The 115,343-nt window shown below is 47.1% G+C and carries 102 protein-coding genes, 5 tRNA genes and 2 pseudogenes (1 of these 109 running past the window's edge); 79 read left to right on the forward strand and 30 right to left on the reverse strand.

The features are described 5' to 3' along the window. From PUN32_RS06540 to tkt, 9 genes are all read left to right on the forward strand, one after another. On the forward strand, positions 1-1,443 hold a 1,443-nt coding region (locus tag PUN32_RS06540; protein ID WP_274722334.1), incomplete at its 5' end, for a transketolase family protein. A gap of 523 nt (positions 1,444-1,966) precedes the next feature. Further along, the gene (locus PUN32_RS06545; protein ID WP_274722335.1) at positions 1,967-3,526 is read left to right on the forward strand and encodes a BglG family transcription antiterminator; all 1,560 of its coding nucleotides are present in this window, start codon (positions 1,967-1,969) and stop codon (positions 3,524-3,526) included. A 23-nt stretch (positions 3,527-3,549) separates the two neighbouring features. Then, positions 3,550-4,017 (forward strand): PTS sugar transporter subunit IIA, encoded by a 468-nt coding sequence (locus PUN32_RS06550; protein ID WP_274722336.1) that lies wholly within the window; start codon positions 3,550-3,552, stop codon positions 4,015-4,017. A gap of 526 nt (positions 4,018-4,543) precedes the next feature. Then, on the forward strand, positions 4,544-5,011 hold the full coding sequence (locus PUN32_RS06555; protein WP_274722337.1) for a PTS sugar transporter subunit IIA: 468 nt from the start codon (positions 4,544-4,546) through the stop codon (positions 5,009-5,011). A 64-nt stretch (positions 5,012-5,075) separates the two neighbouring features. Then, the gene (locus PUN32_RS06560) at positions 5,076-5,399 is read left to right on the forward strand and encodes a PTS fructose transporter subunit IIB (RefSeq protein WP_274722338.1); all 324 of its coding nucleotides are present in this window, start codon (positions 5,076-5,078) and stop codon (positions 5,397-5,399) included. Between the two features lie 57 nt (positions 5,400-5,456). Continuing rightward, positions 5,457-6,563: a PTS fructose transporter subunit IIC gene (locus PUN32_RS06565; protein ID WP_274722339.1), complete on the forward strand. Its 1,107-nt coding sequence runs from the start codon at positions 5,457-5,459 to the stop codon at positions 6,561-6,563. Positions 6,564-6,720: 157 nt separating this feature from the next. Then, positions 6,721-7,437, forward strand: a complete 717-nt coding sequence (gene alsE / locus PUN32_RS06570) for a D-allulose 6-phosphate 3-epimerase (protein WP_274722340.1) — start codon at positions 6,721-6,723, stop codon at positions 7,435-7,437. Between the two features lie 311 nt (positions 7,438-7,748). Further along, positions 7,749-8,699 carry a transaldolase gene (gene tal / locus PUN32_RS06575; RefSeq protein ID WP_274722341.1) on the forward strand — a complete coding sequence of 317 codons (951 nt, stop codon included), beginning with the start codon at positions 7,749-7,751 and terminating at the stop codon, positions 8,697-8,699. A 91-nt stretch (positions 8,700-8,790) separates the two neighbouring features. Then, the gene (gene tkt, locus PUN32_RS06580) at positions 8,791-10,785 is read left to right on the forward strand and encodes a transketolase (RefSeq protein ID WP_274722342.1); all 1,995 of its coding nucleotides are present in this window, start codon (positions 8,791-8,793) and stop codon (positions 10,783-10,785) included. A gap of 86 nt (positions 10,786-10,871) precedes the next feature. Here the strand turns inward: tkt and PUN32_RS06585 are convergent, their stop codons facing one another. After that, a complete protein-coding gene (locus PUN32_RS06585) occupies positions 10,872-11,768 on the reverse strand; it encodes a LysR family transcriptional regulator (protein ID WP_274722343.1) in 897 nt (298 codons plus the stop codon). A gap of 159 nt (positions 11,769-11,927) precedes the next feature. On the opposite strand from PUN32_RS06585, the gene PUN32_RS06590 reads away from it, so the two are divergent. The 7 genes from PUN32_RS06590 (at position 11,928) to PUN32_RS06620 (ending at position 20,744) form a co-directional block, all read left to right on the forward strand. Next, positions 11,928-13,961 (forward strand): TonB-dependent receptor domain-containing protein, encoded by a 2,034-nt coding sequence (locus tag PUN32_RS06590; protein ID WP_274722344.1) that lies wholly within the window; start codon positions 11,928-11,930, stop codon positions 13,959-13,961. A gap of 50 nt (positions 13,962-14,011) precedes the next feature. Then, positions 14,012-14,959 (forward strand): siderophore ABC transporter substrate-binding protein, encoded by a 948-nt coding sequence (locus PUN32_RS06595; RefSeq protein ID WP_274722345.1) that lies wholly within the window; start codon positions 14,012-14,014, stop codon positions 14,957-14,959. A 112-nt stretch (positions 14,960-15,071) separates the two neighbouring features. Then, complete coding sequence (gene epd / locus PUN32_RS06600; RefSeq protein ID WP_274722347.1) at positions 15,072-16,097, forward strand: erythrose-4-phosphate dehydrogenase; 1,026 nt, start codon at positions 15,072-15,074, stop codon at positions 16,095-16,097. Positions 16,098-16,244: 147 nt separating this feature from the next. Next, positions 16,245-17,408 (forward strand): phosphoglycerate kinase, encoded by a 1,164-nt coding sequence (locus tag PUN32_RS06605; RefSeq protein ID WP_274722349.1) that lies wholly within the window; start codon positions 16,245-16,247, stop codon positions 17,406-17,408. 155 nt (positions 17,409-17,563) lie between these two features. After that, positions 17,564-18,640, forward strand: coding sequence for a class II fructose-bisphosphate aldolase (gene fbaA / locus PUN32_RS06610; RefSeq protein ID WP_274722350.1), 1,077 nt, complete (start codon positions 17,564-17,566; stop codon positions 18,638-18,640). 291 nt (positions 18,641-18,931) lie between these two features. After that, positions 18,932-19,795 (forward strand): small-conductance mechanosensitive channel MscS, encoded by an 864-nt coding sequence (gene mscS, locus PUN32_RS06615; RefSeq protein WP_274722351.1) that lies wholly within the window; start codon positions 18,932-18,934, stop codon positions 19,793-19,795. 253 nt (positions 19,796-20,048) lie between these two features. After that, positions 20,049-20,744, forward strand: coding sequence for an oxidative stress defense protein (locus tag PUN32_RS06620; protein WP_274722352.1), 696 nt, complete (start codon positions 20,049-20,051; stop codon positions 20,742-20,744). 112 nt (positions 20,745-20,856) lie between these two features. Here the strand turns inward: PUN32_RS06620 and pykF are convergent, their stop codons facing one another. Continuing rightward, a complete protein-coding gene (pykF, locus tag PUN32_RS06625) occupies positions 20,857-22,269 on the reverse strand; it encodes a pyruvate kinase PykF (protein ID WP_166013691.1) in 1,413 nt (470 codons plus the stop codon). Between the two features lie 428 nt (positions 22,270-22,697). Between pykF and PUN32_RS06630 the strand changes: the two genes are divergently transcribed. After that, positions 22,698-23,468 carry a DeoR/GlpR family DNA-binding transcription regulator gene (locus tag PUN32_RS06630; RefSeq protein WP_274722353.1) on the forward strand — a complete coding sequence of 257 codons (771 nt, stop codon included), beginning with the start codon at positions 22,698-22,700 and terminating at the stop codon, positions 23,466-23,468. A gap of 62 nt (positions 23,469-23,530) precedes the next feature. Continuing rightward, on the forward strand, positions 23,531-25,363 hold the full coding sequence (gene glmS, locus PUN32_RS06635; RefSeq protein ID WP_274722354.1) for a glutamine--fructose-6-phosphate transaminase (isomerizing): 1,833 nt from the start codon (positions 23,531-23,533) through the stop codon (positions 25,361-25,363). Between the two features lie 84 nt (positions 25,364-25,447). Here glmS and PUN32_RS06640 read toward each other — a convergent pair whose 3' ends face one another. The 6 genes from PUN32_RS06640 to rpsU all read right to left on the reverse strand — a co-directional run bounded on the left by PUN32_RS06640 (position 25,448) and on the right by rpsU (position 32,353). Next, positions 25,448-27,208: a lysophospholipid acyltransferase family protein gene (locus PUN32_RS06640; RefSeq protein WP_274722355.1), complete on the reverse strand. Its 1,761-nt coding sequence runs from the start codon at positions 27,206-27,208 to the stop codon at positions 25,448-25,450. 404 nt (positions 27,209-27,612) lie between these two features. Then, positions 27,613-27,688 (reverse strand) — tRNA-Ile (locus PUN32_RS06645). A gap of 145 nt (positions 27,689-27,833) precedes the next feature. Then, positions 27,834-29,711 carry an RNA polymerase sigma factor RpoD gene (gene rpoD, locus PUN32_RS06650; RefSeq protein WP_274722356.1) on the reverse strand — a complete coding sequence of 626 codons (1,878 nt, stop codon included), beginning with the start codon at positions 29,709-29,711 and terminating at the stop codon, positions 27,834-27,836. A gap of 98 nt (positions 29,712-29,809) precedes the next feature. Further along, positions 29,810-31,573: a DNA primase gene (gene dnaG, locus PUN32_RS06655; RefSeq protein WP_274722357.1), complete on the reverse strand. Its 1,764-nt coding sequence runs from the start codon at positions 31,571-31,573 to the stop codon at positions 29,810-29,812. A gap of 91 nt (positions 31,574-31,664) precedes the next feature. Further along, positions 31,665-32,108 (reverse strand): GatB/YqeY domain-containing protein, encoded by a 444-nt coding sequence (locus tag PUN32_RS06660; RefSeq protein WP_274722358.1) that lies wholly within the window; start codon positions 32,106-32,108, stop codon positions 31,665-31,667. A gap of 29 nt (positions 32,109-32,137) precedes the next feature. Continuing rightward, positions 32,138-32,353 carry a 30S ribosomal protein S21 gene (rpsU, locus tag PUN32_RS06665; RefSeq protein ID WP_166013671.1) on the reverse strand — a complete coding sequence of 72 codons (216 nt, stop codon included), beginning with the start codon at positions 32,351-32,353 and terminating at the stop codon, positions 32,138-32,140. 239 nt (positions 32,354-32,592) lie between these two features. Here rpsU and tsaD point away from each other — a divergent pair, with 239 nt between their 5' ends. Continuing rightward, entirely contained in the window at positions 32,593-33,612 is a 1,020-nt protein-coding gene (gene tsaD, locus PUN32_RS06675; protein WP_274722359.1) for a tRNA (adenosine(37)-N6)-threonylcarbamoyltransferase complex transferase subunit TsaD, read from the forward strand. A gap of 25 nt (positions 33,613-33,637) precedes the next feature. On the opposite strand, the gene plsY is transcribed toward tsaD, so the two are convergent. Beyond that, the gene (plsY, locus tag PUN32_RS06680) at positions 33,638-34,240 is read right to left on the reverse strand and encodes a glycerol-3-phosphate 1-O-acyltransferase PlsY (protein WP_274722360.1); all 603 of its coding nucleotides are present in this window, start codon (positions 34,238-34,240) and stop codon (positions 33,638-33,640) included. A 186-nt stretch (positions 34,241-34,426) separates the two neighbouring features. Here plsY and folB point away from each other — a divergent pair, with 186 nt between their 5' ends. The 12 genes and pseudogenes from folB to rpoS all read left to right on the forward strand — a co-directional run bounded on the left by folB (position 34,427) and on the right by rpoS (position 42,171). Beyond that, positions 34,427-34,780, forward strand: coding sequence for a bifunctional dihydroneopterin aldolase/7,8-dihydroneopterin epimerase (gene folB / locus PUN32_RS06685; RefSeq protein WP_166013666.1), 354 nt, complete (start codon positions 34,427-34,429; stop codon positions 34,778-34,780). Then, positions 34,777-35,283, forward strand: a complete 507-nt coding sequence (gene folK / locus PUN32_RS06690; RefSeq protein ID WP_274722361.1) for a 2-amino-4-hydroxy-6-hydroxymethyldihydropteridine diphosphokinase — start codon at positions 34,777-34,779, stop codon at positions 35,281-35,283. Before folB ends, folK (PUN32_RS06690) begins: the two co-directional genes overlap by 4 nt. Continuing rightward, positions 35,280-36,083, forward strand: coding sequence for an undecaprenyl-diphosphate phosphatase (locus PUN32_RS06695; RefSeq protein WP_274722362.1), 804 nt, complete (start codon positions 35,280-35,282; stop codon positions 36,081-36,083). Before folK (PUN32_RS06690) ends, PUN32_RS06695 begins: the two co-directional genes overlap by 4 nt. A gap of 102 nt (positions 36,084-36,185) precedes the next feature. Continuing rightward, on the forward strand, positions 36,186-36,470 hold the full coding sequence (gene ftsB, locus PUN32_RS06700; RefSeq protein WP_274722363.1) for a cell division protein FtsB: 285 nt from the start codon (positions 36,186-36,188) through the stop codon (positions 36,468-36,470). Beyond that, positions 36,467-37,165: a 2-C-methyl-D-erythritol 4-phosphate cytidylyltransferase gene (ispD, locus tag PUN32_RS06705; protein ID WP_274722364.1), complete on the forward strand. Its 699-nt coding sequence runs from the start codon at positions 36,467-36,469 to the stop codon at positions 37,163-37,165. The genes ftsB and ispD overlap by 4 nt, the downstream gene beginning before the upstream one ends. Further along, entirely contained in the window at positions 37,162-37,638 is a 477-nt protein-coding gene (gene ispF / locus PUN32_RS06710) for a 2-C-methyl-D-erythritol 2,4-cyclodiphosphate synthase (RefSeq protein WP_274722365.1), read from the forward strand. Before ispD ends, ispF begins: the two co-directional genes overlap by 4 nt. 59 nt (positions 37,639-37,697) lie before the next feature. Then, entirely contained in the window at positions 37,698-38,783 is a 1,086-nt protein-coding gene (gene truD / locus PUN32_RS06715) for a tRNA pseudouridine(13) synthase TruD (protein WP_274722366.1), read from the forward strand. Between the two features lies 1 nt (position 38,784). Beyond that, entirely contained in the window at positions 38,785-39,537 is a 753-nt protein-coding gene (surE, locus tag PUN32_RS06720; protein WP_274722367.1) for a 5'/3'-nucleotidase SurE, read from the forward strand. Continuing rightward, positions 39,530-40,156 (forward strand): protein-L-isoaspartate(D-aspartate) O-methyltransferase, encoded by a 627-nt coding sequence (locus PUN32_RS06725; RefSeq protein WP_274722369.1) that lies wholly within the window; start codon positions 39,530-39,532, stop codon positions 40,154-40,156. The genes surE and PUN32_RS06725 overlap by 8 nt, the downstream gene beginning before the upstream one ends. After that, positions 40,156-40,495 (forward strand): annotated as a pseudogene (locus PUN32_RS14105) (LysM peptidoglycan-binding domain-containing protein); the annotation flags it as partial. The gene PUN32_RS06725 and the pseudogene PUN32_RS14105, both read left to right, overlap by 1 nt. A gap of 98 nt (positions 40,496-40,593) precedes the next feature. Beyond that, positions 40,594-41,091: pseudogene (locus tag PUN32_RS14110) on the forward strand (peptidoglycan DD-metalloendopeptidase family protein); the annotation flags it as partial. A 72-nt stretch (positions 41,092-41,163) separates the two neighbouring features. Next, on the forward strand, positions 41,164-42,171 hold the full coding sequence (rpoS, locus tag PUN32_RS06735) for an RNA polymerase sigma factor RpoS (protein ID WP_274722371.1): 1,008 nt from the start codon (positions 41,164-41,166) through the stop codon (positions 42,169-42,171). Positions 42,172-42,415: 244 nt separating this feature from the next. On the opposite strand, the gene mutS is transcribed toward rpoS, so the two are convergent. After that, the gene (gene mutS, locus PUN32_RS06740) at positions 42,416-45,001 is read right to left on the reverse strand and encodes a DNA mismatch repair protein MutS (RefSeq protein ID WP_274722372.1); all 2,586 of its coding nucleotides are present in this window, start codon (positions 44,999-45,001) and stop codon (positions 42,416-42,418) included. Between the two features lie 151 nt (positions 45,002-45,152). Continuing rightward, a complete protein-coding gene (cysM, locus tag PUN32_RS06745) occupies positions 45,153-46,043 on the reverse strand; it encodes a cysteine synthase CysM (RefSeq protein WP_274722373.1) in 891 nt (296 codons plus the stop codon). Positions 46,044-46,248: 205 nt separating this feature from the next. Between cysM and cysP the strand changes: the two genes are divergently transcribed. The 22 genes from cysP (at position 46,249) to luxS (ending at position 67,959) form a co-directional block, all read left to right on the forward strand. Further along, positions 46,249-47,250: a thiosulfate ABC transporter substrate-binding protein CysP gene (gene cysP, locus PUN32_RS06750; protein WP_274722374.1), complete on the forward strand. Its 1,002-nt coding sequence runs from the start codon at positions 46,249-46,251 to the stop codon at positions 47,248-47,250. Between the two features lie 70 nt (positions 47,251-47,320). Continuing rightward, a complete protein-coding gene (cysT, locus tag PUN32_RS06755) occupies positions 47,321-48,169 on the forward strand; it encodes a sulfate/thiosulfate ABC transporter permease CysT (RefSeq protein WP_274722375.1) in 849 nt (282 codons plus the stop codon). A gap of 11 nt (positions 48,170-48,180) precedes the next feature. After that, positions 48,181-49,044, forward strand: coding sequence for a sulfate ABC transporter permease subunit CysW (gene cysW / locus PUN32_RS06760; protein WP_274722376.1), 864 nt, complete (start codon positions 48,181-48,183; stop codon positions 49,042-49,044). Beyond that, positions 49,041-50,171, forward strand: a complete 1,131-nt coding sequence (locus PUN32_RS06765; RefSeq protein ID WP_274722377.1) for a sulfate/molybdate ABC transporter ATP-binding protein — start codon at positions 49,041-49,043, stop codon at positions 50,169-50,171. The genes cysW and PUN32_RS06765 overlap by 4 nt, the downstream gene beginning before the upstream one ends. Before the next feature lie 114 nt (positions 50,172-50,285). After that, entirely contained in the window at positions 50,286-50,792 is a 507-nt protein-coding gene (locus PUN32_RS06770; protein WP_274722378.1) for a CinA family protein, read from the forward strand. A gap of 130 nt (positions 50,793-50,922) precedes the next feature. Further along, positions 50,923-51,984: a recombinase RecA gene (gene recA, locus PUN32_RS06775; protein ID WP_274722379.1), complete on the forward strand. Its 1,062-nt coding sequence runs from the start codon at positions 50,923-50,925 to the stop codon at positions 51,982-51,984. A gap of 120 nt (positions 51,985-52,104) precedes the next feature. Further along, positions 52,105-52,563 carry a recombination regulator RecX gene (gene recX, locus PUN32_RS06780; RefSeq protein ID WP_274722380.1) on the forward strand — a complete coding sequence of 153 codons (459 nt, stop codon included), beginning with the start codon at positions 52,105-52,107 and terminating at the stop codon, positions 52,561-52,563. A 212-nt stretch (positions 52,564-52,775) separates the two neighbouring features. Further along, positions 52,776-55,358 carry an alanine--tRNA ligase gene (gene alaS / locus PUN32_RS06785; RefSeq protein ID WP_274722381.1) on the forward strand — a complete coding sequence of 861 codons (2,583 nt, stop codon included), beginning with the start codon at positions 52,776-52,778 and terminating at the stop codon, positions 55,356-55,358. Positions 55,359-55,562: 204 nt separating this feature from the next. Continuing rightward, positions 55,563-56,750 (forward strand): aspartate kinase, encoded by a 1,188-nt coding sequence (locus PUN32_RS06790; RefSeq protein ID WP_274722382.1) that lies wholly within the window; start codon positions 55,563-55,565, stop codon positions 56,748-56,750. Positions 56,751-56,841: 91 nt separating this feature from the next. Continuing rightward, positions 56,842-57,039 carry a carbon storage regulator CsrA gene (gene csrA / locus PUN32_RS06795; protein ID WP_000906485.1) on the forward strand — a complete coding sequence of 66 codons (198 nt, stop codon included), beginning with the start codon at positions 56,842-56,844 and terminating at the stop codon, positions 57,037-57,039. A gap of 181 nt (positions 57,040-57,220) precedes the next feature. Next, positions 57,221-57,313 (forward strand) — tRNA-Ser (locus tag PUN32_RS06800). A gap of 32 nt (positions 57,314-57,345) precedes the next feature. Further along, positions 57,346-57,422, forward strand: a tRNA-Arg gene (locus tag PUN32_RS06805). A 22-nt stretch (positions 57,423-57,444) separates the two neighbouring features. After that, a tRNA-Ser gene (locus tag PUN32_RS06810) sits at positions 57,445-57,537 on the forward strand. 65 nt (positions 57,538-57,602) lie between these two features. Next, positions 57,603-57,679: transfer RNA gene (locus tag PUN32_RS06815), tRNA-Arg, on the forward strand. A 428-nt stretch (positions 57,680-58,107) separates the two neighbouring features. After that, positions 58,108-58,362, forward strand: a complete 255-nt coding sequence (locus PUN32_RS06820) for an oxaloacetate decarboxylase subunit gamma (protein ID WP_274722383.1) — start codon at positions 58,108-58,110, stop codon at positions 58,360-58,362. Between the two features lie 26 nt (positions 58,363-58,388). Further along, a complete protein-coding gene (oadA, locus tag PUN32_RS06825; RefSeq protein ID WP_274722384.1) occupies positions 58,389-60,170 on the forward strand; it encodes a sodium-extruding oxaloacetate decarboxylase subunit alpha in 1,782 nt (593 codons plus the stop codon). Between the two features lie 9 nt (positions 60,171-60,179). Beyond that, positions 60,180-61,310 (forward strand): sodium ion-translocating decarboxylase subunit beta, encoded by a 1,131-nt coding sequence (locus PUN32_RS06830; protein WP_274722385.1) that lies wholly within the window; start codon positions 60,180-60,182, stop codon positions 61,308-61,310. Between the two features lie 120 nt (positions 61,311-61,430). Further along, on the forward strand, positions 61,431-62,381 hold the full coding sequence (locus PUN32_RS06835) for an NADP-dependent oxidoreductase (RefSeq protein ID WP_274722386.1): 951 nt from the start codon (positions 61,431-61,433) through the stop codon (positions 62,379-62,381). Then, on the forward strand, positions 62,375-62,836 hold the full coding sequence (locus PUN32_RS06840) for a YqaA family protein (protein WP_274722387.1): 462 nt from the start codon (positions 62,375-62,377) through the stop codon (positions 62,834-62,836). The genes PUN32_RS06835 and PUN32_RS06840 overlap by 7 nt, the downstream gene beginning before the upstream one ends. A gap of 9 nt (positions 62,837-62,845) precedes the next feature. Beyond that, positions 62,846-65,701 (forward strand): M16 family metallopeptidase, encoded by a 2,856-nt coding sequence (locus PUN32_RS06845; RefSeq protein WP_274722522.1) that lies wholly within the window; start codon positions 62,846-62,848, stop codon positions 65,699-65,701. A gap of 110 nt (positions 65,702-65,811) precedes the next feature. Continuing rightward, complete coding sequence (gene gshA / locus PUN32_RS06850) at positions 65,812-67,386, forward strand: glutamate--cysteine ligase (protein ID WP_274722388.1); 1,575 nt, start codon at positions 65,812-65,814, stop codon at positions 67,384-67,386. 54 nt (positions 67,387-67,440) lie between these two features. Further along, a complete protein-coding gene (gene luxS, locus PUN32_RS06855; protein ID WP_274722389.1) occupies positions 67,441-67,959 on the forward strand; it encodes an S-ribosylhomocysteine lyase in 519 nt (172 codons plus the stop codon). Positions 67,960-68,046: 87 nt separating this feature from the next. Here luxS and PUN32_RS06860 read toward each other — a convergent pair whose 3' ends face one another. Continuing rightward, positions 68,047-69,324: an HlyC/CorC family transporter gene (locus PUN32_RS06860; RefSeq protein ID WP_274722390.1), complete on the reverse strand. Its 1,278-nt coding sequence runs from the start codon at positions 69,322-69,324 to the stop codon at positions 68,047-68,049. Between the two features lie 82 nt (positions 69,325-69,406). Then, complete coding sequence (locus tag PUN32_RS06865; protein WP_166013636.1) at positions 69,407-70,201, reverse strand: cytochrome C assembly family protein; 795 nt, start codon at positions 70,199-70,201, stop codon at positions 69,407-69,409. 335 nt (positions 70,202-70,536) lie between these two features. Between PUN32_RS06865 and ffh the strand changes: the two genes are divergently transcribed. The 5 genes from ffh to rplS all read left to right on the forward strand — a co-directional run bounded on the left by ffh (position 70,537) and on the right by rplS (position 74,151). After that, positions 70,537-71,919: a signal recognition particle protein gene (gene ffh, locus PUN32_RS06870; RefSeq protein ID WP_274722391.1), complete on the forward strand. Its 1,383-nt coding sequence runs from the start codon at positions 70,537-70,539 to the stop codon at positions 71,917-71,919. A 236-nt stretch (positions 71,920-72,155) separates the two neighbouring features. Further along, complete coding sequence (rpsP, locus tag PUN32_RS06875) at positions 72,156-72,404, forward strand: 30S ribosomal protein S16 (RefSeq protein ID WP_166013634.1); 249 nt, start codon at positions 72,156-72,158, stop codon at positions 72,402-72,404. A gap of 27 nt (positions 72,405-72,431) precedes the next feature. After that, complete coding sequence (gene rimM, locus PUN32_RS06880; RefSeq protein WP_274722392.1) at positions 72,432-72,986, forward strand: ribosome maturation factor RimM; 555 nt, start codon at positions 72,432-72,434, stop codon at positions 72,984-72,986. A 26-nt stretch (positions 72,987-73,012) separates the two neighbouring features. Further along, complete coding sequence (trmD, locus tag PUN32_RS06885; protein ID WP_274722393.1) at positions 73,013-73,756, forward strand: tRNA (guanosine(37)-N1)-methyltransferase TrmD; 744 nt, start codon at positions 73,013-73,015, stop codon at positions 73,754-73,756. Between the two features lie 41 nt (positions 73,757-73,797). Next, on the forward strand, positions 73,798-74,151 hold the full coding sequence (gene rplS / locus PUN32_RS06890; RefSeq protein ID WP_274722394.1) for a 50S ribosomal protein L19: 354 nt from the start codon (positions 73,798-73,800) through the stop codon (positions 74,149-74,151). Between the two features lie 116 nt (positions 74,152-74,267). On the opposite strand, the gene degS is transcribed toward rplS, so the two are convergent. From degS to zapG, 3 genes are all read right to left on the reverse strand, one after another. After that, positions 74,268-75,329, reverse strand: a complete 1,062-nt coding sequence (degS, locus tag PUN32_RS06895) for an outer membrane-stress sensor serine endopeptidase DegS (protein WP_274722395.1) — start codon at positions 75,327-75,329, stop codon at positions 74,268-74,270. Between the two features lie 178 nt (positions 75,330-75,507). After that, complete coding sequence (locus PUN32_RS06900; RefSeq protein WP_274722396.1) at positions 75,508-76,875, reverse strand: Do family serine endopeptidase; 1,368 nt, start codon at positions 76,873-76,875, stop codon at positions 75,508-75,510. 132 nt (positions 76,876-77,007) lie between these two features. Further along, the gene (zapG, locus tag PUN32_RS06905) at positions 77,008-77,451 is read right to left on the reverse strand and encodes a Z-ring associated protein ZapG (RefSeq protein ID WP_274722397.1); all 444 of its coding nucleotides are present in this window, start codon (positions 77,449-77,451) and stop codon (positions 77,008-77,010) included. Positions 77,452-77,865: 414 nt separating this feature from the next. Between zapG and rplM the strand changes: the two genes are divergently transcribed. From rplM to sspB, 7 genes are all read left to right on the forward strand, one after another. After that, a complete protein-coding gene (gene rplM, locus PUN32_RS06910) occupies positions 77,866-78,294 on the forward strand; it encodes a 50S ribosomal protein L13 (protein WP_000847599.1) in 429 nt (142 codons plus the stop codon). A 15-nt stretch (positions 78,295-78,309) separates the two neighbouring features. Further along, complete coding sequence (rpsI, locus tag PUN32_RS06915) at positions 78,310-78,702, forward strand: 30S ribosomal protein S9 (protein WP_000829823.1); 393 nt, start codon at positions 78,310-78,312, stop codon at positions 78,700-78,702. Positions 78,703-79,073: 371 nt separating this feature from the next. Further along, positions 79,074-79,667 (forward strand): ubiquinol-cytochrome c reductase iron-sulfur subunit, encoded by a 594-nt coding sequence (gene petA / locus PUN32_RS06920; protein ID WP_274722398.1) that lies wholly within the window; start codon positions 79,074-79,076, stop codon positions 79,665-79,667. Then, positions 79,667-80,929: a cytochrome b gene (locus PUN32_RS06925; protein WP_274722399.1), complete on the forward strand. Its 1,263-nt coding sequence runs from the start codon at positions 79,667-79,669 to the stop codon at positions 80,927-80,929. Before petA ends, PUN32_RS06925 begins: the two co-directional genes overlap by 1 nt. Then, positions 80,929-81,666 (forward strand): cytochrome c1, encoded by a 738-nt coding sequence (locus tag PUN32_RS06930; protein WP_274722400.1) that lies wholly within the window; start codon positions 80,929-80,931, stop codon positions 81,664-81,666. The genes PUN32_RS06925 and PUN32_RS06930 overlap by 1 nt, the downstream gene beginning before the upstream one ends. Before the next feature lie 98 nt (positions 81,667-81,764). After that, on the forward strand, positions 81,765-82,400 hold the full coding sequence (gene sspA, locus PUN32_RS06935; protein WP_166013623.1) for a stringent starvation protein SspA: 636 nt from the start codon (positions 81,765-81,767) through the stop codon (positions 82,398-82,400). Positions 82,401-82,411: 11 nt separating this feature from the next. Then, positions 82,412-82,897, forward strand: a complete 486-nt coding sequence (sspB, locus tag PUN32_RS06940; RefSeq protein ID WP_274722401.1) for a ClpXP protease specificity-enhancing factor — start codon at positions 82,412-82,414, stop codon at positions 82,895-82,897. A gap of 132 nt (positions 82,898-83,029) precedes the next feature. Here sspB and PUN32_RS06945 read toward each other — a convergent pair whose 3' ends face one another. From PUN32_RS06945 to PUN32_RS06960, 4 genes are read right to left on the reverse strand one after another with little or no spacing between them, the layout of a single operon-like run. Then, positions 83,030-83,599, reverse strand: a complete 570-nt coding sequence (locus tag PUN32_RS06945) for a BON domain-containing protein (protein ID WP_274722402.1) — start codon at positions 83,597-83,599, stop codon at positions 83,030-83,032. A gap of 2 nt (positions 83,600-83,601) precedes the next feature. Next, a complete protein-coding gene (locus PUN32_RS06950) occupies positions 83,602-84,192 on the reverse strand; it encodes a phosphoheptose isomerase (protein WP_274722403.1) in 591 nt (196 codons plus the stop codon). Between the two features lie 3 nt (positions 84,193-84,195). Next, entirely contained in the window at positions 84,196-84,564 is a 369-nt protein-coding gene (locus PUN32_RS06955; protein ID WP_166013619.1) for a YraN family protein, read from the reverse strand. Next, entirely contained in the window at positions 84,551-86,356 is a 1,806-nt protein-coding gene (locus PUN32_RS06960) for a penicillin-binding protein activator (protein WP_274722404.1), read from the reverse strand. The genes PUN32_RS06955 and PUN32_RS06960 overlap by 14 nt, the downstream gene beginning before the upstream one ends. 65 nt (positions 86,357-86,421) lie before the next feature. On the opposite strand from PUN32_RS06960, the gene rsmI reads away from it, so the two are divergent. After that, positions 86,422-87,288, forward strand: a complete 867-nt coding sequence (gene rsmI / locus PUN32_RS06965) for a 16S rRNA (cytidine(1402)-2'-O)-methyltransferase (protein WP_274722405.1) — start codon at positions 86,422-86,424, stop codon at positions 87,286-87,288. Positions 87,289-87,382: 94 nt separating this feature from the next. On the opposite strand, the gene PUN32_RS06970 is transcribed toward rsmI, so the two are convergent. Next, on the reverse strand, positions 87,383-88,000 hold the full coding sequence (locus PUN32_RS06970) for a LuxR/HapR/OpaR family quorum-sensing transcriptional regulator (RefSeq protein ID WP_274722406.1): 618 nt from the start codon (positions 87,998-88,000) through the stop codon (positions 87,383-87,385). Positions 88,001-88,312: 312 nt separating this feature from the next. Here PUN32_RS06970 and hpt point away from each other — a divergent pair, with 312 nt between their 5' ends. After that, positions 88,313-88,846, forward strand: a complete 534-nt coding sequence (gene hpt / locus PUN32_RS06975; protein ID WP_274722407.1) for a hypoxanthine phosphoribosyltransferase — start codon at positions 88,313-88,315, stop codon at positions 88,844-88,846. A 70-nt stretch (positions 88,847-88,916) separates the two neighbouring features. Here the strand turns inward: hpt and can are convergent, their stop codons facing one another. Then, complete coding sequence (gene can, locus PUN32_RS06980) at positions 88,917-89,585, reverse strand: carbonate dehydratase (protein ID WP_274722408.1); 669 nt, start codon at positions 89,583-89,585, stop codon at positions 88,917-88,919. A gap of 253 nt (positions 89,586-89,838) precedes the next feature. Between can and PUN32_RS06985 the strand changes: the two genes are divergently transcribed. Both PUN32_RS06985 and PUN32_RS06990 read left to right on the forward strand, forming a co-directional pair. After that, on the forward strand, positions 89,839-90,756 hold the full coding sequence (locus PUN32_RS06985) for an ABC transporter ATP-binding protein (protein ID WP_166013614.1): 918 nt from the start codon (positions 89,839-89,841) through the stop codon (positions 90,754-90,756). 5 nt (positions 90,757-90,761) lie between these two features. Further along, complete coding sequence (locus tag PUN32_RS06990) at positions 90,762-91,532, forward strand: ABC transporter permease (protein WP_274722409.1); 771 nt, start codon at positions 90,762-90,764, stop codon at positions 91,530-91,532. Positions 91,533-91,612: 80 nt separating this feature from the next. Here PUN32_RS06990 and panC read toward each other — a convergent pair whose 3' ends face one another. The 7 genes from panC to sfsA all read right to left on the reverse strand — a co-directional run bounded on the left by panC (position 91,613) and on the right by sfsA (position 97,544). After that, positions 91,613-92,494 carry a pantoate--beta-alanine ligase gene (gene panC, locus PUN32_RS06995; protein WP_166013612.1) on the reverse strand — a complete coding sequence of 294 codons (882 nt, stop codon included), beginning with the start codon at positions 92,492-92,494 and terminating at the stop codon, positions 91,613-91,615. 10 nt (positions 92,495-92,504) lie between these two features. Then, positions 92,505-93,299, reverse strand: coding sequence for a 3-methyl-2-oxobutanoate hydroxymethyltransferase (panB, locus tag PUN32_RS07000; RefSeq protein WP_274722410.1), 795 nt, complete (start codon positions 93,297-93,299; stop codon positions 92,505-92,507). A gap of 2 nt (positions 93,300-93,301) precedes the next feature. Then, positions 93,302-93,805 carry a 2-amino-4-hydroxy-6-hydroxymethyldihydropteridine diphosphokinase gene (gene folK, locus PUN32_RS07005; RefSeq protein WP_274722411.1) on the reverse strand — a complete coding sequence of 168 codons (504 nt, stop codon included), beginning with the start codon at positions 93,803-93,805 and terminating at the stop codon, positions 93,302-93,304. Next, on the reverse strand, positions 93,802-95,172 hold the full coding sequence (gene pcnB, locus PUN32_RS07010; RefSeq protein WP_274722412.1) for a polynucleotide adenylyltransferase PcnB: 1,371 nt from the start codon (positions 95,170-95,172) through the stop codon (positions 93,802-93,804). The genes folK (PUN32_RS07005) and pcnB overlap by 4 nt, the downstream gene beginning before the upstream one ends. An 89-nt stretch (positions 95,173-95,261) precedes the next feature. Beyond that, a complete protein-coding gene (gene gluQRS / locus PUN32_RS07015) occupies positions 95,262-96,152 on the reverse strand; it encodes a tRNA glutamyl-Q(34) synthetase GluQRS (RefSeq protein WP_274722413.1) in 891 nt (296 codons plus the stop codon). 86 nt (positions 96,153-96,238) lie between these two features. Further along, complete coding sequence (gene dksA / locus PUN32_RS07020) at positions 96,239-96,685, reverse strand: RNA polymerase-binding protein DksA (RefSeq protein WP_166013607.1); 447 nt, start codon at positions 96,683-96,685, stop codon at positions 96,239-96,241. Between the two features lie 124 nt (positions 96,686-96,809). Beyond that, positions 96,810-97,544, reverse strand: coding sequence for a DNA/RNA nuclease SfsA (gene sfsA, locus PUN32_RS07025; RefSeq protein WP_274722414.1), 735 nt, complete (start codon positions 97,542-97,544; stop codon positions 96,810-96,812). Positions 97,545-97,607: 63 nt separating this feature from the next. Here sfsA and hrpB point away from each other — a divergent pair, with 63 nt between their 5' ends. The 10 genes from hrpB to PUN32_RS07075 all read left to right on the forward strand — a co-directional run bounded on the left by hrpB (position 97,608) and on the right by PUN32_RS07075 (position 113,967). Then, entirely contained in the window at positions 97,608-100,070 is a 2,463-nt protein-coding gene (gene hrpB / locus PUN32_RS07030; RefSeq protein WP_274722415.1) for an ATP-dependent helicase HrpB, read from the forward strand. Between the two features lie 10 nt (positions 100,071-100,080). Next, positions 100,081-102,414 carry a penicillin-binding protein 1B gene (mrcB, locus tag PUN32_RS07035; RefSeq protein WP_274722416.1) on the forward strand — a complete coding sequence of 778 codons (2,334 nt, stop codon included), beginning with the start codon at positions 100,081-100,083 and terminating at the stop codon, positions 102,412-102,414. 111 nt (positions 102,415-102,525) lie between these two features. Beyond that, the gene (locus tag PUN32_RS07040) at positions 102,526-104,832 is read left to right on the forward strand and encodes a patatin-like phospholipase family protein (protein ID WP_274722523.1); all 2,307 of its coding nucleotides are present in this window, start codon (positions 102,526-102,528) and stop codon (positions 104,830-104,832) included. A gap of 289 nt (positions 104,833-105,121) precedes the next feature. Continuing rightward, positions 105,122-107,719, forward strand: coding sequence for a bifunctional aconitate hydratase 2/2-methylisocitrate dehydratase (acnB, locus tag PUN32_RS07045; RefSeq protein ID WP_274722417.1), 2,598 nt, complete (start codon positions 105,122-105,124; stop codon positions 107,717-107,719). Between the two features lie 157 nt (positions 107,720-107,876). Next, a complete protein-coding gene (locus tag PUN32_RS07050) occupies positions 107,877-108,248 on the forward strand; it encodes a YacL family protein (protein WP_274722418.1) in 372 nt (123 codons plus the stop codon). 244 nt (positions 108,249-108,492) lie between these two features. After that, positions 108,493-108,831, forward strand: a complete 339-nt coding sequence (glnK, locus tag PUN32_RS07055) for a P-II family nitrogen regulator (RefSeq protein ID WP_166013602.1) — start codon at positions 108,493-108,495, stop codon at positions 108,829-108,831. A 23-nt stretch (positions 108,832-108,854) separates the two neighbouring features. Continuing rightward, entirely contained in the window at positions 108,855-110,084 is a 1,230-nt protein-coding gene (locus tag PUN32_RS07060) for an ammonium transporter (RefSeq protein WP_274722419.1), read from the forward strand. Positions 110,085-110,212: 128 nt separating this feature from the next. Continuing rightward, positions 110,213-111,226 carry a Fe(3+) ABC transporter substrate-binding protein gene (locus PUN32_RS07065; RefSeq protein WP_274722420.1) on the forward strand — a complete coding sequence of 338 codons (1,014 nt, stop codon included), beginning with the start codon at positions 110,213-110,215 and terminating at the stop codon, positions 111,224-111,226. 84 nt (positions 111,227-111,310) lie between these two features. Next, positions 111,311-112,936, forward strand: coding sequence for an ABC transporter permease (locus tag PUN32_RS07070; RefSeq protein ID WP_274722421.1), 1,626 nt, complete (start codon positions 111,311-111,313; stop codon positions 112,934-112,936). Beyond that, a complete protein-coding gene (locus tag PUN32_RS07075) occupies positions 112,936-113,967 on the forward strand; it encodes an ABC transporter ATP-binding protein (protein WP_274722422.1) in 1,032 nt (343 codons plus the stop codon). The genes PUN32_RS07070 and PUN32_RS07075 overlap by 1 nt, the downstream gene beginning before the upstream one ends. A 239-nt stretch (positions 113,968-114,206) precedes the next feature. On the opposite strand, the gene PUN32_RS07080 is transcribed toward PUN32_RS07075, so the two are convergent. Continuing rightward, positions 114,207-115,343 carry the 3' portion of a phosphoglucomutase/phosphomannomutase family protein gene (locus PUN32_RS07080; RefSeq protein ID WP_274722423.1) on the reverse strand. Its footprint extends 276 nt past the window's final position, so the window shows 1,137 of its 1,413 coding nt (coding positions 277-1,413); its start codon lies beyond the right edge, outside the window — the gene reads right to left on this strand; its stop codon occupies positions 114,207-114,209.

The raw sequence follows: 115,343 nt of genomic DNA on the forward strand, positions 1-115,343 counted from the left end.
GGTATTTCTATCGACGGCCACGTGGAAGGCTGGTTCTCAGACGACACACCAAAACGTTTTGAAGCCTACGGCTGGCATGTGATCCCTGCGGTTGATGGCCACGATGCAGATGCGATTAACGCTGCGATTGAAGCGGCGAAAGCAGAAACCTCTCGCCCAACGCTGATTTGTACCAAAACCATCATCGGTTTCGGCTCACCAAACAAAGCTGGCTCACACGACTGTCACGGCGCGCCTCTGGGCAACGATGAAATCAAAGCTGCCCGTGAATTCTTGGGTTGGGAACATGCTCCATTTGAAATCCCGGCTGACATCTACGCCGAGTGGGATGCCAAACAAGCAGGCGCAAGCAAAGAAGCGGCTTGGGATGCAAAATTCGCTGCTTACGCCAAAGCTTACCCAAGCGAAGCGGCAGAATACCAACGCCGTATGGCCGGTGAGCTGCCAGCCAATTGGGAGGCTGCGACCAGCGAAATTATCGCTAACCTGCAAGCCAACCCTGCCAACATTGCCTCGCGTAAAGCTTCACAAAATGCACTGGAAGCGTTCGGCAAACTGCTGCCAGAATTTATGGGTGGCTCTGCTGACCTCGCACCATCTAACCTCACCATGTGGTCTGGCTCTAAGTCACTAACCCGCGAAGATTTATCAGGCAACTACATCCACTATGGGGTGCGTGAGTTTGGTATGACCGCGATTATCAACGGTATCGCGCTGCACGGTGGCTTTGTGCCTTACGGAGCGACCTTCCTGATGTTTATGGAATACGCGCGTAACGCGATGCGTATGGCGGCACTGATGAAAGTGCAAAACATCCAAGTCTACACCCATGACTCGATTGGTCTCGGCGAAGATGGCCCAACCCATCAGCCAGTAGAGCAAATCGCTTCTCTGCGTCTGACGCCAAACATGAGCACATGGCGTCCATGTGACCAAGTGGAATCCGCGATGGCGTGGAAACTGGCGATTGAGCGTAAAGATGCACCATCGGCGCTGATTTTCTCGCGTCAAAACCTGGCGCAGCAACCACGCAGTGCTGAGCAAGTGGCGAACATCGCCAAAGGTGGTTACATCCTGAAAGATTGCGCAGGTCAACCTGAGCTGATTTTGATTGCGACCGGCTCTGAAGTGGAACTCGCAGTGGCGGCTTACGAGCAACTGAGCGCCGAAGGTAAAGCGGTGCGCGTGGTATCCATGCCATCAACCGATGCGTTTGATAAACAAGATTCGGCTTACCGTGAAGCGGTACTGCCTGCGGCAGTCACCAAGCGTATCGCGATTGAAGCCGGGATTGCTGATTTCTGGTACAAATATGTTGGCTTAAATGGCCGCATCATCGGCATGACCAGCTTTGGTGAATCTGCTCCTGCCGATCAACTGTTCAAACTGTTTGGCTTCACCACTGAAAATGTGGTGCAGCAAGCGAAAGAGCTGTTGGCGTAATGGTGCGATAGCCAAGCATGTTTGATCAAAAAATCCCGCTTAGGCGGGATTTTTTGTTTTGATGGTGCTTATTGCTCTTTTCAAAAACAAAATCTGTTGATAATCAACATTCTAAATTGTGACGATAAGCATTATATCTATACATGAAACCGGTTACAGTTGCGTCATTGATAGTAAGTAAAGATGTGTGGAAATGAATAATGTCAAGCTAATAGAAACCTATATAGACCACGCATTTTTAGCGGGAAAAGTAGTGCTAGCATCAGATTTTGGTAGCAGTATCCATCTTCAACATGTTCCAATTTTGATAAAATATCTATATAAATCGATTTATTGTTTTGATTGTTCGAATCTCGGTGTTCATCAATTGTCCTGATATATGGACACTATTTAGTATTGTGACCTTATATGGTTATCCTTATGCTTTATAAGCATAGATTACGCACCAAAACAGCCTGCTAAATAAAAATATTGAGCGACTAATTATACCTATCTGATCTGTAACTAAAGGTAAAAATTGTAAATGATTACCTCACGACAACATAAAATATTACGCTTCCTGTTACAGCAACGGGAGTATGTCACCTTATTCAATCTGGCAGAACAATTTGGTGTGTCGAAGAAAACTATCCAGCGTGATCTGAATATTATTAATGATTACTTAGCTGATTCTAATGTTCAGGTGGATAAAAAGGTAGGTGCTGGTATTTTACTGGTGGCTGGAAATACTGCTGACTTCATGCAACTAGAGCTGCAGCTCAATGGTGAAAGTGAAGATGCAGATAGTATTATGGGTCATGCCCGCCGGATAAAAATTGTCTCTTGGTTATTGAGCGAGACGCCAAAAGAAACTTCAATTAATAAGCTGTCAGAACGTTTTTATATAAGTAATGCTTCTGTTGTTAATGACTTAAGGATTATTGAAGATTGGATAACACCTCTAGGATTACAGTTAATTCGTAGCCAAAGTGGGACTAGAATTAAAGGTAATGAAAATAATGTGCGCCAAGCGATGGCCGCATTAATTAACGGGTTAATTAACCATCAAGAGCCGGGGTTGGTGAACCATTCTCGGCTGGACCCGGGTAGCTATAAAGCGTTGGTTCAGTATTTTGGCGAGGACGAAGTTTCTTTTGTGCAGGTTCTGTTGCAGGAAATGGAACAGGAACTAGCCTATCCTTTAGGCGAAGCGTACTACATCAATATTTTTACCCATATTTTGATTATGATGCGCCGCCGCACCAAGGGGAATTTACTTGATAATCTAGACCATGTTTCCAATCAGCGTCTAGACGACCCGGTATTTTTCGTGGCCGGTAAGATGGTGGAAAAAATTGAGCAATACATTGGCTTACCCTTACCGGAAGATGAAGTGTGGTTCATTTATCAATACATTATTTCATCTGGTGTATTGGTCGTTGAAAATCAGGTTAGCACCCAGATACATACCGAACTGTTTAGTCATGAGGCGCATGATGTTACTTCTGATTTAGTGAAGAGCTTTTCACAGTTAATCAATATTGATCTTAGCTTAGATAACCAATTGTATGATGGACTCATGGTCCATATCCGGCCCTTAATTAATCGACTTCATTATCAGATTAATATTCGTAATCCTTTACTGGATGATATTAAAAATGAACTGGTGGATGTATATAACTTAACTCGTATTGCGGTAGAAAACGTTTTTGCTCGTTGTACTCAACAAAGAGTTTCTGATGATGAAGTTGGGTACCTGGCTGTCCATTTTCAGGCAGCTATTGAACGTCAAATTACGCATAAGCGTGTTTTGCTGGTGTGTTCTACTGGAATAGGTACCTCACACTTATTGAAAAGCCGTATCCTACGTGCATTTCCGGATTGGGAAATCGTTGCTTCGGTTCCTGCCAGTAATTTACAAACTGTTAACCAGAAAACCGCGCCTGATCTTATTATCTCTACTATTCATGTACCAGAGATTGATACGCCAGTGGTGTACGTCACCGCATTTCTTAATGATGCGGATATCCAACGTATTACTGAAAAAGTAATCACAGAGAAGCTGCATCAGGCAAGCGATACGCATACTGTTACTCAATCTTGATTCAATGTTAACGAAGCTGGTTTATGGATATTTCGAAAGTACTCAATGTGAATCATATAAAATTAAATATGGTCGCTAAAACTAAAAAAGAAGCGCTAGAAGAATTAACAGATATATTAGTGCAGGATGGAATTGTTATCAACAAGGATAAGTTTCTTCGAGATATTTGGCTGCGAGAGGAGCTAGGACCAACTGGATTTGAAAACCATATCGCGATCCCACATGGACAATCCTCAGCGGTAAGACATTCCACATTGGCTATTGGACGTACCCCACATAAAATCCCCTGGGAAACAATCGATGGTATCGATATTCGTTGTATCATATTATATGCTATTCGTTCGGAGGAGAAAAATACGACTCATATTCGTTTATTAACACAAGTTTCATATGCATTAGCCAATGAGGACATAATTGCTAAATTACTGGAAGAGAATGATCCAAAAAATATTATAGAGATGTTTGATGCACAGGATGATGTAGATTTCTAACCATAACCATAACCATAACCATAACCATAACCATAACCATTTTCCTTATTTAGAGCAATATTTTCGATTATCACTACTCCTTTGAACCTTTCGCAACACTATGCCGTATTCATGAGCACTGATGTGGCAGAATTGAAAATTTTATCCAAGATAAATTAAAAATTCAATTTATTATAACGTGACATACCTAGCATAATTTTTTCACTATGCCTAAGTTTAGTTAATGATCAGTGAGTTTTATATGTAGATAAACATATGAGGCTTATTCCTAAGTTCTTATTCAAAAACAGTTGCCATGCTTCAGTGTTTGTCAAATGTCCTGATAGATGGACATCTTTTAGTATTGTGGTCATATGATATTCTTCTTATATTTGTCATAGTGGATTATGTACTAAATCAGAGATTAGATAGAAACTTTATACAAAATATCAGATGGCTTTAGTTCATTATCGAAAAACGAATAAAATAGAAGTTGCATCAGATAATCGATGTACATGCTGTTACTCAATATTAATGAAGGTAGTTTATGGATATTTCGACAGTACTCAATACTAAACATATAAAGTTAAATATGGTTGCTAAAACTAAAGAAGAAGCAATTGAAGAATTAACAGATTTATTAGTACAGGGTGGATCTGTTATCAACAAGGAAGAATTTCTTCGAGATGTCTGGCTACGTGAGGATCAAGGATCAACTGGATTTGAAAACCATGTTGCGATCCCGCATGGAAAATCTTTGGCGGTAAGTCATACAGCATTGGCTATTGGACGTACTCAACATGAAATTCCATGGGAAACGATGGATGGAACCGATATTCGCTGTGTAATTTTATTTGCTGTCCGTTTGGAAGACCAAGATACGACTCATATCCGTTTATTAACAAAAGTTTCATGTGCATTAGCCGATGAGGAAATAATCGCTAAATTACTTGAAGAAAATGATCCAAAAAATATTATAGAGATTTTGAACGCACCAGAAGAAGTTACTGCTTAACCATTATTACTTTCACCGTCCATCATGGATGTGCAAATAATAAAATAAATTGTCGAGGATTATTATGAATATTGTTGGAATTTCAGCCTGCACTGTAGGCATTGCACATACTTATATTGCACAAAAGAAAATTGAAATCGCAGCGAAAAAAGCTGGTCATAACGTAAAAATTGAAACTCAGGGTACAATTGGTATAGAGAATGCATTAACCGCGGATGAGATTGCGCAAGCAGATATCGTCGTATTGGCTGCTGATGTTCAGGTTTCTGGAGAGGAAAGGTTTGCCGGAAAGAAAGTAGTTAAAGTAAAAACAGCAGTAGCAGTTAAATCACCAAATAAGCTTATTGAAAAACTACAAGAATTAGTTTTAGAAGGCTGTAAAAAATAATAAAAATAATAAACTTTTCAGCAATTACTATCCAATATGAAATAGAGGGTGTTACTTATGAGTATGAACGAAATCTGGAAAGCAGCAAACCCTAAAGGTCATCTGTTAACCGCTATCTCCTTTTTGATTCCAATTGTTTGCGGTGCTGGTTTTATTATTTCCATCGGTTTGTCACTTGGAGGTTCGGTCGACGATACTTTGGTCGCTGGGCAATTCGATGTGTGGGGAGTGCTCGCTACAATGGGTGCGAAGGCTCTTGGACTATTACCTGTTGTTATTGCTTGCGGAATTGCAGGTTCTATTGCCGGTAAACCGGGTGTAGCACCTGGCTTTGTTGTCGGTCTTGCTGCTAATGCGATTTCCGCCGGTTTTATTGGTGGTATTCTTGGAGGTTATATTGCTGGTTATCTTGCTCTTGCCATCATTAAATATGTTAAGGTGCCAAATTGGGCTAAGGGCTTAATGCCGACATTGATTGTTCCCTTCTTTGCATCGATCATTAGTGGTCTGATTATGGTCTATATCATCGGTACTCCTGTTGGTATGTTTACCGATGCACTAACCTCTTTCTTAAGAGATATGGGCACTTCATCTAACTTAATTTTAGGTGCTGTTATTGGCGCTCTTTGTATTATTGACTTCGGTGGCCCGATCAATAAAACATGTTTTGCATTTGTATTAACACTTCAGGCACAGGGTATCAATGAACCAATTACTGCGCTCCAGTTAGTAAATACAGCAACACCTGTGGGTTTTGGTTTGGCTTATTTTATTGCCAAACTTATGCGTAAAAATATTTATAACTACGCGGAAATCGAAACTCTAAAATCTGCTGTTCCGATGGGGGTAGTGAATATTGTTGAAGGTGCAATACCGGTAGTTATGAATGATATCGTTCGTGGTATCACTGCGGCAGCGATTGGTGGTGCTTGTGGTGGTGCGATTACCATGGTGTATGGTGCTGATGCGACTGTACCTTTTGGCGGCATTTTTATGCTTCCAACCATGTCGAACCCAATGGCTGGTGTAATGGCATTGCTCGTCAATATTCTGGTGACGGGGACAGTATATGCACTGATTAAGAAAGATGTTCCTATTGATGTCATCATAGAGAATGAAGAAGAAGAAGAAGATATCGATTTAGATGATATCAAAATAAGCTAAAAAAATAGCCAGAAAACCAATGCGTCTAGCAAGTAAAAATATAAAACGGTCCTAGTAAGCAGATTGATTAAATACATTTAACTTTATTGTTAGGTAATGGGCCATTTTATTTAAAAATTAACCAATTTACTTTAACTAAAGAGCGGATATTGAAAATATGAGTGAACATATACATATTTCCCCATCGTTGATGACAATGGATCTTGACCAGTTTAAAGAACAGATTACTTTTTTAAATGATAATGTAGATTCATTTCATATCGACATAATGGATGGCCATTTTGTACCTAATCTCAGCTTATCCCCATGGTTTATTGAACAAACTCGTAAGCTAACTAATAAAGAAATGTCAGCACATTTGATGGTAACTGATCCTACATTCTGGGTGCAGCAGCTTATTGATATAAAATGTGAAGTCATTTGTATGCCTGCGGAACAAATAAATGGCACAGCCTTCCGTCTGATTGATCAAATACATGCAGCAGGCCTAAAAGCTGGAGTGGTACTTAATCCGGAGACGCCTGTTAGAGAAATCCTGCCATATATCGATATTCTTGATAAGGTAACAATTATGACGGTTGATCCTGGTTTTGCTGGCCAGCGATTTATTGTAAAGATGCTAGACAAAATTACTGAATTAAGAGAGCTTCGTGAAGCGAATGGCTACCAGTATGTTATTGAAATGGATGGCTCAACCAATAAAGAACACTGGAAAGTGATTCATAATGCAAAACCGGATATTTATGTCATTGGGCGCAGTGGGCTTTTCAATTTGACGGGTAATATTGAGAGTTCATGGCAACAAATGATTGCTGAGTTTGAAGAAGCGACTGGAGAAAAATTTATCCAGCTTCAAACTGACAAGGCGGCGTAATATAAATCAGCCCATAAATTAGCTAGTACAGTTGGATGTAAGATTCGTGTTTGTTAATATTTCTTTCAAATATTGTACTGGCTCTTCTCTACTAAGCATTGCCCCATCAGGCATTGGATTGTTATCTCCATTAAAATTTAACCAGTTAAGCGTAACAGAGTAGAGAATGTCTCGTTATTCGTAGGAAAAAATAATAATAAGAAAGTTATTCTATCCAAACTCTCTTTAGTGCCAATTGAGCTAGCTATTACCAATAAAGTGAAACGTTTGGTTGTGTACTAAATAAATGTCAAAAGAATAGGACGATCGAAATGAGCAATAAATTAGCGCAACTTCGTAAACTGACTACCGTCGTGGCAGATACTGGTGAAATTGATGCGATCAAAAAATACCAACCCCAAGATGCCACCACCAACCCATCTCTGATCCTAAAAGCGGCGCAAATTGCTGAATACGCACCGCTGATCGATCAAGCGATCGCCTACGCTAAAACGCAAAGCAGCGATAAAGCGCAGCAAGTACAAGACACCTGTGACATGCTGGCGGTCAACATTGGTAAAGAAATTCTAAAAACCATTCCGGGACGTATTTCGACTGAAGTGGACGCGCGTCTGTCTTACGACACCGAGCGCAGCGTAGCTAAAGCTCGTCAACTGGTGAAAATGTATAACGATGCGGGGATCAGCAACGATCGCATCTTGATCAAGCTAGCTTCAACTTGGCAAGGGATCCGCGCGGCGGAAATTCTTGAGCAAGAAGGCATCAACTGTAACCTGACGCTACTGTTCTCTTTCGCGCAAGCGCGCGCCTGTGCCGAAGCGGGCGTGTACCTGATCTCGCCTTTCGTTGGCCGCATCATGGACTGGCACAAAGCCAAACAAGGTCGTGATTTCACCGCCAGCGAAGATCCGGGCGTACTGTCAGTGACTAAGATCTACCACTACTACAAACAGCACGGCTACAAAACTGTGGTGATGGGCGCAAGCTTCCGTAACATCGGTGAGATCTTAGAGCTGGCTGGTTGTGACCGTCTGACCATCGCGCCGTCACTACTGGCTGAACTTGAAGCGGCCGAAGGTGAAGTGGTTGCAAAGCTGGTTGACTCACAAGGCACCACCGCTCGCCCTACCGCCATGACCCACAGCGAATTTCTGTGGGAGCACAACCTAGATGCGATGGCGGTTGAAAAGTTGGCGGAAGGCATTCGTAACTTCGCAGTTGACCAAGGCAAACTAGAAGCAATGATCGCAGCTAAGCTGTGATGCTGATTTTGAAGCGAGCTGAGGCTCGCTTTTTTATGCTGTTTTTTATTGAGCATTGCTGCTCTCCAATTTCTTGAAAATGAGTAACCCTATGAATCGCAAACAACTTGCCAATGCTATCCGCGCCCTGAGCATGGATGGCGTTCAAAAAGCTAATTCTGGCCACCCAGGTGCCCCAATGGGCATGGCGGACATCGCCGAAGTGCTGTGGCGTTCACACTTAAACCACAACCCAAGCAATCCAAATTGGGCTGACCGTGACCGCTTTATTCTGTCTAACGGCCACGGCTCAATGCTGATTTACTCACTGCTGCATCTTACTGGCTATGAGCTGTCGATTGATGATTTGCAAAACTTCCGTCAATTGCATTCAAAAACGCCGGGCCACCCAGAGTACGGTTACGCACCGGGCATCGAAACCACCACTGGTCCACTAGGCCAAGGTATCACCAATGCAGTCGGTATGGCGCTGGCTGAAAAAGCGTTAGCCGCGCAGTTCAACAAACCGGGCCACGACATCGTTGACCACTTCACTTATGTATTCATGGGTGATGGCTGTTTGATGGAAGGCATTTCGCACGAAGCGTGTTCACTGGCCGGTACGCTGGGTCTGGGTAAACTGATTGCGTTCTGGGATGACAACGGTATTTCTATCGACGGCCACGTGGAAGGCTGGTTCTCAGATGACACACCAAAACGTTTTGAAGCTTATGGCTGGCAGGTCATCCCTGCGGTTGATGGCCACGATGCAGATGCGATTAACGCTGCGATTGAAGCGGCGAAAGCAGAAACCTCTCGCCCAACGCTGATTTGTACCAAAACCATCATCGGTTTCGGCTCACCAAACAAAGCTGGCTCACACGACTGTCACGGCGCGCCTCTGGGCAACGATGAAATCAAAGCTGCCCGTGAATTCTTGGGTTGGGAACATGCTCCATTTGAAATCCCGGCTGACATCTACGCAGCGTGGGATGCTAAACAAGCAGGCGCAAGCAAAGAAGCGGCTTGGGATGCGAAATTCGCGGCTTACGCCAAAGCTTACCCAAGCGAAGCGGCAGAATACCAACGCCGTATGGCCGGTGAGCTGCCAGCCAATTGGCAAGCAGCGACTAGCGAGATTATCGCTAACCTGCAAGCTAACCCTGCCAACATCGCTTCACGCAAAGCTTCACAAAATGCACTAGAAGCGTTCGGCAAACTGCTGCCAGAATTTATGGGTGGCTCGGCTGACCTCGCACCATCTAACCTCACCATGTGGTCTGGCTCTAAGTCACTGACGGCAGAAGACTTTTCAGGCAACTACATCCACTATGGGGTGCGTGAGTTTGGTATGACCGCGATTATCAACGGTATCGCGCTGCACGGTGGCTTTGTGCCTTACGGAGCGACCTTCCTGATGTTTATGGAATACGCGCGTAACGCGATGCGTATGGCGGCACTGATGAAAGTGCAAAACATCCAAGTCTACACCCATGACTCGATTGGTCTCGGCGAAGATGGCCCAACCCATCAGCCGGTAGAGCAAATCGCTTCTTTGCGTCTGACACCAAACATGAGCACCTGGCGTCCGTGTGACCAAGTCGAATCGGCCGTAGCGTGGAAACTGGCGATTGAGCGTAAAGATGCGCCATCGGCGCTGATTTTCTCGCGTCAAAATCTGGCGCAGCAACCACGTAGCCCTGAGCAAGTGGCGAACATCGCCAAAGGCGGTTACATCCTCAAAGATTGCGCTGGCCAACCTGAGCTGATTTTGATTGCGACCGGCTCGGAAGTGGAACTCGCAGTGGCAGCTTACGAGCAACTGAGCGCCGAAGGTAAAGCGGTTCGCGTGGTCTCAATGCCATCAACCGATGCGTTTGATAAACAAGAGGCAGCCTACCGTGAAGCGGTTCTGCCTGCGGCAGTCACCGCGCGTATCGCGATTGAAGCCGGGATTGCTGATTTCTGGTACAAATATGTTGGCTTAAATGGCCGCATCATCGGCATGACCAGCTTTGGTGAATCGGCCCCTGCCGATCAACTGTTCAAACTGTTTGGCTTCACCACTGAAAACGTGGTGCAGCAAGCGAAAGAGCTGTTGGCGTAATTTTGCGATACAAATAGTGTTTGATGAAAAAATCCCGCTGCGGCGGGATTTTTGTTGGGCGCGCTAAAAATCTTGTGGGTTGCTAATTAGTGCCATTCATCAGGTATTGCTTGGCGTAGCGCATCGATAAATAGGCGCAATCGAAGCGGATGACGGCCGAGTGGATAAAAGCAATTGATTTCGGTCGTGGGAGATTGCCAACCATCAACACAGTTGATCAGGCTACCCGGATGGGCCTTTTCAAAACCACGGGCAAACCAAGTAGGCAGTAAACCGATGCCACGCCCTTTGGCAATTGCATCTGCTTGCATGGCAAGGTTGTCACTTTGCAAGCGAGTTTCGAGTGCTGGTAATGCATAGCTCCCCAATTGCGGGTGGTGCAGTTCAAGCTCAGTTTGACGATAAGCAATAAAATCAATCCACGGATGCTGGATCAGATCGCGGGGGTGATGTGGTTTATCTCGTTGGGCTAAATATTGTGGAGAGGTATACGCGGCATAGCGCCAGTAGCCAAGCCGCTCTTTGCGATAGTTGCTTGGCACTGCATGATCGATCCAAATGATTAAATCCGGTTCGAATGCTTGATCGCGATATTGAAATTGGCTGAGTAGACGGATCTTTAGCGTGGCATGCTGGCGCATAAATTCATCTAACACTTGGCTGAGCCAGCCGCGGATCAAATTCGGATGCACCACCAAAGTTAACTCGCCACTAACTTGATTGTTCAACTCTTGTAGCGCTTCTTGGCTTTTATGGGCGAGTTCGAGCAGTTGCTCGGAATAAATAGCAAACACTTCACCCGCTTTGGTGAGAGTTAAGCGATTGCCTTGACGCATTAATAAACTTTGCCCTAAATCCTCTTCTAGCTGGCTTAGGCGGCGGCTAAGCGTTGATTTAGGCAGATCAAGAGATTTTGCCGTAGCCGTCAGACTTTTATGTTGACACAGTGCGTAAAACGCCCGGACGGCATTGAGATCTTGCATAAACCACTCCTAAACAGCGCATGCGACAACGGAACGATAAGATTGTTCCATTTATGGCCCCAAGTATTCCACATTTTTACCTATCCTGAAAACTCTTTGTGTGAATAATTCTCATCCAGATATTGAGAATTATTATTATTTGATTTTAAGGAAAATAACATGTCCAGATGGATCCCATCTAAAGTTGCCGTGGCGGTTACGATTGGCTTATTAACTCCGTTTTCAGTCAGTGCACAAGATCAGTCAGAAAAAAGCACCGAAACCATGGTAGTTACCGCTTCGGGGTTTGAGCAGAGTATGAAAGAGGCTCCGGCAAGTATCAGTGTGATCAGCCGAGAAGATCTCGAAAAAGGTTCTTATACCAGTATTGTAGATGCAGTATCGAATATCCCCGGCGTTTATGTAACCGGTGGTGGGAACAGTCAAGATATCAGCATTCGAGGTATGGCGGCTTCTTATACTCTGTATATGATCGATGGGCGTCCGATTTCCGCAGGTCGTTCGGTGAATACCAATGGCCAAGATGGCGGTAAGCAAATTTCTCTACCACCACTTTCTATGATCGAACGAATCGAAGTGATCCGTGGCCCGATGTCGTCATTGTATGGTTCAGAAGCCATGGGTGGGGTGATTAATATCATTACCCGCAAAGGTTCGGCACAATGGGGCGGCTCAATCACCACCGAATATACCAAGAGCCTCAATGACATTAATAATGACAACCAAACGGTCAATTTATTTGTTGCCGGACCGCTGATCCCTGATTTATTGAGCATGAAAGTGAATGGTTCATGGTACGGCGCTGATGAAAGTGATTATGTCGGTGGCACTGATTTTGCCGAAAGTACGCCAGAGGTCAAACGCCGTCAGGGTGGGGTAGCCTTGGTATTAACTCCTGACGATCATAATGAATTTACTGTGAGTTATGATAATTCACGGCAGGATACCACTCATACTGAAGGTAAAAGTACCGCCAGCAGCACCAGTGAATATATCTATCAAAAAGATACCTACCTCATTTCATATAATGGTAAATATGACGATCTGTTTGTTGATGCCTACGTACAACACGACATTTCTGAAAATGTTCAAGATCAGACCAAACAAGAAAAAATGACCATATTGAATGCACAAGGTTCTTATTTCTTGGGTGATCATGTGGTGACTCTCGGTGGGCAATATAAACAAGAACAGTTTATTGATGAAACAAATGGTCTGTTAACCTCAAATATTCCGGGTGCGGTGCGAGAAACCGATCGTTGGATCGCGGCCTTATATGCCGAGGCTGATTGGCGAGTGCTGGATGACTTATCAATCACGACTGGCCTGCGCTATGATGATGATGAATTATTTGGTGGGCATCTCTCTCCTCGAATCTATGGCGTCTATACCTTAACTCCGGAATGGACAGTCAAAGGTGGAGTCTCTACAGGCTATAAACAGCCCTCGTTAACCAGTGCCACGGAAGGGTTTGGTCGTGGCACGGGTGGTAGTGGTTCACCAGCCGCTTATCCAAGAGCATTAATTATTGGTAACTCAGACTTAAAACCTGAGAAAAGTATTAACTACGAATTAGGCTTGAATTTTGATCAAATTGCATGGGGATTGAATAGTAATATCAATCTCTTCTATACCGAATTTAAAGATAAAATTTCAGAAGAACGTTTATGCGAAAGTCCTAATGGAGATAGAAATAATCCTGATACTTGGGTTTGTGGATTTGGAGGAAATAATTATTTCTTCCTAAGTACCTACAAAAATATCGATGAAGCGGTGATGAAAGGTGTTGAATTTTCGGTTGATTATCGTTTGACGCAAGATGTTAAATTAACCGCTAGCTATACCTATACCGACTCAGAACAAAAAACCGGCGATTTTAAAGGTGAGCCACTCAATAAAGTGCCAGAGCACATGCTGAATCTAGCCGCTGATTGGCAAGCTTCAGAGAATTTAAGTTTGTGGTTGAAAAATAATATCCGCAGTGAAACGTCGGATTATTTAAGTCGCACCTCAATGTATGAAGGAACACCAGGCTATGGCACGGTTGATATTGGTCTGATGTATCAATTATCCAATCGTTTAAGAGCTAAAGCGGCTATCTACAACCTTGGCAACAAAGAAATTACTGATGAGACCTATGGCGTTGTGCTGGATGGGCGTAATTTGAACCTTGGCTTAACGGTGGATTTCTAATTCAGCATTTGGCGTCCTATTGGGCGTCAAATTTTTTAATAGGATATAAAATGAAAAAATGTCTTACTTTATTTTGGATGGCTATGTTGGCCAGCATCTCATCAGCACACGCTTACCCAGTGACGATCGCTCACCAACAGGGCACATTAGAACTGAACAGCCAACCAAGCAAAGTCGTGGTGTTTGATTTAGCCACGCTGGATTCACTTGATGCGCTAGGGGTTGAGGTTACGGCTGTGGCCAAAGGGGTATGGCCGGAGTATTTACAAAAGTACGATGGCGAACAGTACCCTAAAGTGGGTACTTTGTTTGAGCCAGACTACGAAGCAGTGCAAGCATTACAACCGGATCTGATTATTATTGCCGGCCGCTCGCGTGGGGCATACCAAAAACTGAGCCATATCGCACCAACGATTGATCTCAGCATTGATCCTGCTCAGTTCGTCGAGGACGTAAAGCATAACTTGGATCTGTTAGGGCAAATTTTTAATCGCAGTGATAAGGCCAAGCAGCTGATCACTACGCTCGATAGTGAAGTGGCTGCCCTGCAGGCAAAAGGTCAACAGCAAGGTAGCGGTTTAGTACTGTTTACTGTGCGTGGTAACGTGATGTTACATGCACCTGGCGATCGTTTTGGCATGTTGTATGAATTAACTGGATTGCGCTCTGTTGTTGAGCCGATGGCGGCAACCACGACAGAAGAAGCGCGACCACAGCCGGGATCACCGGAAGCAAAAGCCGCGGCACAAGCACGTGAGCAGCGCTTACGTGAGGCGATGGCTAAACAGCCAGATTGGCTGATCGTACTGGATCGTGGCGCAGCAACCGGTGGAGAAGCTGAAGCGCAGAAAACATTGGCGGAGAATCGTCAAATTGCTCAGTCAAGCGCCTGGCAGCAAGGCCAAGTCTATTACCTCAACCCGACGGAGTGGTATATCGTGACTGGCGGCTATCGCAGCCTGATGAAAACAATTAATCAGTTGCAGCAGCGATTCTAATTGACCTTGATATCAGATTGGGCTGGCTTTCCAGCCCTTTTTATTGCGTGAAGGGATGAATCCCAACCATTTTGCCGTTACCATCGCTTGCTCAAGAAAAGGAACCAGCACAATGTTAAAAGTGGCGATTAACGGGTTTGGACGTATTGGACGTAACGTTCTGCGCGCAATTTATGAAAGTGGTAAACACCAACAAATTCAGGTTGTGGCGGTGAATGAACTGGCCAAACCTGAAGCGATGGCACATCTTCTGCAATACGACACCACCCATGGTCGTTTCGCGAAAAAAATCACTTATGATCAGCAGCATATTTATGTGCATCACCAGCGTGGTGAATATGATGCGATCCGCATTCTGCATCAGGCCGAAATCCCACTGTTACCGTGGCACGATTTAGAGGTCGATTTGGTGTTTGATTGTACGGGTGTTTATGGCTGTCAGCACGATGGTCAGCAGCATCTTGATGCTGGCGCGAAGTTAGTGCTGTTTTCTCACCCCGGAGCCAGCGATCTGGATAATACGATTATCTATGGCGTCAACCATCATACTTTGACCGCGCAGCATAAAATTGTCTCTAGTGGCTCTTGTACCACTAACTGTATTGTGCCGATCATCAAAGTATTGGATGACGCATTTGGGATTGATTCGGGCACGATTACCACCATTCATTCTTCAATGAATGATCAGCCGGTCATCGATGCCTACCATAACGATTTGCGCCGAACTCGTGCTGCCAGCCAGTCAATTATTCCGGTCGATACCAAGCTGCATAAGGGTATTGAAAGAATATTTCCGAAATTTTCTAACAAGTTTGAAGCGATTTCGGTACGAGTGCCGACGGTAAATGTGACCGCGATGGATTTAAGTGTCACAATTAAATCAAATGTGAAAGTTAATGACGTAAATCAAACCATGATTAACGCATCTCAGTGTACATTACGGGGCATTGTTGACTATACTGAAGCGCCTTTGGTCTCCATTGATTTTAACCATGATCCACACAGTGCGATTGTGGATGGAACGCAAACAAGGGTCAGTAACGGGCATTTAGTCAAAATGCTCGTTTGGTGTGATAACGAATGGGGCTTTGCCAACCGGATGTTAGATACCGCTTTGGCAATGCAGGCCACGCAGTAACGGCCAGCAGATACTTCAAATCAGGTTTGGATATTGAAACCAGAGGAACGCATCCCCATATCGGTAAACAGCTAAGAATTTACCGGCTCGGCAGGGTCGCCGAGTTGCAGAATTTTCATTTCTTTAAATAGTTTGAGAGGACAAATCATGTCTGTAATCAAGATGATTGACCTGGATTTAGCAGGTAAACGCGTATTTATCCGTGCTGATCTGAACGTACCAGTAAAAGACGGTAAAGTGACTTCTGATGCACGTATTCTTGCGTCGCTACCAACCATTAAGCACTGCCTAGCGGCAGGCGCGAAAGTAATGGTAACTTCTCACTTAGGTCGTCCAACGGAAGGTGAATACGCTGAGGAGTTCTCTCTACTACCAGTAGTTAACTACCTAAATGAAGCGCTCGATTGCGAAGTTCGCCTAGTAAAAGATTACCTAGACGGCGTTGAGCTGAACGCAGGTGAACTGGTTGTGCTAGAAAACGTTCGCTTCAACAAAGGCGAAAAGAAAAACGAAGAAGCACTGTCTAAGAAATACGCTGCACTGTGTGACGTATTTGTGATGGATGCCTTTGGTACTGCACACCGCGCGCAAGCGTCTACTCACGGTGTCGGTATGTTCGCTTCTATCGCTTGTGCTGGTCCTCTGTTGGCGGGTGAGCTGGAAGCGCTGGGCAAAGCAATGGACAAACCTGCTCGTCCAATGGTGGCGATTGTTGGTGGTTCAAAAGTATCAACTAAATTGACTGTACTTGAGTCACTATCAAAAATTGCTGACCAATTAGTGGTTGGTGGTGGTATCGCGAATACTTTCATCGCAGCTGCGGGCAACAACGTAGGTAAGTCTCTGTACGAAGCAGACCTTGTTGAAACAGCGAAAAAACTGATGAAAGATTGTGCGATTCCAGTTGCGACTGACGTAGCGTGTGCTAAAGCTTTTGATGAAAACGCAGAAGCAGAAATCAAACACGTGTCTGAAGTTCAAGACGACGACATGATTTTTGACTTAGGTCCAAACTCAACCGCTGAACTGGCTGAAATCCTGAAAAACGCCAAGACTATCCTGTGGAATGGTCCAGTTGGTGTATTTGAATTCAAAAACTTTGAAGCGGGTACGCGCGGTATTGCTGAAGCAATCGCGAAATCAGAAGGCTTCTCTGTTGCTGGTGGTGGTGACACTCTGGCTGCGATCGACAAGTTCGGTATTAAAGCGGACGTTTCTTACATCTCAACTGGCGGCGGCGCATTCCTTGAGTTCGTAGAAGGTAAAAAACTGCCTGCAGTAGAAATGCTGGAAGCACGCGCTAAAGCGTAATGATTAAACGAAAGCGGGAGCAATACTCCCGCTTTCTTGTTTGCTGCACTGTGAGCATTTGTTTGCTAGAATGCCGCGTTTGGTGAGCAAACGTTTGCAAGAATTGAAACTTACCGTTTTTATTTTTTAAAACGACAGAAAATAGGATTCCATCCATGTCTAAGATCTTTGATTTTGTAAAACCTGGTGTTATCTCTGGTGATGACGTACAGAAAGTATTTGAAGTAGCGAAACAAAATGGCTTCGCACTTCCAGCAGTAAACGTAGTAAACACTGACTCAATCAACGGTGTTCTGGAAGCGGCTGCGAAAGTTAAAGCGCCAGTAGTGGTACAGTTCTCTAACGGCGGTGCATCTTTCTTCGCTGGTAAAGGCGTGAAACTTGAAGGTCAAGGTGCTGCAATCTTGGGTGCTATCGCTGGTGCGAAATACGTACACGCAGTAGCTGAAGCTTACGGTGTTCCAGTGATCCTACACACTGACCACGCAGCGAAGAAACTGCTGCCATGGATCGACGGTCTACTGGATGCGGGTGAAAAATACTTCGCTGAAACTGGTAAGCCTCTGTTCTCTTCACACATGATTGACCTGTCTGAAGAGTCTCTAGAAGAGAACATCGAAATCTGTGCTAAATACCTAGCGCGTATGGAAAAAATGGGTATGACTCTAGAGTTTGAACTAGGTTGTACTGGTGGTGAAGAAGACGGCGTAGACAACTCTCACATGGATCAGTCTGAGCTATACACTTCTCCAGAAGACGTTGCTTACGCTTACGAGAAACTGATCGCAATCAGCCATCGTTTCACTATCGCGGCCTCTTTCGGTAACGTGCACGGTGTTTACCAAGCTGGTAACGTTGTTCTAACTCCAACTATCCTACGTGATTCTCAAGTTTACTGCTCTGAGAAATTTGGTATCGCTCCAAACGCACTGAACTTCGTATTCCACGGTGGTTCTGGTTCTTCTGAAGCAGAAATCAAAGAGTCTATCAGCTACGGTGTGATCAAAATGAACATCGATACTGATACTCAGTGGGCAACTTGGGATGGTATTCGTAAATACGAAGCGAAGAACCACGATTACCTACAAGGTCAAATCGGTAACCCAACTGGCGAATCTGCACCGAACAAAAAGTTCTACGATCCACGCGTATGGCTGCGTGCCGGTCAAGCGGAAATGGTTGCACGCTTAGAAAAAGCGTTTGCTGACCTCAACGCGATTGACGTGCTGTAATTATTATTCAGCTCGTTAAGTAACATGAAGAAGCCCGCCTTGTGCGGGTTTCTTTTTTTATGCTCTGATGGCGATCAGTGGCAGAGTGATAAAATATTGTTTAACCTGTAACGGAAGCCCAGCAAGCTCGACATAAGTGCTGGTTTGGTCATTTTTAGCCAATTTTGACTTTATCAACATCCGAGTTTGCTTTATCGTGCCGGCGATCTGACATTGAGTGGTGATATACGAACTCACGTTGAGCTCTGAGCATGGCTACTAAATTTTCATTCATTATGAGAGGAAAACACTATGGCGGTTGAATCGATTGGTGTCGAAGCACCTATCGTTGAGAGTTTTAATCAGGTAAATACTTGGTTAATCAATAATTCAGATCTTTTAATTCAGTACGGCGTGAACATTATTTCTGCGATTTTAATCCTGTTTATCGGTAACCTAGTGGTTAAAGCGGTGGCAGGTAGTGTAGCTGGCGTATTGAAAAAGAAAGAAATGGACAAGGCGGTGGTCGATTTCATCCACGGCTTGGTGCGTTACACGCTGTTTGTGATTGTGTTAATTGCTGCTTTAAGTCGTATCGGCGTACAAACCGCATCTGTGGTCGCTGTGATTGGTGCGGCAGGCTTAGCGATTGGTCTTGCCTTGCAAGGTTCGCTATCTAACTTTGCCGCTGGGGTGTTGATTGTGGCATTCCGTCCATTTAAATCGGGTGATTATGTGGAAATCGCTGGTGTGGCTGGCTCGGTCGAATCGATTTTAATTTTCCAAACTGTATTAAAAACCCCTGATAATAAAGTAGTTATTGTGCCTAATGCTTCTGTGATTGGTGGTGCGATCACTAACTATTCACGCAATCCAACTCGTCGGGTGGATATGGTGATTGGCGTTTCTTACAAGTCTGATCTGCAAAAAACCAAGCGGGTTTTGCGTGAAACCTTGGAAAAAGATGCGCGGATCCTTAAAGATCCCGACATCACTATTGGCGTGCTGACTTTAGCCGATTCATCGATCAATTTTGTGGTGCGTCCATGGTGTAAAACCGAAGATTATTGGAAGGTTTACTACGATTCGATGCAAGCGATCAAAGAAGCGCTGGATGCCAATGGTATCGAAATTCCATTCCCACAAATGGATGTGCATCTTAACAAGATCAACTAATAGTTAGTTGAGTATCAAAGCGAGCGCTGCTATTGGATTGTGGCGTGATCAGCAAAAGCGGAGTGAATACTCCGCTTTTTTATCGCTGATAGTTTGAGTTACTCAGCCCAATCGGTGAAATAACCGTGATGCTAAGGGCCTATTGCCGCAATCATTGAACGAGTCAAGTTTGTGTGATTTTCACTCACTATAACAGACGTTGTCTGCTGCTTGGCTTATGATGTTGCTAGGTAATCACATAAGGATCGAGACAATGAAATTATTCGCACCAGTGGTTTTACTGCTTTCGCTACTCTCACCTCCACTGTTGGCTCAAGAATGGGATTTTCCGCATATCTCAACCACTGGATACGGTGAAGTGAGTGTAAGCCCGGATATGGCTGAATTTTCAGTCAAGGTGGTGGAATCAACCATGAATGCTGAGCAAGCTAAAGCGGCAGTTGATAAAGCGGTGAGTGAGTTTACGGCTAAATTGCTTAAATCTGGTGTTACGCAGCAGAATATTTCGAGTTCTAATTTGTATATTAATCCGCAATACCACTATCCAACCAATGGCAAACCAGAGTTGGTTGGCTATCAGGCTTCTCGCTCAATGACGGTAAGAGTAGAGGATTTGAGCAAGCTGAATCAATATCTCGATATCGCCTTAGAGTCAGGCATCAACCAAGTCAATCGGATTCAATTGAAAGTGCGTGATCAAGATAAGTATCAACAACAAGCACGTATGGCTGCGATTGAAGATGCAAAACAAAAAGCCCAATCTCTGGCTAAAGGTTTTGAACGGCGTTTAGAAGGCGTTTGGCGAGTTGAATATAATACGCCGAGCGTTGAACCGATCATGATGCGAGCGGCGAATGTGAGTGAAAAAATTGATGTGTCTGATACTTATCAGGATTCGAGTTTATTGATCCGTGATCGAGTGGACGTGGTATATAAATTGACCCATTAATGTTGGGCAAATATCAGCAATAAAAAACATCAGTAATAAAAAAGGAGCCGAGAGGCTCCTTTTCAACGATATCATTCACCACTTCCGCGCCGAGTTGGCGTGGGGGAATGAATTACAGTACGTGTACTGAAGTGGTGTTAGTGGTGCCAGAGGCAACCAGTGCACCAGAAACCATTACCACGATGTCGCCTTTCTTACCTAGGCCAGATTGCAGCGCAATATCTTTACCCAAGTGGTAGAACGCGTCAGTGTTATCAATTGCATCCACAACCACTGGAGTAACACCTTTACACAGTACTAGCTGCGCTGCAGTTTTCTTGTTGGTGGTTACCGCGATGATGTTCGCAGTTGGGAAGTATTTACGGATAGAACGCGCAGATTTACCTGCATCTGTCGCCACGATGATCAGTGGTGCAGCCAGTTTCTCAGCTGTGTCTACTGCACTTTTACATACTGCTTCAGTGATACGCAGACGTGGGCTATCCAGACGTGAACCCAGCTCAGCTTTCAGTACTGAATCAGTACGGTTAGCGATTTGCGCCATAATTTTCACTGCTTCTACTGGGTACTTACCTTTAGCGGTTTCACCAGACAGCATCACTGCATCAGTACCGTCCATGATCGCGTTAGCTACGTCACCCGCTTCAGCACGAGTTGGACGTGGGTTCTTGATCATTGAATCCAGCATTTGAGTTGCGGTGATAACCATTTTACGTGCACGGTTACATTTTTCGATCATCATCTTCTGGGCGAAGATAACTTCTTCCGCTGGGATTTCAACACCTAGGTCACCACGAGCAACCATGATGCCGTCAGACAGCTCAAGGATCTCATCGAAGTTGTCCAAGCCTTCTTGGTTTTCGATTTTAGAGATGATTTGGATGTTTTGGCCGCCGTGTGCTGCCAGAACTTCACGGATTTCTTTAACGTCTGAACCTTTACGGATGAAAGAAGCAGCAACGAAATCAACGCCTTGCTCACAACCGAATTTCAGGTCATTTTTGTCTTTTTCAGACAGTGCTGGCAGATTTACAGAAACACCTGGCAGGTTAACGCCTTTGTTCTCACCCAACGCACCGTTGTTCAGAACTTTACATTTAACTTCAGTCTCTGTGGTCGCCAGAACTTCCATTTCGATTAGACCGTCGTCAACCAGGATATGGTTACCTACGTTCAGATCTTTAGCAAAGCCAGTGTAAGTCACAGCTACGCGATCTTTGTTACCAATAACGGCAGTGTCAGTGGTGAACGTGAACTCTTGGCCAGCAACTAAATCAACATCGTCACCGTTTTCCAGTTTGATAGTACGGATCTCTGGGCCTTTAGTATCCAGTAGGATCGCCAGTTGTTTACCGGTTACTTCCATTACTTTACGGAAGTTAGCGATACGAGCACCGTGCTCAACGTAGTCGCCGTGAGAGAAGTTCAGGCGCATTACGTTCATACCTGAGTTAACCAGTTCGGTTAGTTTCTCTACTGACTCAGTTTTTGGGCCAATCGTACATACGATTTTGGTCTTTTTCATGGAAGAGTTTCTCCGATAAACAAAATGATTTTGAAGTTGGTTGTGGATTCTGAAGTGTTCGCGGCGCGGGCAACTTTGCTTCATTCATTGCCAAGTCTAGCTCACCAGTTTACGGCACTCCAAAACTGAAAGTCTTTCAACAGATTTAGTCATTTTATGACTGACTGTTTGATCAAAAATGGCAGAAAAATCGCCACTTAACCCGAATATAGCGCGGATTGATGACGTATTTTTTACTCAATTCTGTAATTTTGTTTCTTTTCGAGCGCGAATTCTACCATTGAATGGCGTCAATATCACTGTTTAAGAATTGTCTTAGGACAAGGTTTTAGCGTGAAATATTAATTTTTTGGATCGAAATAAATAGACTTGTTTGTTTCGTTGTAATTATACTTTGTTTCGATTCGTAACTTTATTTGTGTTTTATAATGTCAAAACGAAATACACAGCTGAGAAGGCACACGATAGTCAAACTGGTTAACGAGCAAGGAGAGGTGAGTGTTGAGGCGCTCTCTGCTCAGTTTGAAACCTCAGAGGTGACGATTCGTAAAGACCTAGCGTCACTAGAGAAAAATGGTCAACTATTGCGCCGCTATGGCGGGGCGATCTCATTACCGAAAGACGTGATGCACGATGCACTGAATGAAAAAGTTTCAACTCGAAAGTTATCGTTGGCTAAAGCAGCAGCCAAATTGATCCGTGACCACAATCGAATTGTGATTGATAGCGGTAGTACTACAGCGGCATTAATTCAGCAATTGAATGAAAAACGCGGCTTAGTAGTGATGACCAATTCGTTGTATGTTGCTAATGCACTCAATGAATTAGAAAGCGAGCCAACTTTGCTGATGACGGGAGGAACTTGGGATACCCATTCTGAGTCTTTCCAAGGCAAAGTGGCGGAATCGGTACTGCGCTCTTACGATTTTGATCAGTTGTTTATTGGCGCAGATGGCATCGATCTCGACCGTGGCACGACCACCTTCAATGAGTTGGTCGGGTTAAGCAATGTGATGGCAGAAGTTTCCCGTGAAGTGATTGTGATGATTGAATCGGACAAGGTTGGGCGCAAAATTCCCAACTTAGAACTCAGTTGGGACAATATTGACGTGTTAGTGACCGATCATGAATTGAGTGATGAATTTGCCAAACAGATTGAATCTCACCAAGTGCGAGTGATTCGTGCCAGTGTGAAATAAGGTATCCCTGAGCGCGATCCCTTGGGTAACCGCGCGATGACATAACAATATGGAGTAAAAACATGTGTGGAATTGTTGGTGCGGTTGCACAACGCGATGTTGCTGAAATTTTAGTACAAGGATTACGTCGTCTGGAATACCGTGGTTATGACTCAGCCGGTATTGCGGTAGTAGATAGTGATAACCAGCTCACTCGTTTGCGCCGTTTAGGTAAAGTACAAGAGTTGGCCGATGCGGTAGAGGCGGCACCAGTGGCTGGTGGCACAGGTATTGCGCACACTCGTTGGGCAACGCATGGTGAGCCTTCAGAAATCAATGCTCATCCACACATCTCTGGCGATATTACTGTGGTGCATAATGGCATCATTGAAAATCATGAAATGCTGCGTTCGATGTTACAACAGCGTGGCTATGTATTTGTGTCACAAACCGACACTGAAGTGATTGCCCATTTGGTTGAATGGGAATTACGTAGTGCCAGCAGTTTATTAGCTGCGGTACAAGCAACAGTAAAGCAGCTGAGCGGCGCTTATGGCACAGTCGTGATGGATCGCAAAGACCCGTCTCGTTTAGTCGTGGCTCGTTCTGGTAGCCCAATAGTGATTGGTTTGGGGATTGGTGAAAACTTCCTTGCTTCCGATCAGTTGGCATTACTGAATGTGACGCGTCGCTTTATGTATCTTGAAGAGGGCGATATCGCGGAGCTAACCCGACGTGAGGTCCGAGTGTTTGATGCGCAAGGTCAGCAAGTTGAGCGTGAAATCAGTGAATCGCATTTAGAGCATGATGCTGCTGACAAAGGCCGCTATCGACATTACATGCAAAAAGAGATTTTTGAGCAGCCTAACGCGCTGATCAATACCATGGAAGGGCGGATTACTCACGATAGCGTAGTAGTGGAAAGTATTGGCGTGCATGCCGCGGAGATCTTAGCCAAAGTTGAGCATGTGCAAATTGTGGCTTGTGGTACGTCCTATAATGCTGGAATGACGGCGCGTTATTGGTTTGAATCGCTTGCTGGGGTGAGCTGCGATGTGGAAATTGCTTCTGAGTTTCGCTATCGCAAATTTGTCACCCGCCCAAACAGCTTACTGATCACCCTGTCTCAATCGGGGGAAACCGCCGATACACTGGCGGCGCTGCGCTTAGCGAAAGAAAAAGGTTACATGGCCGCCATGACCGTTTGTAACGTTGCGGGCTCTTCTTTGGTGCGTGAATCGGATTTCGCCTTTATGACTCGCGCCGGAACTGAAATTGGTGTGGCTTCGACCAAAGCGTTTACTACTCAGTTGGTGACCTTGCTGATGTTAGTGACGGCCTTAGGCAAGCAGCAACAGCATATTGGACGTGAGTTAGAAGGCAAGATTGTGCGTGCGCTACATCAATTGCCGAAGCAGATTGAAAACGCCTTGTCGTTTGAAAAGCAAATTGAAACCTTAGCGCAAGATTTTGCGGATAAACACCATACGTTATTTTTAGGGCGTGGTGAATATTACCCCATCGCACTGGAAGCTTCACTGAAACTCAAGGAGATCTCCTATATTCACGCGGAAGCCTATGCCGCAGGTGAGCTGAAGCACGGCCCATTGGCTCTGATTGATGCTGATATGCCAGTAGTCGTGGTGGCACCAAGCAATGATTTGCTTGAAAAACTCAAATCGAATATTGAAGAAGTGCGCGCGCGTGGCGGATTACTGTATGTATTTGCTGATGAGGATGCGGATTTTAGCGCCGATGAGACCATGAAAATTATCGCCATGCCACATGTCAGCGAAATCGTGGCACCGATTTATTACACCATTCCCATGCAGTTGCTCTCTTACCATGTGGCTTTAATCAAAGGTACTGACGTTGATCAACCGCGTAACCTTGCCAAGGCAGTCACGGTAGAATAAAACATTAATTCTAAATCACAGGTATTGTGGTTCAGTATTGCAATCATACATGAGGCTAAGATCGGTTGATCTTGGCCTCATTGTTTAAATTTCACTGAAATATTGATGAGTTATCAGGTAATCCTGTGCTTGCTGTTGCCCCATATAGCGCGCGAGTGTTTTGCTGGTGACGTTACGTAGGTCGACCACAATCAAGCCATCAAGTGCATTATTGAACGCCGGATCAACGTTAAAACTGACCAATTTACCGTTCAGGCCTAAATATTGGCGCAGTAAGACGGGAACGCCTTTGCCTTCATCAATTCGCGCAATCACCCGTGACAGTAATTGTAAGTCGGCAAGTGAGGTTAATAAGCTGGCATTCCACTGCGTTGGGTCGCTGGGCGGTGGATTGCTGGCGATGACTAATTGTGCTTGTTCGCGGTCATAATAGTGCAGTGTCATAGTGTCAGCGAGTAAACGTCGCGCCTGCTCACTGTAGTCATTACTGATGCTGACCGGACCAAAGAGATGGGTATAGTGTGGATTTCGGCTAATATAGGTGCCAATCCCTTTCCAGAGCAGCAACAGTGCGGTCATACTCTTTTGGTATTGACTATCTATTACTGAGCGGCCCATCTCAATCGCATTGCCCATATTATTGAGAAAACGCTGATCGTAGTGAAAAAGAGTACTGGAATAGAGCCCATTAATTCCATTATGTTGCAAAAGCTGATCAACCAAGCCTAATCGATAGGCTCCAACCAATTGCTGTTGCTCGCGATCCCAAATGAATAGATGCAGGTAATCGCGATCAAACCGATCAATATCTAATGCGTGACCGGTACCTTCTCCAACCGCTCGAAAGTTCAACTCACGTACTCGGCCAATCTCATGCATCAGCGCCGGAATATTTTCGGCTTTGCTGCAATACACATCGAACTGATTATGCCGCAGCATATGGTCTGCATAAGGTAGCTGAGCAATATTTTCCAGCAAATCGCTAACGGGTAGACGCTCGGCGACCGGTAATAAGGAGTGATCACTGGCAGTTTTATTACGCATCGGAGAGGGCTGGAGCAGATAGGTATTGAGGCGTAAATAATTGACCAGCTGTTGATCGCAAAGATGCTGTACCTCACGATGTGAAATCGCTTCACCAAGTGCGATGCCTATCGAAGTTTGTTGCTTATTGAGTAATTCACGGCCAAGCATGAGCGTACGCAGCATCGGGTGAATTTTCCCTGCTAAATAAAATCGGCTTGAGTTATGGCCATCAATATAAACCGGCACTGTCTGCGCCTGGTGTTTTTTCACTAACCGGCTAACCGATTGACTCCACTCTTTATCCTCTAAGCGGCCTGGCTGGTTGTTTACCGATTGAGATACTTCACCGGCCGGAAACATCAGCAGCACGCCACCTTGTGCAAGATGTTTGTGTGCTTGACGTAGTGCCGCTAAGTTGGCCTTTGCTGCATCATTACCTGCAAATACATCAACCCCAATAAATAATGAAGCCAGCTCAGGTACGAGTTTTAAATATTGGTTGGCTAAAATTTTTACATCAGAACGAACAGAGAGCAGCAATTCGGCTAAAATCACCCCCTCGACACAGCCTAAAGGATGGTTAGCCACCACAACAGTTGCCCCATGTTGTGGAATATTGGCGAGCTGACCGCGCACCAGTTGGTACTCAATGCCAAGCACGTCTAAGGTAAAACGCAGAAATGTTTGAGTATCACCACCAACTGGGCGCTGGGCATAGAACTGATTGAGACGCTTTAATCCGGTAGCCCATTCTGTTAAGTGTTCACCTAAACCAAATGGCGTTTTGCGTGGTAAAACGAATGGTGACGTAGAAAGCATAGCAACCTCTAATTTTCTGATTTGCTGATTTGCTGATTTGCTAAGAGGCTAGTGCTGAGATATTGCAAAACGGCGACATTCTGATGAGTTTTTTATTGCGCCGAATGGGGGGCCGCATAAGCTGTAATGGTTTAGATATTTTCAGAAATGAGTTTATGTGTTCACAGTTTGTACAAAAAATGTGCTGAATAAAAACGTTTAATGCTATTTTATTTAAGCGGATAAAACGCAAACAATAACAACGACATTACACCTTTGTTTGGCTGTTCTGGAATAGACGGGAGCGTATGCTCCCGTTGCTTTTTGCCAGTTTTTTCGACGGCTTACTTGGCTCATTGTCTGAGCCAAAATCGTCAGGTACAAAAAAGGTTAGTAAGCACTACGCTTACTAACCTTATGGAATTTGGTGGCCCCTCCCAGGCTTGAACTGGGGACCAAGCGATTATGAGTCGCCTGCTCTAACCACTGAGCTAAGGGGCCGAATAGGTGTCAGATTATAGGGGATGGGGCTAGGTGTGTCTAGCCAAACCCCGAGCAATAATGCTTACAATTTATTCACTTAGCTGATGTGAAAAACAAAAGGTGAGCTAAAGCTCACCTTTTTAATCCATCACTTGAAATGCGCTTACTCATCTAAGAAGCTGCGCAGAACTTCTGAGCGGCTTGGATGGCGTAACTTGCGTAGCGCTTTGGCTTCGATTTGACGGATCCGTTCACGGGTTACATCAAATTGTTTGCCTACTTCTTCTAGCGTGTGGTCGGTGTTCATGTCGATACCAAAACGCATCCGTAGCACTTTTGCTTCACGTGGTGTTAAACCAGCCAGTACATCTCGGGTTGCAGCGCGAAGGCTGGTCGCTGTCGCTGAATCCAGCGGCAGTTCGAGCGTGGTATCTTCGATAAAATCACCCAAATGTGAATCTTCATCATCACCAATTGGCGTCTCCATTGAGATTGGCTCTTTGGCAATTTTCAGCACTTTGCGGATCTTATCTTCTGGCATTTGCATGCGCTCTGCCAACTCTTCTGGCAGTGGCTCACGGCCCATCTCTTGCAACATTTGACGTGAGATTCGATTCAGTTTGTTGATCGTTTCGATCATGTGTACTGGAATACGAATCGTACGTGCTTGGTCGGCAATCGAACGAGTGATCGCTTGACGGATCCACCAAGTTGCATAAGTTGAGAACTTATAGCCACGGCGGTATTCAAATTTATCCACCGCTTTCATTAGACCGATGTTACCTTCCTGGATCAGATCCAAGAATTGCAGACCACGGTTGGTGTATTTCTTGGCAATTGAAATAACCAAACGTAAGTTTGCTTCAACCATCTCTTTCTTCGCACGACGAGCTTTGGCTTCACCAATTGACATGCGACGACTGATATCTTTGATGCGTTCAACCGAGAGTGAAGTCTCTTGTTCGATCATCTTCAACTTCTGGATTGAACGACGGATATCTTCTTCTTGCTCACGGATCTTGGCGACATAAGGCTTATCCGAAGCGAGAACCGTATCCAGCCACTCTTCATTCGATTCATTGCCTGTAAATAGGGCAATAAACGATTTCTTGGGCATCTTGGCGATTTCAACCACGGCCTTCATTGCCAAACGTTCTTGAGTGCGAACGCGGTCCATTGAAGTACGCAGTGTGTTAACTAAATGATCAAACTGTTTTGGTGTCAGGCGAAATTCGCGGAAGATATCCAAAACCAGGCCTGATGCTTCTGCACTTTGCTGGCTATCGTGACCAAATTCGTTAACTGCTAATTGCAGGTTTTGGAATTTGTTGCGCAGTTCGTTAAATTTTTCACGAGCAAGTTCAGGGTCAATACCGACATCTTCTTCGCTATCGCTACTTTCACCGTCGCCGTTTTCATCTTCGTCCTCTTCCTCATCTTCTACGATCGTATCGTCTTCGTCGGCGAGATCGGCTTCAGTAAGTTCGGAACCAATGTGTGTTGCGGTCGGAGCCCCTGTTTCCATGTTATCTGGATCGACGAAGCCCGAGATGAGATCGGTCAGACGCAGTTCTTCGGCTTGAACGCGATCAAACTGCTCAAGAATATAAGGAATGGTGCCCGGATATTCAGCAATCGCACTTTGAACTTGGTTAATACCATCTTCAATGCGTTTGGCGATATCAATTTCACCTTCACGTGTCAAAAGCTCAACCGTACCCATTTCACGCATATACATACGGACTGGATCGGTGGTGCGGCCGATTTCACTCTCTACGCTAGAAAGTGCGGCAGCAGCTGCTTCGGCAGCGTCTTCATCAGTGATAGTCGTATCATCACTGAGGGCAAGATCATCGGCATCAGGAGCGGTTTCCACCACCTTAATACCCATGTCATTGATCATCTGAATAATATCTTCCACTTGCTCTGAATCAACGATTTCAGCAGGTAAGTGGTCATTTACTTCGGCGTAGGTCAGATAGCCCTGTTCCTTGCCACGAAGGACAAGTTGTTTAAGCTGTGACTGCGGATTTTGATCCATAGACGGTATCCAACTTCGTATCTGGTGAAGGAATAAGTATGCGCAATGCAAACCACGTATACTAACAAATTTATTCTTTGCTGACTATCTCAACAGAGTTACGCTTTTAAGCCTTGTAAGATCAAGTCTTGTAGCTCTCTTTTCTCTTCGGTTGATAAACCGACACTTCGCCCTTTCGCCTGCAAATTTTCAATTTGTTTTTCTACGCACTGGGCAAGAATTTTGTCCAATGAGTCTAAAAAAAGTTCTTCTTGATTGTCCTCAACAAGAGGGATATCCCAACTTGCTAGACGAGACAGAAGCTTCTCATTTTTTGTATCTCGCCAATGTTCGAGCAATTGACCTGTAGTGATATGGGGATATTGTTGACATTTTTCAAGTACTTCATTCAAGGTCTCCAGACCCGGAAGTTGTAAATGTCGCACACTGGTGAGATCCGGTACCAATTGAGCATAGCTCGGTTTTTGAATTAGCAGCGCAATAACATCACGCATCGGTGTACGTTTTATGACTTTATGTGGCGCGGAACGCTGTTCTGGATAACGCACTTTTTTGCGCCGCAGTTGGTGATCAAACCCGGTTCGCTCATCGAGTAGTTTTTCAAGGATCTCTTGTAAAAAAGGATCCGGAATTTTATTGATGAGTGGGGTGGCGAGTGCCCGTAGTGCAGATTTGCCCTCATGGCTACCTAAGTTGATTTGGTGAAGCTCAATTAAGTTATCAAATAGGTATTGCGAAAGAGGGGTGGCATTGGCGACTTGCTGTTCAAACTGAGCCTTGCCGTATTGACGTACATAGCTATCTGGGTCTTCGCCATCGGGCAAAAAGAGGAATTTAAGAATATTGCCACTTTTAAGATAGTCTAATGCGTTTTCTAGGGCGCGCCATGCAGCATCACGTCCGGCTCGGTCACCATCGTAACAGCAGATCACTTGGTTAGTTTGACGAAATAGCAGTTGTAAATGATCGCCAGTGGTCGAGGTGCCGAGTGAGGCAACCGAATAATCCACGCCATATTGGGCCAGCGCGACGACATCCATATAGCCTTCGACGACTAAGATTTGTGGTGGTTCTCGATAGGCTTGCAGCACTTCATACAAGCCGTACAACTCTTTGCCTTTATGGAAAATCGGCGTTTCTGGCGAGTTCAGATACTTTGGCGTGCCTTGTTCGGTAATCCGGCCACCAAAGCCAATCACGCGACCACGTCGGTCACGGATTGGGAACATGACACGGCCACGAAAGCGGTCATAGCGTCGCCCATTATCATTCTCAATCAGCATGCCAGCGGTCACTAGCATCTCTTCGCTAGAGCGCTGTTGACCAAAATTGCGCCGCACTAAATCCCATTCATCGGCGACATAGCCAATGCCAAATTTTTGGACGATTTCACCCGATAAACCACGATTTTTTAGGTAATCAATCGCATGTTTATTGGTCGATACTTTGAGTTGCTGACGGTAAAATTGTGCGATGCTAGCCATCAGATCATATAGGCTGCGTTTCTCGTCACTTTTTATCGTTGGGGTTTGTTTAGCAAATGGGCTGGAAGGTGTCCGTTCTTCTCGCTGAACTTCAAGACCTATGGTTGACGCGAGCTCTTCAATCGCTTCCGGAAACTCCATGCGCTCATATTCCATGACGAAATCGATGGCATTGCCATGCGCACCACAACCGAAGCAGTGGTAAAACTGTTTTTCCTGACTAACACTGAAAGAAGGGGTCTTTTCATTGTGAAAAGGGCAGCAAGCACCGTAGTTTTTGCCTTTTTTCTTGAGTTTTACGCGTACGTCAATCACGTCGACAATATCGAGTCGAGCAAGGAGATCATCAATAAAACTGCGTGGGATGTGTCCTGCCATAAATCTCTGCATGTGCCGAAAATGAGAGGGTCAAAGACAAACAAGCCGTGCGTTCCAAAGGATTGCACGGCTTGTTGTAATTGGGTTGGGATTAAGCCAGTTTAGCGCGGACCAAACCGCTTACTTTACCCATATCTGCACGCCCTTGAATATGCGGTTTGAGTACAGCCATCACTTTGCCCATGTCTTGCATGCCTGAGGCGGCTGATTGGGCAATCGCACTGTTGATCAGTGCGCTCACTTCATCATCGCTCAAAGGTTGAGGCATAAAATCCTCAAGTACGGTGATCTCTGCTTTCTCCGCATCAGCCAAGTCTTGACGACCCGCTGCTTCGTATTGGCTTACAGAGTCGCGACGCTGTTTCACCATTTTGGTTAGCACGCCAACAATATCGTCATCGCTCAGAGTGATCTGCTCGTCGACTTCACGTTGTTTAATAGCGGCCAACGCTAAACGGATAGTGCCAAGGCGTAATTTATCCTTGGCTTTCATCGCTAGTTTTTGCTCTTCTTTGAGATTATCAATTAGAGCCATAACAGATTCCTTAGTTTAGGAAGTTGTTATTAGTACAGACGAACGCGACGTGCGTTTTCGCGAGCAAGCTTCTTAGCGTGACGCTTTTGAGCTGCTGCTTTAGCGCGTTTGCGAACGGTAGTTGGTTTTTCGTAGTGCTCACGACGACGCACTTCAGAAAGGATACCTGCTTTTTCGCAAGAGCGTTTGAAACGACGCAGTGCTACGTCGAACGGTTCGTTATCACGTACTTTAACTACTGGCATATGCCTTTCACCTCAGGGGTTAATTCGTTAATGCTGATATTTGATGACTTAAGCAGCAAGAATTCTTGCCCACCTAGTCGATAACCAGCTAGATCAAAATGGTGCGAAATTTTAATCTGATCACCTCAGCTTTGTAAAGCACTTTGTCGCTTACATTGTGGACAAGGTTTGTTTGTCGCGCCAAGGCAAGGTAACATGACGCCATCTTTGATTTTAGATGGCGGCGTGCTGAGAAAACTATGCGCATTATTGGTATTGAAACCTCGTGTGACGAAACGGGGATCGCGATTTACGATGACGAACAAGGTCTGTTGGCGCATCAGCTTTACAGTCAGGTTAAGCTGCATGCCGATTACGGCGGTGTGGTGCCTGAATTGGCTTCGCGTGACCATGTTAAAAAGACCATTCCGCTGATTAAAGCAGCGATGGCGCAAGCCAATGTGACGCCGCAAGATATCGATGGGGTGGCATTTACGGCAGGTCCCGGTTTAGTGGGGGCACTGTTGGTGGGTGCAACGATTGGCCGCAGTTTAGCTTACGCATGGAATGTGCCGGCGGTACCGGTTCACCATATGGAAGGGCATCTGTTGGCTCCGATGTTGGAAGATAATCCGCCGCCTTTTCCTTTCGTCGCGTTATTGGTATCTGGCGGCCATACCATGCTAGTGGAAGTCAAAAATATCGGCGAATACCGAATTTTAGGCGAGTCAATTGATGATGCCGCCGGTGAAGCGTTTGATAAAACCGCTAAGCTGATGGGGCTAGATTATCCTGGCGGACCGTTATTGGCCAAGTTGGCTGAGCAAGGCACGCCTGGGCGTTTTAAATTCCCACGGCCAATGACTGATCGTCCAGGTCTGGATATGAGTTTCTCTGGCTTAAAAACCTTTACTGCGAATACGATAGCCGCAAATGAGAATGATCCACAGACACGCGCTGATATTGCTTACGCCTTCCAAGAGGCGGTGTGCGATACCTTGGTGATTAAGTGTAAACGAGCTTTAGAGCAAACTGGTCTAAAACGGATCGTGATCGCAGGTGGCGTGAGTGCTAACCAACAACTGCGTGCTGATTTGGGCAAACTGGCTCAAAAAATCGGTGGTGCAGTGTATTACCCACGTACCGAGTTTTGTACCGATAATGGTGCGATGATTGCGTATGCGGGCATGCAACGTTTGAAAAATGGTGATGTGTGTGAGCTCGCTTTACAAGCTCGTCCACGTTGGCCGATTGATCAGTTAACACCGATCCAAAAATAAGCCCGCATAGCTAACCCGTAGTGACTCAAACTTGCGGGCTTTTTTTCTCGCCGACTTTGGGCTCTGTGCCCGCCAATAGGCGCTTTAGGTTTTGGTGGTGGCGTAACACGATTAAGCAACACAGCATCGCCACCGCCAGAGTGTATTGCGGTTTAATCAGCCAAGTGTACAGCGGGGCCAGCAGTACGGTCACTAATGCGGCTAATGATGAGTAACGAAACACCAGCATCACCACTAACCATGTCACCACGACCATTGCGGTTAAATCCAGCCCAATTGGAGCAATGGCCCCTAAAGCCGTTGCCACTCCTTTACCACCTTTAAAGTGAAAAAAAATCGGGTACATATGTCCCAGGCAGGCGGCGATGGCCACCAAACCCAACATCAGCGGATCAATATTCAGAAAGTAGCTACCCCATACGGGGATGGTGCCTTTGAGCATGTCACACAGGAGCACGGCGATCGCGGCTTTTTTTCCACCAATGCGTAGTACATTGGTGGCACCGGGATTGTGGGACCCCACATGACGCGGATCGGCCAGCCCTAGCACACGGCAGATCAACACGGCACTGGAAATCGATCCCAGCAGATAGGCAAAAATGATCATGCACAGCGCCAATGGAGTCATAACAGCCTCAAAGTACGTATTTCGAAAACTTTGCTCGAATAACGGTTGCTATTGCCTGCTCAATAATAAAAACCTTTTAGGATTTAGCATCTTGAACAGGTTGGGTATATCATATCGTGATTAAGCGGATAGTACGATTTTTTCAGCGGTTTGGGTATCCGACCTGTGGATAGGAAATGATGAAGCATGGATAAAGTGTTTATTGAACAGTTGCAAGTGATCACCACCATTGGTGTTTACGACTGGGAACAGCAGATTAAGCAAAAGTTAGTGCTGGATCTGGAAATGGCGCACGATAATCGCCCCGCAGGTAACAGTGACGATGTTAAGGATGCGTTGGATTACGCACAAGTGAGCCAAGCGGTGATTGAACATGTTGAGCAAGGCCGTTTTTTGTTGGTTGAGCGAGTGGCAGAAGAAGTGGCACAACTGATCATGACTCGTTTCTCGGTACCTTGGATCCGGATCCGTTTGACCAAACCCGGCGCAGTACCGCAAGCCAAAGGGGTCGGCGTGGTCATTGAGCGATCGCGTGGATGATCACCGCCTATATTGGGGTTGGTTCTAATCAACAGCGTCATCAATCGATAGCCGCGGGAGTGCGTGAGCTGAGTGCGCTGGGTCATCAATTGCGCATTTCAACCATTTACCAGTCGCCATCGTTTGGGTTTGCTGGACAGGATTTTTTTAACTTAGTGGTTGAAATACAAACACCATTATCACTCTTAGAATTGCAGGCGCAGTTGAAAGCGATTGAGCTGCGTCATGGCCGCTTACTCAATGCACAAAAGTATCAAGATCGAACATTGGATCTTGATATAGTGTTGTACGGTGATTGGGTGTCGGAGTGTAAGCCAATTCTACCCCGCCCCGACATCTATTGTTACCCGTTCGTGATTCAACCGTTATATGAGCTCTGTCCACAGCGAGTGATCGTTGGTGATGGCCGTACTGTCGAGCAGATCTGGCAGCAAGCGCAGGATTTAGCTTCCTTGACCCGAGTACCACTCTGGTTTTCTATTGATGAGAAGAAACAGTCATGAGTTATTTTGAGTCGTTCATTCTAGCTTTAATTCAAGGTTTTACTGAGTTTTTACCCATTTCTAGCTCCGCGCACTTGATCTTGCCCTCAGCGGTTTTCGGTTGGGCCGATCAAGGTTTGGCGTTTGATGTGGCGGTACATGTTGGCACGTTAGCCGCAGTCGTGATCTACTTTCGTAAAGAAGTGGTCTGTTTATTAGCTGCCTTTTTAGCCTCGATTTTTAAAGGTGATCGCAGTAAAGAGGCTAAATTAGCTTGGTTGATTGTACTTGCGACTATCCCAGCTTGTGTGCTGGGTTTGCTAATGAAGGATATTGTTGAGCTCTATTTGCGTAGTGCTTGGATTATTGCTATCACCACCATAGTGTTTGGCTTGCTGCTGTGGCATGCCGATAAACATGCCGCGTTAAGTGCCGATGAATATCAAACCAATTGGCAAAAAGCACTGTTGATTGGTCTGGCCCAAGCGGTGGCGTTGATCCCTGGTACTTCGCGTTCTGGGGCCACGATAACGGCGGCTTTATATCTGGGCTTTACTCGTGAGGCGGCGGCGCGTTTTTCATTTTTAATGTCGATTCCGATCATTGTGCTGGCCGGTAGCTATCTTGGCCTTAAGCTGTTTACCAGCGGTGAGCCGATCCACGTTGGCTTCTTGCTGACCGGGATCATCACTTCATTTATCAGTGCTTACTTGTGTATTCATTTCTTTTTGAAGCTCATTTCACGTATGGGCATGACTCCGTTTGTGCTGTATCGCTTAGCGCTGGGGATTGGCTTATTGGCATTTTTATCAACCCAATAATCAGCCAGTACGCTCATGTGCTGAGCTTTATGGTATAAATGAGCCAGAGATAACCGACGTCACGCTTGGGCGTCGGATTGCAATAATAAAGATGGATAGGTTATGCGAGTGTTTGCTTTGACCCTGAGCTTATTATTAGTTTGGCTGTGTTATACCCTGCTGTGGGGTAAAAATGGGGTGATGGATTTTCGGGCCGTCAACGCAGAAATTGAGGTGCAACAGTTGGTCAATACGAACCTTCATCTGCGTAATCAAGAGATGTTTGCTGAAATTGACGATCTACGCCAAGGGCTAGATGCGATTGAAGAACGTGCTCGTAACGAACTCGGCATGGTCAAACAAGGGGAAACCTTTTATCGCATTATCGGCGAGGAGTCACGCCGATGAATAAACTGATTGCGGTCGTACCCGCAGCGGGTGTCGGCAGCCGTATGCAAGCAGATCGGCCGAAACAGTATTTGAGTCTGCTAGGTAAAACGGTCCTTGAGCATACGATTGACGGTTTACTCGCTCATCCACAGATCGATCAAGTCGTTGTCGCGCTCAGCGCAGACGACCCCTATTTTTCGCACTTAGCACTGGCGCGTGATCCGCGCGTGATCCGGGTTGATGGTGGTCAGCAACGCGCCGATTCGGTATTAGCTGCGCTGGACTATGTATGTCAGCACCAGCTCAGTCAATGGGTGTTAGTGCATGATGCGGCACGCCCTTGTGTTACCCACGCAGATATTAGTCAACTGATCCGCTTGGCTTTAACCCATCCGGTTGGTGCCATTCTTGCCGCTCCAGTGCGTGATACCATGAAGCGTAGCGATCATTTACAGCAGATTGAACATACCGTGGATCGGACCGCACTATGGCATGCACTGACGCCACAAATGTTTCGTGCCCAAGCACTGCGTGAGGCGTTACACGCCGCTTTGCAACAGCAGGTCACGATCACCGATGAAGCCTCGGCATTTGAATGGCGCGGTGAAAAGCCCGCGTTAGTGACTGGCCGAGCGGATAACCTCAAAATTACTCAACCCGAAGATCTTGCATTAGCCGAGTTTTATTTAAGGCGCAATAAGGAAACATTATGATCAGAATTGGCCACGGCTTTGATGTGCATCGTTTTGGTGGTGAAGGCCCGATTATTATTGGTGGGGTTAGCATCCCTTATGCGCAGGGTTTGATCGCCCATTCTGATGGTGATGTCGCGCTGCACGCATTATGCGACGCCTTATTAGGTGCGATTGCCGCTGGTGATATTGGTCGTCATTTCCCTGATACCGACGATAAATGGCAAGGGGCGGATAGCCGTGAGCTACTCAAAGATGTTTACCGCCGTGTACGACAACAAGGCTATGTGTTGGGCAATGCCGATGTGACGATTATTGCCCAAGCGCCGAAAATGGCCCCTTATATTCAAGCGATGTGTGCGGCGATTGCCGAAGATCTGCAAACCGATGTGAGCCGCATTAATGTTAAGGCGACCACCACTGAAAAATTGGGTTTTACCGGACGTAAAGAAGGTATTGCCTGTGAAGCGGTAGTGCTGTTACAGCAAGCTTAATCTATCGCTAATCTTATTTATTTATCGATCAGCATGCGTCGATTTATTGTGGAATTAAAATGACCGATATCCTCGCTCCTCTGGCTTATTTATGCGGCAAGCCAACCGCAAGCGCTAAACTCAAAGTATTACCTGAACATTTTCAAGTTAGCGAAGTGTTGGGTTATCCGTTAACCGGCAGTGGTGAACACTTGATGGTGCGCATTCGTAAGACGGGTGAGAACACCAGTTTTGTGGTTAACGAGCTAGCCAAAGCGTGTGGTGTACCTTCACGGGCGGTAAGCTGGGCTGGGTTAAAAGATCGCCATGCGGTCACTGAGCAGTGGCTGAGCGTACATCTGCCCAAAGGGGAGACACCCGATTTTTCGGCTTTTCTAGCTCAATATCCATCGATTGAAATCCTACAAGTGACTCGCCATGATAAAAAACTGCGCCCGGGCGATTTGCTGGGCAATGATTTTGTGATCACCTTGTCTGAAGTGAGTGATGTGGCGGCGGTGGTGAGCCGTTTGGAGAGCGTTGCCAAGTTCGGTGTGCCTAATTATTTTGGCAGTCAACGTTTTGGCCGTCATGGCAATAATCTGAGCGAAGCACGCCGTTGGGGGCGCGACAATGTACGCTCGCGTAATCAAAATCAGCGCAGTTTGTATCTCTCTGCGGCTCGGGCATGGATTTTTAATCAGATTGTCTCGAAGCGGATTGAGCAAGACCTATTTTCCCATTTTATGGTCGGCGATATTGCACTGGAACAGCAGCAACTGTGCCAGGTACAAGGTGATTTAGCGCAGTGGGATCAGCGCTTGCAAGCCGAGCAAGTGGCGATTTCTGCCGCGTTAGCGGGTGATAATGCTCTACCGACGACAGATCAAGCTTTACAGCTGGAGCAAGCACAACTGGATGCCGAGCCTGATTTAATGGCACTGATCCGGGCTAATCGTATGCGTCATGATCGCCGTGCCATCGCCTTGCATGCGCAAAATTTAAGCTGGCAGGTAGAGCAAGATCAGATCACCTTGCACTTTACGCTCGATGCTGGCAGTTTTGCCACCTCACTCGTTCGTGAATTGGTCGAAGAGATCCCGGTTGAGCGTCACTATGCTCAAGTGGATCAGTCAGCTAACCACGATGCTGACAGCGAGGAATAACGTGAAAATTCTGCTCAGTAATGATGATGGTGTGTACGCTCAAGGCTTACACACATTGGCTGATGCTCTGCGTGATTTAGCCGAAATCGTGATCGTGGCGCCGGATCGTAACCGCAGTGGCGCTTCTAACTCATTGACTTTAGAGCAGCCATTACGTGTTTCAACTATCGCGCCTAACACCTATTCAGTGCAGGGCACGCCGACTGATTGTGTGCATTTTGCATTGAATGAGCTAATGAAAGATGAGTTACCGGATTTGGTGCTTAGCGGCATCAATCATGGGGCGAATCTCGGCGATGATGTGCTCTATTCGGGGACGGTCGCGGCGGCGATGGAAGGTCACTTACTTGGCGTGCAAGCTATCGCTTTTTCGCTGGTCGGCAATACCCATTTTGCCACGGCGGCTCATGTTGTGCGCCAGTTGGTTGAGCAGCATTTAGCGCATCCGATCCCGACTCATCGCTTACTTAACGTCAATATTCCAGATCTGCCGGTGTCGCAAATACAAGGCGTGCAAGTCACGCGTTTAGGTGCGCGTCATCACGCAGAAAGTATGATAAAGCAGCAAGATCCGCGTGGGCATGATATTTATTGGCTTGGCCCTCCGGGTAAAGAGCAAGATGCGGGAGTGGGCACCGATTTTTATGCGATTGAACGGGGTTGGGTGTCATTGACACCGCTGCAAGTCGATTTAACCGCACACGAATCATTACTCAGTATGGATCATTGGTTACAGGAAAAGGTGAATGGCTAACCCAAAAGCCGACAGACTGATTCAATTTTTAACTGAGCAGGGGATCACTTCGCGCCCGGTTTTGGAGGCTATCCATACCCTGCCACGCGAGTGTTTCGTTGCACCAGCTATGATGCATCAAGCTTATGACAATAACGCACTACCGATTGGCCAAGGCCAGACTATTTCTCAGCCTTATATCGTCGCAAAAATGACCGAACTGCTGGCCTTAACTCCAGAGACTAGAGTGTTGGAAATTGGTACCGGTTCCGGTTATCAGACTGCGGTGCTCGCCAAATTGGTTAACCATGTTTTTACAGTTGAACGGATCAAAACGTTGCAGTGGGAGGCCAAACGGCGTCTCAAACAGCTCGACATCTATAACATCTCCACCAAACATAGTGATGGTTGGCTGGGCTGGCCTGCTCGTGCACCGTTTGATGCTATTTTAGTGACGGCAGCGGCAGCAAAAGTACCACAGGGCTTATTAGAACAGCTTGCCGAGGGTGGACGTATGGTGATCCCGATCGGCGAGCATGAGCAGCATTTGTACAAAATTGTCCGTCGTGGTCAGCAGTTTATCGGTGAGCGGCTAGAAGCGGTGCGCTTTGTCCCTTTAGTGGCAGGAGATCTTACCTGATGCCGGTTTACCCTTTGCGAACCATGCTGTTGCTACTGTGCAGCCTATTATTTGGCTGCGCAGCGCATACACCAGCCCCGGTTGCTGGATTGGGTAAAAATTACAATAGTATTGAACGTGGTAGTTATCGCGGCAGCTACTATGAGGTGAAAAAAGGCGATACGCTCTATTTCATTGCTTACGTGACCGATAAAGATGTTAATGAACTGATCCGTTTTAATAATCTCGCGCCACCTTACACGATTCATCCTGGCCAAAAGCTCAAATTGTGGCTGCCCAGTTATACCGCACCAGCTTATGGCGGAACCGGTGGTGCCGCTGTGGTAGCGGCCGCTGCCACTCGTAGCTCGTCACCCGCTCAAGCAACAGCGGTTAACCGACCTACCCAATCTGTGACCTCAAACGCAAATTCCCCAAGCACGACCAAGAAAACAACAAATAATCAACATTTAACCGCTAAGGAGCCGGTTAAAGCGGTTGATAAAAAACAAGTAAAGGAGTATGTTAAACCAGCTGGTAAACAAAATGTTAACATTGTCGCAGCAAGTTCTAAACCTTCGAATGATAAAATAGCCAAGTGGTTATGGCCGACGAAAGGCAGAGTGATTAGCAATTTCTCTGCTGGTGATCAAGGCAATAAAGGCATCGACATCGCAGGTCAACGTGGTCAAGCAATTATTGCCACTGCGAATGGAACGGTAGTTTATTCAGGTAATGCACTCCGTGGTTACGGTAACCTGATTATTATCAAGCACAATGAGCAGTACTTAAGTGCCTATGCGCACAATGAACAGTTGCTAGCAAAAGAAGGACAAACTGTGCAAGCCGGGCAGAAAATTGCCACCATGGGTAGCTCAGGCGCTGCCGATGTACGTTTGCATTTTGAGATCCGTTATCAAGGCAAGTCAGTGAATCCTAAACGTTACTTACCTTAACTCTATTTGCTAAGGTCATGCTGCAAAGTTTGTATCTCGCAATGACCCATTAAGTTGCCAGGGGAGGCTGCTATGAGTGTCAGTAATACTGTAACCAAAATAGAAGAGTTTGATTTTGAAGATGAAGCTCTGGAAGAGCTCACAACCGATGATGAACTCACCAATGATGAAGCATCCACCACTGCAGAAATCTCCAGTGAGGATGTTCGTGAAGAATTTGATGCATCAACCAAAAACCTTGATGCAACACAAATGTACCTCAGCGAGATTGGTTTTTCACCACTGCTGACTGCCGAAGAAGAAGTACTGTATGCTCGTCGTGCATTACGTGGCGATGAAGCGGCACGTAACCGCATGATTGAAAGTAACTTGCGCTTAGTGGTGAAAATTTCCCGTCGTTACAGTAATCGCGGACTCGCGCTGCTCGATCTGATTGAAGAGGGAAATCTTGGCTTGATTCGAGCGGTTGAAAAATTTGACCCTGAACGTGGTTTTCGCTTTTCAACCTATGCCACTTGGTGGATCCGTCAGACCATCGAACGGGCGTTAATGAACCAGACTCGCACTATTCGTCTGCCGATCCATGTGGTCAAAGAGCTGAATATTTACCTACGTACCGCTCGTGAGTTATCGCAGCGCCTTGACCACGAACCTACGCCAGAAGATATTGCTCTCGAACTCAATAAGCCAGTCGATGACGTGACCAAAATGTTGCGTCTTAATGAGCGTATCAGCTCGGTGGATATCCCGATTGGTGGCGATGGTGACAAAGCATTACTGGATATTTTGCCTGATTCGCATACCGCAGATCCGGAGTTTTCCACACAAGATGATGATATTCGCGAATCATTGCTCAATTGGCTTGATGAGTTAAATCCAAAGCAAAAAGAGGTGTTAGCGCGCCGCTTTGGTCTGCTTGGCTATGAGCCATCGACCTTGGAAGAGGTGGGACGTGAGATCAACCTAACCCGTGAGCGGGTGCGTCAAATCCAAGTGGAAGGTTTACGTCGTCTGCGGGAGATTTTGGTCAAACAAGGGCTGAATATGGAAGCGCTGTTTAATGTTGAATATGACAACTAACCCTGCCGTGCTGACGGAGATAATCACTGATTGAGGTTGTGATTAATCAGGGGCGTTTGCTTAGTTGTATCGCCACTATCAATAATAGAGGTGATTGCCAATCGCAATCGATAGTTGGATCAAGGCACTCTTTCGAGTGCCTTTTTGTTGCCTGGTGCCCTATAACTACAGCCAAAGGTTATCGATCGCCGTATGCCGCCAAGAAGGGGTTCTCCGTGCCGTTGCTCTTGACGGTATGATTGGCTTAGAGCAGTTTTTTCAGTTGATAGAGCAGATCGAGCGCTTGGCGTGGTGTTAATTGATCCGGATCGATGCTAGTTAATGCCTGCTCTACCGCACTTGGTTCAGGGATTAAACTGAGTTGATTGGCAATATCAACCCGATTCGATGGGGTGCTGAGTGGCTGGTGGCTCAATTGTTCCAGTTGCTGCAGTTTGTTGCGTGCATTGCGGATCACTGCTTTGGGAACACCAGCCAGTCCGGCAACCGCCAAACCGTACGATTTACTCGCGGCACCCTCTTGTACGGCATGCATAAATGCAATGCTGTCACCATGTTCGACCGCATCTAAATGCACGTTGGCCAGATGAGGTAATACATTCGGCAGCTCGGTCAACTCAAAATAGTGAGTAGCAAATAGCGTCATGGCACCGATTTGTTTGGCTAACCACTCTGCGCTAGCCCATGCCAGTGATAAGCCATCATAGGTACTGGTACCGCGTCCGATTTCATCCATCAACACTAAGCTGTGTGGCGTGGCGTTGTGCAGAATATTGGCAGTTTCGGTCATCTCAACCATAAAGGTCGAGCGGCCAGAGGCAAGGTCATCCGATGCGCCAATCCGAGTAAAAATACGATCCAGTGGGCCAATCACCGCATGTTCTGCCGGTACATAACTACCAATGTGGGCCAGTAGAGCAATTAACGCGGTTTGGCGCATATAGGTCGATTTACCGCCCATGTTAGGACCGGTAATGATCAGCATACGGCGTTCGGCATGCAGCTCAATCGGGTTCGCGATAAAAGGCTGATCCATCACTTGCTCGACCACGGGATGGCGACCGGCTTGAATCGAAATTCCGGCTGTCTGCACTAGGGTTGGGCGTTGATAATCTAAACTATCGGCTCGTTCCGCTAAGTTTTGCAGTACATCCAATTGAGCAATGGCGGCGGCGAGATCTTGAAACTGCTCAAGATGTGGCAGGAGCAGATCAAACAGTTGTTCCCAAAGCTGTTTTTCGACTGCTAAGGCGCGTGATTTTGAGTTGAGCACTTTATCTTCATGCAATTTCAACTCTTCAATGATGTAACGCTCGGCATTTTTTAACGTTTGGCGCCGCACGTAATGGGGTGGCACTAAATGGCTTTGACCGCGGCTAACCTGAATGTAGAAACCGTGGACATTGTTGTAGCCGACTTTGAGGCTATCAATGCCGTGGCGATCGCGCTCTTCGGCTTCTAAACGTTGCAAAAACTCGGTAGCACCATTGGCCAAATCACGCCATTCATCCAGCTCGGCACTATAACCATCGGCGATCACACCACCATCACGGATCACCACCGGTGGATTGGGCTTAATCGCTTTTTCTAACAGCTCGCACACTTCATGCATCGGTTGAGCTTGTTTGGCTAAGCCGATCAGATGCGGTTCGGTCAGTTCCGTTAGCAGGTTGCTGAGCTGTGGCAATTGCTGCATGGCATGACGTAGCCGAGCTAAATCACGTGGCCGTGCAGAGCGTAGGGCTAAGCGGGCTAAAATGCGTTCAATATCGCCAATTTGCTGTAATACAGGGCTAATTTCTGCGAATAATAGACTTTGTTTTAACTCGCCGATCGCATCCAGTCTTTGATTCAAGATGGCAAAATCGCGCATTGGCTGATGGATCCAGCGCTTAAGCATCCGGCTGCCCATTGGCGTTGCACAATGATCCAGCACATCGGCTAAGGTGTTATCGGTGCTACCCGATAAGTTATGGGTTAATTCGAGGTTGCGGCGAGTTGCCGCATCTAAAATCACCGATTGATCTTGGCGATCCCACGTTAGGGAGCGAATATGCGGCAGCGCAGTACGTTGAGTATCTTTCACGTATTGGATCAAGCAGCCAGCGGCACATAATCCGAGCTGGGCTTGTTCAACACCAAAACCAACTAAATCACGAGTACCAAATTGCTGATTAAGCTGCTGCTTGGCAGTTTGTAATTCAAATTCCCAAATCGGACGACGGCGATTGCCTTGACGATTCGCCATCAAGTGTACCGGAGCAAAATCTTCTGCAAATAAGAGTTCGCGCGGTGCGGTGCGTTGCAATTCCGCCGCCATCTCTTCTTCGCTTTGTGGCTCACTCAACTGAAAGCGACCGGAGGTGATGTCCATGGTCGCGTAACCAAATCGACCATTGTGATGGTAAATTGCGGCGATCAGGTTATCGACTCGCTCACTGAGCAGCGCCTCATCGGTTACTGTACCGGGGGTAACAATGCGCACGACTTGGCGCTCGACTGGCCCTTTACTGGTCGCCGGATCGCCGATCTGTTCGCAAATCGCGACCGATTCACCCATCTGGACCAATTTGGCTAAATAGCCTTCCACCGCATGAAAGGGGACGCCCGCCATCGGGATAGGCTCACCGGCAGAAGCGCCGCGTTTGGTTAATGAGATATCCAAGAGTTCAGAGGCGCGTTTGGCATCATCGTAAAACAGCTCATAAAAGTCACCCATACGATAAAACAGTAAAATATCGGGGTTTTCCGCCTTGAGTCTTAAATATTGCTGCATCATCGGGGTGTGGTGCGAAAGAGACTCGCTCGGTGAGGCGTTCGATTTCATCATAATCTTATATCGCTGCTTATCATCATTGGCGGATACCGAGTGCGGTGTTATCACTCGCTGCATCATGGATCACTTAAAGGCTACAGAGCATAGCAAACCTTATCAGGGCGGAGCAATTAAGCTGTGGTGAGCTTGATGCCAAGGCAACCCGTTATGCAGTGAAGAGTCCTGATGAGAGGTAACGATCACCGCGATCGCAGACGATAGCCACGACCACAGAGCCGGGATGTTGCTCGGCGATTTGCAACGCGGCATACACCGCACCACCAGAGCTTACGCCTGCACAAATTCCCTCTTCTCTGGCGAGCGCTCGCGCAGTTTGTTCGGCATCGTGTTGAGTAATATCAAGAATGCTATCGACCCGTGCCGCATCAAAAATACGTGGCAAATAGGCGGCTGGCCAGCGGCGAATGCCGGCAATCGCACTGCCTTCTGCCGGTTGTAAGCCGATGATCTGGATCTGAGGGTTTTGCTGTTTTAGATAGCGTGACACGCCCATAATGGTACCGGTGGTACCCATGCTCGAGACAAAATGGGTGATTTTACCTTGGCTTTGCTGCCAAATTTCTGGGCCGGTTGAGCGAAAATGAGCATCAGGATTATCGAAATTATTGAATTGATCGAGCACTTTACCGCGGCCGGCATGTTGCATTTGCTGTGCTAAATCCCGCGCTCCTTCCATTCCCTGCTCTTTAGTGACCAAAATCAACTGTGCGCCATAAGCTTGCATCGCATCTTTGCGCTCTTGGGTGGCGTTATCCGGCATGATCAAAATAATCGAATAACCTTTAATGGCGGCAGCCATGGCTAAGGCAATGCCAGTATTGCCGCTGGTGGCTTCAATAATGGTGTCACCGGGCTGCAAATATCCACGCGCTTCCGCTTGTACTATCATATTTAAAGCTGGCCGGTCTTTGACTGAACCGGCAGGATTATTGCCTTCTAATTTGACCAGCACGGTTGAACTGCCGGTGATTAAACGTTGTAAACGTACCAACGGAGTGTGGCCTACATAATCTTCAAGAGTGGGAAATTCAGACACCGGGTGATCCTTCTTTGGCTATCTCGTACTTGTCGCAGTATAAGAATTGATGTCGAGCAGGCATACAATTTATTGCTAGGAATTATTCCAAAACGTTCTATTAACACTCTTTTTTATAAATGGAATTCCTCCTAATCTAGGCTGCATAAGGAAGCCATTTAGGCATCATGATTTTCGAGTCGATCACATTTTGGAGGCGATCACTATGAAGCGAATCAAATTGAGCATCAGCGCAGTATTATTGGCGAACTCGCTGCAAGCTTTGGCGGCAGAGCAAACCCTACTCAATTCCTCTTACGATATTTCGCGTGAATTGTTTGCTGCGTATAACCCAGTGTTTGCCGAGCATTGGCAGCAAACTACCGGTAACACGGTCGAAATCAAGCAGTCTCACGCCGGCTCATCGGCGCAAGCGCGCTCTATTTTGCAAGGGCTAGCGGCGGATGTAGTGACGTTTAACCAAGTGACCGATGTACAAGTTTTACATGATAAGGGGCAGTTGTTGCCTGATAACTGGCAAAGTTTACTGCCGAATGGCAGCTCACCTTACTACTCGACGACTGCTTTTTTAGTGCGCAAAGGCAATCCTAAGAATATTCACGATTGGGATGATTTGGTGCGTGATGAGGTAAAAAGTGTGTTTCCGAATCCGAAAACTTCAGGTAACGCGCGTTATACCTATCTAGCCGCGCTCGGCTATGCGCAAAAAGCATTTGGTAAAGAGAACCAAATCCAGCAAGACCAGTTTTTAAAAAAATTTCTGGCCAATGTTGCGGTGTTTGATACCGGTGGCCGTGGTGCCACTACCTCTTTTGTTGAGCGTGGGATTGGTGATGTGCTGATCACCTTTGAATCGGAAGTGAATAATATCCGTCAGCAATATGGTGCGGATGATTACCAAGTGGTGGTGCCGAAAACCTCGATTTTGGCAGAGTTTCCCGTCGCTGTGGTGGAAAAAGTGGCCAAGCGTAATGGCACTTATCAGGTGGCGACCGAATACGTTACCTATCTGTACAGTGAGCCTGCACAGCGTTTATTGGCACAGTTCAACTACCGAGTGCACGATGCCAAGGTACAAGCTGAATTTGCGCAACGTTTTCCTGCGGTTGAACTACTGAGCGTTGAGCAGATCATCGGCAGTTGGGATCACGCGATGCAAAGTCAATTTGCTAATGGTGCTAAATTGGATCAATTACAACGTCGCTAATCAATATTACCGGTGGTTGCTCAATCAATGAGCAGCCATTATGGCTGCTTGATGGATATAAAGAGGTTTTATGGGGCATACGCTTGTACATCGTCCGCGTCAGCAACGAGTTTTACCCGGTTTTGCACTAAGTTTGGGTGTCTCTCTGTTGTTTGTCAGCTTGATCCTGCTGCTGCCCGCCACTGGGCTTATCATGCAAACTAGTAATATGAGCTTGAGTGAGTATTGGCAAGTGATTGTGGACCCTCGTGTGGTGGCCAGTTATAAAGTGACGGTGATCTGCGCCTTGCTCGCTTCACTGTTTAACGGTGGGTTTGGTTTACTACTCGCTTGGGTGTTGGTGCGCTATCAATTCCCCGGTAAACGAATTTTAGATGCTCTGGTCGACTTGCCTTTTGCTCTGCCGACCGCAGTGGCAGGGATCACGCTAGCTACCTTGTATTCCACTAATGGTTGGCTGGGTAGTTGGCTGGCTCCATTAGGAATCAAGGTGGCCTATACCCCGCTTGGCATTATAGTTGCGATGGTCTTTACCAGCATTCCTTTTGTGGTGCGCACCTTACAGCCGGTGCTGGAAGAAATTTCCCATGAAGAAGAAGAGGCGGGCATGACCTTAGGTGCGTCCGATAGGGCCGTTTTCGGCAAAGTGATTTTTCCCGCGTTAAAACCGGCCTTGTTGGTTGGCATCGCGTTGTCATTTACTCGTAGCCTTGGTGAATTTGGCGCGGTGATTTTTATTGCTGGCAACATGCCTTATGTCAGTGAAATCACTTCACTGATGATTTTTGTGCGCTTACAGGAGTTTGATTTTCCTGCTGCGAGCGCGATTGCATCGGTGGTATTACTGACTTCGCTGTTACTACTACTGATGATTAATCTTTGGCAAGGCGCTTATCTGCGCCGTATTCATGGACGATAAGGAAGCAGGCAATGGCAGACTATCAGCCTTTACGTGTCGGTGATAAGCCGTGGGTCAAATGGAGTTTGATTACTCTGGTGCTGTTATTGGTGACCTTATTGTTGCTGATCCCACTACTGAGCATTTTCCAACAAGCGTTGGCAAATGGGGTGGAGGCTTATTTCGGTTATTTTAATGATCCCGATACCCGTCATGCGATGGGCTTAACACTGCTGGTAGCGCTACTCACGGTGCCGATCAATTTGGTGTTTGGGGTGTTGCTCTCTTGGTTGGTGACCCGTTTTGAATTTGTTGGCCGTAAATTTTTCATCACTTTGATTGATATCCCGTTTGCCGTTTCTCCGGTGGTGGCTGGGTTACTCTACCTGTTGCTTTATGGCAGTAGCGGCTGGTTAGGCGCATGGCTATATGAGCATGATTGGCAAATTATGTTTGCTTGGCCGGGGATTGTCTTGGTCACCGTTTTTGTCACTTGCCCATTTGTGGCACGTGAATTAATTCCTTTGATGCAGCAGCAAGGACGTAGCGATGAAGAGGCCGCAGTCATTTTAGGCGCATCATGGTGGCAACTGTTTCGCCGCGTCACCTTGCCTAATATCAAATGGGCGCTGATTTATGGGGTGATCCTAACTAACGCGCGCGCGGTAGGCGAGTTTGGTGCCGTGGCGGTGGTTTCTGGCAATATTCGCGGTGAAACCAACACCTTACCTTTGCATGTGCAACTGCTGTATGAGGATTATCAATCACAAGCGGCATTTGCCAGCGCTTCGCTATTGGCGTTTATCGCCCTATTAACCCTATTACTGAAAGCTTTGGTCGAGTGGCGTCAAGAACGGCTGCAGATGGCCGAGCAACATCAGCAAGGAGCCCTATGAGCATTCGTCTTGATAATATTGCTAAACATTTTGGTCAGTTTCAGGCACTAGCCCCACTTTCACTGCAGATTGAAGAGAGCGAGATGATTGGCTTATTAGGGCCATCTGGCTCAGGCAAAACCACGTTACTGCGCATTATCGCGGGTTTGGAAGGAGCTGACAGCGGCACGATCCATTTTCGAGATCGTGATGTGACCAATTTGCACGTTCGCGATCGCCGAGTCGGTTTTGTGTTTCAAAACTACGCGCTATTTAGGCATATGACGGTGGCGGATAACGTGGCGTTTGGTTTGCAAGTCATGGATCGTGCGGTGCGGCCTAATTCGAGTGAAATTCAACGACGGGTCAAACAACTGTTGGAAATCGTGCAACTTGGCCATTTGGCACAGCGTTATCCCGAGCAGTTGTCTGGTGGCCAAAAGCAGCGCATTGCACTGGCTAGAGCCTTAGCAACTAAGCCAGAAGTACTGTTGCTGGATGAGCCGTTTGGCGCATTGGATGCGAAAGTGCGTAAAGATCTGCGCCGCTGGCTGCGTAGCCTACACGATGAGTTAGGATTTACCAGTGTATTTGTGACTCACGATCAGGATGAGGCTTTGGAGCTTTCCGATCGCGTGGTGGTGATGAGTCATGGACGGATTGAGCAGATAGACTCACCGATTGCGCTGTATGCGCAACCCAATAGCCGTTTTGTGTTTGATTTTTTAGGTAATGTTAATCAGTTTACCGCTGAGTGGCAGCATGGCCGCTGGGTTAACGGAGCCGCCTTTATTCAGCCGCCCGCCAGTGAAGCGACATGTCAAAATGGCTTACTGTATGTGCGTAGCCATGAGTTGGTTCTTGCGGATAAACCCAATAGCCAAGCTTTGTTACCGTTTGAGGTGGTCTCAATTAATCCGGTTGGAGCAGAAGTGCGAGTTGAATTGGCACCCATCGGTTGGCACAGCGCTGAATTATGGGAAGCCAAACTGTCACATCGTGAATTAACCGAAAAAGGTTTGCATCGCGGTCAGCCAGTGTTTGCGACTCCGCAGATTGGCTACTTTTTTGCTAGTGAAGGGCAAGCTAGCCCGAGCGTGTTGCGCTGGCCGTTTTTGGCGGCGGGTAGCTTGATGTTTGAAATTTGATCGACCAAGCCAGAGTGCCCAAGGGCGCTCTTTTTGTCATCGGCGATTGCAATTCATCGGCAAGTCGGTAGGTTAGCCTTGGTTTTTACATCGGCAATAACAGATGAGGGTATCATGCAGACACTTTATGCCAGCAGCCAGCAATTGGGGCGGTTACTGGAGCAGCGCCAGCACATTTTAGCGACCGCAGAGTCCTGCACGGGGGGAGGCGTTGCTTACTTAATCACGGAGGTGGCGGGCAGTTCCGCATGGTTTGATCGCAGTTTTGTCACTTACAGTAATCAGGCCAAGCAAGAAATGCTCGGCGTGCAGCCCGCGACGTTAGCTTTGCATGGCGCGGTCTCTGAGCCGACAGTGCAAGAGATGGTGCTCGGTGCACTGCAACATTCACATGCCACCTTAGCGGTAGCAATCAGTGGGATTGCTGGGCCTGGTGGTGGTAGTCCAGAAAAGCCAGTGGGTACGGTTTGCTTTGGCTTTGCGGACCAGTTTGGTTGGCTTAAGCTAGAAACTTGCCATTTTGTTGGTGATCGCCAGCAAGTACGTCAACAAGCGATCGAGCATGTGTTTGACCAACTGATGGTTCATCTGCAGCTCGAGGATTGCGAAAACGTTAACTAAGGCAAACTTTTTTCATACAGATCTAGACACTGTACAAATCAACAGTATAATGAGCCGCAACATAACCAATCAGTGTCGAGCCGATTTCGACGCAATACCCACTCACCTGAGTGACTATCCGGAGAGAGTAATGGACGAGAATAAACAAAAGGCACTTGCGGCCGCCCTTGGTCAAATTGAAAAACAATTTGGTAAAGGTTCCATCATGCGTTTAGGTGATAACCGCACGATGGATGTAGAAACCATATCGACCGGCTCATTGTCTCTGGATATCGCCTTAGGTGCGGGTGGTTTGCCGATGGGACGTATTGTTGAGATTTTCGGCCCAGAATCTTCCGGTAAAACCACTCTAACTTTGGAACTGATTGCCGCGGCGCAACGCGAAAGCAAAACCTGTGCTTTTATCGATGCTGAGCACGCTTTGGATCCGGTATATGCCAAAAAGCTGGGCGTGAATATTGATGAGTTACTGGTTTCTCAGCCAGATACTGGCGAACAAGCGCTAGAGATTTGTGATGCTTTAGCCCGCTCTGGTGCGGTGGATGTGATTGTGGTCGACTCTGTCGCAGCGTTGACACCAAAAGCGGAAATTGAAGGTGAGATGGGCGATAGCCACATGGGTCTGCAAGCGCGCATGCTGTCACAAGCGATGCGTAAGCTAACCGGTAACCTCAAGCAGTCCAACTGTATGTGTATCTTTATCAACCAGATCCGGATGAAGATTGGGGTAATGTTTGGCAACCCAGAAACCACCACCGGTGGTAACGCATTGAAATTTTACGCTTCGGTTCGTTTAGATATTCGTCGTACTGGTGCCATCAAAGAAGGTGATGAAGTCGTCGGTAACGAAACTCGGATCAAAGTGGTGAAGAATAAGATTGCTGCACCTTTTAAAGAAGCCCATACGCAAATCATGTATGGCCAAGGTTTTAACCGCGAAGGTGAATTAATTGATCTTGGCGTTAAGCATAAAATGGTTGAAAAATCAGGCGCTTGGTATAGCTGTAATGGCGACAAAATTGGCCAAGGCAAAGCGAACGCTTGTAAATATCTGAAAGAGAATCCAGCGTTCGCTAGTGCGCTAGACAAAAAGCTGCGTGATATGCTGCTAAACCCAGAAAATATGCAACTGACCGAGGAAACCTCTGCGGCGGTTGATGAGGCAGAATTTGGTGCTGCCGAAGAGTTTTAAACTCGCGGCTAAGTGGCTACCGTTTTAGCGCTTAAATTTAAGTTTTACTGAAATAAGCCCTGCATCGCAGGGCTTATTTTTTGCGGCCCCAAGTGGTAACCCGCACTACTGGAGAAAATAATGAGTTCGGCGTTATCCGCTTGTCGGCACAATGCACTACAGCTACTGAGTCGCCGCGATCATGGTCAATATGAATTGCAGCAAAAATTAGCTCTGAAAGGGCATCCAACCGATGTGATTGAGCAGGTGATTAACGATTGTTTAGCGTTGGGCTATCTGGATGATGCGCGTTATGCGGCAAGCCAAGTACGGCAAACCATGAGTAAAGGTTATGGTGAGCGCCACGTGCGTCAACAGCTCAAACAAAAGCGGATTGAGTCAGCGATGATTGATCAAGCTTTAGCCGAGCAGCAAGTCGATTGGTTTGCGCAGGCCAAATGGGTTGCCCACAAAAAATTCCCACTTGGGGGGAGTGTCGAACGCCAACAATATGCGAAACAAGTTCGTTATCTGCAATATCGAGGTTTTGACTTTGAGCAGATTCGCTACGCACTGCAATCCAATGAGGGAGATGAATAGTTGTTACTGGGTGGTGGTGCGAATTTAGCATCTAGCCAATCATTCACTTGTGACTTGCTGCTTTATTTCAATTTTCATTTCAATCTTCGATTTAGGGACCACTCTTGTTAAATTCAACTCAATAGGTTGTTAACCACAAGAAACTAGGCGAACGGTTATCCTTGCTTTACAATAGCGCAAAATTCTAACTTGAGTATTTCAGGAAGAGCTGCATGTTTATGAGCACGGATGAGGTGCGCCGCGCGTTCCTCGCATTCTTTGAAAGCAAAGGACACCAAATTGTAGAAAGTTCTTCATTGGTGCCAGCTAACGATCCGACCCTGCTGTTTACCAACGCAGGTATGAACCAATTTAAAGACTGTTTCTTGGGCTTGGAAAAGCGCGCCTACACTCGCGCGACAACCGCCCAACGTTGTGTCCGCGCTGGCGGTAAACACAATGATTTAGAAAACGTCGGTTTCACCGCACGTCACCATACCTTCTTCGAAATGCTAGGCAATTTCAGCTTTGGTGACTATTTCAAAGAAGATGCCATCCAATATGCATGGGAGTTTCTGACCGAAGTTCTGCAACTGCCCAAAGATCGTTTGTTGGTTACCGTATACCAAACCGATGACGAAGCGTTTGATATTTGGCATCAAAAAATGGGTATTCCGGCTGAGCGTATTATTCGTATCGGCGATAAACCTGGTGGTAAGAAATTCGATTCAGATAACTTCTGGCAGATGGGCGATACAGGCCCTTGTGGTCCATGTACTGAGATTTTTTATGATCATGGTGATCACATCTGGGGTGGGCCTCCTGGTTCGCCTGAAGAAGATGGCGACCGCTTCATCGAAATCTGGAATAACGTGTTCATGCAATTTAACCGTCATGCTGATGGCACGATGGAACCCCTGCCTAAACCATCGGTTGATACCGGCATGGGTATTGAGCGTATTTCTGCGATTATGCAGGGCGTGCACTCTAACTACGAAATTGATGTATTCCAAACCCTGATCAAAGCCGCTGCGGATGCGATCGGCTACCAAGATTTGACCAACCAATCTCTGCGTGTTGTGGCGGACCACATCCGTTCTTGCGCATTTTTGATTGTGGATGGGGTGATGCCGTCTAATGAAGGTCGTGGTTATGTACTACGCCGCATTATCCGTCGTGCAGTACGTCATGGTAACAAGCTTGGTGCACAAGGCGCTTTCTTCCACACTTTAGTCGGGCCTTTGGCAGAAGTAATGGGCAGTGCTGGCGTTGAACTGAAAAAACAACAAGCCTTAGTGGAAAAAGTCCTGCGTATCGAAGAAGAGAACTTTGGTCGTACGCTGGATCGCGGCATGAGTATTCTTAATGGCGCGTTAGATCAACTCTCTGGCCAAGTGCTGGATGGTGAGACCGTGTTTAAATTGTACGACACTTACGGTTTCCCTGCGGATTTAACCAATGATGTGGCGCGTGAGCGTGGTTTTAGTATTGATGAAGCCGGTTTTGAGCAAGCGATGGAAGAGCAGCGTCAACGCGCTCGTGAAGCCGGTCAGTTTGGTACCGACTACAATTCGCTGATCAAATCGGCAACCTCGACTGAATTTTGTGGCTACACCGCGAGTTGTGGTCAAAGTGTGGTGCAGGAAATATTTGTGCAAGGTGCACAAGTTGCTGCGTTGTCGGCAGGTGATAGTGCGATCATCGTATTGGATAACACGCCGTTTTATGCAGAGTCGGGTGGCCAATGTGGTGATACGGGGGTACTGAAAACCGACGCGGGTATTTTCCATGTACAAGATACGCATAAGCTAGGAAATGCGATTGCGCACCACGGCGTGCTAGCCGAAGGTGTTCTGGCGCAAGGCGATCACGTTGCTGCGATGGTTGATGAACAGCGCCGTATCGCGATTTCGCTGAACCACTCGGCAACCCACTTATTGCATGCAGCGCTACGTAATGTGCTGGGTGAACATGTGGCACAGAAAGGTTCTCTGGTGCGTGCGGAAACACTGCGCTTTGACTTTTCACATCTTGAAGCGATGAGTGCGGCAGAGATAAAACAAGTTGAACGCCTGGTTAACCAGCAGATCCGCTGTAACCACAATATCGCAACTCAGATCATGAATATTGAGGAAGCGAAAGCCAAAGGGGCGATGGCACTGTTTGGTGAGAAATATGATGACCAAGTACGTGTGCTGTCGATGGGCGATTTCTCTACCGAACTGTGTGGTGGTATCCATGCCAGCAATACCGGTGATATTGGCCTGTTTAAAATCATCTCAGAAGGTGGGATTGCAGCGGGTATCCGTCGGATTGAAGCGGTGACCGGTGAAGGTGCATTAGATTACCTCGAAGCGCAGCAAACACAGCATGATGCCAAAGTGTCTGAAATGGCTGCGAAAGCCAAATTGCTTGAGAAAGATATCCAGCATTTGAAAGATAAACTGGCAGCGCAAGAGAGCGCAGGCCTGATTAATCAAGTCAAACAAATCGCTGGGATTAATGTGTTGATTGCACAGCTTAATGGTGCGGATAACAAAGCACTGCGTGGCATGGTTGATGATCTTAAAAACCGACTGGGTAGCGGGATTATCATGCTTGGCAACGTGGCCGAAGATAAAGTGGGCCTGATTGCCGGTGTGACCAATGATTTGACCCATAAAGTCAAAGCTGGGGAACTGGTCAACATGGTGGCACTACAAATTGGTGGTAAGGGCGGTGGCCGCCCTGACATGGCTCAAGCTGGAGGAACCGATGCGCAGGCTCTACCTACGGCCTTAGAGTCGGTAGACGCTTGGATTACTGAGCGTCTATAACTACGACAAATAAATGACGCTCAATCAATATGTTATTGATTGGGCGTTATTTTATTAAGTCAACCAAGTGATCTGATTGGTGTAAGTGAGATATAGCCAATGAGGCGCTTGGTTTTATTTTAGTAACGATCAAATGAGATCTGATAATCGAATCCGATCAAATTTGATCCCAATAAGACTTTGGTCTTGGGAAGGTGAATACTGGTGAAAAAGCCCCTTATCGTGCAAAAGTTCGGTGGAACTTCGGTGGGTTCAATAGAAACAATGCAAACCGTAGCCGAACACATCATTAAGGCGAAAAATGATGGCAATCAAGTTGTCGTAGTGGTTTCTGCTATGGCAGGGGATACCAATCGACTGGTGGGTTTAGCTCAGCAAGTAGATAGTGTACCAAACGCTAGAGAACTTGATGTTTTGCTCTCTGCTGGTGAGCAGGTGTCAATGGCCTTAGTGGCCATGACACTGCACAAAATGGGCTATGCAGCCCGCTCACTAACCGGAGCTCAAGCGAATATTGTGACGGATAATCAACACAATAACGCAACGATTAAGCAGATTGATACTCGAAAGATAACAGAGCTGCTAGAACAAGATTTTATTGTAATAGTCGCCGGTTTTCAGGGTGTTAATGAAAATGGGGATATCACCACGCTCGGCCGCGGTGGTTCAGATACCAGTGCGGTGACCTTGGCGGGTGCGCTTAATGCTGATGAGTGCCAAATCTTCACTGATGTTGATGGTGTATACACTTGTGATCCACGAGTGGTACCCACGGCGCGAAAATTGGATGTGATTGATTTTCCATCCATGGAAGAAATGGCACGTAAAGGCGCGAAAGTACTACATCTGCCCTGTGTCCAGTATGCTTGGAAAAATGCGGTACCACTACGTGTACTTTCTACCTTTGAAGATAATCAAGGCAGCTTGATTAAGGGTGATACCAGTACACATGCTATCTGTGGTATCGCAATTCAAAGAGACATGGTTTTAGTTGCGCTCAGTAATGAATCTTTGGCAGGGATTATTAAGCAGTGTCAAATGCTGGGGATTGAAGTTTGCACTATCATTGAAGAAGGTGATGATAGTGCGTTAGTGATTAAGCAAGATGCTTATGCCAAGTTGCGATTAGTGTGCGCTGAGAAAATCCGCAATTCAGAGCCAGTGAGTCTAATCACTAAGGTTGGCCTGCAGGCTCGTGGGTTAGTGGAACATGCTCGGGCAACCTTAGCCGAACATGGTATCGCTGTGCGTTATGTCTCGGCTGAGCAACAATCATCTATGCTAATGTTGGATCCTGCGAATGTGGATCGTGCGGCAAATATTCTGCACGAGACTTATGTCGTATCAGCGATCTCTCAAGAGTTTGGGGTAGAACAAACTTTTTTAGGTTAAACCGCTACCCTTGAGAGTTTACGATGTGACAACTTTTGATGGATAATAGTTTGGTTGCAAGAAAATACAGAGATTACTCAAGGAGCTAAGAATGCTTATTTTGACTCGCCGTGTTGGCGAAACCCTGATGATCGGTGATGAAGTGACCGTGACGGTATTGGGTGTAAAAGGTAACCAAGTCCGTATCGGTGTTAATGCACCGAAAGAAGTGTCTGTGCACCGTGAAGAAATCTACATGCGCATTCAAGCAGAAAAAGGTAATGGTGGCGTTGCTTCAGGCAACTACTAATTATCACAGCAAGGTCGGCTTATCACGCCGACCTTTTTGTTTATCCGCGTGTTTTTACGGATAAAGTGTAAATTCTCAGCGCTTTGGTTAATTTACCAACGGTTGAGTGGTTTAACCCATTTTTTGCCAAGAAAGTGTTTGACATATTTTTGGTAAATCGTAATATGTGCCTCCGCAAGACGGTGAGGTGGCCGAGAGGCTGAAGGCGCTCCCCTGCTAAGGGAGTATACGGTTTATAGCCGTATCGAGGGTTCGAATCCCTCCTTCACCGCCATTCTTGCACTGCTTATTTCGATAAGCCACAGCGCGTCCGTAGCTCAGCTGGATAGAGTACCTGGCTACGAACCAGGCGGTCAGAGGTTCGAATCCTCTCGGACGCGCCATATTCTTCTGGAATATGTAAGTGGTGAGGTGGCCGAGAGGCTGAAGGCGCTCCCCTGCTAAGGGAGTATACGGTTTATAGCCGTATCGAGGGTTCGAATCCCTCCCTCACCGCCATTTATTGGCCGATGGTCAATTTTTTTGTTCCAGAGAAAATATTTGTGATATGGTTCACAACTTGCGCGCTCGTAGCTCAGCTGGATAGAGTACCTGGCTACGAACCAGGCGGTCAGAGGTTCGAATCCTCTCGAGCGCGCCATATTATAAGCCCTGCATGAAAATGCAGGGCTTTTTACATCTTTCAAACCTACATCTTTCAAACTGACATCTTGCAAAGACAGTGTCGTACTTTAAACAACAACCTCCTGTTTTGTAGAAGATATTTTTCTCTCTATTAACTTCATCGCATTATTTGCCCATTTTTCACGTTAGCTTGATTGAAATGAAGGAAAATCGATCTCTTCGTTATTGTTTAAGCCCGTTATCCGGGTTGCAGTGCAGTGAATAGAAAATGCAGGCTACTGATTTGCTACGATTGCGATGATTTTTTGCTCTAATTTGTGGTCTAGGCAAAAGAGTGCGGGTAAGCAAATTGACAATAATGGTGCAGTCGAGATAATTCGTCCCTTCTGCTCGGCGATCACGCTGGTGAGTAGAATAATGTCAGGATGACAAAAAGGAAGCAACATGACACATATTGGAAGTTTACTGATTGATGCCGCTACGTTAATGGTAACGGGAATGGTGGTGGTATTTCTGTTTCTTACCATCCTCGTATATTTAGTCCAACTGATGTCTCGATTGATACCTCAAGAGGTCATTGAGTCAGTTGTAACCTCCAACCACCGTCAAACCGTTCAACCGATAACCGATGGCGTGAGCCCACAAGTCGTGGCGGCTATTTCTGCTGCGGTGCATCAGCACCGTGCTGCGCAACAGTAAATCAGGATTAAAAGGAGTTAATCAACATGGCTAAACCACTTGCTATCACCGATGTGGTCCTGCGTGACGCACATCAATCGCTTTTTGCTACACGGATGCGTATTGACGATATGCTGCCAATCGCGGCTGAATTGGATAAGATTGGCTACTGGTCTTTGGAAACCTGGGGCGGAGCAACCTTTGATGCTTGCATTCGTTTTTTAGGCGAAGATCCTTGGCAGCGTTTGCGCGCTTTAAAAAAAGCCATGCCCAATACGCCAATGCAGATGTTGCTGCGTGGACAAAATCTGCTTGGCTATCGGCATTATGCCGATGATGTGGTCACCAAATTTGTTGAGCGTGCACATGCCAATGGTATGGATGTCTTTCGTATTTTTGATGCGATGAATGATGTACGCAACTTTGAACAGGCGGTAAAAGCCACTATTGAGGTTGGTGCGCATGCTCAAGGCACTTTGTCTTACACCACCAGTCCAGTGCACAATACCGAAACGTGGGTTGATTTGGCCAAACGTTTAGAAGATCTCGGCTGTCATTCTTTATGCATCAAAGATATGTCTGGCTTACTCAAGCCCTATGAAGCTGAAGAGCTGATCTCGCGGATCAAACAATCTTGTGCGGTGCCATTAGCATTGCATTGTCATGCCACTACTGGCTTATCTACTGCAACGGCGATCAAAGCTGTTGAGGCGGGGATTGATATTCTCGATACCTCGATTTCATCGATGAGCCAAACCTATGGCCATACTGCGACGGAAACTGTGGTGGCTATGTTACAAGGCACGGATCGTGATACTCAGTTGAAATTGGAACAATTGCAGCCGATTGCGACTTATTTTCGAACCGTGCGTAAAAAATACGCCAAATTTGAAGGCCAGCTAAAAGGGGTCGATTCGCGGATCCTGATCGCTCAAGTGCCAGGTGGTATGCTGACTAATATGGAGGGGCAGTTAAAAGAGCAAGGTGCTGCTCATCGGTTAGATGAGGTGCTTGATGAGATCCCTCGTGTACGTCAAGATCTTGGCTTTATTCCTTTAGTCACCCCTACCTCACAAATTGTCGGCACCCAAGCAGTGATCAATGTGTTGGCGGGTGAGCGCTACAAAAGTATTACCAAAGAGACGGCCGGTGTTTTGAAAGGTGAATATGGTGCCACCCCTGCTAGCGTTAATGCTGAGCTGCAAGCACGTGTATTAGAGGGGCAAGCGGCGATCACCTGTCGACCGGCGGATAGATTACCGGCTGAGTTGGATCAATTAACCAAGCAGTTAGTTAAAAAAGCACAAGAAGAAAGCATCACCTTAGCCGATTCTCAGGTTGAGGATGTATTGATCTATGCGCTATTCCCGCAAGTTGGCCTTAAGTTTTTAAAAAATCGCCATAATCCAGCAGCGTTTGAACCCGCTCCAGATAAAAAACCAGCCCCTGCTGTTGCGGCATCTAACACCGCCACTCAGGTCGAGGCCTATAGTGTCAAAGTCGATGGCGTGGTATATGAGGTGGAAGTTGGCCCACAAGGTCAGCTCACTTCAATTGCTGCCGCTGCGCAAACTCAAACGGCGCCGCAACCTATCAGTACCAACGCCGCTCAAACGCTAGAAACCATCACCGCTCCCTTAGCGGGCACGATTTTTAAAATCCAAGTTGAATCTGGAGCTGAAGTTGCACAAGGTGATGTGTTGATTGTGTTAGAAGCGATGAAAATGGAAACGGAAATTCGTGCGCTGCGTGACGGCGTGGTACAGCAGCTGCTGGTCAAATCTGGCGATAGCGTACAAGTGGGTACACCGTTAGTGAGTTTGGTGTAAGGGCGGATCATGGAGAGATTTATCACCTTATGGCAGCAAACTGGGCTTGCCAACTTTGCGTTTGGGCAAACCATTATGATTATGGTTGGCTGTGGTTTGCTGTTCTTAGCGATTCGCAAGGGTTTTGAGCCACTATTACTGCTACCGATTGGTTTTGGTGCGGTGTTAGCCAATATCCCTAATGCTGGGTTTACCGAACCTGGTGGTTTGCTGTATTACGTTTACTATATCGGTATTGAGTCAGGAATATTTCCGCTGCTGATTTTTATGGGCGTCGGTGCGATGACTGACTTTGGCGCTTTGATTGCCAATCCCAAAACCTTATGGTTAGGGGCTGCGGCACAGTTTGGTATTTTTGCTACCTTATTTGGTGCGATTTTGCTTAATTTTGTTCCGGGTATTGAATTTAGCTTGGCCGATGCCGCCTCGATTGCGATTATCGGTGGTGCTGATGGCCCAACCGCGATCTTTTTGTCTAGTCAGCTAGCGCCAGATTTGCTCGGCGCGATAGCGGTGGCTGCTTATAGCTATATGGCGTTGGTGCCGTTGATCCAGCCGCCGATCATGAAAGCGTTAACCACTCCTGAAGAGCGCAATATCACCATGGCTCAATTGCGTCATGTCGGAAAAACCGAGAAGATCGTATTCCCACTCTTGGTATTACTGATGGCGATCCTCTTTTTGCCGACTGCGACCCCTTTAATCGGCATGTTCTGTTTAGGTAATTTAATGCGCGAAGCTGGGGTGGTGGATCGCTTGTCAAAAACTGCGCAAAATGAGTTGATCAATATTGTCACCATCTTTCTTGGTCTGGGGGTTGGCTCAAAACTGCAAGCGGATAACTTTTTGAATGTGCAAACCTTAGGCATTCTGCTATTAGGTGCGATCGCATTTAGTATTGGCACCGCAACTGGGGTGATCATGGCTAAAATACTCAATAAATGCTCCAAAGAGGCGATCAATCCACTGATTGGTGCTGCTGGGGTTTCCGCTGTTCCTATGGCCGCACGAGTGGTGAATAAGGTTGGCTTAGCTGCGAATCCACAAAACTTTTTATTGATGCATGCGATGGGGCCGAATGTGGCAGGTGTGTTAGGCTCTGCGGTTGCTGCAGGCATTTTGTTAGCTTTGGCCGGTTAACTTAGAATCAACTCTGCTAGGTTAAGTCTTGCGCTGCAGTATTAAGGTATTAAAAAATAGGTATATATTCAAAAGGATGCTTCGGCATCCTTTTTTATGGATAGTCTTGGGAGATTGGAAATGGAAAATAAACAAATTGTCATCCCTCAATTTGGCGCACCAGAGGTATTGGCGGTGCACACCACACCAATACCAACGCCCAAAAGCGGTGAAGTATTAGTCAAAGTTGCTTTCGCTAGTATCAATCCCATTGATGTGAAAACACGTGCCGGTTTAGGCTGGGCGGCAGCACAGAATAAAGACCGACTTCCTTGGACGCCAGGGTATGATATTGCAGGGCGAGTGATCGCGCTCGGTGATGGGGTTCGCCGTTTTAACTTGCGTGATAACGTGGCGGGTTTTATTGGCTTTCCACTGCGTGGAGGGGGTTATAGTCAGTATGTTTGTGTTCCGGAATCTGAACTCAGTCTCGTGCCAGATAGCGTGACTTTAGAAGCCGCTGCCGCGTTACCGTTAGCCGGACAAACTGCAGCGCAGGCACTGAGCAAAGCTCAGTTACAAGAAGGTGAGCGAGTTTTGATTTTAGCGGGAGCCGGTGGCGTTGGGCATATTGCGGTACAGATCGCGCTGGCGACGAAAGCGCAGGTTTTTACCACCTGTAGTGAAGCCAATTTAGATTTTCTGGCCACGCTCGGCGCTCATGCCATCAACTATCAATTTGCGCCGGTGTCGCAGCGCCTACAAGATGTTGACGTGTTGATCGATTTAGTCGGCGGTGATGTTGCGTTAGATGCGCTCAAATGTTTAAACGACCATGCTCGCGTGGTCACAGTGCCAACGTTAAGTGCTGAGCTGATTTGCGAAAAAGCTAAACTGCTCGGTTTCCAAGCCAGCGGTATGCTGGTGGATCCTAATCCTGAACAGCTCGATACCATGTTGTATATGATGAGTGTCGGTTTACTGCATTTGGAAATTCAGCACATTTACCCGTTAGCGGAAGCCAGTTTGGCTCATGCCCAGATTGAAACTGGCCATACCCGAGGCAAGTTACTGCTCGATATGAAATGTTAGTGTGGCTGCAAGATGTCAGCGCACCACTGACCACGCTGTTCGCTGAATCACCACTGGGTCTACTGTTTTGGAGTGGTTTTCTTAGTGCCACTTTATTGCCGGGTGGCTCAGAAGCGGCGCTGCTGGCCAGTTTAGCGCTGGCTGAGCATTCAGTTTGGCTGATTGTGCTGATTACTACCGCAGGTAATACTTTAGGTGGCATGATCAACTATTGGTTAGGTTTATGGTTGCCCCATCGAACTGATTCTCAAAAACAAGGTCATAAAGCCAAGTTATGGCTACAACGTTATGGGTACTGGGCGTTATTAGCAAGTTGGTTACCGATCATTGGTGATCCACTCTGTTTAGCCGCCGGTTGGTTGCGTTTCAGGGCCATCCCTGTATGTTTGATGATTTTGATCGGTAAAGGGCTGCGCTATTCACTGCTGGCAGCCTTATATTACGGCGTATGGTAAGGATAAATGATGAGAAAAATTGGCAGCTATGGGTTATTGCTGTGGCTATTGGCTGGATGTAGTGCTTCTGAATCATGGTGGCCACATTTTTCTTCGCTGCCGCAAGGTGTCACCCTAATTGAACAAGTGCCGGCCCAGCCGGGTAAGGTGATGATCCCGTATAGCAAATATCGCTTAGATAATGGACTAACGGTGATCTTAGCGCCGGATCACTCCGATCCACTGGTGCATGTGGATGTGACTTATCATGTTGGCTCCGCTCGTGAAGAGATTGGTAAATCAGGTTTTGCTCATTTCTTTGAACATATGATGTTTCAAGGTTCACAGCATGTGGGCGATCAGCAACATTTTCGTTTGATCACCGAAGCCGGTGGTACTCTCAATGGCACCACTAATCGTGATCGCACCAACTATTTTGAAACGGTGCCAGCCAACCAGTTGGAAAAAGTGTTATGGCTGGAAGCGGATCGCATGGGCTTTTTGCTCTCAGCGGTCTCGCAGCGTAAGTTTGAAATTCAGCGCGATACCGTCAAAAATGAGCGCGCTCAGAACTACGATAACCGTCCTTATGGCCTGATGTGGGAGAGAATGGGCGAAGCACTGTATGCCGAAGGGCATCCTTATTCTTGGCAAACGATAGGTTATGTCAGCGATTTAGATCGGGTTGATGTTAATGATCTGAAAGCCTTTTTCTTGCGTTGGTATGGGCCAAACAACGCCGTCTTAACCCTAGGTGGTGATTTAGATGTTCAACAGACCTTGGCTTGGGTGCAAAAATATTTTGGCTCGATTGAGCAAGGTCCAGAAGTAGTTGATGCGCCGAAACAGCCCGCGCGCTTAAGCGAAGATCGTTTTATTACGTTAGAAGATCGCGTGCAGCAGCCAATGCTGTTGATTGGTTGGCCAACTCAATATTTAGGCGCGGATGATCAGGTGGCACTGGATGTACTGGCGAATGTCTTAGGCAGTGGTAATAACAGTTTGTTGTACCAAGAACTGGTGAAAACGCAAAAAGCGGTCGATGCCGGAGCATTCCAAGATTGTGCTGAATTGGCCTGTACCTTTTATGTTTATGCCATGGCACCGGCTGGTGAGGCCGGTCAATTGGCTCCACTCTACCAACAAACCTTGCAAGTGCTGCAAAAATTTAAGCAGCAAGGTGTTACAACTCAGCGCTTAGAGCAGATCATTGGCTCACAAGAGGCGAATGCGGTATTTGCGCTAGAAAGTGTGCAAGGCAAAGTGAGCCAATTGGCCGCTAATCAAATTTTCTTCAAGCAACCGGACCGGATTGCCAGCCAGTTAGAGCAGTTGCGAGCGGTGACGCCACAAGCGGTGCAGCAGGTTTTTGGTCATTATCTTGATGATCAACCGAAAGTGACCTTAAGTGTGGTCGCTAAAGGTAAAACCGACTTTGCGGTGCGTGCGGCGACCTTTACCACACCGGCGCGTCAGCTACCGGAATACCAAAAAATTACTGAGCAGCAGTTGGCTTATCGACAAGTGAAAGATGATTTTGATCGTGCGCACATACCTGCGGTGGCAGAGCCGGTTCAAGCTCGTTTGCCGATGTTGTATCGGGTCGATTTTGACAATGGTGTACAGTTACTCGGTACCCAAACCGATGAAACTCCGACTGTTTTGATGGAAATTCAGTTGCCTGCGGGCGAACGTCAGGTGGCGATTGGTAAAGAAGGATTAGCCAATTTAACCGCCAGCTTGCTGCAAGAGGGTAGTCAGCAGCGTAGTGCAGAGGCGATACAGGCGCAATTGGATCAACTGGGTTCGAGTGTGCAAGTGTCGGCTGGGGCTTATTCAACCAGCATTGTGGTCTCGAGTTTAAGTCATAATTTAGCGGCCACCTTACAAGTGGTGAAAGAGATGCTGCTGACACCGGCGTTTAACCACAGCGATTTTGTGCGTCTACAGCAACAGATGCTGCAAGGTTTGGTGTATCAGCATCAGCAACCGAGTTGGCTAGCCTCGCAGGCGACACGCCAAGTGTTGTGGGGAGAGAGCTTGTTTGCTCGCTCAGGTGAGGGGAGTGAAGCATCGGTTGCCGAGTTGACCTTGCAAGATGTGCAGCGGTTTTACCGTCAGCATTACACCCCTCATGGGGCACAAATTGCGGTAGTGGGAGATATCAGTGCAGCAGAGATTACACAGCAGTTGCAGTTTATCGCAGATTGGCAAGGTCAGCCTGCACCACTGATCCAGCCACAGACCATCCCTCATTTGACTCAGCAAAAAATCTATTTGGTTGATAAGCCAGGAGCACCGCAGAGTATCATTCGTATGGTGCGCCAAGGCCTCCCGTTTGATGCCACTGGTGAACTCTATTTAACTCAGTTGGCCAACTTTAATCTGGCGGGTAACTTTAATAGCCGTATCAACCAAAACCTGCGTGAAGATAAAGGTTATACCTATGGTGCGGGAAGCTATTTTGCCAGCAATCGTGAAGTTGGGGCGATCGTATTTAATGCGCCAGTACGAGCCGATGTTACGCTGGATGCCATCCAAGAAATGATCAAAGAGATGCGTCAATTTAGCCAAACGGGGATCAGTGAGCCGGAGATGGCCTTTTTACGTTTAGCCGTTGGGCAACAAGAGGCGTTGCTGTATGAAACTCCGGCGCAAAAAGCGCAACTGATTGCGAATATTTTGACCTACAGTTTAGATCGGGATTATTTGCAGCAGCGTAATCAGATGGTCAAAAACGTCGAGCGTACTACGCTCAATCAGTTGGCGGCGCAATGGTTTAATCCAGATGATTATCAGATCATTGTCGTCGGTGATAGTCAGCGGCTTAAACCGCAGCTACAAAAGTTAGGTATTGCCCTAGAAGAGCTTGAAATCCTCCGTTAGAGGACACATTTATTAGTCGGGCACAGTTTGCCCCTACTCGCTATGCCGCGTAATGGTTCGATATCACTGGCGGCATTCGATCATAACTACCGATATAAGTGAAGCGTATTTTGAGTAAATTTGCCGAGCGACTACAAACAGTTGCAAACAAACCAGAAGTCTTTCAAAACTTTGGCCGTGGGTTGGAGCGCGAATCTTTGCGTTACACACCAGACGGCGCTCTTACGCAAACACCACACCCAGCAGCGCTGGGCTCGGCATTAACTCATCGCTGGATCACCACCGATTTTGCTGAATCATTGTTGGAGTTTATTACTCCGGTTTCTCATGATGTGGATACACTACTGGCTCAGATGGCGGATATTCATCATTTCGCGCAAAGCAAATTGGGTGAGGAAAAGCTATGGCCGCTCTCGATGCCTTGTTATGTCGGCAGTGAAGAGGGTATCGAGCTGGCTCAATATGGTTCATCGAATACCGGCAAAATGAAAACCTTGTACCGTGAAGGCCTTAAGCGCCGTTATGGTAGCCTGATGCAGATCATCTCTGGCGTTCATTTTAATTTTTCCTTCCCTACTAGTTTTTGGGATGCATTATTGGGCGAGCAAGATCCACAAACTCGCCAAGCCAGCCAATCGGCAGCTTATTTTGGGGTGATCCGCAACTACTACCGTTTCGGCTGGTTAATCCCTTATCTGTTTGGTGCCTCACCGGCGCTGTGCTCTTCATTCTTACAAGGGCGTAAAACCGATCTGCCGTTTGAGTCGCTGGGTAACACGTTATATCTGCCTTATGCGACTTCATTGCGCCTCAGTGATCTTGGCTATACCAACAGCGCGCAAAGTGTGCTGCAAATTGGTTTCAATAGCATAGAGCAGTATCTGCAAGGAGTGAATGAAGCGATCCGTACTCCATCGCAACAGTTTGCCAAACTTGGGGTTAAGGTTGAGGGACAATATCATCAGCTCAACAGCAATGTACTGCAAATTGAAAATGAGCTGTATGCGCCAATTCGTCCCAAACGAGTGACGCAAAGTGGTGAGCGACCTTCGCAAGCGTTAGCTCGTGCTGGCGTCGAGTACATCGAAGTGCGTTCACTGGATGTCAATCCGTTTAGTCCGATTGGTATCGACGAAGATCAAGTACGTTTTCTCGACCTCTTTTTAGCTTGGAGTGCGCTATCGGATTCCGATCCGATGGGCAATTGTGAACTTGCCTGTTGGCGTGATAACTGGCGCAAAGTGGTGTTAGAAGGGCGTAAACCTGGTTTAGAGCTACAAATTGGTTGTCATGGTGAAGTGCTGACTTTGCAAACTTGGGCCAAGCGGGTGTTTGCTGATTTACGTGCTATAGCACAAACCATGGATGCTGCGCTAGGTGGGCAAGCTTACCAAGTCGTATGTGACAAGCTAGAAGGTTGGATTGATAATCCAGAGCTGACTTTATCAGCACAGATTTTGGCGCAAATTAAACAGCATGGCGGTTTGGGCAAAACCGGTTGTGCGCTCGGTAATCAATATCGCGCGGAGAATTTGCAGCATCACTACCAATATTATTCACTCGATGTGATGGAACAGGAAGTATGCCGCTCTACGCAAGCTCAAGCAGAGGTTGAAGCTAAAGATACGCTCAGTTTCGATGCTTACTTAACGCAATATTTTGCGTACTTGCAGGAGACGGTTTAAGGTTAGTTGGCAAATGGCGCGTGACTAATAACGCGCCAATCAGGGAGCAAAGCGATGCCATTATTAGACAGTTTCACGGTTGATCATACTCGTATGCAGGCACCTGCGGTACGGGTGGCTAAAACGATGCAAACCCCCAAAGGGGATACTATTACGGTGTTTGATCTGCGGTTTACCTTGCCCAATCAGGACATTTTGTCTGAGCGGGGTATTCATACTCTAGAGCACTTGTATGCCGGATTTATGCGTCAGCATTTAAATGGCCGCGAGGTGGAAATCATCGATATTTCGCCTATGGGCTGTCGTACCGGTTTTTATATGAGCTTGATTGGTGCGCCTAGCGAGCAGCAAGTGGCGACGGCTTGGTTAGCGTCCATGCACGATGTGCTGAAAGTCGCAAGCCAAGCGCATATCCCTGAGTTAAATCGATACCAATGTGGCACGGCAGCAATGCACTCACTGGCAGAAGCACAAGCGATTGCCCAGCAAGTGATTACCGCTGGTATTGCCGTGAACCGTAATGAAGAGTTGGCACTACCGGAAGCGATGCTTCATCAGCTAAACGCTAACTAAATTCGGCTTGAGTTTGCTTGATATATGAAAAAGCCCGAACTTTTGGTTCGGGCTTTTTGTTGCTTATTTTCGTTGGTTTGCGAGTGGTTACACCAAGCCAGCTTTAGTTTTCTTGGGATAGACTTTAACCAGCTTGATCCGGTTCTCTTCTAACTCCAAGATCTCCATCTTATGCTGCGCTACTTTGACACTCAGGTGACTGGCTGGGATCTCTTCAAGATGCTCCAAAATTAAGCCATTCAGTGTTCTTGGGCCGTCGGTCGGCAGTTTCCACTTTAAGCTCTTATTAATGTCACGAATGTTGGCGCTGCCTTCAATTAAGAAGCTGCCATCTCCTTGTGGGGTAATTTCATCGGCTAAACTGGGTGACATCGAGGTGGTAAATTCACCGACAATCTCTTCTAAAATATCTTCTAGCGTAGTTAAGCCAATGATTTCCCCATATTCATCGACGATCAGACCAATTCGCTCTTTATTCCGTTGAAACTTAACCAACTGGACATTAAGCGGGGTTCCTTCTGGAATAAAATATATTTCATCCGCAGCACGCAAGAGCATCTCTTTATTAAAGTCGTTTTTCTCTAACATAAAGCGTGCCGCTTCGCGCAAGCGCAGGATACCGACCACTTCATCGATTTTGTCGCGATACAGCACGATGCGTCCGTGTGGTGAGTGGACCAACTGACGCACGATCGATTTCCAATCATCATTGATATTGATCCCGCTGATCTCATTGCGTGGGATCATGATGTCATTGACCGTGACATGTTCAAGATCGAGGATCGATAGCAACATATCTTGGTGACGACGAGGGATCAGATTGCCTGCTTCATTGACCACAGTACGCAACTCTTCCGAGCTGAGATGATCGCCTTTGCTATGCGGTGAAATACCAAGAACACGGATCAAACCATTAGTGATTACATTGACGAATACCACCAAAGGTGAGAATAGCTTCATCAGTACCGACAGTAATACGCTACTGGTGTAAGAAACCCGCTCAGGATATAGCGCAGCTAAGGTTTTTGGTGTCACTTCTGCAAAGACCAGAATCACCAAAGTCAGCGCCCCGGTGGCAATCGCAACCCCTAAATCACCGTACAGACGCATACCGATAATGGTCGCAATCGCTGAGGCGAGAATATTGACCAGGTTATTACCAATTAGGATTAAACCGATCAAACGATCTGGACGAGCCAATAGCTTTTCTACCCGCTGTGCGCCTTTATGGCCACTGTTGGCTAAATGCTTCAAACGGTAGCGATTGAGGGCCATCATGCCGGTTTCAGAACTGGAGAAGTAGGCAGAAATAATAATAAGACACGCGAGTAGCGCAAATAAGATACCCGTTGATATGTCGTCCAAAACGCTGATTTTCCTTATGGTAGAGTGCTAATAAAATTAAAAATAAAACCGAATCAGATCAATGCCCGATTGATACCGCTTATTAGCGTAAAATGATTTCGCGTACAAAACGGCTACCGAAATACGCCAAAGTGAGTAAGGTGGCTCCGGCTATCGCAAACCATGTTACTTTTTTACCTCGCCAACCTTTACGGTAGTGTCCCCAGAGCAAAACCGAATACACCATCCAAGCGACAAATGACAAAATACCTTTGTGCGCTTTACCTTGTGCAAACATGTCCTGAACAAAGATAAAGCCAGTTAATAATGTTCCGGTCAATAATAAGTTACCAATCAAAATAATCTTAAATAGTTGGCGCTCGACCATCAATAATGGTGGCAAGTTAGGATTATTCAACAAGACTTTTTTGCTCTTTAGCTTATGGTCAAGCCAAGCTAGCTGCAATGCATATAGCGCACCGATGGTTAAGGTCGAATAAGAAAACAGTGCCAAAGAAATGTGCAGTAATAATTTAGGATCACTCTCTAAGTGAGTAATAAAGCTACTCGGTAGAAAGGTAGCGGCACAAAGATTTAGTGCCGAGAAGCTGTAGGCAACGGGCAGTAAAAACCAAAGCCGAGCCTTGAACATGGCTAAACTCATTACCAAAGAGACAATAAAACTGATCAGCGACGCGACATTGAGGATACTTAAATTTTGTCCACTACCATGCAGGATCAAATCACTGAGTAACCAAGCATGAAACAGCAGTGCAATTGCGGCACTGATAAATACGGTTTTAGCTCGGATCCCGGTTTGCTTGACCAGTCCAGGTACGATATTCGCAATCGATAAGAGATATAACATCGTCGAGACAATCGCGATTAAGTTTTCCATACCTGCCACATAGATAAAGGTTAAGTGGGCGAATTATACCTTGCTCTTAGTAAATGGGCTACTTTGGAAATGCGCTGTTTTTGATATACCCTTCCTACTTAAAGCTGCAGCGGTGTTGGCTACGTTCGTTCACCCCAATCACATAGTTTGCCTATGCTCATGGCGACTCACTCACTTGCCGCCTACCTGCAACTTCAAGTGGTTTGGGTATAGGTGAGATAAAAGGTCGGGTAATTTACGATTCGTGAATCTCAGCCATCAGCAACGGGTATGCCTGCCCGTTTGTCTAAGGTATACTCACGCCAATTTACCGCCGCTTAGCGCAGAGAAAAAAGATGTTTGAGAATTTAACCGATCGCTTATCCAAAACGCTGAAAAATATCAGCGGCAAAGGTCGTCTTACCGAAGACAATATTAAAGATACCTTGCGCGAAGTGCGTATGGCATTGTTAGAAGCTGACGTTGCGCTACCTGTGGTGCGTGATTTTGTGCAGCGAGTCAAAGAAGGCGCTGTGGGGGTTGAGGTGTCTAAATCACTCACTCCGGGCCAAGAGTTCATTAAGATCGTTCGTCAGCAGCTTGAAGCTGTGATGGGTGAATCGAATCAAGCGCTGAATCTCGCGGCTCAGCCACCGGCGGTTATTCTGATGGCCGGTTTACAAGGTGCCGGTAAAACCACCTCGGTGGGTAAACTATCCAAGCTTCTTAAAGAGCGAGAAAAGAAAAAAGTGCTGGTGGTTTCCGCCGACGTTTATCGCCCCGCGGCGATAAAACAGTTGGAAACGCTAGCTAATGATTTAGGTGTCGATTTCTTCCCATCAACGCCGGATCAAAAACCGATTGATATTGCTAACGCTGCGATTGATCACGCCAAGAAAAAATTCTACGACGTATTGATTGTCGATACGGCTGGTCGTTTGGCGATTGATGAGCAGATGATGGCGGAAATCCAGGCGCTGCATAAAGCCATCAGCCCAGTCGAAACCCTGTTTGTGGTCGATGCGATGACCGGTCAAGATGCAGCCAATACCGCCAAAGCGTTTGGTGATGCACTGCCGTTGACTGGGGTTATTCTGACCAAAGTTGATGGTGATGCCCGTGGTGGTGCTGCACTATCGGTACGTCATATCACGGGTAAGCCAATTAAATTCTTGGGGGTCGGTGAAAAAACCGATGCACTAGAACCATTCCATCCAGATCGGATTGCATCACGTATTCTCGGTATGGGTGATGTGCTGTCCTTGATTGAAGATTTGCAGCGTAATGTTGATCAGCAACAAGCGGAAAAGCTCGCGAAAAAGTTCAAAGAAAAGAAAGGCTTTGATTTAGAAGATTTCCGTGAACAGCTCGGCCAGATGAAAAATATGGGCGGCATGATGGGCATGCTCGATAAATTACCTGGTATGTCGCAATTACCAGTCGATATGAAAGATAAAGTCGATGATCGGGTCTTTAAGCAGATGGAAGCGATGATCAGTTCAATGACCATGAAAGAGCGTCAACATCCTGAGTTGATCAAAGGTTCACGTAAAAAGCGCATTGCTGCGGGCTCTGGTACCCAAGTGCAAGATGTGAACCGTCTGCTTAAGCAATTTACTCAGATGCAAAAAATGATGAAAAAAATGCAGCAGGGCGGCATGAAAGGTATGATGCGTAACATGCAAGGCCTGATGGGTGGTGGTCGTGGTGGTTTGGGCGGCGGTTTCTTTGGTCGTTAATGACACTATCACCAGCGGAGTAGATGAAGCATTAACCTTTCAATCTGTTAGCTGAATCACAGTAATGGCGCACGCTTTTTGCTGGTGAAAAAGTAGCTAAACCCCTTGCAAAGCCTCGCAATAAGAGTAGAATTCCGAGGCTTTATTTTGGCACGAGACCCCAAACTGATTTTGTGAAAATTTTTGCAAGCCGGTTTTCGGGGTTAATTTTATTTTTGAAAAGCAAAGAGGACGACATGGTAACCATTCGTTTGGCACGTCACGGCGCGAAAAAGCGTCCATTTTATCAAATCGTTGTAGCAGACAGCCGCAACTCAGCAACTGGCCGTTTCATCGAGAAAGTTGGTTTCTTTAACCCGACTGCTGCTGGCCAAGAAGAAGGCCTGCGTCTGGATCTGGATCGCGTGAACCACTGGGTTTCACAAGGCGCATCTATGTCTGACCGCGTAGCACAACTAGTTAAAACCGCTCAAAAAGCGGCTTAATTATTACAATTAAGTAATCACTAGTTTATGTCGATGAAAGGTAAAGAAACGATGAGCAAGCAACACGAAAAATTGGTTGTGGGAAAATTAGGTTCTTCTTACGGCATTCGTGGCTGGCTTAAAGCTTTTTCCTACACAGACAATCCAGAAAGTATTTTCGATTACAGCCCTTGGTTCATTGAACAAAAGGGTGAGTGGGTAGAGTACAAAGTAGAAGGCTGGAAACGCCACAACAAAGGTTGGGTAGTGAAACTTCAAGGGCTTGATGTTCGTGAAGATGCACACCTGCTGACTAACTTTGAAATCGCAATTGACCCCGCATCATTACCAGAATTGTCAGGAGATGAGTTCTACTGGCGTGAATTGTTTGGTATGCAAGTGGTGACCACCAGCGGTTATGACCTTGGCGTTGTAACTGACATGATGGAAACCGGCTCCAACGATGTTCTCGTAGTGAAAGCGAATCTGAAAGATGCTTTCGGCCAAAAGGAACGGTTGATCCCGTTTCTTGAAGAGCAAGTGATCAAAGTTGTTGATCGCCAAGCTCAACGGATCGAAGTTGACTGGGATCCTGCGTTTTAACTCAAAAATCGAATAAGCGAGGAAACATGTGGGTTGGCATTGTTAGCCTATTTCCTGAAATGTTCCGCAGCGTTACCGATTTTGGAGTAACAGGTCAGGCGGTGAAAAAAGGGTTATTGTCAGTTGAGACTTGGAATCCACGTGATTTCGCTCATGACAAGCGTCGCACAGTCGATGATAAACCCTACGGTGGCGGTCCAGGCATGTTGATGATGGTGCAACCTTTGCGCGATGCCATCCATGCGGCGAAACAAGCGTCACCGGGTAAGACGAAAGTGATTTACCTCTCTCCACAAGGTCGTAAACTCGACCAACAAGGTGTGGAAGAGCTGGCGCAAAGCCAGAATTTAATTCTGATTTGCGGTCGCTATGAAGGGGTAGATGAACGGATTATTGAATCGGAGGTTGACGAAGAATGGTCAATCGGCGATTTCGTAATGACCGGCGGCGAACTGCCAGCCATGACGTTGATTGACTCAGTCTCGCGGTTTATACCGGGAGTGCTAGGGGATTTTGCGTCAGCAGAAGAAGATTCTTTTGCCAATGGTCTGTTAGATTGTCCGCACTACACGCGTCCTGAAGTATTGGATGGAAAAGAGGTACCCTCAGTACTGAAATCTGGCAATCATGAGGACATTCGTCGCTGGCGACTGAAACAGTCGTTAGGCCGAACCTGGCTAAGAAGACCGGAGCTCCTGGAAAACCTAGCTCTGACTGACGAACAGGAACAATTACTGGTTGAGTTTATTAAACAGGCTCAGCATCAGTAACCTATTAAATTTAGTATCAGTTTATTCTAGGAATTTAGACAATGAGTAACATCATCAAGGCTCTAGAACAAGAGCAAATGAAACAAAACCTGCCTCAATTTGCACCAGGCGACACTGTTGTGGTTCAAGTTAAGGTAAAAGAAGGTGACCGTGAGCGTCTACAGGCTTTCGAAGGCATCGTAATCGCAATCCGTAACCGTGGTCTGCACTCAGCATTCACCGTTCGTAAAATTTCTAACGGCGAAGGTGTTGAGCGTACGTTCCAAACTCACTCTCCAGTAGTTGATAGCATCGAAGTTAAGCGTCGCGGTGCAGTACGTCGTGCCAAACTGTACTACCTGCGTGACCTATCTGGTAAAGCTGCTCGTATCAAAGAGAAGCTGGCTAAGAAGTAATGCTAGAACTCTCGTTCTCGTAGTAAAAAGCGGAGCCCAAGGGCTCCGCTTTTTTGTGTTCATTTTTTGTATTTTTTCATCGCTATAAATCGTGTTATAGCAAACGCCTACACCAGTTACTCGCGACTATCTTCTCCAATGGTTACTGGTAGAACAATCTCTTCGCCTTTACGCAGCAAAGTCAAATCGACCACGGTGCCTGGTCTAAGATCGGTCACGGTATCGGTTACATTTTGCCGGCCATTAATTTTTTTACCATCAATTTTGAGCAGGATATCTTGCTCTAATAGGCCGGCTTGTGCCGCGGGCCCCGTGGGATCCACGCCTAAAATGATGATCCCACCCACATGTTCATTGCCCAGTAAGCGTGAGGTCATTGAATTAATATCTTGTCCATCTACCCCAATATAGCCGCGGATCACCCGCCCATCGGCAATGATTTTGGTCATGATTTTGCTGGCGAGAGCGTAAGGAATCGCAAATGAAATGCCATAGGTTTCAAAATCGGTAGCTTGTTGGAAAGAGGCGGTATTGATCCCAACTAATTCCCCTTCGGTATTCACCAAGGCTCCTCCAGAGTTGCCTTCATTGATCGCCGCATCAGTTTGAATGAATGCTTGTCGTCCATCAGCGCTGATCGATGAACGACCGGTGGCTGAAATAATCCCAAATGTGGTGGTTTGCCCTAAATTATAAGGATTACCAATTGCTAACACCACATCACCTACTTGGGGATGATAATCGGGATTGAGTGGAATGACTGGCAGCCCAGTCCCTTCGACGCGCAATATTGCGATATCAGTGCGGCGATCTTTTCCAACCAGCTGCGCTGCTGCGGCTCGGCCATCTTGTAGTGCCACCACAATTTGATCGGCTTGAGCCACGACATGATAGTTGGTAATGATATAGCCCTTTTCACTGACAATTACCCCTGAGCCTAAACCTTGAATCGACAGTTTGCGGTGATCGCTTTCGCTGTATTTACGGTTATAAATATTGACGACTGCAGGGGCGGCATTGCGCACCGCTTGATTAAACGATATCTGTAATGCGCTGATATGACGCGGTTGAGAATTGACGACAGGGAGTAGTTTGGCACGTAGTGAGGGGGTTAGCCCAATGATGATGATTGCGACAAATACCCCAAGGCTGATTGAGCGAACCCAAAATTTCAGCATAGTTTCCCCAACTCAAATTTAGATAAATGACGGACGGTAAGTGGTCAAGAATAACACTGGAAGTGTATTTCGCCAAAGTGACATCGAAAACGTTTATGGTCTCGTTTTTCTGGTTAATGCTGGTGTGAAGAGTACGGACTGCGTTACCGCTGAATGAGCGGTAACGCAGGGCTGAAGTTTAACGAACGACCAGATACAGGGTCCGTTCGCCACGTTGAATATTTAATGCCAGAATATTCGGCGATTTTTCCATGATGGCACGCAACTCGGCAATGTTTTTTACCCGCTTACGGTTTACACCGATAATGATGTCATCTTTTTGTAGTTGGTAAGACTCAGCCGCCGACCCTTTTTGTACCTCGGTGACTTTAACCCCTTGAATTGGATCGCTGTCATCCGTGTTACTGAGCTCTGCGCCGCTTAGACCTTGGTGCAGTGATTCGGCTTTGGTTTTTGCATTTTGCTGTTCATCGAGCGTAACGGAAACACTCTGGTTTTTACCATCACGTAATATGCCAAGAGTAATGGTTTTACCGGCACCTAAGGTGGCCACTTTAGCGCGCAGTTCCGAGAAGGTATCAACCGGTTTACCATTGAGTGAGGTAATTATATCGCCGGCTTTGATACCCGCTTTATCCGCTGCACTATTGGCGACCACTTGACTGACAAACGCACCTTTAGAGGATTCATAACCGAGCGCATCGGCTAGCTCAGAGCTGATTTCGCCTCCTTGCACTCCCAGCATGCCGCGTTTGACTTCACCAAACTCCAAAATTTGATCGGTGAGGTTTTTCATCATATTCGAAGGAATGGCAAAGCCGATCCCGACGTTACCGCCATTGGGGCCTAGAATCGCGGTGTTAATTCCGATCAATTCACCATTGAGATTGACCAGTGCCCCGCCTGAGTTGCCGCTATTGATGGCGGCATCCGTTTGAATGAAATTTTCAAAATTTTCGATATTTAAGCCACTGCGCCCAAGCGCGGAGATAATGCCAGAGGTGACGGTTTGCCCTAAACCAAATGGGTTACCAATCGCTACGGCAAAGTCTCCGACCCGTAGCACATCTGAGTCGGCAATTTTAATTTCGGTGAGATTTTTTGCTTTGCTGAGTTTGAGCAACGCGACATCGGACATCGCATCTCCACCGACCAGTTCGGCATCAAACTCCCGGCCATCATGCAGTTTAACGCGAATTTTTTCTGCACTATTGATGACATGATAGTTGGTGACTACATAACCTTTCTCAGCACTAATAATGACGCCTGAGCCAAGTCCACGAAATGGACGTTCTTGCAGTTGTTCGGTTGGAAAATCAGGGCCGAAGAAAAAACGAAATTGATCCGGCAGGCGCTGTTTTGATACTTGAGTGCCTTCCACTGCAATACTGACTACCGCTGGGGTGGCTTTTTCCAGCATCGGCGCAAGACTCGGTATTTGCGATCCATTGACAGAAAGGGGAAGGGCTGCGCCGGCAGGTAACGGTGAAAGTATCGTGCCCAAGCTAAGAGATAGAGCAGTTAAAATAAGCAAAGGTTTTTTCATCATAAACTCCTCAACAAATACACATTTGGCTGAAATAGAAAATAGGTCCATTTCCACAAACATCAACCAATAATCTGTGAGTTATGACTCAAAAACCTTTGCAAAGTTCACCATGCTCTGAGGTGAATAAAATTAACTGGCTTTGGTATTATTGACTAAGTCGGCTGAGTGAATAATCGCTTTGGTTTCACCACGCAGCAAACCACTCGCACCTAAAGCATAATCTTTCGGCGGCTGTTCTAACGTTTCAGGTTGTTTATTCTCTTGCTCTTTTTGCTGGGCGAGTCGACTAAACGGATTATCTTGCTCTGGCAAATGAGGGATTAAATCGCTGGCGGTTTTTGCCATATGCTGATAGAGCTTAGTGTAATCCTTACCTAGAGTGTCGAGCATTTCGGCTGTCTGTGCAAAATGGTCAGCCAGTTCTTGACGCTGCTGTTCTAGACTAAATTTGGCGCTATCGAGTTCTTTTTGCAGATTCTTCTGCGTTTTGTATTGAGGCGTCATTAAACGAGTGATCAGCACTCCGACTATTATCCCCACTAGCAATCCAGCAATAGTATAAATCCAAGGCATAAGAGCTCCTTCTTGTTGTTATCTAACATGTTTTTTACCTGTCGGTTACACATGTACGAGGGACATGTTACTATGAGAGCCTAGTACGATAAAGCAAAATGCATGTGGTTGATTTTGCGTTTACCACTTTTCTTATCACTGTAGCAGAGCAATATGACAGCAAAGCAGCGCTATCCCAAATATTTACTTTAAACCTCAGCATGGCATATTGAATGGCTATGGTTTTTTTTGTGATTTTATACAAAAAGAGATGATTTTTTCTGCTCCCTTCTCTATAATCCTGCGACCCACCGTTACTGCAGGTCCTTTGTGACCGAGAGTGCCACCCACTCGAAGGGGTGATGACTGGGCTCTTAGACAGTGGGAGCGAAAGCTCCTTGAAGTGTAAATTTAAATTAACGGGTTATTATTAGCATGAAAACTTTCGTTGCTAAACCAGAAACTGTAAAACGTGACTGGTACGTTGTAGACGCTGAAGGTAAAACTCTTGGCCGTCTAGCAAGTGAAATTGCATCTCGCCTACGTGGCAAACATAAAGCTGAATACACTCCACACGTTGACACTGGTGATTACATCATCGTTGTTAATGCGGAGAAAGTTACTGTTACTGGTAACAAAGCTAAGAACAAAATGTACCACCGTCACTCTGAGTTCCCAGGTGGCCTGAAATCATTCAGCTTCGAGAAGCTGATTGAGCGTAAGCCAGAAATGGTACTTGAGTTAGCGGTTAAAGGTATGTTGCCAAAAGGTCCTCTAGGCCGTGCTATGTACCGTAAGCTAAAAGTTTACGCTGGCGCTGAGCACAACCATGCTGCTCAACAACCAAAAGTACTGGACATCTAATCGGGGATTTCGGAAATGGCAGAGAATCAATACTACGGCACTGGCCGTCGCAAAAGCTCAGCTGCTCGTGTTTTTATCAAACCAGGCAGCGGCAACATCGTAATCAACAAGCGTAGTCTTGAAGAGTACTTCGGTCGTCCAACTTCTTGCATGGTTGTTAAACAACCTCTTGAACTGGTTGACATGGTAGAAAAACTGGATCTGTACATCACTGTTAAAGGTGGTGGTATTTCTGGTCAAGCTGGTGCTATCCGTCACGGTATCACTCGCGCTCTGATGGAATACGATGAGTCTCTACGTCCTGTTCTACGTGCTGCTGGCTACGTTACTCGTGACGCTCGTCGCGTTGAACGTAAGAAAGTGGGTCTACGTAAAGCACGTCGTCGTCCACAGTTCTCTAAGCGTTAATTTTCCTGTTTGGAAAATACGCTCCAGTGTTACTGGATGTGGTTCAAAAACCCGGCTATTTGGCCGGGTTTTTTACATTTCAGCGATAAGCCCACGGTTTATTGCTTGGTAGCGAATTGTCGCCACTGTTTTTTTCGTACTCATCCTCTCCTCCATGCTCATTATGCTTTATCCGGCACGCGATTATTCCTTTTGTGATGCTTCCAGCGTTCTCAATCGATGCATGTTGCAAAAAGGTAGCTTCACCTTGTTAATTATTAACTGTTTATTTATGATTTGTTATCAAGGTGATTCTATAGCCCGTGTTGGTTAGCCTTACTCTTTAAATGGAATTAGCCGGATCGATTGGAAGCCAATGGGAGAATGTCTGGATGAGTAATGCACCTCTAAATTCAGGTCGTAGACGATTTCTGACCGCCACCACCGCTGTTGTTGGTGGCTTAGGAGTGGCTGCGGTCGCAGTACCTTTTATCAAATCATGGAATCCGAGTGCTAAAGCCAAAGCCGCAGGAGCTCCGGTTGAGGTTGAAATCGGCAAGCTGGAAGAAGGGCAAATGATCCGAGTCGAGTGGCGCGGCAAACCGGTTTGGATAGTTCGCCGCTCTGGCGCGATTATTGAAGATCTAAAAAATCACGCCAACCAATTACGTGATGCCAATTCACAGCAGTTACAACAGCCCACTTATGCTCAAAATATTTACCGCTCAATTAAGCCTGAATATTTTATTGCGGTAGGGATTTGTACTCACTTGGGGTGCTCACCAACGTATTTACCGGACTCTTTTTCTGAGCAAGTCCAAGGCGTGAAGTCCGGTTTTTTCTGCCCCTGTCATGGCTCCAAATTTGATATGGCGGGCCGTGTTTTTCAAGCGGTTCCTGCGCCATTAAATCTAGTGATCCCACCACATATGTACCTAAGTGATACTCGGGTGGTAATTGGTCTTGATGCAACAGGAGAGGCATAATGCAAGCTCTACTGGATTGGGTAGAAAAACGTCTACCGGTTATCAATGCGTATAGAAAGCATCTGTCTGAATATCCGATGCCTAAAAACTTTAACTTTTGGTACTTGTTTGGTTCGTTGGCGATGTTGGTACTGGTTAACCAGCTTTTAACGGGGATCTGGTTAACCATGAACTACGTGCCTTCAGGCGAAGGAGCGTTTGCATCAGTCGAATACATTATGCGTGATGTGGAGTATGGTTGGTTGCTGCGTTATATGCATTCGACCGGGGCTTCCGCATTTTTTATTGTGATTTATCTGCACATGTTTCGAGGTTTGATTTATGGCTCTTATCAGCAGCCTCGTGAATTATTGTGGATCTTTGGCATGCTGATCTTCTTGGTATTGATGGCTGAAGCGTTTATGGGCTATCTGCTCCCTTGGGGACAAATGTCTTATTGGGGGGCACAGGTTATCATCTCGCTATTTGGTGCAATTCCGATCATTGGTGATGATTTAACACTGTGGATCCGCGGTGATTATGTTATTTCGGGCGCCACGCTTAACCGTTTCTTTGCGTTACACGTGATTGGATTACCAATAGTGCTACTACTGCTGATTGGGTTGCACGTTTTGGCACTGCATGAAGTGGGTTCCAATAATCCTGATGGAATTGAAACTAAATTGGCTAAAGGTTCGCAGGGTGAGGGCTATCAACCGCAATTCAAGTTTCATCACGACTACACCAAGAAATATGACATTGTGGATTCCATTCCCTTTCACCCTTATGGCACGGTCAAAGACTTAATCGGTGTGGCTGGTTTCTTGTTTTTGTTTTGTTATGTGCTGTTTTTCAATCCGGAAATGGGAGGGTATTTCCTTGAACCACCTAACTTTGAAGCGGCTAATCCACTGAAAACGCCAGAGCATATCGCTCCGGTGTGGTATTTCACCCCATTTTACGCCATTTTGCGTGCCGTGCCGGATAAGCTAATCGGTGTGATGGCGATGGGGGCATCGATTGTCATGTTGTTTTTATTACCTTGGTTGGATCGCTGTAAGGTGCGTTCTTATCGTTATCGTAGCAAATTCCATTTATTCAATATTGCCCAGTTTACGGTCAGTTTCATTGCATTGGGCATGTTAGGTGCGTTACCTGCAACACCTACTTATACCTTGTTGGCGCAGATTTTTAGCTTGGGCTATTTCATGTTCTTTGTGTTGCTGTTTTTCTATAGTAAGAATGAAGTGACTAAGCCATTACCGACCAGAGTGACCTACTAATGAAAATATGGATTGTAGTGTGGCTGGCTCTATGGCCATCATTGGTGATGGCGGCAGGAGCTAATATTCATTTAGATAAAGCGAATAATCAATTAAGCGATCAAGCTTCGCTACAAAATGGTGCCAAGTTATTTATCAACTATTGTTTTGGTTGCCATTCGACCCAGTACCAACGTTATCAAAGAGTTGCCGATGATCTTGGCATCCCGGCCGATTTAATGAAGCAACACTTAATATTCAATCCAGCCACTAAAATTGGTGATGTGATGGAAAATGCAATTCCGGAGTCATCCGCAGCTAAGTGGTTTGGGGCGCCGCCTCCGGATTTAACCTTAGTGGCGCGGGTACGAGGCACTGACTGGCTCTATACTTATCTGCGTACTTTTTATGTTGACCCATCACGCCCATTTGGCGTTAATAACTTAGTCTTTCCCAGCGTTGGTATGCCGCATGTGCTGGAAGAGTTGCAGGGTACTCCTGAGCCGATTTATGCCAGCAAAGTTGTTGATGGCAATCCGGTTATGCATGTGGTTGGGATCAAATCGCGTGGTAATGGTGAGTTAAGTGAAGGGGAATACAATCAAGCGGTGCGAGATTTGGTCAATTTTCTCGCATACTCTAGTGAGCCTATCAAGTTAGAGCGGCAAAAACTCGGTTGGTGGGTGATGGGCTTTTTAGTACTTTTCAGCTTAGTCGTGATTGCGCTCAAGAAAGAGTATTGGCGTGATGTGCACTAATTGTGCTATTATGTCGCGCTAATTTCCGATTGTTAACTCATCAATGGAGGCTATAGCCTCCATTGTTTTTTATCCCCGCATCTGTACTGGAGGGCTCCATGGCTGTAGCTGCCAACAAACGTTCTGTGATGACTCTGTTTTCAAGTGCATCCGACATGTATAGCCATCAGGTTCGCATTGTGCTGGCTGAAAAAGGTGTCAGTTTTGAAGTTGAGTTGGTTGATGAGAATAACCTCCCAGCGGAACTGATCGAGCTGAATCCTTATAAAACCGTACCTACTTTGGTGGATCGTGAGCTAGCTCTGTATGATTCCAAAATCATTATGGAATACTTAGATGAGCGTTTTCCACACCCACCGCTAATGCCGGTTTATCCGGTTGCACGTGGTAACAGCCGTTTGATGATCTACCGTATTGAACGCAACTGGTACTCATTGGCAGAGAAAGTGGTCAACGGTTCACCTGAAGTGGCTGAGCAAGCCCGCAATAAATTGCGTAATGACTTGCTGACTTTAGGTCCAGTGTTCGCTGAGTTTGAATACTTTATGAGTGAAGAATTCAGTTTAATTGATTGCTACTTGGCTCCACTGCTGTGGCGTTTACCTGTACTGGGCATTGATTTGATTGGTCCTGGTTCTAAAGAGCTAAAAGTGTACATGAACCGTGTATTTGAGCGTGATTCATTCCTGGCTTCGCTGACGGAAGCTGAACGCGAGATGCGTCTGGCTCGCTAATGGATGCCGGAATGGATAGTGATCAAATGACACCGCGTCGACCTTACTTGCTGCGTGCATTTTATGACTGGCTGCTGGAAAACGAGCTTACGCCACATTTGGTGGTGGATGCCACGTTACCAAGAGTTAAAGTGCCACTCGAATATGTGCAAGATGGGCAAATTATTCTCAATGTCGCTCCGCGCGCGGTCAGCCATTTAGACCTCAGTAACGACGAAGTGACCTTTAATGCTCGATTTGGTGGGCGGCCTCATCGCGTTATTGTGCCAATTTATGCGGTGCAGGCGATTTATGCACGTGAAAATGGTGCAGGGACGATGTTTGAGCCTGAATCAGCTTATATCGACTCACTAGAGCTTGAAGAGTTTGACGCACCAGCCTCGTTAGCTGGGCTAGAGAGTCCATTGGCTGATGACAGTGATGAGCATACTCGCGATGAGAGTAGTGATGAGCCACCTCGTCCAAAAGGCAAACCAAGCTTACGTGTTGTGAAATAAACGTGTTGTGAAATAAACGTGTCGTGAAGTCATCAAGCGTAACATGTAAAAGGCAGCGAGAATCGCTGCCTTTTTTGTCGCCATCCGAAACGGGTTGATTATTTATCTCGCTAACCGCTTGGTCCGATCGGCTTACTGAGCGTAATCAAATGCTCTGACCACTTGTTTTACACCAATAATATTTCTTGCTACCTCTATCGCAATATCAGCATGTTCAGCGGATACGTAGCCAAACAGATACACCACGCGGTCTTCGGTCACTACCTTCACTTTGATCCCGTTGAGCTCGGATTTGGTCAGTAACGCGGATTTAACTTTAGTGGTGATCCAGCTGTCATTGCTGATTTCTCCGACCGACAGCGGCGCTTTGATCTGGATTTGATTATGCAACTCTTTGACATCTTTCAGTTGCCGAGCTTGCGCGATAAATTGCTCTAAGGTTGCTTCAGTGCTGGATTGACCAAGTAATACCACGGTACCTCGATAAGCCACCGCTGAGATGCGCGTCTCTTTGCGATAGGGCTCTTTATTGGCAAGTCCTGCGACTTCTAACTCTAGGTTATTATCTTGCCAGATCTCCTTAGTGCTGCGCGGATCGGTCACCATATTGGCGGTGGTTGCGGCACCTGCGATGAATAATCCAGCACAACCGGTTAAGGTGACAAGCATGCTGGCCAAGAGAACAAGTTTAATACTTTTCATAATCACTCTACATGGGCTGGGAATAATACTTGGTCAATCAAATCACATAGGCAGTGTAGCGTCACCATGTGAACCTCGTGGATGCGCGCGGTACGGTGTGAGGGAATACGAATTTCCACATCATTTTCACCGAGTAGTCCCGCCATTTCGCCGCCATCTTTACCGGTAAGCGCAATAATCGTCATATCACGAGTGACGGCCGCTTCCATTGCTTTAATGATATTTTTGCTATTACCACTGGTCGAAATGGCTAATAAAATATCGCCAGGTTGACCAAATGCCCGCACCTGTTTAGAAAAGACTTCTTGGTAGTGGTAGTCGTTAGCCACTGCGGTTAAGGTGGTATTATCCGCGGTCAGAGCCATCGCTGGTAAACTTGGGCGTTCGGTTTCAAAGCGATTGATTAGGCAAGACACAAACTGTTGCGCGTTGACAGATGAACCACCGTTACCACAACAGAGAATTTTGTGGCCATTAAGTAAGCTTGCCACCATCGCTTGCGCTGCATGCATAATTGCATCTGGTAACGCTTCGGCTGCGGCAATTTGAATTTGAATACTTTCGGTAAAACTGTCTTTAATGCTATCGAGCATTGTCTATCCTTCAGTTATCGCGTTTTTTAACCATTCGATATGTTGCCCTTGCTGATGAATCGCAACCACATCAAAACGAAAATCCGCACTGTGACTATTTATGTTATTGGCGAGCATCCACCAATTTGCTGCTTTGATCAAGCGATCACGTTTGCTGCGGGTGATGGTTTCTGCGGCATGACCGTGTTGGCGATTGGCGCGATAACGGACTTCAACAAATACCCAAGTGGCACCTTGGCGCATCACCAAATCTAATTCGCCGCAGCGATAATTGACATTTTGGCTGACCAGTTTTAATCCTTGGCGGCATAGGTGCTGTGCCGCCATCTGTTCATAGTGGTTGCCTTGGGCGCGAGAGTTAGCGAACTCCATGCTCCGCCCAACTGATTTCGCGTTGTACCACACACTGATCATCAATGCTCAGTACACCGGTTTGGCCATCAAGGGTATAACCTTCGACGATTTTCATTTGTGGAAGTTCCACCATCAGTTGATACGCATCCATTCCGAGTGCTTGTAAGCGGCGCTCGGCATTTGAGCTGTCCGGCCAAATTTGAGTCAGTTGCTGCTGGAGGCTTGGCGATGGATGGATCAGCAGTGGAATATCGCTGTAGGTGACACCGGATAAATCTTCATACTGACGGCCACCGGCATTGCTGTTGGAGTTAGAAAACAGCTTTGGAGGACGAGTGTCTGGGTTGATCGCGACTTCAATGAACGGTTTGATTAAGGTGAGATCGGCGCTGTTGGCAACAATATACACCGCATCGATATCGCGGCGGCTCCGCGGCTGACTTTCTAAGCCAATACCAAGCAGCGATTCGATCTGAGCAATATTTTGCTGGCTATCTTGTAAGCCAAAAATTGAATTGATATTGCGTTGTAATTGACGCTTATCACCAAACAGATTAACCGCCACTTTATTGTTACTAAAGTGTCGCCACTCTTGATTAAAGGCTTCCACCACACGCTGCCCATAAGCATTTTGTGGCGCTAAAATCAGCGGATAGCGGTAGCCTTGGCTGAACAAATGTTTAGCGGCTTGTGCCACCTCTTGCTCTGGTGATAAAGCCAGATAACACGCGCCAGCAGTGGTATCGATATTATCCGGAATATTTAACGCTAACATTGGGATCGTTTGGCCACGGCTTTGTTGCAAGCGTTGTAATTGCTCAATATTGTCTTTAATTAATGGCCCGACCACAAAATCAATGTTCTGGTTGGTCAGGGTGGCATCCACCGATGCTAGTGATTCGGCATTGGTATCAATGATGGTTAAAGTGGCGTCCGTTGCGCGTTCAGCATCATTCATCATCGCAAACACGAAACCATCACGAATAAATTGCGCCTGTTTGGCAAATTTGCCGGTTAAAGGCAGCAGTAATGCGGTATGGGTTGGTTTGACAATATTGAGTGCCAAAATATCGCTGATGGCTTTAGGGGTATATTTTGTTGCCGGATGTTGTGGGTTTTCGGCCAGCCAGCGCTGTAAGGTGTTTTGTAGCTGTGGCAGATTGCTGCCCAGCGTTTTCATATAGATAGTTAATTGTAACCAGCCGCTTAGTTGTGTTTCATTGGGGCCCACGGCAAGGCGAGTCAGATTGTTTGCCGAATAGTGATTCAAGCTAGCCCAGATTTGATCAGCTAACGCTTCTTGCTCACGGTTTGATGACATCTCATACAGCGCGATCAATTCACGAGTGGAGTCAAACGGGCGATCTAGCGCGGTAAAAATATCGGCGCGTAATTGGTAATATTGTTGCCATTGAACCTGTGGTAATGACCAGTTCGCTTGGAAATTTAATTGGCGGAGCGCTTCTTGATACTGTTCGCGATTCACCAGTAATTGTGCGCGCAGCAGTTGCCATTGTGCTTGCTGAGTTTCGGTCAACGGTTGTTTGGCAAGGCGCATGATCAATAATTGCGCTTGCTCGGGATTGTTTTCGGCAATCGCGGCTTTGAGGGCCATCAACAACCAATCATTTTGTTGTGTACCTTGGCTGGCATCGGCACGCATTAAGTAGGTTTGTGCGGTTAACAGTGGTGGTGCGGCAATATCGACCACATCCGGTGACGAAGGTTGAGTCGAGCAGGCCGATAACACGATTGATAATGCAATCGGAGTCAATATGCGTGGTACACTGCGTCGCTGATGGTGGTTCATAGCCATGATTCTTTCGTTAGTCCGTAAGTTGTCTCTATATTAATCGTTGATGTGATGGTAAACAAATGACAGATACTAAAACCGTGCCAAATGGTGCACCAACTCTTTATATTGTGCCAACCCCGATTGGTAATTTGGGTGACATCACACAACGAGCCTTAGAGGTGTTAGCCCAAGTCGATATAATTGCCGCGGAAGATACTCGCCATACGGGTAAATTATTAGCGCACTTTAATATCAGCACCAAAACTTTTGCTCTGCATGATCATAATGAGCAGCAAAAAGCCCAGTTTTTAGTCGATAAGCTGCAATCGGGCATGTCGATTGCGCTGGTATCCGATGCTGGCACACCACTGATTAGCGATCCAGGTTATCATTTGGTCAATCAATGCCGTCAAGCTGGGGTCAAAGTTGTGCCACTTCCTGGCCCTTGTGCGGTGATCACGGCGTTAAGTGCAGCTGGTCTTCCGTCCGATTGCTTTAGTTTTGAGGGGTTTTTACCTGCTAAGAGTAAAGCACGTAAAGATAAGTTACTTGAAATCGCCAAAGTCGCGCGCACTTGTATTTTTTATGAGTCACCGCATCGGATCTGCGATGCCTTGCAAGATATGCAAGAGGTACTGGGCGGTGAGCGTCAGGTGGTTTTGGCGCGCGAGTTAACCAAGACTTTTGAAACCATTCAAGGTATGCCATTGGCACAATTGATCACCTGGATTGCTGAAGATGATAACCGCAAAAAAGGTGAAATGGTGCTGTTAGTGCATGGTTATCGGGCGGCTGGTGAGCAGACTCTGCCAGATGATGCATTGCGCACCTTAACTCTGCTCAGCAAAGAGCTGCCACTCAAAAAAGCGGCGGCGCTTGTCGCCGAAATTCATCAGTTGAAGAAAAATGCACTGTATAAATGGGGCCTAGAGAATTTGGGTGAATAATTTCAACTAATTGATTTTATTTAGATTAGGCCGATGCTTAACGCGTCGGCCTGTTATTTACGGTTTAGACAATCAAGCTTTAAAGTTTTAGCTGTCAAACCTTGGTTTTATAGATACATAGCATATTGAGATAGCTATCAACCAGTTTATACATTGCATCTTGCGCACCAACGCGGTTGATCTGCAGAAACAGTGAGTAAAAGATGCCATGAAACAGGCTGGTGATATGTTCAACATCATGCTTTTCACATAATTCACCACGTTGCATCGCTTTGCTAAACATATTTTTGATCAGCAATTGATTCGTTCGGTTAGTGGCAACGAATAGCGGCCACACTTCCTCGCGGGTTGATGTACTCCATTCAAACAATACTTTTAGCCAGTGGCAATCGGTGATTGCCAGTTGCACCATCTGTTTGCACAAATTTTGTAGGTTGCTTTTCACATCTAAATCCAAATCGATGTGATCGGTGAGGAAATTCGAATACTGCTGAACCACAAAATTGAGCACATCATCCACCAGATCTTCACGAGTCGGGAAGTAATTAAACACGGTTGCCACCGAGACCTGGGCAATTTCTGCAATGTCAGCATGACCCGCGCGGCCTATCCCACGCTTTGCAAACACTTCTAAGGCGATTTCCATCAGTTGCAGTTTGCGTTTATGAGGGGCCAAGCGAGTTCGCTGGGGTTTTTCTATTGATGTATCCATACCAAAAGGTCCTTGCCAATGAGACGATTGATTGAGCATCTTGCTCTAATAATTATTGTGTCATTTATTAATAAATGCCTAATGAGTGTAATGGTGCATATATGTGAGGTCAATCGTCACCGGATTGAAATGCGCAGTAATAGTGATTTTTGGTCGGTTGTAACATCGCTTGGCTTGAGTGAAATCATCAGCGCGCAGAGAATCGAGTGTGAAACGATTAACAGCTTTTGAGGGAAATGCTACTATGCACGCCTGCCAATAGGCACCCGTAAAATCAGCGATGCTGATATCGCGCAACATAACGAGAATGGTATGAAACACACAGTTGAAGTCATGATTTCTGAGCAGCAAGTTGCTCAGCGCATTGTCGAGTTAGGCCAACAAATTACCAAGCACTACCAAGGCAGTGAAGATTTAGTGTTAGTCGGCTTGCTTCGTGGTTCGTTTGTATTTATGGCCGATCTCGCTCGTCAAATTGATCTGACTCACCAAGTGGATTTTATGACCGCTTCAAGCTACGGCAACAGTATGCACAGTTCACGTGATGTGCGGATCCTGAAAGATTTGGACGATGATATTAAAGGCAAAGATGTGCTGTTAGTGGAAGATATTATCGATACTGGCAATACGCTGAGCAAAGTCAAAGAAATTTTGGCACTGCGTGAGCCGAAGTCGATCGCGATTTGTACTTTGCTTGATAAGCCAACGCGCCGTGAAGTGGATGTCGCTGTGGATTGGGTTGGTTTTGAAATTCCCGATGAATTTGTAGTAGGCGTGGGTATCGACTACGCGCAGAAATATCGCCATCTGCCTTATATTGGTAAAGTGGTGCCAGTTGCCGAGTAATCATTGAATTTAACCGCCATAACGCCCACTCAGTCAGTGGGCGTATGAGTTAAGCCATATCGTTAATCTGTCAGCGACACAGCAAACGATGCTGTGGATTGAGAATTTTCTCTAACGCTTGGTGATAGTTGCGCTCTACTGCATCGCGTGAGTCACAAGCCACCCCTAAATACTCCAAACGGCCATCGCCAATACCATACACGAAACCGTGCACTTCGACTGATTGTCCACGTTCCCAAGCATTTTGTAGCACAGTCGAGTTGGCCAAGTTATACACTTGCTCGGCAACGTTAATTTCGGCTAATTTATCCGAGCGATCTTCCGCTGGCATTTGCTCCAGATAATGGCGATGTTTGAGATAGTAATCACGAATATGCAGCAACCAGTTATTAATTAAACCGAGTTGTGGATTATCAATTGCCGCAGTCACCCCACCACAGCCATAGTGGCCACAAACAATAATATGTTTAACTTGCAGTACATCCACCGCATATTGCACCACGGATAAGCAGTTGAGATCCGTATGGATCACCTGATTAGCCACATTACGGTGGACAAACAGTTCACCAGAATAGAGACCGGTGAGTCGCTCGGCAGGCACTCGGCTATCGGCACATCCGATCCACAAAAAATCCGGGTCTTGCCCTCTGGCTAGTTTGGCAAAATATTCCGGATTTTCGGCTTTGATTGACTCTGACCATTTTGAGTTATTCTCAAAAAGCTGTTTAATTTCTGGCATCTTATTTCCCTTAGATTGTTAGCCACAATATACACAATCTCACCCATGCTAGCTCACCTAATTTGTGGGTTGATTCACTGCTCTGACGTGTTTTGGTAGCCTTCGCCTAAACTCAGTGTAGGCATGATACTGCCAGTAGTGAGTGTTTTTAGGCTGACGGAAGCAAGAAATGCTCGCCTTTCACAGGTTAAGGGTTGAAAAAACGCCATTAAAGCGCAACATCACGACGGTCATCAGTAAAAAGGTTGCAGTTATGTACGCACTGGAAATACAACAGCTCACAAAAACCTATGCCGGTGGCTTTGAGGCGCTCAAAGGCATCAGCTTGCAGGTTCAACAAGGGGATTTTTATGCACTACTGGGGCCTAATGGGGCGGGTAAATCGACCACCATTGGTATTATTGCATCGCTGGTGAATAAAACGTCTGGCCAGGTCTCTGTGTTTGGTTACGATCTCGATACTCAGCTTGAGCGAGCTAAGCAGCAGCTTGGCCTAGTACCACAAGAATTTAACTTTAACCCGTTTGAGACGGTTGAACAGATCGTGTTGCAGCAAGCGGGCTATTATGGTGTGCCCAAAGCGCTGGCTAAGCAACGGGCGAAAAAATATCTGACTCAGCTCGACTTGTGGGAAAAACGTAGTGAGCGGGCCCGCCATCTTTCTGGGGGTATGAAGCGCCGTTTGATGATCGCCCGTGCGTTAATGCATGAGCCGCAACTGCTGATCCTCGATGAACCGACGGCAGGGGTGGATATTGAGCTACGCCGCTCGATGTGGGAGTTTCTGCAGCAGATTAACCAGCAGGGCGTCACCATCATTCTGACTACACATTATCTGGAAGAAGCCGAAACGCTGTGCCGCAATATTGGCATTATTCAGCGTGGTGAATTAATTGAAAACACTAGCATGAAAGATCTGCTTGGTAAGCTGGATGTGGAGACCTTTGTGTTGGATATCGATGGTCAGCAGACGATTGCGCCACTGCAAGGGGTGATCAAACAGCAACTGGTGCAAGGCTCGCTGGAGATTGAATTGGAAAAGAGCCAAGGCATTAACCATGTGTTTAGCCAATTGACTGAGCAAGGGGTTAAGGTGCTGTCGATGCGTAACAAGGTCAATCGCCTAGAAGAGTTGTTTGTCAGTATCGTTAATAATGCGAAGCGAGGCTAACCCGTATGTATCAAATTTATTGGACCGCATTTCGCAGTTTATTAAGTAAAGAAATTCACCGTTTTATGCGGATTTGGGTGCAAACCCTAGTGCCACCTGCGATCACCATGACGCTCTATTTCATTATTTTTGGTAATTTGATTGGCTCAAGGATTGGCGAGATGAACGGCTTTAGCTATATGGAGTACATTGTACCCGGGCTTATTATGATGTCAGTCATCACCAACTCTTACTCCAATGTGGCGGCTTCTTTTTTCAGTGCTAAGTTTCAAAAGAACATTGAAGAGTTGTTGGTCGCTCCGGTGCCCAATTATGTGATTATTGCCGGATATGTGATGGGCGGTGTGGCGCGCGGTTTATTAGTCGGGGCAATGGTGACCGCCGTTTCGCTGTTGTTTGTTGATCTGCGGGTCGAGCATTGGGGCGTGATTTGTGCCACGGTATTTTTAACTTCGGTGGTGTTTGCGCTCGGAGGATTGATTAACGCGGTATTTGCCAAAACTTTTGATGATATATCGATCATCCCAACCTTTGTGCTGACGCCGCTGACTTATCTGGGCGGGGTATTCTATTCCATCACACTGTTGCCGGAGTTTTGGCAAGGGGTATCGCAGATCAACCCGATCGTCTATATGGTCAATGCATTCCGTTATGGCTTTCTTGGTATGTCGGATGTCGATATTAGCACTTCGTTTGCGGTATTAGTGGCTTTTGTGCTGGTGCTGTATGCGGTGGCGCACTATTTAGTGACCAAAGGTAAAGGGCTGCGCAGCTAGGCTTCACTTTTTATTAATGCTTGCGTCGTTAGCGAAAAAAGGTCAACCGAGGTTGACCTTTTTGCTACCAGGATGAGAGATTATTCTTCTTCAGCGCTGGCTTTGTTTTCGATTTGCAGGTCAAGCACTTGGTTATCGATCAAGCGTACTTTACCAAGAAAAGCCGACATCAAGATCACCGCTTGTTTACTCTCATGGCTGATCGGTAATAGTGTTTGCGCATCACGAATAAAAATTTCATCAGGCTCTAAATCAGCGGCGCGTAACTGGTCCACCGCATCTTGGATCACTGATGGATAATCGCTGCGTCCACCACGGATCGCACTGTTGATCCAACGCATAGTGCGCGCTAAGACTGGCGCGCGTTGGCGTTCATCCAGCGTCAGCAAATTATTACGTGAACTCATCGCTAGGCCATCTAATTCACGCACGGTTGCCACGCCAACAATTTCAATATCCAGACACAGATCTTCGACCATCTGGCGGATCACTGCCAATTGCTGGAAATCTTTCTCGCCAAAGCAAGCCACATCGGGTTGTATGATGTTAAACAGCTTAGTGACAATCGTTGCCACGCCACGGAAATGTCCGGGACGAGAAGCGCCTTCCAGCATATACGATAGCCCTGGCACTTCGACCAAGGTCTGCTTATCCAACCCTTGCGGATAGAGAGTTTCTGCGGTTGGGGTAAATACCAGATCAACCCCTTCGCCATTGAGTTTGCTCAAATCCTCTTCCAGGGTGCGCGGGTAGTTTTTTAAATCTTCTGCCCTGTCAAACTGCATTGGGTTGACGAAAATACTAACCACCACCACATCGGCTAACTCACGGGCTTTGCGCACCAGCGTTAAATGGCCTTCATGTAAATTACCCATAGTCGGCACAAACGCGACACGGCGACCTTCACGTTTCAATTGTTTGATCTGCTCGCGAACAACAGCTAGGTCTGCAAATACTTGCATCTATGACTCCTTAGGCAATAGTGTGGGCGAGATCGGGAAATGCGCCACTGGCCACATCTTCGATATATTGGGTAACCGCTCGGCGGATATCACCGGTTTCGGCCAAGAAATTTTTCGAGAATTTAGGCATGTAGTTGGCGGAAATGCCAAACATGTCATGCATAACCAGAATTTGGCCATCGGTGCCATTCCCAGCGCCAATGCCAATCACGGGTACATCCAAAATTTGGGTGATCCGTTTGGCGAGATCGGCCGGTACACACTCTAACAGGATGATTTGTGCCCCGGCTTCTTGCAGCGCGATAGCATCACGCACCATACGATCCGCTTTATCTTGCTCACGGCCTTGCACTTTGTAGCCACCGAAAATATTAACCGATTGTGGCGTTAAGCCTAAGTGAGCACAGACCGGGACGGCACGTTCAGTCAACATTTTTACGGTGTCGACTAACCAATCGCCGCCTTCAATTTTTACCATATTCGCCCCTGCACGAACCAGTTTCGCGGCATTATCACACGCTTGTTCAGGCGTGGTGTAGCTCATAAACGGCATATCAGCCATCAATAGGCAGTTGGGGCTACCTTTACGTACACAACGGGTGTGGTAAGCAATATCTTCAACCGTGACAGGCAAGGTATCCGCCTCACCTTGTAACACCATGCCCAGTGAATCGCCTACCAACAAGAGTGGCATGTCTAGGCTCTCAAATAATTGAGCAAAACTCGCATCATAAGCGGTGGATGTAGCAAATTTGCGACCCTCTTGCTTCCATTTCATCAGGTCGTTTATGGTTATTTTTTTCATGTTTAGTCCTTACTCGACATTGGCGAGTGCCAAACGCTGAGCCCATTAAGCGGCACTTGTTGCAGTAACGTTTGGATCTCAGTCCCGTCAGGGAGGGTTAAATTGGGTGCAATTTCTGCGAGCGGATAGAGCACAAATTCACGCACTTTCATTCCATAGTGGGGAATGGTGAGACGCTCACTCTCTATCACTTGATTGCCATAAAGCACAATATCAAGATCGAGGGTTCTTGGCCCCCAGCGCTGATCTTTACGCACGCGTCCCTGCTGCAGCTCAATGCGTTGTGTGCTATCGAGCAATTCCAGTGGGGTTAATTCGGTTTCGATGGCCGCCACCGCATTGATGTAATCGGGCTGATTTTGCGGCCCCATTGGGGTACTGCTATAGAGCGATGAAGCCGCGATTAAGCGCGACTTCGGTAATTGAGTAAGCTGGTGGATGGCCTGTTGGGCTTGGGTGACCGGATCGCCCAAGTTACTGCCAATCGCAATGTAAGCAAGGATCATTCGCTAGGTTTACTCTTTGATTTATTGCGTGATGGTTTACGACGTCGCGCGCTGGATTTGCTGCCCGGCGCATTGCCAACATCGGCCACCATCGCTTGACGCATATTACGCCCTGCATTTTGGAAAGTCGCCCACCATTCGGCCAATTGCTTGGTTTCACCGCCTTCAATTTCACCACGCATCTCTAGGAAATCAAAGCCAGCGCGGAATTTACTCAGTTCTAACAAGCGAAATGCACGTTTACTGCTGCGCCGCGGTAGGCGTTGCTGTAACTGCCAAATATCGCGGATGGTAGTGGTGTGACGGCGTGGAATGGCAATACGTTTAACCACTTCATCCAAAATGCGGTTGCTGGCTTCAGTGATCGCATCAAATTCATTGAGCTTGAGCGAAGCCATTAAGTTATTGGCCAGCTCTATCATCGGATACCACAACATTGCAGCAAACATAAAGGCTGGGTTGATGCGCAGATCTTGTTCTAGTCGAATATCGGTGGCATCCAGCACTAAATCGAGCATCTGCTCGGTTGGTGAACTGTGATCTTCGGTAAAATATGCCGCGACAGTTGGGAACAGCTGTTGGAATAGCTGGTATTCACGCATCAAGTGGTAGGTTTCTAAGCCATGGCCCGCTTGCAGCATTTTCAGCGACTCTTCATACAGACGTGCAGCTGGAATATCGCGCAGCAAAGGTGCGAGTTGCTCAATCGGCGCGGCGGTATCTTCCTCAATATCAAAATCGAGTTTAACCGCAAAACGTACCGCGCGCAGCATGCGCACCGGATCTTCACGGTAGCGAGTTTGCGGATCGCCAATCAGGCGCACTAAGCGATCGTCGAGATCTTCCATGCCACCGGCATAGTCGTGGATGCTGTAGTCGGCAATATTGTAATACATCGCATTGATGGTGAAATCGCGTCGTTCCGCATCTTGATCTATCGTGCCGTAGACATTGTCACGCAGCAGCATGCCCGCTTCAGATTGTGCGGCAATCTGTTGGCTTGAATTGGATTCTTGGTGATGACCACGAAACGTTGCCACTTCAATAATGTCACGTCCAAACATGATATGGGCCAGACGAAAACGTCGCCCAATCAGCCGACAGTTGCGGAACAGTTGGCGCAATTGTTCAGGGGTAGCATTGGTGGCGACATCAAAATCTTTTGGTTTGCCACCAAGCAGTAAATCACGCACTCCACCGCCGACGAGAAACGCGGCAAACCCTGCCGCATGCAGGCGATAGAGCACTTTTAGTGCATTGTCGCTGATCTGCTTACGTGAGACTGGGTGTTCCTGACGCGGAATGATAGTCAAAGCTAAGTCTGGATATGTGTGAGTGTTACTCAATTCAAAATCGTTATTATTCATGTGCTTCTGACAATGATGGCGGTGACCGCTGTAAGCGCTACGCAGCTTAACTTGACGCTCAAGCGGACGGAATTTGCTGCAATAATAGCTTAAGCCGGACCATTTGAGAATCTTGGTGTGATCTCGATCGCTGCGGGTAGCTGACTTAGCTGCCAATGGTGGCAGCCCCAGGTGAGCATTTGCTCCAGATTGGCATCGCAAAAATCGGCTGGTAGTTCAAAGCCTAAAAACTGCATGGCCTGCACCAGAGTTGGCTTTGGTTGCAAAGGATCAATCGCCGGTGCGTGATTCTGTTTGGACAGTTTATTGCCGTTACTATCGATTGCCAAAGGTAAATGCAAGTAGCTGACCGGTTTTTGTTCTAACGTGTGATACAAGCTGATTTGTCGTCCGGTTGGCTCAATCAAATCCGCACCGCGTACCACCTGAGTCACCCCTTGCTCAATATCATCAATCACTACCGCAAGGTTGTAAGCAAATAGGCCATCACGACGTTTGATGATGAAGTCTTCTTGCGCTAACGCTGAAGGTATAGTGATGGTGCCATGTTTCAAATCAATGAACTGCAGCACCGGATTATCCATGTGTAATCGAATGGCGCAGTCGTGATGTTGCCGAGGTGGATGGCGTTGGCAGTGGCCGTTATAAAATCCGCCCATTGCCTTAACCGCTTGGCGGGTGCACTGACAGTAATAGGCTTGACCACTGGCGAGCCATTGATCGATTTGCTGTTGGTATAGCGCGTGGCGCTGGCTTTGGTACACCACCGTTTGATCCCAATGTAGACCGTACGCCTCCAAAGTGCGCAGAATATGCGCGGCCGCGCCGGGCATTTCCCGCGGTGGATCAAGATCTTCAATCCTTACCAGCCATTGACCTTGTGCGGCCTTGGCTTGGAAATAGCTCCCTAGCGCGGCGATTAACGATCCAAAGTGTAATGGGCCAGAAGGCGAGGGGGCGAAGCGACCAATATAGTTCATGGGGCGATTAACCTGTCGTTTGGCAATTATGCCAATAAACAACAAAAGGGAGCTGCGGCTCCCTTTTTCTTTCTTGCGGCTGGATGTTAGCCAAGCATTTGCTTTTCTTTAATTTCAGCCAGTGTTTTGCAATCAATACACAGATCCGCCGTTGGGCGCGCTTCTAAACGGCGCGTACCAATTTCAACGCCGCATGATTCGCAGTAACCGAAATCCTCTTCTTTAATTTTATCGAGTGTTTTTTCGATTTTTTTGATCAAACGGCGTTCGCGATCACGGTTACGCAACTCTAAGCTGAACTCTTCTTCTTGAGAAGCGCGGTCAACAGGGTCTGGAAAGTTGGCCGCTTCGTCTTGCATATGGTGTACCGTGCGGTCCACTTCTTCTCTCAGTTGGTTACGCCACGCTTCTAAAATTTTTGTAAAATGCGTGATTTGCGCCGGTGACATATACTCTTCACCCGGCTGCATTTGATATGGCTCAACACCTGCAATGGCTAGGATGCCCAGCGTTTTCTTTTTAGACTCTGTCATACAGATCTCCTACTAACCCTAGTCAACTGCGCGAGCAGTTCATTTTAAGGCGGGTATCTATAGCAAAAAGAAGTGGGGGAGGCAAACAATCGAAGCTAAAGTTATCGTCAATGTGAACAGACCATCAATTTTTTACTATTTGATGGGCAAATTTAAGTTGCGACGCGATTCGAATTTGATGCTCTGAAAGTGATGCTTGGTAACATAGCACTTCCACTCCGGCTTCTTGTGCCGCTTTTAATAACTGTGAATAGTTGGGGTCTATATGGAGGGCGGGAGCGACTTTTTCAATCCCTGAATGTAAAACAGCAAAGAAAAGGATCGCACGCTGACCTTGTTTGGCCATTTGTGCCAGCTCGCGCAGATGTTTTTGACCTCGGGTCGTGACGCTATCTGGAAAGTAACCTTGTCCTGGTCCACCTTGTTCGTTATCTAATAAGGTGACGCTTTTGACTTCGATAAAGCAGTCTGGGCGGGAATCTGCACTGAGCAAAATATCGATTCGACTATTTTCATCGCCATATTTTACTTCAGTGCGCAGCTGCTCATAGCCTTGCAGTTGGGCAATCTCTCCGGCCAAAATCGCCTCTACCACTAAGTGGTTTGCCCGCGCAGTATTGACGTAAATCCAATCGCCCGTTTGGGTTTCGGTTAACTCCCAGCTTTGTGGGTATTTGCGCTTAGGATTGTCGGAGGTGGAAAACCACACACTGCTGCCAGGCTCAGCACATCCGGTCATCGCCCCAGTATTGGCACAGTGAATGGTGATCTGCGAGCCGTCAGCGAGCGCGACATCGGCTAAAAAGCGTTGGTAGCGTCTGATCAAGGTCGCTTTTTGTAACGGTGGTGAAAAGTGCATGTCTCGGCTTAGATGTTTTTTTATGTACAATGGCGCGGTCATTAAAGCATACAGGAACCCACCTTGTCACAACTGCCGATTGTCGCGCTGATGCCTAAGCTGCTAGACAGCCTTAGCCAATCTGCGCAACTTATCCTAAAGGCCGCGCCGGGCGCGGGTAAATCGACCTACTTTCCGTTGCAATTGCTGCAAGCTGGCTTATGCAACGGCAAGATAATCATGCTTGAGCCAAGACGCTTGGCGGCGCGCAATATTGCGCGCTATTTGGCGCAGCAGTTAGGAGAAGAGGTAGGGCAGCGAGTCGGCTATCGAGTCCGCGGCGAAACCCGAGTAAGCCGCTCAACTCAGCTAGAGATTGTGACCGAAGGCATTATGACGCGGATGCTGCAAAACGATCCGGAGCTAGATGGCATCGAGGTACTGATTTTTGATGAGTTTCATGAGCGCAGTATTCACGCTGATACGGCCTTGGCGCTCGCGCTCGAAGTGCAAGCCGCTTTGCGTGAAGATTTAAAAATTGTGGTGATGTCGGCCACCTTAGATCAAGCCGCGCTGCAAAATTTATTGCCTCAGGCGCGGTATGTAGAATCGCAAGGGCGCGGTTTTCCGATCGAGATCCGCTACCAGCCTCTGCGTGCCGATGAGCGTTTGGTTGCCGCAATGCAGCGGCATATTCGGCATTTATTGCAGCATGAAACCGGTTCACTGTTGGCCTTTTTGCCCGGAGCGGCGAGCATTCACCAACTCAGCGAGCAACTGAGCGATTTATCCGCTCACATTGAGATTTGTCCATTGTATGGACAGATGGCATTTGCCGCTCAGCAGCGTGCGATTGCGCCTGCGGCTGCCGGGCGGCGCAAAGTGGTACTGGCGACCAATATTGCTGAAACCTCGCTGACCATTGAGGGGATCCGTATTGTGCTCGACAGTGGGCTTGAACGCAGTGCGCGTTTTGATCTCAAAACCGGCATCACTCGGCTAGAGCAAGTGCGCATTGCTCAATCATCGGCTGAGCAGCGCGCCGGACGGGCTGGGCGTTTAGAGCCTGGGATTTGCGTGCGTTTATACAGTGAGGCGCAGCTTAAGCAGCAGCCTTGGCTAGCGGAGCCAGAAATTCTCCACACCGATTTGGCGCCGTTAGCGTTAGAGCTGGCACAATGGGGCGCCCCCGCGACCGATTTAGCGTGGTTGGATCTGCCGCCTGAGCGTGCTTTAGCGCAAGCGCAGCAACTGCTGCAACGGCTCGGATTATTGGATGAGCGCGCTCAATTGACTCAGGCCGGAAAAGACGCACATCAACTAGGGGTTGAGCCTAGAATTGCGGCGATGTTACTGAATGCGCAACGGTTAGGTGAGGTGGCTTTACAAAGTAGCTTAGCATTAGCGGTGTTGTTGGAAGAGCCAGAGCGGCAAGTGGTGGATGTGCAGCACAGCTTGCATCGTTGGCAGCAAGGTCACCATCCGCAGCGTAAGCTATTGTACCAGCGTGCGCAAAGCTTGGCTGCTAAGTTGGATACGGTGTTTTCGCTGGCGATGGTCGAAGAAGCGTGGCTTGGTTTAGTGGCGTGTTTGGCGTTTCCGGATCGGATCGCCCAACAGCGCGCTCAGCAGCCGGGGCAGTTTTTACTGGCCAATGGTCATGGTGCTTGGCTGGCGGTGGATGAAAATTTAGCAGCTGCCGACTATTTGGTTGCGTTGGATCTGCTGCGTAGTCAAGGCCAAGCCAGTCAAATTTTCAGTGCGCTTAGCTTGTCGATCAACGCGCTTGAGCAGTGGTTGCCACAACTGATCGGTTGTGTTGAACAAGTCGACTGGGATGAGAAAGCGGGGCGATTGAGCGCGCAACGGCAGTGGCGGATTGATCAACTCATCGTGCGCCGTGAACATCTCCCAGCGCCAGATCAACAACAAATGACCGAAGCTTTACTGAACTATGTTCGGCGTAAAGGGCTCAATGTGTTAGCGTGGAACGAAGCGGCGAGTGAGTGGTTGGCACGTGCTCGTTGTGCGGCGGCGTGGCTACCGGAAGAGGATTGGCCACAATTGCACGATGAAGCGCTGCTGGCACAACTGGATGATTGGTTAGCGCCTTATCTCGTGGGTGTGACTTCGGTGCAAGCTTTACAACATGTCGCGGTATTAGAAGCCCTTAAGCATTATCTTGGTTGGTCGCTTACTCAGCAATTGGATCAATGGTTGCCAACCCATTATCAGTTGCCGACCGGTCAGCAGCAGAAAATCCGTTACCAGCTCGGCATGGATCCTATGTTGTCGGTACGCATGCAGCACGTGTTTGGTGAGCACAGCTCACCGCGAGTTGCGAAAGGGACTAAAGCGGTGGTGATGGAATTGCTGTCCCCAGCCCAGCGCCCTTTGCAAGTGACGCGCGATCTGGCCAGTTTTTGGGCTGGAGCTTATCGGCAAGTACAAAAAGAGATGAAGGGTCGCTACCCGAAACATGTGTGGCCAGATGATCCGGCAAACCACGTCGCTACCACCCAAACCAAACGACATTTCAACCCATGATCAGATACCGATGACCAAAAAAAGTAGTAACTCGCCGCGTGGCCGCACTGCGCGCCGTGGCAAAAAGAGCTCTTCCTCAAGACTGCGCCTGTGGCTGACTAAACTGTGGGCCATTACTTGGAAAGTCGCCTTAGCGTGCGCAGCGCTATTGCTGTTTATCGGAATTTATTTAGATTCGATGATCAAACAGCGCTTTGATGGGCAACTGTTTGATTTACCGACGGTCGTTTATGCACGGATTTTGACCTTAGAGCCCGGCAGTGGGCTCAGCTTGCCAGAGCTGCGCAATGAACTGGATGTGCTCAATTACCGTAAAGTGGCCCAGCCGCGCTTGGCCGGTGAATACTCATCATCAGCCACGCGGATTGAGCTGATCCGTCGCCCTTTCGAATTTGTCGATGGCCCAGAGCCCGATCGCCGCGTCATGTTGACGTTTGCCGATGATGGCTTGCGCAGCATTGAGGCTTTAGAGCAAAAACGGCAACTCGGCTATTTGCGTTTAGAGCCTAAACTGATGGGCATGCTGGAAAAAAACTCGCCGGAACAGCGACTTTTCTTAGCTCGTGAGCAATTTCCTGAAGTGCTAGTCGATGCTTTGCTGGTGACCGAAGATCGTGATTTTTATCAGCATGATGGTGTGTCGCCATTGGCGATTGCTCGGGCAATGCTGGTTAACCTCAAAGCTGGGCGTACGGTACAAGGCGGCAGTACGCTGACTCAGCAACTGGCGAAAAATATTTTCCTGTCGAGTGATCGCACCTTGTGGCGTAAGTTGCGTGAAGCGTATATCGCGCTGATCATCGATCACCGTTATAGCAAAGATCGCATTCTGGAAGCCTATTTGAATGAAGTTTATCTGGGGCAAAGTGGTGGCGATGCCATCCACGGTTTCGGTTTAGCTTCACGGCTCTACTTTGGTCAGCCACTGCAAGAGCTGCGGATTGATCAACTGGCGCTGTTGGTGGGGATGGTTAAAGGTCCGTCATATTACAACCCACTGCGCTTTGCTCAGCGCGCGCGCGAACGGCGTGATTTAGTTCTCAAGCTTATGATGCAGAACGATATTTTGACCGCCGCACAATATCAGCAAGCGGTCACTCGTCCACTTGATGTGCAGAAAAATGCGCAAATTGCCAGCCGTCAGCCGGCTTATTTCCAACAAGTGTCGATCGAGTTAAAGCAGAAGTTAGGTGATAAGTTTAAAGCCGACTCAGGCTTGCGGGTGTTTACTTCGCTCGATCCAGTGTCGCAAAGTAAGTTAGAGCAGGCGATCCAACAGCAGATCCCGCAGTTGGCAAAAACTGCTGGCCAAGATTTGGAAGCGGCCGCGATTGCGGTTGATCGCAACAGTGGCGAGATCCGCGCCATGGTGGGTGGTAAGCGTACCGGTTATGATGGTTTTAACCGGGTACTGAATGCCAGCCGTCAAATCGGCTCGCTGGTTAAACCAGCGGTATACCTCACTGCCTTAGCGCATCCGGATCAGTACCATTTAGCCACGACCCTAGAAGATAAACCGATCACTTTAAAAGGTAGCCAAGGCACTGCGTGGACGCCGCGTAACTATGATCGTCAATATCGCGGTGCCGTGCCGCTTTATCTCGCGTTAGCTCAATCGCTCAATGTGCCGACGGTGCAGTTGGGGATGCAGCTTGGCATTGAACAAGTGGCGACCACGTTGGAAAAATTGGGGGTTAAGCGGGATGAGATCCGCCCAGTCCCTTCGATGCTACTCGGATCATTTTCGCTGACCCCATATCAAGTGGCACAAATGTACCAAACCTTGACCAACTCGGGGCAAAAAGCGCCACTCTCTGCGCTGCGTTCGGTACTCGATGTACAAGGCAATGTGCTGTATCAATCTTTGCCGAAAGTCTCCCCAGCCGTGGATCAGCAAGCGGCATGGCTCACCACTTATGCGCTTAAGCAAGGGGTACAACAAGGAACCGGACGCGCTTTGCACGCTCAATTTGCGCACGCGGGTTTGGCTGGTAAAACCGGTACCACCAATGATAACCGTGATAGTTGGTTTGTCGGCGTGGATGGCCGCGAAGTGACTACCATTTGGTTGGGGCGTGATGATAACCAATCCACCAAATTAACCGGATCCAGCGGTGCGTTACGAGTGTATGCGCAGTATTTGCAATACCGTATCCCGCAACCATTACAGCTACCGTGGCCGCAAGGGATCAGCACTTTTGGGTTTGCTCAGCAGGCGCAAGGTGGACTAACCCTTGATTGTGATAATGCGTTTAAACTGCCGATTTGGGATCCGCAGCAAAAGCTCAAGCAGCAGTGCGATAATCGCCCGACGGAATGGATCAAAAATCTATTTCAATGGTAGTTTCTTGCTTGGCTCACTGCGCTTAATTGATGTACATCTTGCCGTTGTTTGGTGAGCGTTGGGCGTTTATAGTGATTTGATTCTTAAGGATTTCGAGGGTAATTCAGCGTGATGAGATGGGCGGTATTATTCAGCATGGTGGTGGGGATTGGGCTGACGCCAGCGCTGCTCGCACAACCAATACTCGAACAACCTATAGAAGCTAAGCTCGTGTCGCGTCCTAAAATCGCCTTAGTACTGGCTGGCGGTGGTGCGAAAGGAGCGGCGCACATGGGGGTGATTAAAGCGCTGGAAGAGTTGCAGGTGCCGATCGATATCATTACCGGTACCAGTATGGGGGCTTATGTTGGTGGGCTGTATGCCACAGGCATGAGTGCGCAAGAGATTGAAGCCTTGATTTACAGCGTGGATTGGAACCGTGGTTATCGCGATCGGGTTGATCGTAGTCAGCGCAGTCTGCGTGATAAAGAGTATGAAGACCGCTATCAAATTACTACCGACCTCGGTTTGCACTGGGGGGAGGTGCGTGCCCCCAAAGGGGTTGTGCAAGGGCAAAATATGCTGCGCATGCTACGCGAAACCACGGGTAATCTGCCGGCGTTTGAGTCATTCGATCAATTGGTGATCCCTTATCGTGCGGTGGCGACCGATATCATTAATCTGCAAGAAGTGGTGTTGGATAAAGGCTTTCTGGTCGATGCGATGATGGCCAGTATGTCGGTGCCTGGCGCACTGCCGCCTTATGAGATTGATGGTTTGTGGCTCGTCGATGGTGGCGTGACCAATAATATGCCGGTTGATGTTGCTCGAGCGATGGGGGCGGATATTATCATCGCGGTTGACATCAGTACCGATTATAAAAGCCAAGCCGATTTCACCAACCTGTTTACGGTTGCGGATCAACTGTCCAACTATTTAGTCCGGCGTAGCACTGAAAAACAGAGTGATCATTTGCATCCGCAAGATCTGTTATTGCGTCCATCGGTGGGCAAAATGGAGACCACCGAGTTTGCTAAAATGCCGGATGCCTTTGCCATGGGCTATCACGTGGCGCAACAGCAGCGAGAGTTCTTACAGCGTATCGCGCTCAATAGCGCACAGTATCAAGCGTATCTTGAGGCCAAACAGCAGCGGCGCAAAACCTTACGCTATGGCGATCAGATCCACATCGATCACATTGTGCTGCATAATGACAGCCACTACAGCGATCGACTGCTCCTTAATCGACTCAATTTAGCCCCCGATCAAACATTCAGCCAAGAGCAAATAGAAACCCGTATTGAAGATCTCTATGCGTTAGATCGCTTTGAATTGGTGCGCTATCAATATCAGCAGCAAGGTACCACCCAACAATTAGCGATTGATGTACGAGAAAAATCCTGGGGGCCGAACTATGTCAATTTTCGATTTTTTCTTGAGGATGATTTCACAACCAATAGCCAATACGCTCTGGGGGTTTCGACCAATTTTACCGACATCAATCCCCATGGCGCGGAATTGACCCTCAATTTAGAAATGGGCACCGACAAGCTAGTGGAAGCACAGCTGTATTCGCCTTTTTTATCGGAACAGAAAATTTTTACCACCGCAGCTTTGGCCTACAGTAACGAGACTCGCAACGCCCCATTAACCGGATTTAATGATACTTCGTTGAGCGCAACCAAAAATTATTTGCCAGTGACCTACTCAGAATGGGTGGCCGAAATGGCGTTGGGGTATCAGGTTGAATTATGGCGCGAGTTGAAAGTAGGGCTGCGCTATAGCAAAGGTGATGGTGAAGCCTCTTCTTTACCGGTTTTCGGTGACTTTGCCTTCCAACGGCGTGGGCTATTTTTTGATTACCGCCACGACACCTTGGATGATTTTATTCTGCCTCAGCAAGGGCTCTATTTTAATTTGGGATACTTAGTTTCCAAAGACAGTTTTGATGGGAGTAATCCATTGTCTGACATGATGACACCATCAGATACTGTGTCTGAGTTATCCGCCCGCTTGGTGGCTGCACATACTGTGGCTCGCCACACTTTGGTGGCTAATTTGGATATGGGGGTGGTGAAAAGTGAGCATTCATCAACGCCAATCGACCCGAAAAGCATTGGGGGTTTTCTTAATTTATCCGGTATTCCACGTAATAGCCTGATTGGTCAGAACAAAGTTTACGGTAATCTCATTTACCGTTACCGCTGGTTTGATAATGATTTCGGGATGTTTACCTCACCAGTCTACTTAGGCGCTTCGCTAGAGTATGGTGGGGTATGGTCAGACCCAGATCTGCGTTTGAAAGAGGCGCCCTTGTATCGTGCCAGTTCACTGTTTGCCGGGGTCAATTCACCGATTGGGCCAATCATGTTTGGCTATGGACGCACTGAACAACATTATGATTCAGTGTATTTTATTATCGGAACCACGTTTAAATAAGCATACCTTGCGTGAGGGATGATCGGACACGGCTTGCGAGCAAGTCCAGATGTGGATGATAAGTTGCGTTGATTAGCCGGTGACTTTGATGAGTAAGTTGCTATGTGGGTCAAAATGGTGAGATTTTAATTGCAAGTTAAACTTGCTATTCTGACCCCACTGTTTGGCGCTCTTGCGCACGGTTGCTCTGTCAAACGGAGTGATAGCAAGCGTGAGGGAGCGTCAAATTTCCAAGGATGTTCGCGGGTATTGTGATCAACGACGCGAACCGCAATGAGAGGAAAATGTCGTGCTTGAAGCCTACCGTAAACACGTCGCAGAGCGTGCTGCTGAAGGGGTCGTTCCAAGAGCTCTAGATGCAGAACAAGTTGCTGGACTTGTTGAGTTACTCAAAAATCCGCCGCAAGGTGAAGAAGCTTTTGTGCTTGATTTACTTGAAAATCGAATTCCACCGGGCGTGGATGAGGCGGCGTATGTCAAAGCCGGATTCTTAACCGCTGTCACCCAAGGTAAGGTGAACTCTCCTTTAATCAGCCGTGCCAAAGCGGCTGAATTACTCGGCACGATGCAAGGTGGTTACAATATCGAACCATTGATTGCATTGCTGGATGACGCCGCTCTTGCGCCGATCGCGGCCAAAGCGCTGTCACATACGCTGTTGATGTTTGACAACTTCTACGATGTACAACAAAAAGCCAAAGCGGGTAACCCGTTTGCTCAGCAGGTGCTGCAATCATGGGCGGATGCCGAGTGGTTCTTATCCAAGCCCGCGTTAGCTGAAAAAGTCACGCTAACGGTGTTTAAAGTCAGCGGCGAAACCAACACCGACGATCTCTCACCTGCACCGGATGCTTGGTCACGTCCAGATATTCCGGTACATGCTCTCGCCATGCTCAAAAATGCGCGTGAAGGGATCGAACCTGATGTGCCGGGCAAAGTGGGCCCGATTCAGCAAATCGAGGCGCTTAAAGCGAAAGGTCATCAACTGGTGTATGTCGGAGATGTGGTTGGTACCGGCTCATCGCGCAAATCGGCCACCAACTCGGTGCTGTGGTTTATGGGCGATGATCTACCTAACGTGCCCAATAAGCGCACTGGTGGGTATGTGCTGGGGGGTAAAATCGCGCCAATTTTCTTTAATACCATGGAAGATGCCGGAGCCTTACCGATTGAAGTCGATGTGTCTAAGCTTAAGATGGGCGATGTGATTGATCTCTACCCATTGGCGGGCAAAGTCTGTGATCACCAAACCGGAGCAGTATTAGCCACCTTTAAGCTAAAAACCGAGGTGCTGATTGATGAAGTGCGTGCTGGTGGCCGCATTCCACTGATTGTTGGCCGTGGTTTAACCGATAAAGCGCGCCATGCCTTAGGTTTAGAGCCTTCAAGCGAGTTTCGTCGCCCTGTTGCGGTTGCCGATAGCGGTAAAGGCTATACGCTGGCTCAAAAAATGGTCGGTAAAGCTTGCGGCGTCGCCGGTATTCGTCCGGGCACTTATTGTGAGCCTAAAATGACCACCGTTGGCTCACAAGATACCACTGGCCCTATGACGCGTGATGAACTGAAAGATTTGGCTTGTCTTGGTTTTTCGGCTGATCTGGTGATGCAGTCTTTCTGCCACACTTCGGCCTACCCGAAACCGGTGGATGTGCAAACCCACCATACGCTACCGGATTTTATTATGAACCGTGGCGGAGTCTCGTTGCGTCCCGGTGACGGCGTGATCCATTCTTGGCTGAACCGAATGCTACTGCCAGACACGGTCGGCACTGGTGGCGATTCGCATACCCGTTTCCCGCTGGGGATCTCTTTTCCTGCCGGCTCCGGCTTGGTGGCATTTGCTGCAGCAACGGGAGTCATGCCATTAGATATGCCTGAGTCGATTTTAGTGCGCTTTAAAGGCGAAATGCAGCCGGGGATCACCTTGCGTGATTTGGTGCACGCAATCCCTTATTACGGCATTCAACAAGGTCTGTTGACCGTCGAGAAATCCGGTAAGATCAATGAGTTTTCTGGGCGGATTCTTGAGATCGAAGGGGTAGAACATCTGACAGTTGAACAGGCGTTTGAACTATCAGATGCTTCGGCGGAACGTTCTGCGGCTGGTTGTACGGTAAAACTGTCACCGGCTTCGATTACCGAATATCTGCAATCTAACATAGTGATGCTGAAGTGGATGATCGCGGAAGGCTATGGCGATGTGCGTACTATTGAACGCCGGATTGAAGCGATGCAGGCTTGGTTAGCCAATCCGGTACTGATGGAAGCAGATCAGGATGCGCAATACGCTCATGTGATTGAGATTGATCTAGCCGAGATTAAACAGCCAATCTTGTGCGCCCCGAATGATCCGGATGATGCGCGGCTGCTGTCAGATTGTGCTGGCACCGCCATCAATGAAGTGTTCATCGGTTCTTGTATGACCAATATTGGCCACTTCCGTGCGGCAGGCAAACTACTGGAGCAGTTCAATGGTCAATTACACACCCGACTGTGGGTCGCTCCGCCGACCAAGATGGATCGAGATCAGCTGATCGAAGAGGGCTATTACGGTATTTTTGGCCGAGCCGGTGTGCGCATTGAAACGCCGGGATGTTCGCTGTGTATGGGTAACCAAGCCCGAGTGGCGGACAACGCTACGGTGATTTCAACCTCAACGCGTAACTTCCCTAACCGGTTGGGTAGTGGCGCTAACGTCTATCTTGCTTCGGCAGAATTGGCCGCTGTGGGGGCGATTTTAGGACGGATCCCAACCCTGGCTGAGTATATGCAGTATGCCAAACAGATTGATGCAACGGCGGCAGATACCTACCGCTACCTTAATTTCCATCTGATGGGGCAATACACCAGTAAAGCCAACGCGGTTATTTTGCAACAACCCGCTTAAGCGTAAACGTAAGTTCTGCTATCAAAGCCGCGCTAGTCGCGGCTTTATTTTGCTGTACGTTTTCAAGGTATGATGAAACTTGGTCAAACCGGACTTTTCCCCTCACTCAGCGCTTTGCGATATACTTAAGCCATGATGTATCGAGCGGGAGAGCCGCATGGAATTTGAATTTATTAAGAACACCTTGTTAGGCGAGTATGCGGTCCGCTGTAGTATGGATCATCAAATTGTTGGCCGTTGGTTGCAAGAAGAGATTGGTCAAGATCAAGGCAAACTTAAACAAATTTTTGCTTTGATTGAGCAAGCGGCCGATTCACCAAGCCAAGAGTGGCTTTGGACTGGGCGTGAAATTTCTCTTATGGTGCAAGGTGATGAGATCACGGTGCAAGATAATGCCCTGGCTTATGACACCGAGCATGAATTAGAGAGTGATTTCTTTTTGTATGACAGTGAAAGTATCGCTACTTGTGGGCGAGAAGACTTTCTTGCGTTGCTGACCCAGTGGCAGAGCTTTATTCAGTCGCGCTGATTGCAACGCCAATCATTAAAGTGCCAATCATTAAATTTTCAATCATCAAAACCTTAGCCATCAAAATTGGCGGCTGAGGTTAAATCGTGTGCATTATTGTAGGGAAAAGGCTGCACCAAATGAGTGCAGCCTTTTGTTTTTTTAGAATGCTTGTGGTTTTTATTGTTTAAAATCATGGCGTTAAAAGTTGGCACGCGGCTTGGATAATCAATAGCAAATCGACGACTGTTTCGGAGAGGAAGAGATGAAACTGATTAGCGCTATTATTAAACCATTCAAGTTGGATGATGTTCGTGAAGCATTGGCGGACGTGGGTATCGAAGGGATGACAGTGTCTGAAGTCAAAGGCTTTGGGCGGCAGAAAGGGCACACCGAGCTGTATCGTGGTGCGGAGTATCAGGTCGATTTTTTACCTAAGGTAAAAATTGAGATCGCAACCCAAAGCGACAATGTCGATCGGGTACTTGAAGCCATTATCAAAGCGGCGCACACCGGAAAAATCGGTGATGGCAAAATCTTTGTCTATGACCTGAGCCATGCGGTGCGTATTCGTACCGGTGAAATGGATTCAGAAGCCCTTTAACCTCAAGGATGAGAGATTGAATTATGGAATTATCAACCACAGTGACTGAGCTGCGTTATGCGCTCGACACGTTTTTCTTCCTGATTTCAGGAGCGTTAGTAATGTGGATGGCGGCGGGATTTGCCATGCTCGAAGCGGGGTTAGTGCGCTCGAAGAATACCACTGAAATTCTGACCAAAAACTTTGTGCTGTATGCGATTGCGTGTACCACTTATTTAGTGGTCGGCTACAACATTATGTATCTTGATAATACTGAAGGTGGTTGGTTACCCTCTCTCGGAACACTGATTGGCTCACAAGCTGAGGGGGCAGATCACTCACTAGAGGCGGATTTCTTCTTTCAAGTCGTGTTTGTTGCCACATCGATGTCGGTGGTTTCTGGTGCCGTCGCGGAACGGATGAAGCTGTGGGCATTCTTGATCTTCTCGGTGATTTTGACCGCGTTCATTTATCCTATTGAAGGTTACTGGACTTGGGGTGGCGGTTTCCTTGCCGAGGCCGGTTTTAGCGATTTTGCTGGTTCTGGTATCGTACATTTAGCTGGTGCTTCGGCAGCATTGGCGGGAGTGTTGTTGCTCGGAGCTCGTAAAGGTAAATACGGTAAAAATGGTGAAATTCACCCGATCCCTGGCTCGAACATGCCATTGGCAACCTTAGGTACATTTATTTTGTGGCTGGGTTGGTTTGGCTTCAACGGTGGCTCACAATTGATGCTCTCCGATTTTGAAAATGCGACGGCGGTGGGCAAGGTGTTCCTCAATACTAATGCCGCGGCAGCCGCAGGGGCGATTGCAGCACTACTAGTATGTAAAACCACTTGGGGTAAAGCAGATTTAACAATGATCCTCAATGGTACGCTGGCTGGATTGGTCGCGATCACCGCCGATCCTTTGTCGCCCTCGCCACTGTATGCCGTAGCGATTGGTGCCGTCGCTGGTGTATTGGTGGTATTTAGTATCATCGCGCTTGATAAGCTGAAAATTGATGATCCGGTGGGCGCGATTTCGGTACATGGTGTATGTGGCTTATTTGGTTTACTTGCGGTGCCAATCAGTAATGCAGAGGTGACATTGGGCGCCCAGTTACTTGGTGCGGTGGTGATTTTTGCTTGGGTATTTAGTGCCAGTCTAGTGGTGTGGTCCATTATCAAAGCAACAATGGGGATCCGTGTCTCAGAAGAAGAAGAGATGGAAGGGATGGATATGCACGATTGTGGCGTTGTTGCCTACCCAGAGTTTGTAAATAACAAATAATTCATTGATTATTATCACTAATAAAACAAAACCTACCAGAGTGGTAGGTTTTGTTTTTCAATTGGAAATTTCCATACTATTATATTATTGATAATCATTATCAATAATAAGTCTAAGGGAAACTTTCAATGAAAAAACTGCTCAGCTTATCTGTCCTCACTCTTAGCTCATTGGCTTCTGGTGCCTTTGCTGCTCAACATGTGAATGTTTACTCTTATCGCCAACCATTCTTGGTTGAACCTATGTTTCAGGAGTTCACCAAACAAACGGGCATCAAAGTTAATGTTAAATTTGCCAAAGAAGGCATTGCCGAGAAACTTGCTCAAGAAGGTGAATATAGTCCTGCCGATGTGATCTTAACGGCTGAGTTTAGCCGTCTGTTTGAGTTAACCGAAAAAGGTCTGACTCAGCCACTTGATAGCCGAGTGATTGAACAGAATATTCCGGCTCAATACCGTGATAGTGGTGATGAGTGGTTTGCCTTGACGCAACGTACGCGCAGTGTCTACTCATCTCGTGAGCGTGTTGGTAAATTAGGTAACGATTTTGATTATATGGATCTCGCCAAGCCCGAGTTTAAAGGAAAAATTTGTACTCGTAGTGGTAAGCACCCATACAATATTGCCCTTGTCGCCTCTATCATTGCGCACCATGGTGAAGCACAAGCCAAAACTTGGCTAGAAGGCGTTAAGGCAAACTTGGCTCGTAAACCACAAGGTAATGATCGTGACCAAATTCGTGCAATTAAAGAGGGACTGTGTGATCTGTCGTTAGGCAACAGTTATTATTTAGGTGCAATGCTCAATGATGCGCAACAAAAATCTTGGGCAGAAGCTGTGTATATCAATTTTCCTGGTCAAAATGCACAAGGTACTCATGTGAATGTGAGTGGCATGGCAATGGCGAAATTCGCGCCAAATCGTGATAATGCGATTAAACTTATGGAATTTTTAAGTGATGCAACAGCTCAACAAATGTATGCACAAGTCAATTATGAATACCCAGTGAAAGAGGGGGTTCAACGTTCGACTTTAGTGGCGTCATGGGGCGAATTCAATATCGATCAGCTCGCTCTGGAAAAAATTGCAGACTACAACTCGGCGGCTATCAAGCTAATTGATGAAGTCAAGTTTGACCTGTAAGTGAAATCAGGGGTATAAGGTACCCCTATTTTATTTGCGTGATGCAGCGCGTTAATCGCTGTTCAAGCCTTGTATTGTTAGGCAATGAAAGAAAAATATTTTACTTGGAAAATGAGCAGTTTTGCATTGGCTATCCTGCTTATTTTGCCCATTCTCTCGATCTTCTATAGTGCATTTGGTAGCAGTGGTGAGGTTTTTGCTCATTTACTGGCGACGGTAATGCCAACTTATATTTTTAATACCTCAGTGTTAACGGTGGCGGTATTACTACTGACGCTATTGTTAGGGGTACCTTGTGCTTGGCTCATTGCCATGTGTCAATTACCGGGTGAACGCTGGTTACAATGGGCGCTAGTGCTACCGTTAGCTATGCCTGCTTATATTATTGGTTATCTATTTACCGATTGGTTTGATTATGCCGGACCGGTTCAAATCGCTTTACGTGACTGGACTGGCTGGCAAGCCGGTAGCTATTGGTTTCCAAATATCCGTAGTTTAGGTGGTGCGAGTGTAGTGCTCGCTTTGGTTCTTTATCCTTACGTTTATTTACTTTGTCGGGCTGCATTCATGGAACAGAATGTCACGCTGCTTCAATCCGCCCGTTTGTTAAGATGCTCTCCGTGGCAAAGCTTCTGGCGCATCTCATTACCATTAGCTCGTCCTGCTATTGCAGTCGGTTTATCTTTAGTTGCAATGGAAACGATTGGCGATTTTGGCACGGTAAGTTTATTTGCGGTCAATACGTTAACCACAGCTGTCTATGACACTTGGCTTGGTTATTCAAGTCTTAGTGCGGCAGCCAAAATTTCGGCACTGATGTTAGTTGTGCTGTTATTGTTGCTTAGCAGTGAGCGTTACAGCCGTCGGCGACAAAAACTCTACCAAAACCAATTTAATAGTCATGATGAATATCGCTACACCTTAAAAGGTTGGCGTTTATGGGTAGCTTTAACTTGGTGCTGGGGACTGGTGGCCATCGCCTTTATTGTGCCGTTATTACAATTGATCAGTTACAGTGGGACTTACTTTGCACAAAGTTGGACGGTGCAGTTTAGAGAGTACGCCCTGAATAGTTTTATGGTTTCGATGAGTGCGGCAGTGATTGCAGTATTAGTGGCTTTGATTACCAATTTTTATGTCCGTTTACAAAATAACCGTTCCAGCGAGGTGCTGATGCGTCTTTCTTCGCTGGGCTATGCGGTGCCAGGAACTGTGTTAGCGATTGGTATTTTGGTGCCTGTCTTGGCACTGGATCATCTAATCAATGATATTGCAAAACTGATGCAGTGGCAGCGTCCTGGGTTAATCTTCTCTGGGAGTTTATTTGCGATTGTCTTTGCATTAGTGGTGCGCTTTTCTGCTGTTGCGATTGGTAGTATTGAAAGCAGTTTAAGCAAAATCTCTCCGTCCTTAGACATGGCGGCGCGTACCATGGGGTGTCATGCTAATCAAATGCTTATGCGAGTACATCTACCCCTGATTCGGCGTGGAGCGTTAATTGCGGGATTATTGGTTTTTATTGAGTCGATGAAGGAGTTGAATGCATCGATTCTATTGCGCCCGTTTAACTTCGAAACACTGGCAACTTATGTTTATAGCTACGCCTCCGATGAACGTTTAGAGCTGGCGGCGTTGCCAGCGATTTTGTTGGTGTTGGTGGGGCTGATCCCTCTGGTTATGGTTAACCGTTCTTTGGAGCAAAAGCACTGATGAGCTGTGCGTTATTGATTGAAAACCTGACTTGCCAATATGATTCGCAAACCGTATTGAAATCATTGTCACTACAAGTTAATCCGGGTGAAATCGTTTGTCTGCTGGGAGCGAGTGGTTGTGGTAAAACCACGTTATTAAAATCGATTGCAGGTCTTATACCTTTAGCGGCAGGACGACTGAGTCTTAATTGTGTGACGTTAGATGATGGTGAGCATTGGCTACCACCCGAACAGCGTAATATCGGGATGATTTTCCAAGATTATGCATTATTTCCTCATTTGACGGTGGCGCAGAATGTTGCTTTTGGCTTGAATCGTATGCCGGCGGTGCAAAAGCAGGCTAAAGTCTGCGAGATGCTCTCTCTGGTCCATCTGAATGATTTTGCTGATCGCTATCCGCATCAGCTTTCGGGAGGACAGCAGCAGCGTGTCGCGATTGCTCGGGCTTTGGCCTATAAACCGGATTTATTACTGCTTGATGAGCCGTTTTCAAATATTGATACTCAAGTCCGTCATGAGCTAATGATTGAAATCCGTAAAATCTTTAAACAGCAAGGGGTGACGGCCATTTTTGTCACGCACTCACGGGAAGAAGCATTTACTTTTGCTGATAAAATGGCAGTAATGAATCGCGGTGTCATTGAGCAGTTTGGTAGTGCGGTGGATCTTTACTATCAACCATCGAGTCAGTTTGTCGCTGATTTTCTTGGTGGGGGGAGCTATTTAGAGGCTAGACGGATCAGCGAAACCGAATACCAAACCCGACTTGGGATAGTTGAGGCGATAGCTCGTCAACCCATTGACTTAGCGGCCACCTGTAAATTACTGCTGCGTCCGCAGCAGGTTCAGATCCACGCGGCACAAACTAGCCAAGTGACGGTAACTGAACTGCAATTTATGGGTGACCATTGTCGCTATCTAGTGGACGCCTATGGCACGCAATTGATCGCGACTTCATCACAAGCCTTAGGCGTCGGGCAGGCGGTCGAGGTGCATATTGATACTCAGGGAGTGCTCGCTTTCGCTTAATCTACGCTGGAAAAAAGCCCGGCCAAAAGACCGGGCAAGTGTCGTTCAGTACTGAGGGGACTTAACCTCAGCGATGAGAACCACTCGGTGATATTCCCTTCCTACTTGAAGCTGCTGTGGTGTTGGAGACGTTCGTTCACCCCAATCACATAGTTTGCCTATGCTCATGGGGACTCACTCACTTGCTGCCTACCCGCAGCTCCAAGTTGTTTGGGTATAGTTATAACTAGGCTTATTGGTTATAACGCCAAGAAGGCTTTCATCTGTTGAAGAACACGCTCTGCAGTGGGTTGATCGGCCATTTCGGCAAAAATACGCAGCAAAGGCTCAGTGCCAGATAAACGGGCAATCACCCAGCCGCCATTTTTGAAATAGACTTTCGCCCCATCTTCGTAACTGACCTTGTCGATTGCAAACTCAAACTCAGGCAGTTTTTTCTCAATGTATACTTTGCGGTAAATCTCATCGCGCTGGGCCGGCTTAAATTTACAATCGCCTTCTGCAGTGTAGGCATAGCCGTAACGAGCGTAGATCTCGCTTAATAGCTCAGAGAGTTTTTTACCGGTGACGCTGATCATTTCAACCAATAGGCTTGAGGCAAACACGCCATCTTTCCCTTTAATATGACCACGGATGGTTAGACCGCCAGAGCTTTCACCACCGATCAGTGAATCGTCCGCTTCCATTTGTGACGAGATGTGCTTAAAGCCGACTGGGACTTCAAAACACTGCTCACCATGATCGGCGGCGATTTTATCGAGTAAGTGGGTGGTGGCAATGTTACGGACGACCGAACCCTTCCAACCTTTATACTCCAGTAGATAGTAGTAAAGCAGGATCAGCACTTCATTCGGATGAATAAAGTTGCCTTGCTCATCAATAATGCCTAATCGGTCAGCATCGCCATCGGTGCCAATCCCCAGATCATAACCTTCATGTTTCACCAAATGTTTTAAACGATACAAGGTGGCTGCACTGGGCGATGGCATTAGCCCTCCGAAATCGGGGTTTTTACCATCATTAATCACATCCACATCACAGCGGCCATTGATCAGTACGGTTTGCAGCGCATTTTTAGCAACGCCAAACATCGGATCGATCAATACGCGCAGATTGGCTTGTTTGATCGCCTCAATATCAATCGCATTAATGATGCTATCGACGAATTCGTTCATCGGGTTGATGATCTTGATCTGCTTATCGTTAACCGCTTGTTCAAAATCGATCCATTGGACATCTTGTTGGCTCATGGTCGCGATTTGCTGTTCAATCTTTTGCGTGATCACTTCATCGGCATCACGGCCACCGCGAATAAAGACTTTAATTCCATTGTAATCGGCTGGGTTATGCGAAGCGGTGATACAAGCTGAATACGC

Origin of the sequence: Vibrio chanodichtyis (genome assembly GCF_028863985.1) — a bacterium.
Taxonomy (GTDB): domain Bacteria; phylum Pseudomonadota; class Gammaproteobacteria; order Enterobacterales; family Vibrionaceae; genus Vibrio; species Vibrio chanodichtyis.

Coding starts and splice junctions, on each gene's coding strand:
- PUN32_RS06545 (WP_274722335.1), top strand. CDS start 1,967: ATGATTACCTCACGACAACATAAAATATTACGCTTCCTGTTACAGCAA.
- PUN32_RS06550 (WP_274722336.1), top strand. CDS start 3,550: ATGGATATTTCGAAAGTACTCAATGTGAATCATATAAAATTAAATATG.
- PUN32_RS06555 (WP_274722337.1), top strand. CDS start 4,544: ATGGATATTTCGACAGTACTCAATACTAAACATATAAAGTTAAATATG.
- PUN32_RS06560 (WP_274722338.1), top strand. CDS start 5,076: ATGAATATTGTTGGAATTTCAGCCTGCACTGTAGGCATTGCACATACT.
- PUN32_RS06565 (WP_274722339.1), top strand. CDS start 5,457: ATGAGTATGAACGAAATCTGGAAAGCAGCAAACCCTAAAGGTCATCTG.
- alsE (WP_274722340.1), top strand. CDS start 6,721: ATGAGTGAACATATACATATTTCCCCATCGTTGATGACAATGGATCTT.
- tal (WP_274722341.1), top strand. CDS start 7,749: ATGAGCAATAAATTAGCGCAACTTCGTAAACTGACTACCGTCGTGGCA.
- tkt (WP_274722342.1), top strand. CDS start 8,791: ATGAATCGCAAACAACTTGCCAATGCTATCCGCGCCCTGAGCATGGAT.
- PUN32_RS06585 (WP_274722343.1), bottom strand. CDS start 11,768: ATGCAAGATCTCAATGCCGTCCGGGCGTTTTACGCACTGTGTCAACAT.
- PUN32_RS06590 (WP_274722344.1), top strand. CDS start 11,928: ATGTCCAGATGGATCCCATCTAAAGTTGCCGTGGCGGTTACGATTGGC.
- PUN32_RS06595 (WP_274722345.1), top strand. CDS start 14,012: ATGAAAAAATGTCTTACTTTATTTTGGATGGCTATGTTGGCCAGCATC.
- epd (WP_274722347.1), top strand. CDS start 15,072: ATGTTAAAAGTGGCGATTAACGGGTTTGGACGTATTGGACGTAACGTT.
- PUN32_RS06605 (WP_274722349.1), top strand. CDS start 16,245: ATGTCTGTAATCAAGATGATTGACCTGGATTTAGCAGGTAAACGCGTA.
- fbaA (WP_274722350.1), top strand. CDS start 17,564: ATGTCTAAGATCTTTGATTTTGTAAAACCTGGTGTTATCTCTGGTGAT.
- mscS (WP_274722351.1), top strand. CDS start 18,932: ATGGCGGTTGAATCGATTGGTGTCGAAGCACCTATCGTTGAGAGTTTT.
- PUN32_RS06620 (WP_274722352.1), top strand. CDS start 20,049: ATGAAATTATTCGCACCAGTGGTTTTACTGCTTTCGCTACTCTCACCT.
- pykF (WP_166013691.1), bottom strand. CDS start 22,269: ATGAAAAAGACCAAAATCGTATGTACGATTGGCCCAAAAACTGAGTCA.
- PUN32_RS06630 (WP_274722353.1), top strand. CDS start 22,698: ATGTCAAAACGAAATACACAGCTGAGAAGGCACACGATAGTCAAACTG.
- glmS (WP_274722354.1), top strand. CDS start 23,531: ATGTGTGGAATTGTTGGTGCGGTTGCACAACGCGATGTTGCTGAAATT.
- PUN32_RS06640 (WP_274722355.1), bottom strand. CDS start 27,208: ATGCTTTCTACGTCACCATTCGTTTTACCACGCAAAACGCCATTTGGT.
- rpoD (WP_274722356.1), bottom strand. CDS start 29,711: ATGGATCAAAATCCGCAGTCACAGCTTAAACAACTTGTCCTTCGTGGC.
- dnaG (WP_274722357.1), bottom strand. CDS start 31,573: ATGGCAGGACACATCCCACGCAGTTTTATTGATGATCTCCTTGCTCGA.
- PUN32_RS06660 (WP_274722358.1), bottom strand. CDS start 32,108: ATGGCTCTAATTGATAATCTCAAAGAAGAGCAAAAACTAGCGATGAAA.
- rpsU (WP_166013671.1), bottom strand. CDS start 32,353: ATGCCAGTAGTTAAAGTACGTGATAACGAACCGTTCGACGTAGCACTG.
- tsaD (WP_274722359.1), top strand. CDS start 32,593: ATGCGCATTATTGGTATTGAAACCTCGTGTGACGAAACGGGGATCGCG.
- plsY (WP_274722360.1), bottom strand. CDS start 34,240: ATGACTCCATTGGCGCTGTGCATGATCATTTTTGCCTATCTGCTGGGA.
- folB (WP_166013666.1), top strand. CDS start 34,427: ATGGATAAAGTGTTTATTGAACAGTTGCAAGTGATCACCACCATTGGT.
- folK (WP_274722361.1), top strand. CDS start 34,777: ATGATCACCGCCTATATTGGGGTTGGTTCTAATCAACAGCGTCATCAA.
- PUN32_RS06695 (WP_274722362.1), top strand. CDS start 35,280: ATGAGTTATTTTGAGTCGTTCATTCTAGCTTTAATTCAAGGTTTTACT.
- ftsB (WP_274722363.1), top strand. CDS start 36,186: ATGCGAGTGTTTGCTTTGACCCTGAGCTTATTATTAGTTTGGCTGTGT.
- ispD (WP_274722364.1), top strand. CDS start 36,467: ATGAATAAACTGATTGCGGTCGTACCCGCAGCGGGTGTCGGCAGCCGT.
- ispF (WP_274722365.1), top strand. CDS start 37,162: ATGATCAGAATTGGCCACGGCTTTGATGTGCATCGTTTTGGTGGTGAA.
- truD (WP_274722366.1), top strand. CDS start 37,698: ATGACCGATATCCTCGCTCCTCTGGCTTATTTATGCGGCAAGCCAACC.
- PUN32_RS06725 (WP_274722369.1), top strand. CDS start 39,530: ATGGCTAACCCAAAAGCCGACAGACTGATTCAATTTTTAACTGAGCAG.
- rpoS (WP_274722371.1), top strand. CDS start 41,164: ATGAGTGTCAGTAATACTGTAACCAAAATAGAAGAGTTTGATTTTGAA.
- mutS (WP_274722372.1), bottom strand. CDS start 45,001: ATGATGAAATCGAACGCCTCACCGAGCGAGTCTCTTTCGCACCACACC.
- cysP (WP_274722374.1), top strand. CDS start 46,249: ATGAAGCGAATCAAATTGAGCATCAGCGCAGTATTATTGGCGAACTCG.
- cysT (WP_274722375.1), top strand. CDS start 47,321: ATGGGGCATACGCTTGTACATCGTCCGCGTCAGCAACGAGTTTTACCC.
- cysW (WP_274722376.1), top strand. CDS start 48,181: ATGGCAGACTATCAGCCTTTACGTGTCGGTGATAAGCCGTGGGTCAAA.
- PUN32_RS06765 (WP_274722377.1), top strand. CDS start 49,041: ATGAGCATTCGTCTTGATAATATTGCTAAACATTTTGGTCAGTTTCAG.
- PUN32_RS06770 (WP_274722378.1), top strand. CDS start 50,286: ATGCAGACACTTTATGCCAGCAGCCAGCAATTGGGGCGGTTACTGGAG.
- recA (WP_274722379.1), top strand. CDS start 50,923: ATGGACGAGAATAAACAAAAGGCACTTGCGGCCGCCCTTGGTCAAATT.
- recX (WP_274722380.1), top strand. CDS start 52,105: ATGAGTTCGGCGTTATCCGCTTGTCGGCACAATGCACTACAGCTACTG.
- alaS (WP_274722381.1), top strand. CDS start 52,776: ATGTTTATGAGCACGGATGAGGTGCGCCGCGCGTTCCTCGCATTCTTT.
- csrA (WP_000906485.1), top strand. CDS start 56,842: ATGCTTATTTTGACTCGCCGTGTTGGCGAAACCCTGATGATCGGTGAT.
- PUN32_RS06820 (WP_274722383.1), top strand. CDS start 58,108: ATGACACATATTGGAAGTTTACTGATTGATGCCGCTACGTTAATGGTA.
- oadA (WP_274722384.1), top strand. CDS start 58,389: ATGGCTAAACCACTTGCTATCACCGATGTGGTCCTGCGTGACGCACAT.
- PUN32_RS06830 (WP_274722385.1), top strand. CDS start 60,180: ATGGAGAGATTTATCACCTTATGGCAGCAAACTGGGCTTGCCAACTTT.
- PUN32_RS06835 (WP_274722386.1), top strand. CDS start 61,431: ATGGAAAATAAACAAATTGTCATCCCTCAATTTGGCGCACCAGAGGTA.
- PUN32_RS06840 (WP_274722387.1), top strand. CDS start 62,375: ATGTTAGTGTGGCTGCAAGATGTCAGCGCACCACTGACCACGCTGTTC.
- PUN32_RS06845 (WP_274722522.1), top strand. CDS start 62,846: ATGAGAAAAATTGGCAGCTATGGGTTATTGCTGTGGCTATTGGCTGGA.
- luxS (WP_274722389.1), top strand. CDS start 67,441: ATGCCATTATTAGACAGTTTCACGGTTGATCATACTCGTATGCAGGCA.
- PUN32_RS06865 (WP_166013636.1), bottom strand. CDS start 70,201: ATGGAAAACTTAATCGCGATTGTCTCGACGATGTTATATCTCTTATCG.
- ffh (WP_274722391.1), top strand. CDS start 70,537: ATGTTTGAGAATTTAACCGATCGCTTATCCAAAACGCTGAAAAATATC.
- rpsP (WP_166013634.1), top strand. CDS start 72,156: ATGGTAACCATTCGTTTGGCACGTCACGGCGCGAAAAAGCGTCCATTT.
- rimM (WP_274722392.1), top strand. CDS start 72,432: ATGTCGATGAAAGGTAAAGAAACGATGAGCAAGCAACACGAAAAATTG.
- trmD (WP_274722393.1), top strand. CDS start 73,013: ATGTGGGTTGGCATTGTTAGCCTATTTCCTGAAATGTTCCGCAGCGTT.
- rplS (WP_274722394.1), top strand. CDS start 73,798: ATGAGTAACATCATCAAGGCTCTAGAACAAGAGCAAATGAAACAAAAC.
- degS (WP_274722395.1), bottom strand. CDS start 75,329: ATGCTGAAATTTTGGGTTCGCTCAATCAGCCTTGGGGTATTTGTCGCA.
- PUN32_RS06900 (WP_274722396.1), bottom strand. CDS start 76,875: ATGAAAAAACCTTTGCTTATTTTAACTGCTCTATCTCTTAGCTTGGGC.
- zapG (WP_274722397.1), bottom strand. CDS start 77,451: ATGCCTTGGATTTATACTATTGCTGGATTGCTAGTGGGGATAATAGTC.
- rplM (WP_000847599.1), top strand. CDS start 77,866: ATGAAAACTTTCGTTGCTAAACCAGAAACTGTAAAACGTGACTGGTAC.
- rpsI (WP_000829823.1), top strand. CDS start 78,310: ATGGCAGAGAATCAATACTACGGCACTGGCCGTCGCAAAAGCTCAGCT.
- petA (WP_274722398.1), top strand. CDS start 79,074: ATGAGTAATGCACCTCTAAATTCAGGTCGTAGACGATTTCTGACCGCC.
- PUN32_RS06925 (WP_274722399.1), top strand. CDS start 79,667: ATGCAAGCTCTACTGGATTGGGTAGAAAAACGTCTACCGGTTATCAAT.
- PUN32_RS06930 (WP_274722400.1), top strand. CDS start 80,929: ATGAAAATATGGATTGTAGTGTGGCTGGCTCTATGGCCATCATTGGTG.
- sspA (WP_166013623.1), top strand. CDS start 81,765: ATGGCTGTAGCTGCCAACAAACGTTCTGTGATGACTCTGTTTTCAAGT.
- sspB (WP_274722401.1), top strand. CDS start 82,412: ATGGATAGTGATCAAATGACACCGCGTCGACCTTACTTGCTGCGTGCA.
- PUN32_RS06945 (WP_274722402.1), bottom strand. CDS start 83,599: ATGAAAAGTATTAAACTTGTTCTCTTGGCCAGCATGCTTGTCACCTTA.
- PUN32_RS06950 (WP_274722403.1), bottom strand. CDS start 84,192: ATGCTCGATAGCATTAAAGACAGTTTTACCGAAAGTATTCAAATTCAA.
- PUN32_RS06955 (WP_166013619.1), bottom strand. CDS start 84,564: ATGGAGTTCGCTAACTCTCGCGCCCAAGGCAACCACTATGAACAGATG.
- PUN32_RS06960 (WP_274722404.1), bottom strand. CDS start 86,356: ATGAACCACCATCAGCGACGCAGTGTACCACGCATATTGACTCCGATT.
- rsmI (WP_274722405.1), top strand. CDS start 86,422: ATGACAGATACTAAAACCGTGCCAAATGGTGCACCAACTCTTTATATT.
- PUN32_RS06970 (WP_274722406.1), bottom strand. CDS start 88,000: ATGGATACATCAATAGAAAAACCCCAGCGAACTCGCTTGGCCCCTCAT.
- hpt (WP_274722407.1), top strand. CDS start 88,313: ATGAAACACACAGTTGAAGTCATGATTTCTGAGCAGCAAGTTGCTCAG.
- can (WP_274722408.1), bottom strand. CDS start 89,585: ATGCCAGAAATTAAACAGCTTTTTGAGAATAACTCAAAATGGTCAGAG.
- PUN32_RS06985 (WP_166013614.1), top strand. CDS start 89,839: ATGTACGCACTGGAAATACAACAGCTCACAAAAACCTATGCCGGTGGC.
- PUN32_RS06990 (WP_274722409.1), top strand. CDS start 90,762: ATGTATCAAATTTATTGGACCGCATTTCGCAGTTTATTAAGTAAAGAA.
- panC (WP_166013612.1), bottom strand. CDS start 92,494: ATGCAAGTATTTGCAGACCTAGCTGTTGTTCGCGAGCAGATCAAACAA.
- panB (WP_274722410.1), bottom strand. CDS start 93,299: ATGAAAAAAATAACCATAAACGACCTGATGAAATGGAAGCAAGAGGGT.
- folK (WP_274722411.1), bottom strand. CDS start 93,805: ATGATCCTTGCTTACATTGCGATTGGCAGTAACTTGGGCGATCCGGTC.
- pcnB (WP_274722412.1), bottom strand. CDS start 95,172: ATGAATAATAACGATTTTGAATTGAGTAACACTCACACATATCCAGAC.
- gluQRS (WP_274722413.1), bottom strand. CDS start 96,152: ATGAACTATATTGGTCGCTTCGCCCCCTCGCCTTCTGGCCCATTACAC.
- dksA (WP_166013607.1), bottom strand. CDS start 96,685: ATGACAGAGTCTAAAAAGAAAACGCTGGGCATCCTAGCCATTGCAGGT.
- sfsA (WP_274722414.1), bottom strand. CDS start 97,544: ATGCACTTTTCACCACCGTTACAAAAAGCGACCTTGATCAGACGCTAC.
- mrcB (WP_274722416.1), top strand. CDS start 100,081: ATGACCAAAAAAAGTAGTAACTCGCCGCGTGGCCGCACTGCGCGCCGT.
- PUN32_RS07040 (WP_274722523.1), top strand. CDS start 102,526: ATGAGATGGGCGGTATTATTCAGCATGGTGGTGGGGATTGGGCTGACG.
- PUN32_RS07050 (WP_274722418.1), top strand. CDS start 107,877: ATGGAATTTGAATTTATTAAGAACACCTTGTTAGGCGAGTATGCGGTC.
- glnK (WP_166013602.1), top strand. CDS start 108,493: ATGAAACTGATTAGCGCTATTATTAAACCATTCAAGTTGGATGATGTT.
- PUN32_RS07060 (WP_274722419.1), top strand. CDS start 108,855: ATGGAATTATCAACCACAGTGACTGAGCTGCGTTATGCGCTCGACACG.
- PUN32_RS07065 (WP_274722420.1), top strand. CDS start 110,213: ATGAAAAAACTGCTCAGCTTATCTGTCCTCACTCTTAGCTCATTGGCT.
- PUN32_RS07070 (WP_274722421.1), top strand. CDS start 111,311: ATGAAAGAAAAATATTTTACTTGGAAAATGAGCAGTTTTGCATTGGCT.
- PUN32_RS07075 (WP_274722422.1), top strand. CDS start 112,936: ATGAGCTGTGCGTTATTGATTGAAAACCTGACTTGCCAATATGATTCG.